General features: G+C 66.3%; 106 protein-coding genes and 1 riboswitch (2 of these 107 running past the window's edge). Of the genes, 62 read left to right on the top strand and 44 right to left on the bottom strand.

The window, feature by feature from the left end; translation table 11 throughout:
- Together irlR and WT53_RS23845 are read left to right on the top strand one after the other, a co-directional pair.
- Window positions 1-386, top strand: the 3' portion of a protein-coding gene (gene irlR / locus WT53_RS23850; protein ID WP_034205392.1) for a heavy metal response regulator transcription factor IrlR. It extends 298 nt beyond the left edge of the window; 386 of the gene's 684 nt are visible here — the last part of the coding sequence; its start codon lies beyond the left edge, outside the window; its stop codon occupies window positions 384-386.
- Window positions 383-1789: a heavy metal sensor histidine kinase gene (locus WT53_RS23845; RefSeq protein WP_060261817.1), complete on the top strand. Its 1407-nt coding sequence runs from the start codon at window positions 383-385 to the stop codon at window positions 1787-1789. The genes irlR and WT53_RS23845 overlap by 4 nt, the downstream gene beginning before the upstream one ends.
- A gap of 79 nt (window positions 1790-1868) precedes the next feature.
- Here the strand turns inward: WT53_RS23845 and WT53_RS23840 are convergent, their stop codons facing one another.
- Entirely contained in the window at window positions 1869-2150 is a 282-nt protein-coding gene (locus WT53_RS23840) for a DUF4148 domain-containing protein (RefSeq protein WP_034205391.1), read from the bottom strand.
- 141 nt (window positions 2151-2291) lie between these two features.
- On the opposite strand from WT53_RS23840, the gene WT53_RS23835 reads away from it, so the two are divergent.
- The 3 genes from WT53_RS23835 to WT53_RS23825 all read left to right on the top strand — a co-directional run bounded on the left by WT53_RS23835 (window position 2292) and on the right by WT53_RS23825 (window position 3789).
- Window positions 2292-2690 (top strand): hypothetical protein, encoded by a 399-nt coding sequence (locus WT53_RS23835; RefSeq protein WP_230624817.1) that lies wholly within the window; start codon window positions 2292-2294, stop codon window positions 2688-2690.
- 286 nt (window positions 2691-2976) lie between these two features.
- Complete coding sequence (locus WT53_RS23830) at window positions 2977-3258, top strand: hypothetical protein (RefSeq protein WP_034205390.1); 282 nt, start codon at window positions 2977-2979, stop codon at window positions 3256-3258.
- 27 nt (window positions 3259-3285) lie between these two features.
- Window positions 3286-3789, top strand: coding sequence for a hypothetical protein (locus WT53_RS23825; RefSeq protein ID WP_034205389.1), 504 nt, complete (start codon window positions 3286-3288; stop codon window positions 3787-3789).
- A gap of 22 nt (window positions 3790-3811) precedes the next feature.
- Here WT53_RS23825 and WT53_RS23820 read toward each other — a convergent pair whose 3' ends face one another.
- Both WT53_RS23820 and WT53_RS23815 read right to left on the bottom strand, forming a co-directional pair.
- Window positions 3812-4537 (bottom strand): ZIP family metal transporter, encoded by a 726-nt coding sequence (locus WT53_RS23820; protein WP_034205388.1) that lies wholly within the window; start codon window positions 4535-4537, stop codon window positions 3812-3814.
- A 161-nt stretch (window positions 4538-4698) separates the two neighbouring features.
- Window positions 4699-5994 (bottom strand): O-acetylhomoserine aminocarboxypropyltransferase/cysteine synthase family protein, encoded by a 1296-nt coding sequence (locus tag WT53_RS23815; protein WP_034205387.1) that lies wholly within the window; start codon window positions 5992-5994, stop codon window positions 4699-4701.
- Between the two features lie 147 nt (window positions 5995-6141).
- Between WT53_RS23815 and WT53_RS23810 the strand changes: the two genes are divergently transcribed.
- Entirely contained in the window at window positions 6142-6813 is a 672-nt protein-coding gene (locus WT53_RS23810) for an O-methyltransferase (RefSeq protein ID WP_034205386.1), read from the top strand.
- Window positions 6814-6822: 9 nt separating this feature from the next.
- Here WT53_RS23810 and WT53_RS23805 read toward each other — a convergent pair whose 3' ends face one another.
- The 3 genes from WT53_RS23805 to WT53_RS23795 form a co-directional block, all read right to left on the bottom strand.
- Window positions 6823-7974 (bottom strand): DUF1176 domain-containing protein, encoded by a 1152-nt coding sequence (locus WT53_RS23805; protein WP_034205385.1) that lies wholly within the window; start codon window positions 7972-7974, stop codon window positions 6823-6825.
- A gap of 325 nt (window positions 7975-8299) precedes the next feature.
- Entirely contained in the window at window positions 8300-9052 is a 753-nt protein-coding gene (locus WT53_RS23800) for a bifunctional 2-polyprenyl-6-hydroxyphenol methylase/3-demethylubiquinol 3-O-methyltransferase UbiG (RefSeq protein ID WP_034205384.1), read from the bottom strand.
- 13 nt (window positions 9053-9065) lie between these two features.
- Entirely contained in the window at window positions 9066-9692 is a 627-nt protein-coding gene (locus WT53_RS23795; protein WP_034205383.1) for a LysE family translocator, read from the bottom strand.
- A gap of 165 nt (window positions 9693-9857) precedes the next feature.
- Here WT53_RS23795 and WT53_RS23790 point away from each other — a divergent pair, with 165 nt between their 5' ends.
- The 3 genes from WT53_RS23790 (at window position 9858) to WT53_RS23780 (ending at window position 12302) form a co-directional block, all read left to right on the top strand.
- A complete protein-coding gene (locus WT53_RS23790; RefSeq protein ID WP_034205382.1) occupies window positions 9858-10658 on the top strand; it encodes a helix-turn-helix domain-containing protein in 801 nt (266 codons plus the stop codon).
- Window positions 10659-10778: 120 nt separating this feature from the next.
- Window positions 10779-11198 carry an ATP--cob(I)alamin adenosyltransferase gene (locus WT53_RS23785; RefSeq protein WP_034206240.1) on the top strand — a complete coding sequence of 140 codons (420 nt, stop codon included), beginning with the start codon at window positions 10779-10781 and terminating at the stop codon, window positions 11196-11198.
- Window positions 11199-11300: 102 nt separating this feature from the next.
- A complete protein-coding gene (locus WT53_RS23780) occupies window positions 11301-12302 on the top strand; it encodes a LysR family transcriptional regulator (RefSeq protein WP_034205381.1) in 1002 nt (333 codons plus the stop codon).
- 234 nt (window positions 12303-12536) lie between these two features.
- Here WT53_RS23780 and WT53_RS23775 read toward each other — a convergent pair whose 3' ends face one another.
- Window positions 12537-13457: a LysR substrate-binding domain-containing protein gene (locus tag WT53_RS23775; protein WP_034205380.1), complete on the bottom strand. Its 921-nt coding sequence runs from the start codon at window positions 13455-13457 to the stop codon at window positions 12537-12539.
- 108 nt (window positions 13458-13565) lie between these two features.
- Here WT53_RS23775 and WT53_RS23770 point away from each other — a divergent pair, with 108 nt between their 5' ends.
- Both WT53_RS23770 and WT53_RS23765 read left to right on the top strand, forming a co-directional pair.
- Window positions 13566-14648: a tartrate dehydrogenase gene (locus WT53_RS23770; RefSeq protein WP_034205379.1), complete on the top strand. Its 1083-nt coding sequence runs from the start codon at window positions 13566-13568 to the stop codon at window positions 14646-14648.
- A 133-nt stretch (window positions 14649-14781) separates the two neighbouring features.
- A complete protein-coding gene (locus WT53_RS23765; protein WP_034205378.1) occupies window positions 14782-16092 on the top strand; it encodes an MFS transporter in 1311 nt (436 codons plus the stop codon).
- A 173-nt stretch (window positions 16093-16265) separates the two neighbouring features.
- Here WT53_RS23765 and WT53_RS23760 read toward each other — a convergent pair whose 3' ends face one another.
- From WT53_RS23760 to WT53_RS23745, 4 genes are all read right to left on the bottom strand, one after another.
- Entirely contained in the window at window positions 16266-16763 is a 498-nt protein-coding gene (locus tag WT53_RS23760) for a shikimate kinase (RefSeq protein ID WP_034205377.1), read from the bottom strand.
- Window positions 16764-16980: 217 nt separating this feature from the next.
- A complete protein-coding gene (gene argG / locus WT53_RS23755) occupies window positions 16981-18318 on the bottom strand; it encodes an argininosuccinate synthase (RefSeq protein WP_006496064.1) in 1338 nt (445 codons plus the stop codon).
- Between the two features lie 320 nt (window positions 18319-18638).
- Entirely contained in the window at window positions 18639-19709 is a 1071-nt protein-coding gene (locus WT53_RS23750) for an FUSC family protein (protein WP_034205376.1), read from the bottom strand.
- A 231-nt stretch (window positions 19710-19940) separates the two neighbouring features.
- Window positions 19941-21473 carry a sensor domain-containing diguanylate cyclase gene (locus WT53_RS23745; protein WP_034205375.1) on the bottom strand — a complete coding sequence of 511 codons (1533 nt, stop codon included), beginning with the start codon at window positions 21471-21473 and terminating at the stop codon, window positions 19941-19943.
- Between the two features lie 583 nt (window positions 21474-22056).
- Between WT53_RS23745 and WT53_RS23740 the strand changes: the two genes are divergently transcribed.
- From WT53_RS23740 to WT53_RS23725, 4 genes are all read left to right on the top strand, one after another.
- Window positions 22057-23592, top strand: a complete 1536-nt coding sequence (locus tag WT53_RS23740; RefSeq protein WP_034205374.1) for an amino acid permease — start codon at window positions 22057-22059, stop codon at window positions 23590-23592.
- 261 nt (window positions 23593-23853) lie between these two features.
- Window positions 23854-24099 carry a DUF3717 domain-containing protein gene (locus tag WT53_RS23735; protein ID WP_034205373.1) on the top strand — a complete coding sequence of 82 codons (246 nt, stop codon included), beginning with the start codon at window positions 23854-23856 and terminating at the stop codon, window positions 24097-24099.
- Between the two features lie 166 nt (window positions 24100-24265).
- Window positions 24266-25183, top strand: a complete 918-nt coding sequence (locus WT53_RS23730; protein ID WP_034205372.1) for a LysR family transcriptional regulator — start codon at window positions 24266-24268, stop codon at window positions 25181-25183.
- Window positions 25184-25292: 109 nt separating this feature from the next.
- Window positions 25293-26102: an alpha/beta fold hydrolase gene (locus WT53_RS23725; RefSeq protein ID WP_034206239.1), complete on the top strand. Its 810-nt coding sequence runs from the start codon at window positions 25293-25295 to the stop codon at window positions 26100-26102.
- Between the two features lie 40 nt (window positions 26103-26142).
- Here WT53_RS23725 and WT53_RS23720 read toward each other — a convergent pair whose 3' ends face one another.
- The 3 genes from WT53_RS23720 to WT53_RS23710 all read right to left on the bottom strand — a co-directional run bounded on the left by WT53_RS23720 (window position 26143) and on the right by WT53_RS23710 (window position 28963).
- Window positions 26143-26496 carry a hypothetical protein gene (locus WT53_RS23720; RefSeq protein WP_034205371.1) on the bottom strand — a complete coding sequence of 118 codons (354 nt, stop codon included), beginning with the start codon at window positions 26494-26496 and terminating at the stop codon, window positions 26143-26145.
- A gap of 177 nt (window positions 26497-26673) precedes the next feature.
- Complete coding sequence (locus WT53_RS23715; protein ID WP_080747676.1) at window positions 26674-28326, bottom strand: intermembrane transport protein PqiB; 1653 nt, start codon at window positions 28324-28326, stop codon at window positions 26674-26676.
- The gene (locus WT53_RS23710) at window positions 28301-28963 is read right to left on the bottom strand and encodes a DUF3313 domain-containing protein (protein WP_034205370.1); all 663 of its coding nucleotides are present in this window, start codon (window positions 28961-28963) and stop codon (window positions 28301-28303) included. The genes WT53_RS23715 and WT53_RS23710 overlap by 26 nt, the downstream gene beginning before the upstream one ends.
- Window positions 28964-29350: 387 nt before the next feature.
- On the opposite strand from WT53_RS23710, the gene WT53_RS23705 reads away from it, so the two are divergent.
- Complete coding sequence (locus WT53_RS23705) at window positions 29351-29965, top strand: TetR family transcriptional regulator (protein WP_034205369.1); 615 nt, start codon at window positions 29351-29353, stop codon at window positions 29963-29965.
- A gap of 114 nt (window positions 29966-30079) precedes the next feature.
- Here WT53_RS23705 and WT53_RS23700 read toward each other — a convergent pair whose 3' ends face one another.
- The gene (locus WT53_RS23700; protein ID WP_060261813.1) at window positions 30080-30700 is read right to left on the bottom strand and encodes a TetR/AcrR family transcriptional regulator; all 621 of its coding nucleotides are present in this window, start codon (window positions 30698-30700) and stop codon (window positions 30080-30082) included.
- 95 nt (window positions 30701-30795) lie between these two features.
- On the opposite strand from WT53_RS23700, the gene WT53_RS23695 reads away from it, so the two are divergent.
- Complete coding sequence (locus tag WT53_RS23695; RefSeq protein ID WP_060261810.1) at window positions 30796-32037, top strand: glycosyltransferase; 1242 nt, start codon at window positions 30796-30798, stop codon at window positions 32035-32037.
- A 15-nt stretch (window positions 32038-32052) separates the two neighbouring features.
- Here the strand turns inward: WT53_RS23695 and hutC are convergent, their stop codons facing one another.
- Window positions 32053-32748, bottom strand: coding sequence for a histidine utilization repressor (gene hutC, locus WT53_RS23690; RefSeq protein ID WP_034205366.1), 696 nt, complete (start codon window positions 32746-32748; stop codon window positions 32053-32055).
- 797 nt (window positions 32749-33545) lie between these two features.
- Here hutC and WT53_RS23680 point away from each other — a divergent pair.
- The 4 genes from WT53_RS23680 to WT53_RS23665 all read left to right on the top strand — a co-directional run bounded on the left by WT53_RS23680 (window position 33546) and on the right by WT53_RS23665 (window position 36693).
- Window positions 33546-34319, top strand: a complete 774-nt coding sequence (locus WT53_RS23680) for an ABC transporter substrate-binding protein (protein WP_034205364.1) — start codon at window positions 33546-33548, stop codon at window positions 34317-34319.
- A 173-nt stretch (window positions 34320-34492) separates the two neighbouring features.
- Window positions 34493-35182, top strand: a complete 690-nt coding sequence (locus WT53_RS23675; protein ID WP_060261802.1) for an ABC transporter permease — start codon at window positions 34493-34495, stop codon at window positions 35180-35182.
- Window positions 35179-35892: an ABC transporter permease gene (locus tag WT53_RS23670; protein WP_034205362.1), complete on the top strand. Its 714-nt coding sequence runs from the start codon at window positions 35179-35181 to the stop codon at window positions 35890-35892. The genes WT53_RS23675 and WT53_RS23670 overlap by 4 nt, the downstream gene beginning before the upstream one ends.
- A gap of 33 nt (window positions 35893-35925) precedes the next feature.
- Entirely contained in the window at window positions 35926-36693 is a 768-nt protein-coding gene (locus WT53_RS23665) for an ABC transporter ATP-binding protein (RefSeq protein WP_034205361.1), read from the top strand.
- Window positions 36694-36736: 43 nt separating this feature from the next.
- Here the strand turns inward: WT53_RS23665 and WT53_RS23660 are convergent, their stop codons facing one another.
- Together WT53_RS23660 and WT53_RS23655 are read right to left on the bottom strand one after the other, a co-directional pair.
- Window positions 36737-38023: a Xaa-Pro peptidase family protein gene (locus tag WT53_RS23660; RefSeq protein ID WP_218921416.1), complete on the bottom strand. Its 1287-nt coding sequence runs from the start codon at window positions 38021-38023 to the stop codon at window positions 36737-36739.
- Window positions 38024-38038: 15 nt separating this feature from the next.
- Window positions 38039-38827 carry a hypothetical protein gene (locus tag WT53_RS23655; protein WP_218921415.1) on the bottom strand — a complete coding sequence of 263 codons (789 nt, stop codon included), beginning with the start codon at window positions 38825-38827 and terminating at the stop codon, window positions 38039-38041.
- 131 nt (window positions 38828-38958) lie between these two features.
- Here WT53_RS23655 and WT53_RS23650 point away from each other — a divergent pair, with 131 nt between their 5' ends.
- Window positions 38959-39963 (top strand): LysR family transcriptional regulator, encoded by a 1005-nt coding sequence (locus tag WT53_RS23650; protein ID WP_257127862.1) that lies wholly within the window; start codon window positions 38959-38961, stop codon window positions 39961-39963.
- A complete protein-coding gene (locus WT53_RS23645; protein WP_257127861.1) occupies window positions 39873-41114 on the top strand; it encodes a glycine betaine ABC transporter substrate-binding protein in 1242 nt (413 codons plus the stop codon). Before WT53_RS23650 ends, WT53_RS23645 begins: the two co-directional genes overlap by 91 nt.
- Window positions 41115-41263: 149 nt before the next feature.
- Here WT53_RS23645 and WT53_RS23640 read toward each other — a convergent pair whose 3' ends face one another.
- Together WT53_RS23640 and WT53_RS23635 are read right to left on the bottom strand one after the other, a co-directional pair.
- Complete coding sequence (locus WT53_RS23640) at window positions 41264-43582, bottom strand: PA14 domain-containing protein (RefSeq protein WP_034205357.1); 2319 nt, start codon at window positions 43580-43582, stop codon at window positions 41264-41266.
- A gap of 380 nt (window positions 43583-43962) precedes the next feature.
- Window positions 43963-45003: a LacI family DNA-binding transcriptional regulator gene (locus WT53_RS23635; protein WP_034205356.1), complete on the bottom strand. Its 1041-nt coding sequence runs from the start codon at window positions 45001-45003 to the stop codon at window positions 43963-43965.
- Between the two features lie 314 nt (window positions 45004-45317).
- On the opposite strand from WT53_RS23635, the gene WT53_RS23630 reads away from it, so the two are divergent.
- From WT53_RS23630 to WT53_RS23600, 8 genes are all read left to right on the top strand, one after another.
- Complete coding sequence (locus WT53_RS23630; protein WP_034205355.1) at window positions 45318-46235, top strand: aldose 1-epimerase; 918 nt, start codon at window positions 45318-45320, stop codon at window positions 46233-46235.
- A 133-nt stretch (window positions 46236-46368) separates the two neighbouring features.
- Window positions 46369-47397, top strand: a complete 1029-nt coding sequence (locus WT53_RS23625; RefSeq protein ID WP_080747718.1) for an ABC transporter substrate-binding protein — start codon at window positions 46369-46371, stop codon at window positions 47395-47397.
- Between the two features lie 74 nt (window positions 47398-47471).
- Window positions 47472-49028, top strand: coding sequence for a sugar ABC transporter ATP-binding protein (locus WT53_RS23620; RefSeq protein ID WP_034205354.1), 1557 nt, complete (start codon window positions 47472-47474; stop codon window positions 49026-49028).
- Between the two features lie 33 nt (window positions 49029-49061).
- The gene (locus tag WT53_RS23615; protein WP_080747675.1) at window positions 49062-50039 is read left to right on the top strand and encodes an ABC transporter permease; all 978 of its coding nucleotides are present in this window, start codon (window positions 49062-49064) and stop codon (window positions 50037-50039) included.
- 1 nt (window position 50040) lies between these two features.
- Window positions 50041-51036: an ABC transporter permease gene (locus WT53_RS23610; RefSeq protein WP_034205352.1), complete on the top strand. Its 996-nt coding sequence runs from the start codon at window positions 50041-50043 to the stop codon at window positions 51034-51036.
- A gap of 79 nt (window positions 51037-51115) precedes the next feature.
- Complete coding sequence (locus WT53_RS23605) at window positions 51116-51550, top strand: cupin domain-containing protein (protein WP_034205351.1); 435 nt, start codon at window positions 51116-51118, stop codon at window positions 51548-51550.
- Window positions 51551-51841: 291 nt separating this feature from the next.
- Complete coding sequence (locus WT53_RS33910) at window positions 51842-51979, top strand: HHHH-motif protein (RefSeq protein ID WP_175883728.1); 138 nt, start codon at window positions 51842-51844, stop codon at window positions 51977-51979.
- Window positions 51980-52044: 65 nt separating this feature from the next.
- Complete coding sequence (locus WT53_RS23600; RefSeq protein ID WP_034205350.1) at window positions 52045-52506, top strand: DUF3761 domain-containing protein; 462 nt, start codon at window positions 52045-52047, stop codon at window positions 52504-52506.
- A gap of 105 nt (window positions 52507-52611) precedes the next feature.
- Here WT53_RS23600 and WT53_RS23595 read toward each other — a convergent pair whose 3' ends face one another.
- Window positions 52612-53967: a polyhydroxyalkanoate depolymerase gene (locus tag WT53_RS23595; protein ID WP_060261791.1), complete on the bottom strand. Its 1356-nt coding sequence runs from the start codon at window positions 53965-53967 to the stop codon at window positions 52612-52614.
- A gap of 286 nt (window positions 53968-54253) precedes the next feature.
- Here WT53_RS23595 and WT53_RS23590 point away from each other — a divergent pair, with 286 nt between their 5' ends.
- The 6 genes from WT53_RS23590 (at window position 54254) to WT53_RS33635 (ending at window position 61798) form a co-directional block, all read left to right on the top strand.
- Window positions 54254-54916, top strand: coding sequence for a glutathione S-transferase family protein (locus WT53_RS23590; protein WP_034205348.1), 663 nt, complete (start codon window positions 54254-54256; stop codon window positions 54914-54916).
- 241 nt (window positions 54917-55157) lie between these two features.
- Complete coding sequence (locus WT53_RS23585; RefSeq protein ID WP_034205347.1) at window positions 55158-56408, top strand: cyclic nucleotide-binding domain-containing protein; 1251 nt, start codon at window positions 55158-55160, stop codon at window positions 56406-56408.
- A gap of 13 nt (window positions 56409-56421) precedes the next feature.
- Window positions 56422-57186 (top strand): flagellar motor protein, encoded by a 765-nt coding sequence (locus WT53_RS23580; protein ID WP_006484340.1) that lies wholly within the window; start codon window positions 56422-56424, stop codon window positions 57184-57186.
- Between the two features lie 68 nt (window positions 57187-57254).
- Complete coding sequence (locus WT53_RS23575; protein ID WP_034205346.1) at window positions 57255-57923, top strand: OmpA family protein; 669 nt, start codon at window positions 57255-57257, stop codon at window positions 57921-57923.
- A 171-nt stretch (window positions 57924-58094) separates the two neighbouring features.
- The gene (locus WT53_RS23570; RefSeq protein WP_034205345.1) at window positions 58095-59957 is read left to right on the top strand and encodes a methyl-accepting chemotaxis protein; all 1863 of its coding nucleotides are present in this window, start codon (window positions 58095-58097) and stop codon (window positions 59955-59957) included.
- 362 nt (window positions 59958-60319) lie between these two features.
- Window positions 60320-61798: a hypothetical protein gene (locus tag WT53_RS33635; protein WP_155294388.1), complete on the top strand. Its 1479-nt coding sequence runs from the start codon at window positions 60320-60322 to the stop codon at window positions 61796-61798.
- Between the two features lie 468 nt (window positions 61799-62266).
- Here the strand turns inward: WT53_RS33635 and WT53_RS33630 are convergent, their stop codons facing one another.
- Entirely contained in the window at window positions 62267-64015 is a 1749-nt protein-coding gene (locus WT53_RS33630) for a hypothetical protein (protein WP_156447900.1), read from the bottom strand.
- 601 nt (window positions 64016-64616) lie between these two features.
- Here WT53_RS33630 and WT53_RS23565 point away from each other — a divergent pair.
- Window positions 64617-64907, top strand: a complete 291-nt coding sequence (locus WT53_RS23565) for a hypothetical protein (protein WP_060262135.1) — start codon at window positions 64617-64619, stop codon at window positions 64905-64907.
- Window positions 64908-65110: 203 nt separating this feature from the next.
- Here the strand turns inward: WT53_RS23565 and WT53_RS23560 are convergent, their stop codons facing one another.
- From WT53_RS23560 to WT53_RS23550, 3 genes are all read right to left on the bottom strand, one after another.
- A complete protein-coding gene (locus WT53_RS23560; protein ID WP_034205343.1) occupies window positions 65111-66352 on the bottom strand; it encodes an amidohydrolase family protein in 1242 nt (413 codons plus the stop codon).
- 12 nt (window positions 66353-66364) lie between these two features.
- Entirely contained in the window at window positions 66365-67681 is a 1317-nt protein-coding gene (locus WT53_RS23555) for an MFS transporter (protein WP_034205342.1), read from the bottom strand.
- A gap of 130 nt (window positions 67682-67811) precedes the next feature.
- Window positions 67812-68723, bottom strand: coding sequence for a LysR substrate-binding domain-containing protein (locus tag WT53_RS23550; RefSeq protein WP_034205341.1), 912 nt, complete (start codon window positions 68721-68723; stop codon window positions 67812-67814).
- Window positions 68724-68919: 196 nt separating this feature from the next.
- Here WT53_RS23550 and WT53_RS23545 point away from each other — a divergent pair, with 196 nt between their 5' ends.
- Window positions 68920-69351 (top strand): TIGR02594 family protein, encoded by a 432-nt coding sequence (locus WT53_RS23545; RefSeq protein WP_034205340.1) that lies wholly within the window; start codon window positions 68920-68922, stop codon window positions 69349-69351.
- 46 nt (window positions 69352-69397) lie between these two features.
- Here the strand turns inward: WT53_RS23545 and WT53_RS23540 are convergent, their stop codons facing one another.
- The 5 genes from WT53_RS23540 to WT53_RS23520 form a co-directional block, all read right to left on the bottom strand.
- Window positions 69398-70834: an efflux transporter outer membrane subunit gene (locus WT53_RS23540; RefSeq protein WP_034205339.1), complete on the bottom strand. Its 1437-nt coding sequence runs from the start codon at window positions 70832-70834 to the stop codon at window positions 69398-69400.
- 15 nt (window positions 70835-70849) lie between these two features.
- Window positions 70850-72424: a DHA2 family efflux MFS transporter permease subunit gene (locus tag WT53_RS23535; RefSeq protein ID WP_034205338.1), complete on the bottom strand. Its 1575-nt coding sequence runs from the start codon at window positions 72422-72424 to the stop codon at window positions 70850-70852.
- Window positions 72425-72437: 13 nt separating this feature from the next.
- On the bottom strand, window positions 72438-73532 hold the full coding sequence (locus tag WT53_RS23530; protein WP_034205337.1) for an HlyD family secretion protein: 1095 nt from the start codon (window positions 73530-73532) through the stop codon (window positions 72438-72440).
- A gap of 64 nt (window positions 73533-73596) precedes the next feature.
- Window positions 73597-74028 carry a MarR family winged helix-turn-helix transcriptional regulator gene (locus WT53_RS23525; RefSeq protein ID WP_034205336.1) on the bottom strand — a complete coding sequence of 144 codons (432 nt, stop codon included), beginning with the start codon at window positions 74026-74028 and terminating at the stop codon, window positions 73597-73599.
- A gap of 107 nt (window positions 74029-74135) precedes the next feature.
- Window positions 74136-75056: a LysR family transcriptional regulator gene (locus WT53_RS23520; RefSeq protein WP_034205335.1), complete on the bottom strand. Its 921-nt coding sequence runs from the start codon at window positions 75054-75056 to the stop codon at window positions 74136-74138.
- Between the two features lie 92 nt (window positions 75057-75148).
- Between WT53_RS23520 and WT53_RS23515 the strand changes: the two genes are divergently transcribed.
- The 3 genes from WT53_RS23515 (at window position 75149) to WT53_RS23505 (ending at window position 77457) form a co-directional block, all read left to right on the top strand.
- Entirely contained in the window at window positions 75149-75577 is a 429-nt protein-coding gene (locus WT53_RS23515; protein WP_034205334.1) for a MarR family winged helix-turn-helix transcriptional regulator, read from the top strand.
- Between the two features lie 190 nt (window positions 75578-75767).
- Window positions 75768-77015 (top strand): aconitase X, encoded by a 1248-nt coding sequence (locus WT53_RS23510; protein WP_034205333.1) that lies wholly within the window; start codon window positions 75768-75770, stop codon window positions 77013-77015.
- On the top strand, window positions 77008-77457 hold the full coding sequence (locus WT53_RS23505; protein WP_034205332.1) for an aconitase X swivel domain-containing protein: 450 nt from the start codon (window positions 77008-77010) through the stop codon (window positions 77455-77457). The genes WT53_RS23510 and WT53_RS23505 overlap by 8 nt, the downstream gene beginning before the upstream one ends.
- Before the next feature lie 20 nt (window positions 77458-77477).
- On the opposite strand, the gene WT53_RS32875 is transcribed toward WT53_RS23505, so the two are convergent.
- From WT53_RS32875 to WT53_RS23490, 3 genes are all read right to left on the bottom strand, one after another.
- Window positions 77478-78080 (bottom strand): hypothetical protein, encoded by a 603-nt coding sequence (locus WT53_RS32875; RefSeq protein WP_080747674.1) that lies wholly within the window; start codon window positions 78078-78080, stop codon window positions 77478-77480.
- Entirely contained in the window at window positions 78077-78622 is a 546-nt protein-coding gene (locus WT53_RS23495; protein WP_052100132.1) for a hypothetical protein, read from the bottom strand. The genes WT53_RS32875 and WT53_RS23495 overlap by 4 nt, the downstream gene beginning before the upstream one ends.
- Before the next feature lie 81 nt (window positions 78623-78703).
- Window positions 78704-79786: an AraC family transcriptional regulator gene (locus tag WT53_RS23490; protein WP_034205330.1), complete on the bottom strand. Its 1083-nt coding sequence runs from the start codon at window positions 79784-79786 to the stop codon at window positions 78704-78706.
- Window positions 79787-79861: 75 nt separating this feature from the next.
- Here WT53_RS23490 and WT53_RS23485 point away from each other — a divergent pair, with 75 nt between their 5' ends.
- Window positions 79862-81895, top strand: coding sequence for an NADPH-dependent 2,4-dienoyl-CoA reductase (locus WT53_RS23485; RefSeq protein WP_034205329.1), 2034 nt, complete (start codon window positions 79862-79864; stop codon window positions 81893-81895).
- A gap of 192 nt (window positions 81896-82087) precedes the next feature.
- On the opposite strand, the gene WT53_RS23480 is transcribed toward WT53_RS23485, so the two are convergent.
- Window positions 82088-82492, bottom strand: a complete 405-nt coding sequence (locus tag WT53_RS23480) for a DUF2471 family protein (protein ID WP_034205328.1) — start codon at window positions 82490-82492, stop codon at window positions 82088-82090.
- Window positions 82493-82658: 166 nt separating this feature from the next.
- The gene (locus WT53_RS23475) at window positions 82659-83552 is read right to left on the bottom strand and encodes a LysR family transcriptional regulator (protein WP_034205327.1); all 894 of its coding nucleotides are present in this window, start codon (window positions 83550-83552) and stop codon (window positions 82659-82661) included.
- Between the two features lie 86 nt (window positions 83553-83638).
- Here WT53_RS23475 and WT53_RS23470 point away from each other — a divergent pair, with 86 nt between their 5' ends.
- Window positions 83639-84418: an NAD(P)H-dependent oxidoreductase gene (locus tag WT53_RS23470; protein WP_034205326.1), complete on the top strand. Its 780-nt coding sequence runs from the start codon at window positions 83639-83641 to the stop codon at window positions 84416-84418.
- A 140-nt stretch (window positions 84419-84558) separates the two neighbouring features.
- Here WT53_RS23470 and catC read toward each other — a convergent pair whose 3' ends face one another.
- Genes catC through WT53_RS23455 form a run of 3 tightly spaced genes read right to left on the bottom strand, consistent with a single transcriptional unit; the run spans window position 84559 to window position 86961 of the window.
- Window positions 84559-84849, bottom strand: a complete 291-nt coding sequence (catC, locus tag WT53_RS23465; protein ID WP_034205325.1) for a muconolactone Delta-isomerase — start codon at window positions 84847-84849, stop codon at window positions 84559-84561.
- A gap of 43 nt (window positions 84850-84892) precedes the next feature.
- Window positions 84893-85795 carry a catechol 1,2-dioxygenase gene (gene catA / locus WT53_RS23460; RefSeq protein ID WP_034205324.1) on the bottom strand — a complete coding sequence of 301 codons (903 nt, stop codon included), beginning with the start codon at window positions 85793-85795 and terminating at the stop codon, window positions 84893-84895.
- Window positions 85796-85827: 32 nt separating this feature from the next.
- Entirely contained in the window at window positions 85828-86961 is a 1134-nt protein-coding gene (locus tag WT53_RS23455) for a muconate/chloromuconate family cycloisomerase (protein ID WP_060261787.1), read from the bottom strand.
- Between the two features lie 91 nt (window positions 86962-87052).
- Here WT53_RS23455 and WT53_RS23450 point away from each other — a divergent pair, with 91 nt between their 5' ends.
- The gene (locus WT53_RS23450; RefSeq protein ID WP_034205322.1) at window positions 87053-87943 is read left to right on the top strand and encodes a LysR family transcriptional regulator; all 891 of its coding nucleotides are present in this window, start codon (window positions 87053-87055) and stop codon (window positions 87941-87943) included.
- 273 nt (window positions 87944-88216) lie between these two features.
- On the opposite strand, the gene andR is transcribed toward WT53_RS23450, so the two are convergent.
- A complete protein-coding gene (gene andR / locus WT53_RS23445) occupies window positions 88217-89176 on the bottom strand; it encodes an anthranilate 1,2-dioxygenase regulatory protein AndR (protein WP_060261782.1) in 960 nt (319 codons plus the stop codon).
- A gap of 213 nt (window positions 89177-89389) precedes the next feature.
- Between andR and andAc the strand changes: the two genes are divergently transcribed.
- The 5 genes from andAc (at window position 89390) to WT53_RS23420 (ending at window position 94119) form a co-directional block, all read left to right on the top strand.
- Window positions 89390-90661, top strand: a complete 1272-nt coding sequence (andAc, locus tag WT53_RS23440; RefSeq protein ID WP_034205321.1) for an anthranilate 1,2-dioxygenase large subunit AndAc — start codon at window positions 89390-89392, stop codon at window positions 90659-90661.
- A gap of 14 nt (window positions 90662-90675) precedes the next feature.
- Window positions 90676-91152: an anthranilate 1,2-dioxygenase small subunit AndAd gene (gene andAd / locus WT53_RS23435; protein WP_059837685.1), complete on the top strand. Its 477-nt coding sequence runs from the start codon at window positions 90676-90678 to the stop codon at window positions 91150-91152.
- Between the two features lie 35 nt (window positions 91153-91187).
- Complete coding sequence (gene andAb, locus WT53_RS23430; RefSeq protein ID WP_060261778.1) at window positions 91188-91514, top strand: anthranilate 1,2-dioxygenase ferredoxin subunit AndAb; 327 nt, start codon at window positions 91188-91190, stop codon at window positions 91512-91514.
- Entirely contained in the window at window positions 91504-92724 is a 1221-nt protein-coding gene (andAa, locus tag WT53_RS23425) for an anthranilate 1,2-dioxygenase system ferredoxin--NAD(+) reductase (protein ID WP_060261774.1), read from the top strand. Before andAb ends, andAa begins: the two co-directional genes overlap by 11 nt.
- Window positions 92725-92832: 108 nt before the next feature.
- Entirely contained in the window at window positions 92833-94119 is a 1287-nt protein-coding gene (locus WT53_RS23420) for a DUF445 domain-containing protein (RefSeq protein ID WP_060261771.1), read from the top strand.
- 33 nt (window positions 94120-94152) lie between these two features.
- Here the strand turns inward: WT53_RS23420 and WT53_RS23415 are convergent, their stop codons facing one another.
- From WT53_RS23415 to WT53_RS23400, 4 genes are all read right to left on the bottom strand, one after another.
- Complete coding sequence (locus WT53_RS23415; protein ID WP_059501307.1) at window positions 94153-94455, bottom strand: HigA family addiction module antitoxin; 303 nt, start codon at window positions 94453-94455, stop codon at window positions 94153-94155.
- A 12-nt stretch (window positions 94456-94467) separates the two neighbouring features.
- Window positions 94468-94746, bottom strand: coding sequence for a type II toxin-antitoxin system RelE/ParE family toxin (locus WT53_RS23410; RefSeq protein ID WP_034205316.1), 279 nt, complete (start codon window positions 94744-94746; stop codon window positions 94468-94470).
- Window positions 94747-95133: 387 nt separating this feature from the next.
- Window positions 95134-95433, bottom strand: a complete 300-nt coding sequence (locus WT53_RS23405) for an addiction module antidote protein (RefSeq protein WP_006490972.1) — start codon at window positions 95431-95433, stop codon at window positions 95134-95136.
- Window positions 95434-95436: 3 nt separating this feature from the next.
- Window positions 95437-95754, bottom strand: coding sequence for a type II toxin-antitoxin system RelE/ParE family toxin (locus tag WT53_RS23400; protein WP_373558454.1), 318 nt, complete (start codon window positions 95752-95754; stop codon window positions 95437-95439).
- Window positions 95755-96149: 395 nt separating this feature from the next.
- Between WT53_RS23400 and WT53_RS23395 the strand changes: the two genes are divergently transcribed.
- The 12 genes from WT53_RS23395 (at window position 96150) to WT53_RS23340 (ending at window position 112665) form a co-directional block, all read left to right on the top strand.
- Complete coding sequence (locus WT53_RS23395; RefSeq protein ID WP_034205314.1) at window positions 96150-97790, top strand: acetolactate synthase large subunit; 1641 nt, start codon at window positions 96150-96152, stop codon at window positions 97788-97790.
- Between the two features lie 29 nt (window positions 97791-97819).
- A complete protein-coding gene (locus WT53_RS23390) occupies window positions 97820-99253 on the top strand; it encodes an aldehyde dehydrogenase family protein (RefSeq protein ID WP_034205313.1) in 1434 nt (477 codons plus the stop codon).
- Window positions 99254-99480: 227 nt separating this feature from the next.
- Window positions 99481-101064, top strand: a complete 1584-nt coding sequence (locus WT53_RS23385) for a Na+/H+ antiporter (RefSeq protein ID WP_060261764.1) — start codon at window positions 99481-99483, stop codon at window positions 101062-101064.
- Window positions 101065-101540: 476 nt separating this feature from the next.
- Window positions 101541-102674, top strand: coding sequence for a hybrid sensor histidine kinase/response regulator (locus tag WT53_RS23380; RefSeq protein ID WP_034205311.1), 1134 nt, complete (start codon window positions 101541-101543; stop codon window positions 102672-102674).
- Window positions 102675-102798: 124 nt separating this feature from the next.
- Window positions 102799-104475 carry a methyl-accepting chemotaxis protein gene (locus WT53_RS23375; RefSeq protein ID WP_034205310.1) on the top strand — a complete coding sequence of 559 codons (1677 nt, stop codon included), beginning with the start codon at window positions 102799-102801 and terminating at the stop codon, window positions 104473-104475.
- Window positions 104472-104984: a chemotaxis protein CheW gene (locus WT53_RS23370; protein WP_059784202.1), complete on the top strand. Its 513-nt coding sequence runs from the start codon at window positions 104472-104474 to the stop codon at window positions 104982-104984. The genes WT53_RS23375 and WT53_RS23370 overlap by 4 nt, the downstream gene beginning before the upstream one ends.
- Entirely contained in the window at window positions 104981-106417 is a 1437-nt protein-coding gene (locus WT53_RS23365) for a protein-glutamate O-methyltransferase CheR (protein ID WP_034205308.1), read from the top strand. Before WT53_RS23370 ends, WT53_RS23365 begins: the two co-directional genes overlap by 4 nt.
- A gap of 46 nt (window positions 106418-106463) precedes the next feature.
- Window positions 106464-107174 carry a chemotaxis protein CheW gene (locus tag WT53_RS23360; protein ID WP_034205307.1) on the top strand — a complete coding sequence of 237 codons (711 nt, stop codon included), beginning with the start codon at window positions 106464-106466 and terminating at the stop codon, window positions 107172-107174.
- Window positions 107171-109480, top strand: coding sequence for a hybrid sensor histidine kinase/response regulator (locus WT53_RS23355; RefSeq protein ID WP_034205306.1), 2310 nt, complete (start codon window positions 107171-107173; stop codon window positions 109478-109480). The genes WT53_RS23360 and WT53_RS23355 overlap by 4 nt, the downstream gene beginning before the upstream one ends.
- On the top strand, window positions 109477-110496 hold the full coding sequence (locus WT53_RS23350) for a chemotaxis response regulator protein-glutamate methylesterase (protein ID WP_034205305.1): 1020 nt from the start codon (window positions 109477-109479) through the stop codon (window positions 110494-110496). The genes WT53_RS23355 and WT53_RS23350 overlap by 4 nt, the downstream gene beginning before the upstream one ends.
- 80 nt (window positions 110497-110576) lie before the next feature.
- Window positions 110577-110682, top strand: a riboswitch (Fluoride riboswitch).
- 79 nt (window positions 110683-110761) lie between these two features.
- On the top strand, window positions 110762-112003 hold the full coding sequence (locus WT53_RS23345; protein ID WP_034205304.1) for a voltage-gated chloride channel family protein: 1242 nt from the start codon (window positions 110762-110764) through the stop codon (window positions 112001-112003).
- A 77-nt stretch (window positions 112004-112080) separates the two neighbouring features.
- Window positions 112081-112665: a hypothetical protein gene (locus tag WT53_RS23340; RefSeq protein WP_034205303.1), complete on the top strand. Its 585-nt coding sequence runs from the start codon at window positions 112081-112083 to the stop codon at window positions 112663-112665.
- 1 nt (window position 112666) lies between these two features.
- Here the strand turns inward: WT53_RS23340 and WT53_RS23335 are convergent, their stop codons facing one another.
- Window positions 112667-113134, bottom strand: the final stretch of a protein-coding gene (locus tag WT53_RS23335; protein WP_060261759.1) for an alcohol dehydrogenase catalytic domain-containing protein. It continues 546 nt past the right edge of the window; the window shows 468 of its 1014 coding nt (coding positions 547-1014); its start codon lies beyond the right edge, outside the window; the stop codon is at window positions 112667-112669.

Raw genomic sequence — 113134 nt, 5'->3', positions numbered from 1 at the left:
AGCCGTTCGATTTCGTCGAGCTGACCGCGCGCATCAAGTCGATCCTGCGGCGCGGCCAGCCGCGCGACTCGAACACGCTGCGCGTGGCCGATCTCGAACTCGACCTGACGCGCCGCAAGGCCACGCGGCAGGGCGACACGATCCTGCTGACCGCGAAGGAGTTCGCGCTGCTGTGGCTGCTGATGCGCCGCGAAGGCGAGATCCTGCCGCGCGCGACCATCGCGTCTCAGGTGTGGGACATGAACTTCAACAGCGACACGAACGTCGTCGATTCGGCGATTCGCCGGCTGCGCTCGAAGATCGACGACGCGTACGAACCGAAGCTGATCCACACGGTGCGCGGGATGGGCTACGTGCTCGAAACGCGCGGCGGCGCGGCCGCATGATCGCGCGCCTGCTGCCGCGCACGCTGCGCGGCCGCCTGACCGCGCTGATCATCCTGTCGACGTCGGTGATCCTCGCGTCGAGCGGCGTCGCACTGTACGAGGCGCTGAGCAACCGCGTCGAAGCCACGGCGGCCGAGCAGATGGCCGGCATTTCCGCCGCACTGGGGGCACACCTGGCCGAGGCGCGCACGACGGCCGACGTCGCGCGCAACGCCGATATCTGGATCGACCAGTTGCACGGGCATCCGAACATGGATCTCGCGATCTTCGATGCCGGCGGTGCGCGCCTCGTCGGCACCCCGGGCTTCCGTCCGTATGCGCCGCTGCTGTCGATGAACGCCGGGCGCGTGCCGGTCGGCATCGCCGCGCCCGGCGAGCGGCACCGGTATCTGCTGACGAGCGTGCAGCTCGCCGGCGCCGGGGCGCTCGTGGTGCGCGTCGCCGTGCAATACGACCGCAGCGCCGACGTGCTGCTGTTGCGCACGCACGCTTATACGATCGTCGTGATCGAGGTGTTCGGCGTGGTGCTCGCGGCCGCGATCGCATACGGCATCGCGGCGCTCGGGCTGAGCCCGCTGCGACGATTCGCGGCGCGCGCCGAGCAGATGTCGACGAGCCGGCTCGCGCATCCGCTGCCGGAACTCGATACGTCGGGCGAACTGAAGGAACTCGAGCATGCGTTCAACGGGATGCTCGCGCGGCTGAACGAATCGTTCACGCGGCTGAGCCAGTTCTCGTCGAATCTTGCGCACGACATGCGCACGCCGCTGACGAACCTGCAGGCGGCCGCGCAGGTCGTGCTGTCGCAACCGCGCAGCGCGGACGAATACCGGAGCGTGATCGAGTCGAGCATCGACGAATACCAGCGGCTGTCGCGAATGATCGAGGACATGCTGTTTCTCGCGCGTTCGGAGCAGGCCGGCACGTCGATCGATGTGCTACGCCTGAATGCGGCGGAGGAGGCGGAGCGGGTGGCCGGCTACTACGAGCCGCTTGCGGAAGACGCGGGCGTGACGGTGAAGGTCGACGGCCATGCGTGGGTCGATGCGGATCTGACGCTGTACCAGCGCGCGTTGAGCAACCTGCTGTCGAATGCGCTGACCTATGCGCCGCGCGGCAGCGTCGTGACGATCGATTGCGTCGAGCAGGGCGGCGCGACGACGATCGCCGTGTCGGACACGGGGCCCGGCATCGCGGCGGAGCACGTCGGGCGGATTTTCGAGCGCTTTTATCGCGTCGATCCGTCGCGGCACGATTCGGCGTCGGGCACCGGGCTCGGCCTCGCGATCGTCCGGTCGATCATGGACAATCACGGCGGCGAATGCGGCGTCGACAGCGAACCGGGTCGCCGCACGACCTTCTGGCTGCGCTTTCCGCGACGGCCGGCCGCCATCGGCGCCTGACGGCGCGGGCGCACACGCCCGCGCGCTCGCCGTAAGGCAGCCGCGCGCGGCGCGTTGCCCGCGGCCGGGAGGCTGGGCGTCATTGCTTCGCGGTCAGGTCGTCGTGATTGTCGGTCTGCGGCCTCTTCTCGCCGCCATGCACCGAAATCCCGTGCAGTTCCTTGTTGCGTGCGACGATCTCGCCGGTCGGCGGGTACTGCGTCTTGCTCGTCGGCACGACACCGTCGTGCTGCGCTTGCTTCAGTTCGTCGACGACCTGCGAGCGGGACTTGCCTTGCGTTTGGGCGTGCGCGGCCTGCGTGGCCATGCCGAGCGACAGCGTGGCGGCGACGAACCATGCTGCGAGTTTTGCGGTTTTCATCGAGTGCTCTCCTTGATCACGGCCGCCGGGTGGCGAACCATGGACCCAGTATGCGAAAGCGGCCGTGCGCGATCGTGATCGCGAGATGAAAAATGCGTCAGATTGCGAGGCGCTGTGGCGTACCGTGCGGACTCGCTCGACATGACGCAACCGTCATGTTCGCGTCATCGGTGCGATGAGCGGGAAGCGGAACATGAGGTCTGCCGTCGGCCGACCGCGCCGGCGGCATTCGTGCCGATCGCGACGACAGTGTCGATAGCGGGCGGCGCTGTTCTAGCCTTCATTCCGGATCGACAATTGCACCGTCCTGCCATTCATTTCGCATTGATCGCAGTCCTGATCGTTACGTTGCTCTCGGGCTGCGCGTCGTCGACACGCTCCGGTATCGCGGCAACCGCACCTGCCGCCGCGCGCAAGCCAGCGCCGGCCGCCTCGATGCCCGGCGAGCAGATCGACTATGCCGGGCACCGCTGCGGCAATCCGAACCTGTATGTGAAAACGCATCCATGCCTGTTCCCGCAGCGCGATTCCGCGCCCTGATCGTCGGATCCACGTAAAAAAAGGCCCGGCACTCGACGAGCCCGGGCCTAATGCGTGATCGTGCCGTGCGGCAGCGACCCGCTGCGTGGAGGGGAACGGGCAGGGCCCGCTACCGTTCCGATCGTAGCGGCGCGGCGCATCGCGAACCTGATCGGAACATGAAATTTTCGTCACGGAGTGCATGGCGGAACGGTGACGAAACCGTCATGAAGCGATCACGAATCCGCACCGCCGCGGGATCAAAGTGATGGCTCCCGTCAAGACATTCCAATAAGGAGCCGTTCACATGAACATGCCGCACCCGGCGATCGCCGTTAGCGTTGTCGCACCGTCGATCGCGGCCTTCTCGCAGGTCGTGGCCGCGCAGCCGAAGCGCCGTCGGGACGTGATTCAGGAACGGCTGCGCGCGCGTCGCGACGGCGCGATCCCGATCCCGAGCCCGACTCACGACTACCCGGCGAGCCCGGCCGCCGTCGCGCGCCATCGGGCGATTCATCGCGCGACCGTTCGTCGCGGCGACGAGTCGCCGCCGGTCGATGCGCACGACGACCGCTTCGTGGGGCTTTGATCGTTCATCGATGAAAAGGAGCGTGCGATGCGCAATGTCGCGAAAGGGATCGTGCTGGCGGCGTACCTGATGTCGGCGGCCGCGATGGCGGCAGGCTGGCCGGAACGTGCGCTGTCGCACGCGTCGGCGCACGACGTCGGTTGCCGCGCGAACGAGCGAATGCGCTGCGAGTTGGCGGCCGTGCCGGCCGGCGCGTGGACCGCGACGTTCGCGCGCGGACAATGCGAAGTCGCCGCTGGTCGGCTGACGTTCGTGCCGGCCGATGCCGGCGACGCGTCGACCGTCGCGGCGAAACGGATCGTGCTCGGCGACGTCCGTACCGTGTCGCATCAGTCGCGCAAGCTGAAGGAGCAATTGCAACTGACGACACGCGACGAAGTGATCGCGCTGAACGTGCTGACCGACGACGGCAGCCGCAAATCGCGCGAACATGCGATCGACCTGTGGACCGCGCTGCGCAACGCGGGTGTCGCGCCGGTCAACGGCGCGCGCATCGTCGATACGTGGCCGACCGGCGCGACGACCTGGTAGCCGTCGCGCCGTCGAACGCGGCTTACCCGGCCTTCACGGATCCTTCGATCAGGAAGAACACGATGAAGCCGATGAAGAACGAGGCCGTCGCGAACGGTGTCTCGGGCACTTCGTGCGCTTCGACCAGCAGTTCCTCGGTGACGAGGTACAGCAGCGCGACCGTGCCGAGCCCCAGCAGCGCCGCATAGATATTCGCCGGCAGCCCGGCGAACGCCGCATTGCCCGCAACGGCTGCGACGCTCAGCAGCGCCGCGAGCGCGACCGGCACGACGATCGACAGCAAGCGGCCGATGCCGGCCGCGGCCAGCGCCGCGCTGACCGACAGCGCGAGGAACAGCACCTCGAGCGTCAGCGCGACGGTCAGGATGATGCCGCTTTCGTCGCTCGCGGAAAAGGCGATGCCGAGCACCAGGCCGTCGACGACGAGGTCGATCGCGGTGACGACGATCAGGCTCACGGGCAACCGCGCGTCCTCGAAGCGCGTCTCGACCGCACCAGACAACGCGCGAATCGCCAGCATCAGCGCGATCCCGAGCACGAAGCCGACGACGACCGGAAACAGCGCATGTGCGCGGTCCTGCGGCAGCAGTTCGAGCGCGGCGGCCGCGAACACGATGCCGCCGGTGAAATGCTGGATCACGCTCGAGGTTTTCGGGCCGGGCGCGCGCCACGCGGCCGCGAGGGCGCCGAAGCAGGCCGCCAGCACGGGCGGTAACGTGAGCAGCGCGAGCTTCGCGGTGGGGGTCATGAGGTCTCTCGGCGGTGGGCGTGTCGCGGCGGAGGCTGCGTCGCACGATCGTACGCGCCGGGCGTCGCCCCGGCATCGACCGGAGATTGAACACCTTGAAGCCGCTCCAGGGTCAAGCGGTTCGATGCCCGCGCACCGGCGAGCCGGCCCGCCCGTTCCGGTCAGAGCTGCGCGAGCGCCTGGTCGAGATCGGCGAGCAGGTCGTCGATATGCTCGATGCCGATCGACAGCCGCACCGTTTCTTCCTTCACGCCGGCCTTCGCGAGTTCGGCCGGCGAAAGTTGACGGTGCGTGGTCGATGCCGGGTGCGTCGCGAGCGACTTCGTATCGCCGATGTTGACGAGCCGCGTGAACAGCTTCAGCGCATCCTGGAACTTCGCGCCGCCGTCGCGGCCACCTTTTACGCCGAACGTCAGGATGCCCGGCGCACGGCCCGACAGGTAGCGCGCGACGAGCGGATGGTCGGGGTGATCGGGCAGGCCCGCGTAGCTCACCCATTCGACGTGCTCGTGGCGCGCGAGGTGCTGCGCGATCTTCAGCGCGTTGTCGCTGATCCGCTCGACGCGCAGCGCGAGCGTCTCGATTCCCTGCAGGATCTGGAACGCATTGAACGGCGAGATCGCCGCGCCCAGGTTGCGCAGCGGCACCACGCGGGCGCGGCCGATATAGGCTGCCGGCCCGAACGCATCGGTATAGACGACGCCGTGATAGCTGACGTCCGGCTCGTTGAGCCGCTTGAAGCGGTCCGCGTGCTCGGCCCACGGGAACTTGCCCGAATCGACGATCGCGCCGCCGAGGCTCGTGCCGTGCCCGCCGAGATATTTCGTCAGCGAGTGCACGACGATGTCCGCGCCGTGTTCGAACGGGCGCAGCAGGTATGGCGACGGCACCGTGTTGTCGACGATCAACGGGATGCCGTGGCGATGCGCGACCTCCGCGAGCGCGGCGATGTCGGTGACGTTGCCGAGCGGGTTGCCGACCGATTCCGCGAAGATCGCTTTCGTGCGCGCATCGATCAGCGGTGCGAACGATGCGGGATCGCGCGGATCGGCGAAGCGCGTGGCGATCCCGTATTGCGGCAGCGTATGCGCAAACAGGTTGTAGGTGCCGCCGTACAGCGAACTCGCGGACACGATGTTGTCGCCGGCTTCGGCGATCGTCTGGACCGCGTACGTGACGGCGGCTTGCCCCGACGCGAGCGCGAGCGCGCCGATGCCGCCCTCGAGCGCGGCGATCCGCTGCTCGAGCACGTCCGTCGTCGGGTTCATGATCCGCGTGTAGATGTTGCCCTGGACCTTCAGGTCGAACAGGTCGGCGCCGTGCTGCGTGTCGTCGAATGCGTACGCAACGGTCTGGTAGATCGGGACGGCGACCGCGCGCGTGGTCGGGTCGGGGCGATAACCGCCGTGCACGGCGATGGTTTCGAGGCGCCAGTTCGAATTGGCCTGATCGGTCATGGGTGCTCCGTTTGTTGTTGTGAAGGTCGAGGGTCCTGCCGTCCGGCGATTATAGGAGCACGTGCGCGGCTGCTCTTAGAACGAATGGTGTGTTGCTTATCGGGCGCGGCGCATAGAATGCCTTTTTCCGCAGACGAGAGGTGCGCGATGGATCAGGATCGATGGAACCAGGTGGATGCGTATTTTTCGGCGACGCTCGTGCCGTCCGACGCCGTGCTCGACGCCGCGCTGGCGGCGAGCGACGCGGCCGGGCTGCCCGCGATCAACGTCGCGCCGAACCAGGGCAAGCTGTTGCAACTGCTCGCGACGATCCGCGGCGCGCGGCGCATCCTCGAAGTCGGCACCCTCGGCGGCTACAGCACGATCTGGCTGGCGCGCGCATTGCCGCCGGGCGGCTCGCTCGTGACGCTCGAACTGAACCCGGCACACGCGAAGGTCGCGACGCAGAACATCGCGCGCGCCGGCTTCGCGGCGGTCGTGTCGGTAGTGGTCGGCAGTGCGAAGGACAGCCTGGCGCGGCTCGTCGAGGCCGGGGAGGCGCCGTTCGATTTCGTCTTCATCGATGCGGACAAGGACAACAACGCCGTTTATCTCGACGCGGCGCTGAAGCTGTCGCGGCCCGGCACGGTGATCGTCGTCGACAACGTCGTGCGAAACGGGCGCGTCGCCGATCCGGGCAATCGCGAGCCGGACGTGGTCGGCGTGCGCGACGGGTTCGCGCGCCTCGCGGCCGAGCCCGCGCTCATGACGACCGCCGTGCAGACGGTCGGGCAGAAGGGCTGGGACGGATTCTCGATCTCGATCGTCGGCGCCGCGTGACGTGACGCGTCAGTGCGGGCTGCCGGCCGCGTCGGCCCGGCGATACAGGCGCGGCCATCGAGCCTGGAACAGGCCGTTGCAGGTGCTGTGCGTGGCGAGGCCGTCGAGCACGAAGCGCCGGCCGTCGAACACCCACGATGCGGTCGAGCCGCAATCGCCGGCGCTGCGCAATCTGACCGTGCTCGACAGCGTCGCGCGGGCGGCATCGTAGCTGGCGTCGGTCAGCTCGTTCGCGAACGACGCCGAATCGAGGCCCGCGCTCGCGTTCTCGCCGAAATTCATCGCGGCCGGCATGTACGGCGCGGTGCGGCGCACGCGATACCACAGGTCGGTGTGGTTATACAGGCTGCTGGTCTGGCACGGGATCGCGACGAGCGCCTCGTCGGACGAGATCGCGACGGCGCGCGACGCTTTCCTGCGGTCGCTCGCCGACATTTCGTCTTCGACCTCGGCCGCGCATTGCTTCACGTCGGCGCCGAATTTCGCGAGCACCGCATCGACGAGCGGACGCTGTTCGGCGCTCGACAGGGTCGAGTCGGCCGGCGGCGCGGGCGTGATCGCGGGCGGCAACGCGGGCGCGGCCGGCACCGACGACGCAGGCCGGGCGCCGGGGCGCGACAGCGCCGTGACCGTGCCGACGCGGCCCTGCGTATCGTCGATCAGCAGCAACGCGGCATTCAATCCCGACAACGGCGTACGCGCGGTGGGCGCCGATGCCGGATCGCCGAGGCTCAGCAGTTGGGCATTACGCGCCGCGGCGAGCCACGCGGCCACCGTGGCCGGATCGTCGGTCCGGAGCCGGAACGGGCGGGCTTCGTCGTTGGTCTTGTCGCCGAACGTATGCCATTGCGCCGGCATCGCATCGAACGGTCGGCCGTCGATGCGGGCCGTGCGCAAGTCGATCGGCGTCGATGCGTAAAGGTCGAGCGACGGTTGCGCGTCCGGGCCGGCGTCGCGCGTCACGCGCAGGATCAGGCCGGCGCGTGCATCGTCGATATCGTCGGCGTGACTTTCCGCGATACAGCGATTGCCGTTGTCGCAGACGACCGACCAGCTCTTGAACTCGCGTTCGACTGGCGGCCGCGACAGCGGACGGGCGTGCGTGACGATCGGGGAAGCGGCGAGGAGGGCGGCGACGGCGAGCGAAAAACGGTGCGACATGGCGGTTCGAATCGACTGGGAGGAGGCGGGCGGAGGATGCCGGACTGCAAGCGCATCGTCAGCAAGCGGTGCAGGTCGAGTGCAGTGGCGCGAACGGCATCCAGTATACCGCTGCAACGCGGAGGAACGATGTGACGAAACGGTGCGCGGGCACGCACGTGGCCGATCGACGCGCAAGCGGCGCGATGCCGGCAGCCACCGCGCCGTTCGTTTCATCGACTGCCGGCCGCGCTGCGTCGGACGGTCGCGCCGCACGATCCGGGATGCGTATGCGGTGAGCACGCTGCCCGCCGCCAGCGCAATCGACGTACCCGCGCACCCGCGCTCACGCGCGGCAGATCGCGATGATCTCCGCGCTGGTCGCTTCGTCGAACGGAGCGTGGTCCCAGTCGCCGCGCCAGTCGGCCGACGCGAAACCGGCGGCCGCCACGCGCGCTTGCAATTCGGCGTGCGCGATGAAACGCAGCCGGCTCGTATTCGTCAGCACCGTATCGTCGCGGCGGAAGCGGTAGTGCGTGTCGAACGTCACGATCGCGCCGTCGATCGCCCGCACCGCGTGATGGAGATCGACGATGCCGAATGCGTGCGATTCGATGCTGCGTGCCGACTGCGCGGGCGTCCATGCCCGCCACGGTTCGGTGCGCGGGTTGCGGGTATCGAACAGGAAGCGGCCGCCGCCGGCGAGCACGCGCCGCACGCCGCGCAGTGTCGCGTCGATGGCGTCGTCGGTCAGCAGGCACTGGAACGCGTGCCCGGTCATCACGACCGCATCGAACGGCACACCGGGCGGCAGGCCGTCGAGCGCGCACGCGAACCAGCGCACGGCGTCGGCGCCCGGCTGGCGTCGCGCGTAATCGATCATCGCCGAAGCGGGATCGATCGCGACGACGTCATGCCCGGCCGTCGCGAGCCGTCGGGCGAACGTGCCGGTGCCGCAGCCGAGATCGAGGATGCGTTGCGGGACGGCGCCGATCTCGGCGGCGTAGAACGCGAAGTCCCGATCGCCGGCGTTGAACAGGTCGTATACCGCGACGAGGCGCGGGTCGGTGTAGAGCAGGTCCGCGCCGGCGGGCGTCATACGCGCACTCGCATCAGCGCTGCTGCACGGCCACGCGCAGCCCGAGCGCGATGAAGATCGAACCGATGATCTTGCCCTGCCAGCGCGTGAGCCACGTGAGCCGCTTCACGATGCGGCCGAGCGGGCGGATCGAGCACGCGATCAGCGTCGTGTAAAGCGAGCTGAGCACGACGAAGATCAGCCCGAGCACCGCGAACTGCACGAACGTCGAGCCGCGCTCCGGATGCACGAACTGCGGCATGAACGCGAGAAAGAACAGCGCGGTTTTCGGATTCAGCACTTCGGCGGGAATCGCCTGCAGGTACGCCTTGAACGGCGTGACGGGCGACACCTGCGGCAGCGACGGATCGGCCGCCTTCTCCAGCAGCGCGCGCACGCCGAGATAGATCAGGTACGCGGCGCCGGCCAGCTTCACGACGTTGAACGCGAGCGCCGACGTCATCAGCAGTGCGGACAATCCGACGGCCGCGAACAGCGTGTGCACGAAGTCGCCGCTCGCGACGCCGAGGCCGGTCAGGATGCCGGTCTTGCGGCCGCCCTGCACGGTGCGGCTCAGCACGAGCAGCACGGCGGGGCCGGGGATCAGGAACAGGCCCAGGACGACGGCCGTGAAGGTGGTCAGCGTGGTCAGGTCGAACATGGCGGCTCCGGCAGGTTGGCGCAGCGACAGGGGATCGCCGCATTGTATTCGGTTCGTCGCGCGCCCGCAGACGCCGCGTCGAACCGCACGGCTGCGCCGGCGCCTTTCTGGTATAAGCACGAAAGGACGCGTCGGCGTCCGGCCTTTTCCACAGCTTGTCGTTCCATGCGCGACCTTCCACCGATGACCGATCCCGCCGCGGACGCCGACGTCCATCGCGTGCCGCGTCCGCTCGTGGTGTTCGGCGGCTCGGTCGTCGAGCCCGAATGGCGGCTGGAGCGGCACAGCCACCGTCAGGCGCAACTGCTCTACACGCTTAGCGGCGTCGTCTATTGCGAGATCGACGGCGGCGTGTGGAGCGCGCCGCCGCAATGCACGGTCTGGATTCCGGGCGACGTCCCGCATGCGGCGCGCGGCTCGGCCGGCGCGACCTTCTACGCGGTCCTGGTCGAACCCGACGCGGCGCTCGACCTGCCCACGCGCTGCTGCACGCTGGCCGTGTCGCCGCTGTTGCGCGAGCTGCTGCTGAAGGCGGCCAGCTTCCCGAACCTGTACGACGTCGACGGGCCGCAAGGGCGGCTGGTGGCGACGCTGCTCGACGAACTCGTCGCGGCGCCGGTCGAGGACCTGTATCTGCCGATGCCGGCCGATCGTCGGCTGCGCAAGCTGATCGACCATCTGCTCGACGATCCGGCCGACAAGTCGCCGCTGCCCGAACTCGCACGGCGCGCGGGCATCAGCGAGCGCAGCCTCACGCGGCTCGCGACGAAGGAGCTCGGGATGAGTCTCGGCGACTGGCGTCGGCGGCTGCACGTCGCGCTGTCGCTGCGGATGCTGACGACCGGCCGCCGCGTGCATCAGATCGCGATCGATCTCGGCTACGAGAGCGCGAGTAGCTTCGTCACGATGTTCCGCAAGGCGACCGGCAAGTCGCCCACGCAATTCCTGACCGACCGGCAACGCTGAACAGCCGGACTGCGCACCCGCGCACGTTTGGCCGGATCGAGAAAGCAGTTGGCCGGAATGAGAAATGACGCATGAGGCCTCGCTCCATAGAATGAGAATCGTTCTCATTTGGAGGTCGACATGCAAATCGTCACGACTGAATTCCCGTTTGTCTGGCTGCGTTACAGCGGCTCGCCCCCCACCGATCCCGCCCGCCTGACCGCCGAACTCGATGCGTTGCTCGCGCGCCGCGAACGTTTCGTTCTGCTGACCGACGATGCGCCGTCCGGCGACGATCGCGCCGACAACGATCACGAGATACGCAAGCAGCTCGCGAAATGGAGCAAGGCCAACCGCGCGCTGTCGCGCGAATGGATCCCGGGGATGATCGCGATCGAGCCCGATGCCGCACGGCGCATGGCGCTCGATGCCTTTTCGGGCGCCTTCGAGAAGGTCTGGGGGTATCCGCTGAATGCGGCGGCGAGCCGCGACGACGCGCTGGCGCTCGCGCAACGGCTGCTGGCCGAACCGGCGCGCAGCATCGCGGCAGCGAACGCCTGATCCGACGGCCGCGCGGGCCGCGCGGCTTGCGTCGACATTGGCACGCAGGCGCAGTGCGCGAACGCGCGCTGCGGCATATCGCAACCACGCAGAGGTGTTGGGGTGGACAATCCGATCCGCGCGATGCGCATCTTCACGCGCATCGTCGAAATGAACAGCTTTACGCGCGCGGCGCAGGCACTCGGCATTTCGCGCGCCACCGCGACGCGCACCGTGCAGGAGCTCGAAGCGGCGCTCGGCATGCCGTTGCTGGTGCGCACGACGCGCGCGTTGCGGGCGACGCCCGAAGGCGACGCATACTACCGGCGCTGCGTCAGCATCACGGCGGACGTCGACGAGCTCGAAGCCAGCATCCGCGGCGCCGCGCTGCATCCGAGCGGGCCGCTGCGCGTCGAGTTGCCGGCGTCGGTGGCGGGCGCGATCGTGTTGCCGGCGCTCGGCGAATTCAACGCGCGGCATCCCGATCTCGAGCTGATGCTCGCCATGGCCGGGCGCGCGGTCGATCGCATCGGCGACGCGATCGACTGCAGCATCCGGCTCGGTGCGCTGCCCGATTCGTCGCTCGTCGCGCGCCGGCTCGGCTCGCTCGAGCGCGTGACGTGCGCGAGCCTCGCGTATCTCGACCGCTTCGGCGTGCCGCGCACGCCCGACGAGCTGGGCGCGCATCGCGCGGTAGGCGCGTCGCACGTATCCGGCCAGCGTCCGGCCGAGCTCGAGTTCGTGGTGGACGACGCGGTGCGCAAGGTGCGGCTCGACGGCATCGTCGGCGTGGACGACGAGCAGGCGTATCTCGCCTGCGGCGTGCACGGCCTCGGGCTGATCCAGCCGACGCGCGTTGCCGCGCAGCCGCTGATCGAGGCCGGGCGATTGCGGGAGGTGCTGCCGCGCTGGCAACCCGATGCGCTCGCCGTGTCGGCCGTCTACGTGAAGCGCCCGCATGTCTCGCCCGGCGTGCGCGCGTTCGTCGACTGGATCGCCGAGCGTTTCGTGCAGGCCGTGAAGGAACACATGGGGCTGGCGCCGGTGGGGGCGACGGGGTGGCGGCCGGCGCAGGAAGTCGTCGCTGCGTGCGACCGTTATGGCGGACTGGTAGCGGCGGCCTGACGGCGGTATGTGGCCGGCAAGCCGTCAAGCGGTTGCGAGGCGGAATGCACGGGCCATCCGGTACGGATCGAAGAATGTCAATATTTTGGCGATGCAATGCGAAATCGGCCAAAATATTTTCCTCATATGCCGCACGGTCAGCCGTGCAGCCGCACACGGCGAGCCGGAGGCGTGCGGGTGCCCGCAGCATCGCGCACCGACAGGCCGTCCCGCACGGCGTGTGGAGCCCGCGCGTTACACCACCCTGAATCGCCCCAATTCTTCCGCCAGAAAATCGACGAACGCGCGAATTCGCGCCGACATCTGGTGACGCTGCGCATATACCGCGTAGATATCGGCGCTCGGCGTTTCATGATCCGGCAGCACGACCACCAGCCGCCCGTCGGCGAGATAGTCGCGCAGATCCCATTCCGCGCGCATCAGGATCCCGTGCCCGTCGAGCGCCCACTTCACCGCGATTTCGCCGTCGTTCGTCGTCAGGTTGCCGTTGATCCGCACGGCTTCCGTGCGGCGGGCCGCGCCGCGCCCGCTCGTCAAGCGCCACACGCCGTAACCTTCGTCGCCCTGCCGGATGCCGATGCAGTTGTGCCGCGTCAGGTCGTGCGGCGTGCCGGGCGTCCCGTGCCGCGCGAGATACACGGGCGCCGCGCACAGTAGCCGGCGGTTCGGCGCGAGCCGCCGCGCGACGACGCGCGTGTCGGGCGGTTCGCCGAAGCGGACGCACACGTCGAACGCATCGTCGGTGAGCGGCGGCGGCATCACCGACAGCTGCAGCTGCACTGACACTTCCGGATAGCGCGCGACGAAGCGCGAGATCGCCGGGCCGACGTGGCTGCGCCCGAAGCCGAGCGTCGCATTCACGCGTAGCAGGCCCTTCGGCCGCTGCTTTGCGCTGCCGAGCAATTCGCCGAGTTCGTCCATCTGGTCGAGGATCCGGCGCGCGTATTCCAAGTACACATCGCCTTCGGGTGTCAGCATCATCCGCCGCGTCGTGCGATTGACGAGCGTCACGCCCGCACGCCGCTCCATCTGCGTGAGCCGCTTGCTGACGGCCGCCGCGGTCAGCCCGAGCTCGCGCGCGGCCGCGCTCAGGCTGCCCGAAGCGGCCAGCGTCGAGAAGAAGCCGAGATCGGCCGGCTGGACGGTATCCGCCATGACGGGATTCATGAATTGAAGTTAAAGATGCTTTGAGTATAGCCCCGGTTTCTGCACTACTGGTTCGGTAAAGTGCGTTCACGCTTACGATCAATCGAGGATGTCCGCATGAAGACCTACCGTATCGCAACGATTCCCGGCGACGGCATCGGCAAGGAAGTGGTGCCTGCGGCCAAGCAGGTGCTGGCAGCGCTCGCCCGCGGCAGCGACCGCTTCGCGTTCGAGTTCGAGGATTTCGACTGGGGCGCCGACTACTACCGCCAGCACGGTGCGATGATGCCGGCCGACGGTCTCGACGCGCTGCGCGGCAAGGACGCGATCCTGTTCGGCTCCACAGGCGACCCGGACGTGCCCGACCACGTGACGCTCTGGGGGCTGCGCCTGAAGATCTGCCAGGGCTTCGACCAGTACGCGAACGTGCGCCCGACACGCATCCTGCCGGGCATCGACGCGCCGCTGAAGCGCTGCGGGCCGGACGACCTGAACTGGGTGATCGTCCGCGAGAACTCGGAAGGCGAGTACGCGGGCGTCGGCGGGCGCGTGCACCAAGGCCATCCGATCGAGGCTGCGACCGACGTGTCGATCCTCACGCGCGCCGGCGTCGAACGCATCATGCGTTTCGCGTTCCGGCTCGCGCAGTCGCGGCCGCGCAAGCTGCTGACCGTGATCACGAAGAGCAACGCACAGCGGCACGCGATGGTGATGTGGGACGAGATCGCGAAGCAGATCGCGCAGGAGTTTCCCGACGTGACATGGGACAAGGAGCTCGTCGATGCGGCGACCGCGCGCATGGTCAACCGGCCGGCGTCGCTCGACACGATCGTTGCGACTAACCTGCACGCGGACATTCTCAGCGATCTCGCCGCCGCGCTCGCGGGCAGCCTCGGCATCGCGCCGACCGGCAACATCGATCCCGAGCGCCGCTATCCGTCGATGTTCGAGCCGATCCACGGCTCCGCGTTCGACATCATGGGCAAGGGGCTCGCGAATCCGGTCGGCACGTTCTGGTCGGTCGTGATGCTGCTCGATCACCTCGGCGAGACGGAAGCGGCCGCGCGTGTGATGCAGGCGATCGAGACCGTGACGGCCGACCCGTCGCTGCATACGCGCGACCTCGGCGGCAGCGCGACGACTGTGCAGGTGACGGCGGCCGTCTGCGAGCGCATCGCCAACGCGGCGGTTGCGGCCTGACGGCGCCGCCCGTTCGCTTCACTCGCGCATTTTTTCTGTCCGCGACTCGCGCATCCGACGCGAGCCGGGCGGCGGCCGGCGCCGATGGTCCACCGACCGACGGCGCACGGCCCGACCTCGAAGGAGGAGACACATGCAAGCGGATCTGGAAACCCGCGTCGCGCGGAAACTGATGTGGCGCATCATTCCGTTCGTGATGCTGCTTTACTTCGTCAGCTTTCTCGATCGCGTCAACGTCGGCTTTGCCGCGATGACGATGAACAAGGCGATCGGCCTGTCGCCGACCGCGTTCGGGTTCGGCGGCGGCCTGTTCTTCATCGGCTACTTCCTGTTCGAAGTGCCGTCCAACCTGATACTGCACCGCGTCGGCGCGCGCATCTGGATCGCGCGCGTGATGATTACGTGGGGGATCGTGTCGGCCGTATCCGCGTTCGCGGCCGGGCCGACCAGCTTCTACGTGTTGCGCTTCCTGCTCGGCATGGCCGAAGCGGGTTTCTTCCCCGGCATCATCCTGTACCTGAGCTTGTGGTTTCCCGTGAAGCAGCGCGCGGTGGCCGCCGCGTGGTTCATGGCGGCTGCGCCGATCTCGACCGCGATCGGCTCGCCGCTGTCGGGCGCGATCATGCAGATGCCGCCGATGTTCGGCTTGGCCGACTGGCAGATGCTGTACATCGTCGAAGCGCTGCCGGCGGTCGCGCTCGGCTTCGTCGTGCTGAAGTGCCTGACCGAGGCGCCGTCGCAGGCCGCGTGGCTGCGGGCCGACGAGCGCGACTGGCTGATCGCGAAGCTGAAAGCGGAAGCGGACGCGCGCCACACGCACGCCGGGCATACGGCCGGCGCGTGGCAGGCGCTGCGCGACCCGCGCGTGCTGGCGCTCGCGCTGATCTACTTCGGCACGTCGGCGGGGCTGTACACGCTGGGCCTGTGGGCGCCGCTGATGGTCGAGCAGTTCGGCTTCACCGCATTGCAGACGGGCTTGCTGACCGGCATTCCGAGCATCGCCGCCGTGGTCGCGATGATCGCGTGGGCGCGGCATTCGGATCGCACCGGCGAGCGCACGTGGCATGTCGTGATTCCGTGCGTGCTCGCGTGCATCGGCTTCGTGTTCGCTGGGCAGGCGAGCACCGCGCTGCTGACCGTGCTCGCGCTGGTCGTCGTCAACATCGGCATCAGCGCCGCGAAGGCGCCGCTGTGGGCGATGCCGAGCGCGTTCCTGTCGGGGGCCGGCGCGGCGGCGGGCATCGCGATGATCAACTCGATCGGCAATCTCGGCGGGTTCGTCGGGCCGTTCGCGATCGGCTGGCTGAAGCACGCGACGGGCGGGTATGCGGCCGGGCTCTACGTGGTGGCCGGCACGCTCGCGGTGTCGGCGATCGTCACGCTGATGCTGAGCCGCAAGGGCGCGCGGGAAGCGGCGGTGCCGGGCGTGCGGCATCACTCGTAAGCGTGGCAATGTGCGCGGCTGCAGGGCAGCCGGACGGGGGCGTGGCGTACCTGTCCGGCTTCGTGCGCGGCGGCGCGCGATCGGCCGGGCGCGAGCGTCGGCGTCAGCGCAGGTTCACGCACGGCCCGGACGGCGCGTGCCGGCGCAGCCGCGACGAGGCTGCTACGAGGCTGCTACGAGGCCGTCGCCGCGACCTGCCGCGCGATACGTGCCGCACACGCGTCGGGCGTCGCATCGGAAGTATCCACCACCATCTCGCTGAACGCGCGCGCCGCATACCCTTCCCGATACATTTCCGCGATCCGGCGGCGCTCCCATTCCGTCAACGCGCGCGCGCCGCGATTCGACGCCGCGACCGCTTCCGGCGGCGCGAGCGTGACGACGAACAATCGCGCATCGCGCGCATCGCAGGCCGCGCGCAGCCGTTCGAATTCCGCGTCGCCGATCGGATAGGCGATGACCAGATGGCGTTCTCGTGCGTTCGCGATCTGCGCGACGAGGCGTTCGAGCGCGATCGCCCATTGCACGTCGAACGGCGCATCTTCGGGCGCATCGTGATCGTCGCCGTCGATGCAGCGCGCGTCGGGCAACACGCGTGCGAGCGCGAGGCCGATCGTCGTCTTGCCGCTGTTGATCGGGCCGTTCAGGTGGATGACGGTAAGGGTGGTCATGAGTCGACGCAGGAACCGGACGACTCGCAGCTTGCCATGACCGGCGCGGCGATGCAGTGCCGTCGACGCGTCACGCGGCGGAATGCGAATGCGGAAGGAAGCGGAAAGGCGGGGGACAGGGGAAGCGGCAGGCTGCGTGCGTAATGAGGCGCCACACGTGCAGCCTGCCCGACCGTGCCGCATGCAGGCGATGCGGCACGGCGTCGAACGACGCGACTTACTTGTCGCCGTCGCCCTTGATCTGCGGCAGCGCCGACGCTTCGCCCGGCGTCAGCAGCCCGACTTGCGAGTACACGCGCAGCTTGTCGCGCGTATCGGTGATGTCGAGGTTGCGCATCGTCAGCTGGCCGATCCGGTCGCGCGGCGAGAACGTCGACGCGACCTTCTCCATCGACAGGCGTTCCGGCTGATACGTGAGGTTCGGCGACTTCGTGCTCAGGATCGAGTAGTCGTTGCCGCGGCGCAGTTCGATCTTCACTTCGCCGGTGATCGCGCGTGCGACCCAGCGTTGCGCGGTTTCGCGCAGCATGATCGCCTGCGGGTCGAACCAGCGGCCCTGGTACAGCAGGCGGCCGAGGCGGCGGCCGTTTTCGCGGTACTGCTCGATCGTGTCTTCGTTGTGGATACCGGTGACGAGGCGCTCGTACGCGATGTACAGCAGCGCGAGGCCCGGAGCTTCGTAGATGCCGCGGCTCTTCGCCTCGATGATGCGGTTCTCGATCTGGTCGCTCATGCCGAGGCCGTGGCGGCCGCCGATACGGTTCGCTTCCAGCAGCAGCTCGACCTGATCCTTGAACTCGACGCCGTTCAGCGCGACCGGCTGGCCGGCTTCGAAGCGCACCGTCACTTCCTCGGCGGCGATCTTCACGTCGTCGCGCCAGAACGCGACGCCCATGATCGGGTTCACGATCTTGATGCCGCTTTCGAGGCTTTCCAGATCCTTCGCCTCGTGCGTCGCGCCGAGCAGGTTCGAATCGGTCGAATACGCCTTCTCGGCCGACATCTTGTACGCGAAACCGGCCTGGTTCATGAACTCCGACATTTCGGCGCGGCCGCCGAGCTCGTCGATGAACGTCTGGTCGAGCCACGGCTTGTAGATCTTCAGATCCGGGTTCACGAGCAGGCCGTAGCGGTAGAAGCGCTCGATGTCGTTGCCCTTGTACGTGCTGCCGTCGCCCCAGATGTTGACGCCGTCTTCCTTCATCGCGGCGACGAGCATCGTGCCCGTCACGGCGCGGCCGATCGGCGTCGTGTTGAAGTACGTGACGCCGGCGGTCGTGATGTGGAACGCGCCGCTTTGCAGCGCCGCGATGCCTTCGGCGACGAGCTGCGCACGGCAGTCGATCAGGCGGGCGCCGGCTGCGCCGTATTCGATCGCGCGTTTCGGGATCGCGTCGTAATCGTCTTCGTCGGGCTGGCCGAGGTTCGCCGTGTATGCGTACGGGACGGCGCCCTTCAGTTTCATCCAGTGCAGCGCGGCGCTGGTGTCCAGGCCGCCGGAGAAGGCGATACCGACCTTCTGGCCGGTCGGGAGGCTTTCGAGAATCGTGCTCATAGGAATTACCGTGGATTGAAGCCGGTGGGATCGTATTTCGCGGAATATGCGAGTATCGGCTGTCCGGGAAGATGGGGCAAGGGTTGATTTTGGTGCGGAACCGTCGTCGCGCCCGTCGCGGCGGGCCTGACAGGCGGTTAACCGGCTGGAGAACGCCGGGCGGGGCGGCGTTGCATCGACGCCGAAAACCCGCGCGGACGAACCGGGCCCCGGGCCGGATTTCGGGGGCCGGATCGGTGGCCGGCCGTGCCCAGCGTCGCCGGCGCGCCGCCTCGATGTGCCGAAAGGCATATGAAAGAAAGGCGCGTGAAGCTGGCGCCTCAGATATTCCACGACCGCGCGGTATCGAGCAGCCGCTCGCGCAGCTGGTCGACTTCGCCGGCCAGGTTGGCCGTGATCGACACGTAGCCGGACAACTGCGGCGGCGGCGCGTCGTGCGGCGCGTCGGCCGGCCGGCGGCGCGGCGCGAGCCGGCTCGGCGTGCCGAACTTGAGCGCGCGGCTCGCGCCGACCAGCGTGTCGCGGATGCGCCGGTTCACGGTCTTCATCTCGACGCGCATGTATTCGCGGGCCGCCACGTCGTCGCGGGCCGGCAGCGCGCTCGACAGGATCTCCAGATAACCGATGCACAGGCGCAGGCTGCGCTGAATCGCCTCGAGTTGCGCCATCGACGTCTCGCATTCCTTCGCCACCGACGGCATCAGCGAGCGCAACTGCACGAGCAGCGCGCTCAGCGCGGCCATTTCCTTCAGGTGCGCGTCGTCGCCCACCTCGCGGTCGCCCGCGAGCCGCGCATGCACGGCCGCGCACGCGCGCAGCGCGTCGGCGAGCTTGTAGCGCCACGAATAGGTCGCGTAGAGCGGCAGCGCGAACGAGAACGCCAGCGCGATCGCGATGCCGGCCAGCACGTTCACCGCGCGCCACAGGCCGTCGACGATCTCGTTGTCGCCGTGCCCGGCGACGATCACCATCGTGATCGCCGACAGCAGCGCGATGTAGCCGGCCTTGCCGATCGCGTGATACGCGCAGACGCCGCACCCGACTGCCATCAGCAGGTAGATCGCGAACGGTGCGTGCAGGAACGAGTAGAGGAGGATCAGCCCGAGCCCCGCCAGTGCGCCGATCGATGTGCCGAGCGCGCGCTCCGCCGCCTTCTTGCGGATGTTGCCGTGGTGCTGCAGCCCGCCGACGACGATCAGCACGGTGATCGTCGACCATTCGCCATGCGGCACGTTCAACCCCGTGGACAGCGCGATCGACACGAGAATCGCGAGCGCGACGCGCGCCGCATGGATCAGCTTCGCATGCCGGTAGCGGCGATACGGGTCGAGCAGCGGGCGAAGCGCGTGGCGCACGAGCGGGGGCAGGCGGGTGGGGAGCGGGGCGGTCATGGCGGAGCTGAGGGTGGCAGGAACGCGCACGGCGGCCCGCGCGGGCCGGCGCCGCGCCGCATGCGCAGCTGACGTAACGCTAGCCGAACGCGCGCGGGCTGTCCACGGCGCGGCCGCAGGGCGGGGCGGCAGGCGGCCGCATCGGATCACGCGGCGGGGCGGATCAACGCGCATCGAGGCGCACCAAGGCGAATCAAGGCGAATCAAGGCGCAAAGACGCCTCGCGGCGCGTCACGCGTCGGCCGCGCTCGACTCCGCATCCAGCACGCGATTGCGGCCGCCCGACTTCGCGCGATACAGCGCTTCGTCGGCGCGCCGCAGCAGCGTCGCGGCGTTCATCCGGCCGTCGGCGGCGGTGGCCGTGCCGATGCTGGCCGTGACGCGCCCGTACGGACTTTTCACGTGTTCGATGTCGAGCCCCGCGATCGCGCGCCGGATGCCTTCGGCGACGGTCGCCGCGCCCGGCGCGTCGGTGTCGGGCAGCGTGACGACGAATTCCTCGCCGCCGTAGCGCGCGACGTGATCGCCGTCGCGGCGCAGGCAGCGCGACAGCGACTGCGCGACCTGGCGCAGCACGTCGTCGCCGGCCGGGTGGCCGTAGTAGTCGTTGAACGCCTTGAAGTGATCGACGTCGACGAACAGCACGGACAACGGGCGGCCGCTGCGCGACGCGCGCTGCGTCTCCTTCGCGAGCACCGTGTCGAAGGTGCCGCGGTTGTCGAGGCCCGTCAGCGAATCGGTGTGCGCGAGCCGGTACAGCTTCGATTCGGCCTCCTGCCGGCGCTTCAGCTCGCGCGACAGCGCGAGCGAGCCCCACGCGATGAACGCCGTGAACAGGCCCATCAGCACGACGGTCCAGACCGCGCGGTGGTGCCACGACGCGTAGATGTCGATCTCGGCGGGCGCGACGTCGACGATCAGCGGCAGCCCGGCGAGATGCTTGTAAACATAGATGCGCCGCACGCCGTCGATGGCGCCGACGCCGGCCAGCTCGCCGTTGCGGCTGCGCTGCGCGTCGATGAACAGCGGCGAGTTGTGCAGATCGCGACCGACCATCCGCGAGTCGTACGGCAGGCGCGACACGAGCGTGCCGCTTTCCTCGACGATCGCCGCGCTGCCGTGCCGGCCGACCGCGAGGCCGTCGAGCAGTGCGCGGAAGTAGTCGATGCTGAGCGTGCCGACGACGATGCCGCCGAACCTGCCGTCGGGCCGGGTGATCCGGCGGCTCAGCGCGATCGTCAGCGCGCCGCCGCGCAGCCGCGACGCGAACGGACGGCTGATATAGAGGCCGGCGACGAGCCGGTCGCGATGCACGGTGAAATAGTCGCGGTCGGCGAAATTGCCTCGCCGGGCGGGCGATGCACTGGAATCGATCGCGATATTGCCGTGCGCATCCATCACGAAAATCGAGCCGAGATAGGCGCCCGTCGCCGCGCGGTCGAACAGCAGCCGGTGGCGTTGGCGCGGCGGCAATGTCATCAATTCCGAATCGGCCACGCCGTCGACGACGTTTTGCAGCGACAAATCGTAGAGTTCGATATTGCGCGCGATATCGCGTTCGATCAGCAGCATCAGGTTGCGCGCATTTTCGATCGCATGGATATACGCGTCGCGCCGTGCCTCCATCAAGAGCGACGTGGAAAGTCCCCAACTGAACATCAGCAGGACGATGCCCGCCACGAGTACGCCGCGGGGCGACAGAATGCGTGCCACGATCGACGCGGTATGGCGGCGCAGCGTGGCGGGCAGCGGGAATGATTTCATCCTCGGGGTGGCGGGCGGCGGGCACTCGCGCGGTTGGCGGTTCCGTACGCTGATTATTTCGAATTAATCGTCATTATCCCGCGAATTCCCGAATTTCGTGTGCACATGCAAAACATGCATGCGGAAACGGCGATTCGAAACGATTACGCATCATTACCGCATTGCGCGCGGGCGATTTGATTTGAATCAACGACCAGTGTCCGTCTTTTCATCTGATTAATGGGGCGTCGATCGGTCGATTTTGCGCATTGACGCGGTATTTGGCGGATCGGGACAGGATTGGATGCCGAGCGGAGAAATGAAAATCGAATGACCCGGACGCAATCGGGGTTTGGCGGCGGCATGCGGCAGTCGCGGCGGCCGAAGCGGCCAACCCGTCGATTCCGCGAAATCTCCGGCGTGGCGGCGCTCGGGCGACCTTGGCTGTCCGCCTGTCGAATCAGGTAGAATCCGCGCTTCGCCGCAGGCGCCCGCCGCGCAACGCGTATCGGGGCCGCATCGAATGCATCGCAGGACGCGCACCGCGCTCCGATTCCGCATGCGCCGGCCACGGATGCCGGCCCGCTCAACGTTCGTCTCGTTTATGTCCGTCATTCCGAAATCCGACCCATCCGGTTCGTCCGCGAACCCACCCAAGCTTCATCGCGCGCTGAAGGCGCGCCACCTGACGATGATCGCCATCGGCGGCTCGATCGGCACGGGCCTGTTCGTCGCGTCCGGCGCGTCGATCTCGCAGGCCGGCCCCGGCGGCGCGATGGTCGCGTACATGCTGATCGGCCTGATGGTCTACTTCCTGATGACGAGCCTCGGCGAGATGGCCGCGTTCATGCCGGTGTCGGGCTCGTTCGCGACCTACGGCGCGAAATACGTGGACGAAGGCTTCGGCTTCGCGCTCGGCTGGAACTACTGGTACAACTGGGCGGTGACGATCGCGGTGGAGCTCGTCGCCGCGCAGCTCGTGATGCACTACTGGTTTCCGGACGTGCCGGGCGTGTGGTGGAGCGCGGCGTTCCTCGCCGTGATGTTCCTGCTCAATGCGCTCACCGTGCGCGGTTTCGGCGAAGCCGAGTACTGGTTCGCGCTGATCAAGGTCGTCACCGTGGTCGCGTTCATCGGCGTCGGCCTGCTGATGATCTTCGGCATTCTGAAGGGCGCGCCGGCCAACGGCTGGAGCAACCTGACGATCGGCGATGCGCCGTTCGCGGGCGGCCTGCCGGCGCTGATGGGCGTCGCGATGATCGCGGGCTTCTCGTTCCAGGGCACCGAACTGATCGGCGTCGCGGCCGGCGAGTCGGAAAACCCGCGCACGACGATTCCGCGCGCGGTGCGCCAGGTGTTCTGGCGGATCCTGCTGTTCTACGTGCTCGCGATCTTCGTGATCGGCGTGCTGATTCCGTATACCGACCCGAACCTGCTGAAGACGGACGTGACCGACATCGGCGTGAGCCCGTTCACGCTGGTGTTCCGCCACGCGGGCCTCGCGTTCGCGGCCGGCGTGATGAACGCGGTGATCCTGACGGCCGTGCTGTCGGCCGGCAACTCGGGCATGTACGCGTCGACGCGGATGCTCTACAACCTCGCCACCGAAGGCCGTGCGCCGAAGGTGTTCGCGAAGCTGTCGCCGGGCGGCGTGCCGCGCAATGCGCTGTATGCGACCACCGCCGTCGGCGCGTTGTGCTTCTTCACGTCGCTGTACGGCGACAAGACCGTCTACCTGTGGCTGCTGAACACATCGGGGATGACGGGCTTCATCGCGTGGCTCGGCATCGCGGTCAGCCACTACCGGTTCCGCAAGGGCTACGTGAAGCAGGGTTATGCGCTCGACCAGTTGCCGTACCAGTCGAAGTGGTTCCCGTTCGGTCCGCTGTTCGCGTTCGTGCTGTGCCTCGTGATCGCGCTCGGCCAGGACTATCAGGCGTTCCTCGCGAATCGGATCGACTGGGCCGGCGTGGCCGCGACCTACGTCGGCATTCCGCTGTTCGTCGTCGTGTGGCTCGGCTACCGGTTCCTGAAGAAGAGCCGGTTCGTGCGCTACGAGGACATGGAGATCGCGCCGTGGGTCGCCGCGAATCGCGGCGCGCAGCGGCAGCCGGTGGCGAACCGCGAAACCGCAAGTTGACACCGGCGCGGCAGCGGCCGTGCGACGGACGACGAAACGGGAAGCCATGCGCTTCCCGTTTTTTTTGCCCGGCTTTTGCCTGCACGGGGTCAAAGCCGGTTATATTGCCCGACCCTACCGGGCCACGGCCCGGCCGGTGCGACAGGCGCGGCGCGGATCGGCATCCGGCGCGCGCGGCGCGGCGGCCGGCGGGCGGCCCGGCGTTTTCATCGCTCCGTCCGGGCCGGCACGGCCCGCGGAGCGCGCAACCCAGAGGAACTCATGAGTGCATCACCCGCCGAGCGGAAGGCCGGACCCGTTTCCATCGTGCGAATCGAAGCCGCGATCAACGCGTGGCGCGAAGTGTACCCGCCGGCGCCGGACGGCGAGGACGGCTACGCGCTCGATGCCGGCAGCAACTGCCTGGCCGAGCTGTACGGCACGATGATCTGCTATCGATTGCCCGACGTGCCGCTCGACTCGCTGAGCCACGAGCAGCGCGACGCGCTGTACGCGACCGAGGTGTGATGCGCGGTCGCGACGCCGGCGTCAGGCGGCGATGAAACGACGGGAAGCTCGCCGGCTTCCCGTTTTGCTTTGGGCGGCGCACGTGGCGACCGGCGCGGCCTGCGGTATCGTGACGGCATCATCCGGCCGGATTGGGCGCCGGATCGCTCGCCGGGAGGCATCGAACATGGAGTTGAGACACCTCCGCTACTTCGTCGCGGTGGCCGAAGAGCGGAATTTCACGCGGGCGGCGGAACGACTGCATATCGCGCAACCGCCGCTGAGCCGGCAGATCCAGCAGCTCGAGGAAGCGCTCGGCGTGTCGCTGTTCGAGCGCAACGCGCGGCCGCTGAAGCTGACCGACGCGGGGCGCTTCTTCTATTCGCACGCGGTGCAACTGCTCGCGCAGACCACCGAACTCGAATCGATGACGAAGCGGGTCGGCAAGATCGAGCGCAGCATGTCGGTCGGGTTCGTCGGCTCGACGCTGTACGGGATGCTGCCGAAAATCATCCGGCGTTATCGCAGCGAATATCCGGCCGTCGAGCTGAGCCTGCACGAGATGTCGACGATGGACCAGATCAAGGCGCTGAAGGAAGGGCGCATCGACGTCGGGTTCGGGCGCATCCGTCACGAGGATCCGAGCGTGCGGCGCGTCGTGCTGCGCGAGGAGCGGATGATCGTCGCGCTGCCGGTCGGCCACGTGCTCGACCGCGCGAAGCCCGTGCTGTCGATGCACGATCTCGTGAACGACACGCTGATCATCTTTCCGAAGGCGCCGCGCCCGAGCTATGCGGACCAGGTACTCGCGGCCTTCCACGATCGCGCGCTGCAACCGCGCAGGATCTACGAGACGCGCGAATTGCAGATCGCGCTCGGCCTCGTCGCGATGGGCGAGGGCGTGTCGGTCGTGCCGCAGAGCGTGTACGGGCTGAAGCGCGACGACATCAGCTACAAGCCGCTCGACGATCCGAACCTCGTGTCGCCGATCATCATGAGCACGCGCGCGCTCGACGAATCCGAGGACATTCGCGCGATGCAGGCGCTGATCTACCGGTTGTACGACGAAGCGCAGATGGAGTATCTGCCGCCGCAGCCCGAATGAGCGCGCGGGCGGTAGGGGCTTGCTTGACGCTGCGCGCGCCGGCAGGCCACCATGCCCCGATTCGATGCGGCCGCCGACGGGCGGCCGCTTTCATGCAGACGACCGACACATGACCGATATCGTGACCGAGGAGACGACCGTCGAGACGCCGCAAGGGCGGCTCTTTGCGAAACGCTGGCGCGCGGGTCCGGCTCCGGGTCCGGCGCGGCACGCGGCTGCGCCGATCGTGCTGCTGCACGATTCGCTCGGCTGCGTCGACCTGTGGCGCGACTTTCCCGCCCAGCTCGCACGCATTACGCAGCGCGACGTGATCGCCTACGACCGCCTCGGGTTCGGCCGTTCGGATCGCCATCCGGGCAAGCTCGACACGGCGTTCGTGCGCGACGAGGCCGACCGTGCGTTCGCCGCGGTACTGGAACGGCTCGGCGTCGATGCGTTCGTCGCATTCGGCCACAGCGTCGGCGGCGGGATGGCGGTCGGGTGTGCGGCCGCGTATCCGGCACGTTGCCGCGCGCTCGTGACGGTCGCCGCGCAGGCATTCGTCGAGGATCGCACGCTGGCCGGCATTCGCGACGCGGGGCGGCAGTTCGACGAGCCGGGGCAACTCGACCGGCTCGCGCGCTATCACGGCGACAAGGCCGAATGGGTGCTGCGCGCGTGGGTCGACACGTGGCTGTCGCCGGCGTTTCGCGACTGGACGCTCGACGACGACTTGCCGCGCGTGCAGTGCGCGACGCTCGCGATTCACGGCGAAGACGACGAATACGGATCCGACGTGCATCCGAAGCGGATCGCCGCGCGCGTTGCGGGGCCGTCGTCGTTCCTGTTGCTCGCCCGCTGCGGACACATGCCGCACCGCGAGCGAACCGACGACGTGCTGGCTGCCGTCGCGACGTTCCTGCGCGACGCGCCCGCCTGAGCGCGCTCGCCATCGCCAGCGGGCGGGCGCCCGCCGGCCGTCAGAACGAAAGCTGGATCGCGAGATCGATCGCCAGCAGCGCGATCGAGCAGCCGATGCCGAGGATCACGTTCGGCAAGCGGTGCTCGAAATCGCGATGATCCTTGCGCATCGCGGCGCCGAGCAGAAAGATCGCCTCGACGACGATCTGCAGCCCGACGAACAGCAGCATCAGCAGATACTCGTAGCCCATCTGCTTGAACGCGACGAATTGCATCCCGTGATCGCGGATCCACTGGCCGACGCGCAGCAGTTCGTAGACCAACAGCAACGCAGGGAACAGGTAACTGACGATGTAGGTCGGCGCGGTGGCGTGCCGTAGTTCGAGGTGGAAGTGCTGATGCGTGGTAGCCATCACAACCCTCCTTGCAACGCATGATTGCGGTCGCGACGGCGGCGCGATCGCATGCATACGTCGGGTTTGCCCGATGCACAGTGCGCAGCCGTACCGCATCAGCATACTGCTGCGCGGGAAATTTCGCATGCGATGCGTGCGCGCGTCGTCGAAAGGTGTGTCCATCGCGCGACGCGTTCACTGCGCCGTACTCGCCGGATGCGGTGCGCGATCGGGCTGCGTGGTGGCCGATGCGCTCGGCCGTAACCATTCGGGATGCTGCTCCATTTCGTCGGCCAATGCGCGCAGCGCGCGCGACGTGCGCGCGAATTGCGTCAGCGTATGGCGGACGTTCGATGTATCCGCACCCTTTTCCCGGAGCATGGCCTGCGCGACCATGAATGCCTGTCGCGCTGTGCGCAGCGCGGCGTGGGCCTGCGGCGCGAGTTCGGTATCGAGTCGGGCGAACAGCGCATCGGTATTCGCGAGCGCGACGTTCAGGTTCGTGCCCATCCGGTCGAGCGGCAATCGGGAAAATGTGCCGGCGATATCGGCAATCTGGTCGCGCAGCACGTCGAGCGTACCGGGCACGGTCGGCAAGGCAATCGGCTCGCGGTTCGTGTCGACCGACGCGGGCGGCGCGTGCGGGAACATGTCGAGCGCGACATACGAGCGGTTGGCGATCGGGTTACCGATGCGCAACTGGCCGCGCAAGCCGCGCGCGACGAGCGTGTGCAACAGCGCCTTGCCGGCATCGGAATCGCCGTTGCCGAGGACGGCGCGGTAGCGTTGCCCGAGGCGGTCGGGGTAGAGCGCCATCGTCACGCGCATCGTGACGTCGCCGCGTGTCGCGTCGTATTCGGTGCCGACGGCCGTCACGTTGCCCAGTTCGATCCCGCGAAAATCCACCGGCGCGCCGACCTCGAGGCCGCGCAGCGAGCGGTCGAAACGCATCACCACCGGCGCGGCCGGTGCATTCGGCGTGCGCATCGCGTCGATTTCGTCGTCGGCCACGCGAAAGCGCGCGCCGTCGGGCGCCGCGACGACCGACGTGCGTCCCGGCGGCGACGCGAACGCGAGTGCGCCGGCGAGCAGCGCGGCGATCGACGGCGTGCCGAGCTTCATGCCGCCCGCATCGAGCTGCAGGCCGAGGCCGCCGGCCTGCCACCAGCGCGCATCGGCATCGACGTAGCGATCGAACGGCGCGGCGACGAACACGTCGATCGATACACCGTGCCCGTCGGCGTCCAGCGCATACCCGGCGACCTGCCCGACACGTGCGCGCCGGTGATAGACCGGCGAGCCGATCGCGACCGAGCCGAGCGATGTGGCGCGCAACGTGTAGTGACGGCCGCCGCCTTCGGCGACCGGCGGTGCGTCGAGCCCGGCGAAGGCGGTGCGCGGTGCATGCGAACGGCCGACGGCCGCCGCGATGTATGCGCCCGAGCGCAGCGAATCGAGGCCAGATACGCCGTCGGGCCCGACGCGCGGCCGCACGATCCAGAAACGTGTGTCCGCCACGGCCAATGCGCGCGCGTCGGTGTCCAGCCGCACGTCGATCGTCACGCCCGGTTGCCCGCGTCGTGCGCGAACGCGCGTGACGCGGCCGACTTCGACATTGCGCAACCGCAGCGTCGAGCGGCCGGCCTCCAGTCCGTCGGCGGTCGCGAACGCGATCGTGAGCGTCGGCCCGCGGCTGTCGAGCAACGACACGCCCCATGCGAGACAGCACGCGGCGGCCGCGAGCGGCACGATCCAGACGATCGCCGCACGCGGCCAGCGCGCACGCCACCGCGCGATCCGCGCCGACGTGCGCCCGCGGCGTTCAGTCGAATTGCGCGACGAGCGCATCGGCACCCTTGTCGATGCCGGTTTTTGCGGCGCCGAGCGCGCCGAAACTCGCGCCGATGTTCATCGCGTTCGGATACTGCTTCGTCACGTACGCGCTGATCAGCCGGTTCGTCGACGCATCGCGGATCTCCACCGCGTAGATCACCGAGCCCGTGAACGCGCCTTCGCGACCGCGGATCGCCTGCACGCCGTTGTAGACGTTCCCCGCGAGATCGAAATGCGCGAACGCACCGGCGAACGTCGTCGTCGTCACGGCGCCCGTCAGCGTCAGCTTTACGCGCAGCGTGTCGGCGCCTGGCGTGCTCGTCAGCTCGAAGCGCTTGCCGAGCTTCTTCGCGAACGTGTCGCCCATGTACGCGGCGAGCGTCGACTTGTCCTGTTCGGTCAGGTCACCGAACTGATGATCGGCGCCGCGATAGACGACCACCGGGTCGAGGATCAGCTTCCGGTACTTGTGCCAGTCCGCCGGCAGCGCGTAGCGGTAGGGCACGCGGCCGGACTTGTCCTGCGGATCGCTGCGCAGGTACGGCGACGATTCGATGCCGCTGTAGCGGGTGGGCTGAACGCCGGCGCATCCGGCGAGCGCGACGCACAGCGCGGCGTTGAGCAGGTGGCTGGGCTTGATCGATCGGTTCATCTGACTCTCCGGGTCGGGTTTCGCGCCGGCCGGGCCGGTGCGAACGGGGTGCAACAGAGCGGCATTGCCGCTCGGGTTTATGAAAAAAACCAACCAGACGGTTTGTTTTTGGGGCGCAATACGGGCGATGAAACGGGGAAGCGACAGATCGTTCGACGGCGGTGAACGGCCGGGAAGTCGCGCCACACGGGCCTCGCGCCGCGCCATGCAATGCACGGCGCGGCCCGTCATCCGGCCGGGGCCGATGCGGGAGCCGATCGTAGCACCGCCATTTCCGGATGTAAACCGACCAGGCGGTTTGTTTGTGATAGACTCCGCGCATTCGCTTCATGCGGCCGTGCCGGCCTGGCCCGGCCGCATCGCCTCATTCCATACCGGGGAAATTTCATGGATAACCCGACGCGTTCCGAGCGAACGCGCACTGCCGCGATCCAGGCGGCGCTCGCGATCCTCGAGCGCGACGGCCCGGGCAAGCTCACGTTCGATGCGATTTCGCGCGAAAGCGGGATCAGCAAGGGCGGGCTGATGCATCAGTTCCGCACGAAAGGCGATGTGCTGAACGCGCTGATGGAACATCAGCAGGACACCTACCAACGTTTCCAGCGCGACTATCTGGCCGCGCGCGATCCGGGCGAAGCGCAGCCGACGCTGGCCGCGCAGATCGCAACGATGCGCGAAGTGATCGACCAGCAGCCGTCCGCGGCGCTCGCGATCATGGCGGCGCTGGTCGAGGATCCCGCGCCGCTGCAGAAGGTGCGCGAGACCGATGCCGAGATCGTGAAGCGGATGACGGCCGAATCCGGCGATCCCGAGCTCGCGCTGCTGCGATGGAAAGCGGCGTGGGGGCTCGCGCTATCGGCGATGTTCGGGCTGTGTCCGCTGTCGGCCGACGAGCGCGCCCGGCTGTTCGACCGGCTGCTCGACGAGACGCAATGGCCGACGGGCGGCGGCGATGCCGCGCCACGCGGTGCGCGGGCGGCGAAAACGCCGCGGAAAAAATGAAGCGCGCGTTCGTCGCATGCGGCGTGGCGGTCGCCCGTTTCGGGCGCTCGCTGCTCGCGGTCGTGCTCGGGCGCTTGTGAGTGCGTGGCGCGTACGCACGCATGCGAGCGTGCGTCAGCTCTTCGCTTCCGCGCCTTCGATGAACAGCTTCGCGACCGACTGAAACTCCCGTTTCAGCGACAGCCCCGGCACGGTCAGCCAGCGCAGCATCGCCGCGAGATACAGGTGATGGAACCAGGTTGCGAGCTGATCGGCCCGCAGCGTGCGGTTCAGTTCGCCGGCCTGCTGCCCGGCGGCGATCAATTGCTGCCACACCGATGCGATATCGCCGCCGTGCTCTCCCGCGCGCTCCGGTTCGGCGGAGCCGATGCTCAGGAAGCGGTGCCGCAGGTAGGCGAGCAGGTACGCCGGGTGTTGCTCGCACCACGCGGCCGACGCGTCGAGCACGCAGCCGATGCGCGACGCGAAGGTCTTGCGCCGCGCGACGTCGTGCTGCAGATGCGCGAGATCGCGCGCGAGTTCGCCTTCGAGCCAGTGCGCGAGCACGGCTTCCTTCGTCGGAAAGTGGTTGTACAGCGTGCGTTTCGCGACATCGGCCTGCGCGGCGATCTGCTCCATCGTGACGGCGTCGTAGCCGTGCGCATCGAACAGGCGCGCGCCGGTCGCGGCGAGATGCGCGAGCATCTGGATGCGTTTGCGTGCGCGGCGGCCCGGATCGTCGGTCGGAATCGTCATGGCAGGGGATTGACTGAAAGTGTGCGGATTGCATTAGTATACGACGTGCACTTTTTTGAATCCAACCTTTTCCGTCGTGCACGAGGAGCTTCCGCATGAAACTCGTCATCGCCACCTACGGCACCGAAGGCGACACGCGTCCGCTCGCGGCGCTGGGCCGCGCGCTGCTGGATGCCGGCCACGACGTCCGGCTGCTGGCCGATGCGGCGACGCTCGGCTCGGCCGCCGCGCTCGGCGTGCCGTCCGCGCCGCTGTCAGGCGATATCCGTCGCGCGATTGCGCCGCAAGGCGCGTTGGCCGATGCGGTGCGCGGGCGCGGCGGCTTCAACGATACGTCGAAGGCGCTCGCCGCGATCGCGAATGCGAACACGGCCGCATGGATGCGCGAAGTCGCGGACGCGTCGGCCGGGTGCGACGCGCTTCTCGTGTCGGGGCTCGCGTCGTTCGTCGGGTTGTCGGTCGCGGAGTATCGCCGCATACCGGCGATCGGCGCGGGCATGATCCCGATCACGCCGACCGCCGAATTCGCGTCGCCGTTCCTGCCGCCGGGGAAGCTGCCGCGCTGGCTGAATCGCGCGAGCCATCGGCTCGTGAATGCGTTGCTGTGGCGCGCGTTCAGGAAATCGACCAATGCGGCGCGCGCGAGCGTATGCGGATTGCCGCCGCGCAAGCACGTGTGGACCGATCATCCGATGCTGTACGGCGTATCGCCGGCGCTGCTGTCCGGCCCGGCGGACTGGCCGGCGAACGTGCAAGCATGCGGCCAGTGGCGGATCGATGCGCGTGCGTGGGCGCCGCCGCCGGAACTGTCGGCGTTTCTCGACGCGGGCGAACCGCCCGTGTACATCGGATTCGGCAGCATGGCCGGCTTCGATCGTGCGGCGATGGCCGCGGCGCTGACGCAGGCGCTGGCCGGCCGACGCGCGCTGTTCTATCCGGGCTGGAGCGGCGTCGATGCAGCGCTGCTGCCGGCGCACGTTCGCGTGATCGGCGACACGCCGCACGACTGGCTGTTCCCGCGCGTCGCGATGGCGATTCATCACGGCGGGTCGGGCACCACGCATTCGGCCGCGCGGGCCGGCATTCCGTCGGTGGTCGTGCCGTTCGCGGGCGATCAGTTTTTCTGGGCGGACCGGCTGCAACGGCTCGGTGTCGCGGCTGCGCCGGTCGCGGGGCGGCGCGTGGACGCCGCCGCGCTGGCGCGCGCGATCGCGTTTGCCGAACGGGGCGAGACGAAGACGCGTGCGGCGCAACTCGGTGCGCGCCTCGCGCAAGAGGAGGGGTTGAAGCGGGCCGTCAGTGCGATCGAACGCTGGGTGCAACCGCGCGCGACGTGAGCGCGCGCACGGGCATCAGAAATGCCCGGTGAACCGGTAGCGGCTGCCCGGATGCCACAGATTCGCGACCGATGCGACCATCCCCTGCGACCACGTGCGCCGATGCAGCAGCAGGCATGGCTCGCGATCGTCCATCGTCAGGTGGCGGCGCGTTTCGGCGTCGGGCATCGCGGCCTCGATCCGGTATTCGACGCGCTGCAGCGGCGCGACGCGCGTCAGGTACTGGTTCGGCGTCGTGGTCGTGAAGTCCTGCAGCGCGTATTCGGGCGCGCAGGCCGGATTGACCCAACGTTCCTCGAGCTGCACGGGCGTGTCGTTCTCGAAATGCAGCACGCGCGAATGGAAGATCGGGCTGCCGGTGTCGAGCTGCAGCTCGTCGGCGAGTTTCGCATCGGCGACGGCCGCGCCGACCTGCAGCACCTGCGCGCGATAGCCGTGGCCGCGCGCGGCGACTTCGTCGGAGATGCTGCGGATCGCGACGAGCGTCGATTCGTATTTCGGCGACGCGACATAGGTGCCGGAGCCGCGCGTGCGCGTGAGCACCTGTTCGGCCGTCAGCTCGCGCAGCGCGCGGTTGACGGTCATGCGCGCGACGTTGAATTCGCGCGCGAGCTCGTTCTCCGACGGCACCTGGTCGCCTTCGGCCCATTCGCCGGCATGAATGCGCGCGAGGATGAAGTCCTTGATTTCCTGATAGATCGGTGTGGTCATGGGGTCGCGATTTCAGAGTCGGCAGCGGGCCGCCGCCGGATGCCGATCCGGCGCGCGCCCGGCGCCGAGTGTACCGGTTTCGCGGACGCGCTGGCCCGGATGCCTCGAATGATCCCTGTTCGGCCGGCGCGCGTCCATGCGGGATTGCACAGGGCGGCCGGCCTGCGGCAGGCCGCTTGCGGTCGGAGCCGATGCCGGATGCCGATCGCCGGCATGCGCGCGGCGGCCGAACATCGCGTTTCGATAGGACTGCGAGCCATCGTTCAGGTCGAAGCCGGTTTCGACGCGAAACTGCGCATGCTGGCCGCCGCCGAGATCCTCGTTGCCGCTGCTCGGCCCGAAGACCGTATTCGACAGGCCGCTGCCTTGCTGCCACGCGATCCGTCGCGCGTGTCCGTGCGGCAACGCGTATTCGAATCGATGAAAGGGGGAGTGCGTGACGCGTGTCACGTGCGGCGGTGGCGAAACGCCGGCCAGCGCTGCAGCAGGCCGGTGGGGAAAGTCGATGCTGCGAGGTCTAGACAACTTCCGCACGCGACCGCCGGCCTCCGTACACGGCGAGAAAGCCGTTGTTCAGCTTTGCGTAATCAATAATTAATTGAAAATTAAGGAAAATTCTGCCGGCGATCCTATTCCGCCGACAATTAGAGATAAACACGGATTGCTGACCCCATCCCTGAAAAGGCAAAGTTGTATGTACAACTTGGAACGTCGCCGGAACAGGCGATTCCCGGTTGCAAGGGTTCGCGGCGGGCAGCCGACCGGATCCGCCCCAGTTCGCCTCTGACAGGAACGCCATGAAGAAACTCGCGCTCAGTATTGCCCTCGTCTGCCTCGCGGTCGGTGCCCACGCCAAGGATTGGTCGACGATCCGCTTCGGCGTCGACGCCAGCTATCCGCCGTTCGAATCGAAGGACGCAAGCGGCAAGGTCGTCGGCTTCGACGTCGATCTCGGCAACGAGATCTGCGCCCGGCTGAAGGCGAAATGCGTGTGGATCGAGAACGACTTCGACGGGATGATCCCGGCGCTGAAGGCGAAGAAGTTCGACGGCGTGCTGTCGTCGATGTCGATGACGCCGGCGCGCGCCGAACAGATCGCGTTCTCCGACAAGCTGTTCAACACGCCGACGCGTCTCGTCGCGAAGAAGGGCGCAAACCTGCAGCCGACGGCCGAATCGCTGAAGGGCAAGTCGGTCGGCGTCGAGCAGGGCACCATCCAGGAAACCTACGCGAAGGCGTACTGGGCGCCGAAGGGCGTGCAGGTCGTGCCTTACCAGAACCAGGACGGCGTGTACCAGGACCTGATGTCGGGCCGCCTCGACGCGGCGCTGCAGGATGCGGTGCAGGCCGACATCGGCTTCCTGAAGACGCCGCGCGGCGCGAACTTCGATTTCGCCGGCAAGGACATCGACGATCCGAAGACGCTCGGCAACGGCGCGGGCATCGGCCTGCGCAAGGACGACGCCGACCTGAAGGCGAAGATCGATCGCGCGATCGCCGACATCATCAAGGACGGCACGTACAAGAAGCTCGAGAAGAAGTACTTCGCATTCGACGTCTACGGCGGCTGACCGCCCGTACGGCGCGCATCGCGAGCGGCGCGGCGCCTGCGTTGCCGGATGCCCGACCCTTCGCGGGAGGCGTGCGGCTTGATGAGCAGACCGCATCACGTCGTGCGCAGAACTCGTTTGATGCACGGTTAATGGCTATCGACAATCCAGCCACATCGTTCTGGATCCCTCATATGATCTTCCAAGGATTTGGCCCGCTGCTGTGGGCCGGCACGGTCGAGACCGTGAAGCTCGCGGTGCTGTCGCTCGCCGCGTCGCTGATACTGGGCCTCGCGGGCGCGGCCGCGAAACTATCGGCCAACCGCGGGTTCAAGGCGGTCGGCACGTTCTATACGACGCTGATCCGCGCGGTGCCCGATCTCGTGCTGATGCTGCTGCTGTTCTACGGGATCCAGATCCTGCTGAACGACGTGACCGACCTGCTCGGCTGGGACCAGATCGACATCGACCCGTTCGTGGCCGGCGTCGTGACGCTCGGCTTCATCTACGGCGCGTACTTCACCGAGACGTTCCGCGGCGCGTTCCTCGCGGTGCCGCGCGGCCAGCTCGAAGCCGGCTTCGCGTACGGGATGAGCGGCTGGCGCGTGTTTTACCGGATCCTGTTTCCGCAGATGATGCGCTTCGCGCTGCCGGGCATCGGCAACAACTGGCAGGTGCTCGTGAAGGCCACCGCGCTCGTGTCGATCATCGGCCTCGCCGACGTCGTGAAGGCGTCGCAGGACGCGGGCAAGAGCACGCTCGATTTCTTCTTCTTCACGCTGGCCGCGGGTGCGATCTACCTCGCGATCACGACGGTGTCCAACGTCGTGCTGCATCACCTCGAGAAACGTTATTCCGTCGGCGTCCGGAGGCTCGCACTGTGATCGAACTCGTTGGCCAGTACTGGCAAAGCTATCTCTATTCCGACGGCTACCGCTTCAGCGGTCTCGCGATCACGCTGTGGCTGCTGGTCGTGTCGATCGCGTTCGGTTTCGCGCTCGCCGTGCCGCTCGCGATCGCGCGGGCGTCGTCGAACCGCTGGATCTCGGGGCCCGTATGGCTCTATACGTATGTGTTCCGCGGCACGCCGCTCTACGTGCAGCTGCTGATGTGCTACACGGGCATCTACAGCCTGCAGGTGGTGCACAACCACGAACTGCTCGACACGTTCTTCCGCAATGCGATGAACTGCACGCTGCTCGCGTTCGTGCTGAACGAATGCGCGTATGCGACGGAGATCTTCGCGGGCGCGATCAAGGCGACGTCGGCCGGCGAGATCGAGGCCGGGATGGCCTACGGGATGTCGCGCTTCAAGCTGTATACGCGGGTCATCCTGCCGTCCGCGCTGCGCCGCTCGCTGCCGAGCTACAGCAACGAAGTGATCCTGATGCTGCACGCGACGACGCTCGCGTTCACCGCGACCGTGCCCGACATCCTGAAGGTCACGCGCGACGTCAATTCGGCCACCTACATGTCGTTCCAGGCCTACGGCATCGCGGCCGTGCTGTACGCCGTCGTCGTGTTCGCACTCATCTGGGCGTTCCGCAAGCTCGAGGCGCGCTGGCTCGCGTACCTCGCGCCGCGCAGCCATTGACGCATTCACAAGATCCGCAACGAAGGACCCAGCATGTACAAGCTTACCGTTGACAACCTGCACAAGAAGTTCGGCGACAACGAGGTGTTGAAGGGCGTGTCGATGAAGGCGAAAGCCGGCGACGTGATCAGCATCATCGGCTCGAGCGGCTCCGGCAAGAGCACGTTCCTGCGCTGCATCAACTTCCTCGAACAGCCGTGCTCGGGGCAGATCACGATCGGCAGCGAGCCGATCCAGACCACGCGCGACCGCAACGGCTCGCTGCGCGTGGCCGACCAGAAGCAGTTGCAGCGGATGCGCACGAAGCTCGCGATGGTGTTCCAGCACTTCAACCTGTGGGCGCACATGACGGTGCTCGAGAACGTGATCGAAGCGCCGATGGCCGTGCTCGGCGTCGGCAAGGACGAGGCGATCGCGCGGGCGCGCAAGTATCTGGAGAAGGTCGGCCTCGCGCCGCGCGTCGAAGGCATGTATCCGTCGCACCTGTCGGGCGGCCAGCAGCAGCGCGTCGCGATCGCGCGCGCCCTCGCGATGGAGCCGGAAGTGATGCTGTTCGACGAGCCGACGTCGGCGCTCGATCCGGAATTGGTCGGCGAAGTGCTGAAGGTGATGCAGAAGCTGGCCGAGGAAGGCCGCACGATGGTCGTCGTCACGCACGAGATGGGCTTCGCGCGCAACGTGTCGAACCACGTGATCTTCCTGCATCAGGGGAAGATCGAGGAAGAGGGCGATCCGCAACAGATTCTCGTGAATCCGAAAAGCGAGCGGCTCGGGCAGTTTCTGTCGGGGCGGTTGAAGTAAGAGACGGTTTCAAACGCCCCGTGAGACCGGTCTTGCGCGGCGTTCAGGCGAGCAGACGGCGCTCGAACGGGTAGTCGGACAGCAGTTCGAGTTGGCCGTCGTCGCGCACGTACACCTGTTCCTCGAGCTTCACGCCCTCGCCACCGTCTTCATGGCCGATGTAGCTCTCGATGCACAGCGTCATGCCGGGTTCGATCACGCCGTCATAGCCCTTTGTATCGTTGTCCTCGCGATGGCAGATGTACGGGTATTCGCCCGTCATCCCGACGCCGTGGGCCAGCGCGAAATAGCGGCGTGCGCGGTACGGTTGCGGGATCTGCCACGCCTTCGCGATGAATTCCTGGAACGTGGTGCCGGCCTTTACGTTTTCCATGTTCGTGTGGATCTGTTCATAGGCGAGGCGGTATAGCGTCTTTTGCGCGGCGGACGCGGGGCCGTCGCCGCATAGAAACGTGCGCGAGAAATCCGCGTAGTAGCCGAAGCGTCCCACCACGTCGGTGTCGAGCCCGACCAGTTCTCCCGCCTGGATCTTGCGGGGGCTGCTTTCCTGGAACCATGGATTCGTGCGCGGGCCCGAGCTTATCAAGCGGGTTTCGACGTAGTCGCCGTCGGTCTCGATCACGTGCTGATGCAGGTGCGACCACAGCTCGTTCTCGCTGATGCCGGGCACGAGGGCGGCTTCGAGCTTGTGCACACCCGCTTCCGCCGCGCGCAGCGACGCACGGATCATCTTGATCTCGTTCTTCACCTTGATTGCACGGGCGCGTTCGAGCGGCTCCTGGGCGTCCGAAAGTTCGTAGCCGCGCGCTTGCAACGCAAATGCGGCCGCCGATGTCGCACTTTCGATCGCGATCCGCTTGCCGCCACCGCATGCTCGAACCAGATCGTCGATCTCGTCCGCCCAGCGCTCGGTGGTCTGACGCAGCATGTCGTCACAAAAATAGTATGAAATCGCGGTGGCCGGCCGGACTTCGTCCACGGTATCGAGTCCATCGGCCAGGAATTCGCATCCCGCGTATTCGAACAGCACCACCTTTCCCTCGGCCGGCACGAATAGATAGCGTGCGGGATTACGCATCGAATACACCTGCATGTTGCGCGAGCCGGTTGCATATCGCATGTGAGTGGGGTCGAACAGGATCGCGGCGGTCAGGTCGCGTTTCTTCAGTTCCCGCCGAACCGAGGCAAGCCGGTCGCGCCGGATCTGGGCGATTTCGTCGGCGGTCGGCTCGCAATCTTCCGGGCGGTGAGTCGGTCGAAGCATCGTCATGATGGTAAGGGGAGCGTTATGAGTGTAAGTACAACGAAATAGTGTGATGGGTTGGCCCACCGCGAACGCACATCGTCAGTCGACCAGGTTGTCCGCGCGGACCAGCGTCTGTTCGGCTTCCAGGTGCATTTCCGATACGCGGCCGTACAGCTGGCGGGTTCGCTCGAGTCGGCCGATCACGCCGGGCTTTTTCGAATAGGCGAAGATCGTCGTGTGGCGATCGATGTCGCCGCGTACCTGGGTCACACGGTGCAGCGAGAAACGCCCCTTGAACAGTTGCAGATCGCCCGGCTGCAGCGTAATCACGCTGATCGGCGTGCGCGTCTCTCCGCGCACCACGGCGCCGACCGCATCGTAGTTTTCGCCTTCGGGCGACCGGATGTTCGGGCAGTACTCGAAATCGCCGCCTGCCGTGGGCTGCTGCGTCATCATCGACACGATGAATTCGTTGGTGTCGTAGTGCCACGGTTGTTCGGTGCCGGGCGGCATGACGTTCTGAACCAGCCCGGCGTACGGGTCCGCGTATTCCCAAATCTGCGTTTCGCCGAGGCACGCGGCGACGAATTGCTTCATCGCACGTGCCACGTAGATCCGGTGAACGATTGCATCGGCCGGGATCACGTCGCGCGTGACGAAGCCGCTCGTACGATCCATGAAGATACGGCGCGGGTCCGCGGCGGGCAGCGACGGATCGTCGGCGGTGAAATACGCATTGACCTTGCGGCTCGAGAAATAGGTTTTTTTCGCGAAGCCGAGCCCTTCGACGCGCGCCTGTTCCAGTGCGGCGGGGCGCAGGAAGCCGCTCAGTACCGCGCTGCCGCTGCTGGTCAGTTGGGCCCGGCAAGTTGCGACCAGGTCGCGCATGCGGGCGTGCCCGGGTTCATGCAACGGATAGCGGTCGGTATCGACGATATCGCTCAGATCGGTACATTCTGCGTCGGCGAGAGGCGGGCTTGCTTGCACGGTTGGCTCCAGTTTCGAGGGATGAGGCGTTTGTGGCCGGAATTGTTTTCGACAACAATCGGCCTATCGATGCGCCCATGATTCGATCGACAAATTCCCTTGCAAAACGAGTAATTTCGATGACTGATATCAGCGAACCCGATTGGTCTCAACTCCGCTCCCTCGACGGAGAACTCGTGCGTGCGTTCATCACGGTGGTCGACAGCGGCGGCGTGACCGCCGCTGCCCGGCAGATGCACCGCACGCAGTCGACGATCAGCCTGCGCATCCGAACGCTCGAAGAGCGGCTGGAAACGCACCTGTTTTTGCGCGACAGTCGCCGTCTGGCATTGTCGAGAGACGGGGAAAATTTCCTGATTCATGCGCGCCGCATCATTCAGGTGCAGAACGAAGCGATCGCCGCACTGAAACGCACGGGCGGTCATGGCGTGATCCGCTTCGGCTTGCCCGAGGATTACGCGGAGCTCTGGTTGCCCGATCTGCTCGAAAAGTTCTATCGGCTACGGCCCGACGCGCGCCCGCATATCGATTGCCGAATGTCGCTGGAGCTGATCGAGCGCCTGCAGGCGGGCGAACTCGATCTGGCACTGGTCATCAGGCACAACGCCCAAAGCGGTGGGCGCCATCTCGGCCGCGAGGACGTGGTGTGGGCCGCGCATCGCGATTTCGTGTTACCGGATGGCGCGTCCGTGCCGCTCGCGCTGTTTCCGGAAACCTGCTGCTACCGTCAGCGCGGACTCGCGGCACTGGCGGCACTCGGGCGGCCGTATCACGTGATCTACACGAGCCAGAGCCCGACCGGTATCAAGGTCGCCGTCAATCACGGTGCGGCGGTGACGATCATCGACCGCTGCACGCTGCCCGCGAACTGGCGCGTGCTGGACATGGAAGACGGCTTGCCGGCGCTGCCGCCCGCGGATCTCGAACTGCTCCGCTCCCCCGGCACGTGCAATCCGGCCGCCGACGATCTGGCCCTGCTGATCGAGACGATGGTCGAGGAACGCCGCCGCGCGGCGAGCGCATCGTCGCTCGCCTGAACGGTCACGCATCGCGTCCGGCAGCCTCCGGTGAGCCGGGCCAAACGCAACGACGCGATCATTCGGCCTCTCCGATGGTCCCTATCGGAATTCCTCGCTGTCAAAAGGAAATTGGCGCAATAAATATATCGGCAAGCGAACGGATGATCGTTGCCGAAAACGCCGATGCCCGCGCGATCGTGCCCGCCCGGTTCCGTCGGCCGCGCGATGCTCCGCCCAAGTTCCTTTTCCATCACATAGGAGCCCTTACCATGATCCTGTCGTTGCTTGCCCGCTTGCTTATTGTCGCCGTGCGCAGCCTGGTACTCGGGCGGCTCATGCTGGTCTTCGCGCTATCGATTTCTGCGTCGGCGCACGCCGCCGGCAATGGAACGATTGCGATCGGAGTGAACAACTGGGCCGAGAATATCGCGGTCGCGAATCTGTGGAAGGCGCTGCTTGCGGAAAAAGGCTACGACGTCACGCTGCAGTCCGGCGACAAGGCGATCATCTATAACGGCGTCGCGCAGGGCAAGCTCGATCTGACGTTCGAAGTCTGGCTGCCGTCCGCGGACGGCCCGCCGTACGACGCGATCAAATCGCGCGTCGAGAAGATCGGTCCGTGGTTTCCCCGCGCCCAGCTGGGCCTCGCGGTGCCCGATTACGTCGCGGTCGACAGCGTCGATCAGTTGAATTCACATGCGGCCGAGTTCAGCCACGACGGCAAGCCGACGATTTTCGGCATCGAGCCTGGCAGCGGCTTGATGAAACTGACGGGCGAGGCGCGCAGCGCGTATGCGCTCGACGCAACCGTGCTGCCGTCGTCGGAGGCTGCGATGTTACTCGCGCTGGAGCGCGCGCAAAAGCGTCGCCAGCCGATCGTCGTCACGCTGTGGAATCCGCACTGGGTGTGGGCGAAGTATCCGATGCACTACCTGAAAGACCCGAAGCAGGTGTTCGGTCAACCCGATGCGATCTATGCGATCACGAAGGCCGGTTTCGGTCATACGCGTCCGGATGTCGCGCGCTGGCTCGGCGCATGGAAGATGGACGACCAGACACTCGGCTCGCTGATGAACGATATCCGTGCCGCCGGTGAATCGGATCCGCAGAAGGGTGTCGCGCGATGGATCGCATCGAATCGCGCCCGGGTGAGCGAATGGCTACGCTGACAGACGGTTTCATGGAGATTGCTCCGTATGCCGAAAGGTGTTCGGGCCTTTTGAAACCCTCTCCGAGCGCGCGTGCGGGTTGCGACACCTCGCCCGTGAAGCCGTACAGGCGTCACGGGCGACGCACGAGCTGATGCAACCGGCGCCTGCTATTGCGCGAGCGCGTCCGTCAACGGCCGCTGCGCGACACGCACGAGATTGTCGCGGCCCGCACTCGGGCTCGACCATTGCAGATGCATGCTGGCCGGCCCGCTCGCATGCACGTACTCGACGCGGATCGGCACGTTCCGCTTCGGCGACAGGTGGATGCGGCCCTTCGCGGTCGCGAGCCCCGGCTGTTCCTTGTCGATCACCTGACGGCCATCGATCCACACGCGCGCGACGTTGTCGCTCGTCACGCTGAACGTGTAGTTGTCAGCCTTCGGAATGTCGAGCGCACCGGTCCAGCGGATCGCATAGTTCGTCGCATTCATCCCCTTCGACGCATCGGGCGAATCGGTGCCGCGCTCGGTGTTCAGGTCGAAATCGACCAGCGGCGTGATCGACGAGAACACCGGCGTGGTGAACGTCGTGTCGTTGTAGTACGTCGCGTTCAGCACGCGCAGCCGCGAGCTGAACGCGCTGGCGAGCGCCTGCACCTCGGCCGTGCTCCACGGGTGGCCGTCGGGGTAGAGCGTGCCCTGGAACGGCGTCGCCGGCTCGACGGTGGCCGGCGCGGACGCCGTCTGCCCCCAGTGGAAACGGGTGTTCGTGCGGCCGATCATCAGCTCCCATACCAGGAAGCCCGTCTTGCCGCCGTAGGTGGACGCGATGCCGGCCATCGTCTGGCCTGCCTGGCCGCCCGGCCAGCCGCGCTGCAGCGTTTCCGAGTTCAGGCTGTCGAGCAAGCTCGGCGGCAGCGAGTAGTCGGGCGTCGTCGCATTGATCGCGTACGGGTGGAACGCATGGAAGTCGGAGAAGTAATCGCCTTCGGGCTCCTGCACGTTCGGCGAATTGATCGGCTGCGTCGCGCCCGCGTTCAGGATCGCGATGCGCGCGTCGTTCATCATCCACGCGCGCGTCGGTTGCAGCGCGCCGTTGCCGCTGCAGCCGGGCTCGTTCATCGGTTCCCAGTACAGGATGCGCGGGTCGTTGCGGTGCGCGGACACGAAGTCGGCGATGTAGTGCTGCAGGTCCTGCTTGTACGTGGTCGAGGCGCCCGCCGCGATCGGCTGCAGGTATTGCTGCTCGACCGACTGCCCGGGCGATTGCACCCAGCGGCTGTTGTGCACGCCGAAGATCGGCGCCGACTGCGGGCCGTACGCGGGATCGACGTGCCAGCAATCGTCGTAGAAGATTGGCGCGACCTTCAGCCCGTGGCGCGCGGCGATCTCGAGCAGGCTGTCGAATTTCGCGAGGAACGCGTCGCGATCGTTGACCCAGTTCAGGTAGTGCAGGTACACGGTGATCGTGTTCATCCCGTAGGTCTGCGCGTAGTCGAGCTCGCGATCGACGATCGCCGGATCGTAGTTCTGCCAGAAATCGATCGCGTTGACGGCATTCCACGGGTTGTACACGGCGCCCACCACGCGCGAGAAATCGTATGTTTTCGGCGCGACGTCCGGATAGCGGCTCACGGTCACGTTGCTGAACGCGACGCTCGCGCCGAAGCGGCGCAGCCCGAACGCGCCCGCGCGCAGCGCGGTCGTCAGGCCGCTCGTCGCGTCGTTGATGCTGATCACCTGCGAGCCGTCGACGAACACGTCGATCGCGTTGTTGCGCGTGACGACCTTCAGGTGGTGCGTGCTGCCCGGCACGACCGCGGGTGCGGGGTAATCGATGAAGTCGGTCCAGTTGTTCTGTTCGCGGCCGACCTGCACCACGTGGCGTACCGCGTCGAGCCCGATGTAGTAGCCCGTCAGTGCATCGGTGCCGACCGACGGGTTCGTCACGTGCACGATGAAGCCCGCATTGGCGGTATTCGCACCCGGCGCCGGCGCGCCGATCGTCACGTCCGCTTCGTACGACGCGTGGCCGTACGCCGGATGCTGCGCGTTGGTGACGAGCTTCGCGCCGTCCGTGCTCGTACCGTCGATCCGGATCGTGTTCGTGCCGCCGCTCGTCCAGGCCGGGCCGTACGTATCGAAATCGGCGAGCGTCAGCGTTTGCGTGTCGGTCGCGACGGGCGGCGCCGGCGGCGCATACGGCGGCACGCCGCGCGACGACACGCGCAGCGCGGGCGTCGGCCCCGGCAGGCCGAGCGTGACGAGCTGGTTCGGGAAACGCGACGGGCCGCCGTGGCCCGTGTTCATGAAATCGCCGGATGCGGCGGCGTTGGCCGTGGCGGCACCGTCGCTGGCTGCGGCATCGACGGACGCACGCGCGGCGAGCGCCGATGCCGACGGGGCGGACGAATCATCGCCGCCGCACGAGGCGAGCAATACGACGACCGCGAGTGCGGTGGGCTTGAGACGAGACGTGATAGTCATTCTGGACTCCGGATCAATGAGGAGAAGCGGACGACTGGTGACTCGATGCGGATGAAGCGGTGCCCGGACGGCGAGCGTCGCGGCACGGTGTGCGTGTGATGTGCGGACGGCACGGAGCGGGCTGCGCGGCGGGTTCGCGCGCAGTCGCTTCCGGTTACCGTCTCGTCGTGTTGCCGTGTCGTGGCTCGGGGTTCTGCCCGATGCCGGTGCAAGTATAGAAATGCCTGGAAAATATTACTAATAATTTAGTGATGGTGTTTACCCTCGAATGTACGGCAACGGGGGCGAACAGGGCGGCGACGGCCGCGCGAACACGCGCGGGCGGCGAATGCGCCGCACCGCGTCGTGTGGTGTCCGGAAGGAAGGAGGCTGGGACGCGCTTACGCGCTCGCCGATTGCGCGGCCGTCTCGACGGTCCGCACCGACCCGCGTTCGACCAGCGGCCCGTCGAGCTTGATCGCGCGGCGGCGCACGGGCATCCCGACCGCACGGTTCTGTTCTTCCTGCAGCAGGATCTCGACCGCCCAGCGGCCCAGTTCGTAGTTCGGCAAGACGATCGTCGACAGCGGCGGGTGCGTGTGCCGCGCGATTTCCTGGTCGTCGTAGCCGAGCACCGAGATGTCGTCGGGCACGCGCATCCCGAGATGCTTGACGGCCTCGATCGCGCCGATCGCCATCAGGTCGTTCGCGCAGAAGATCGCGGTGGGCGGGTGCGGCTCCCGCAGCAACGACAGCGTTTGCTCGAAGCCGGTGTCGGAGCCCCAGTCGCCGTCGCGCACGAGTTCCGGCGCGAACGGGATGTCGGCCGTGGCGAGCGCGGTGCGATAGCCTTTCAGGCGATCCTTCGCGGCGTCCTGCCACGGTTCGCCGTTGACGTAGCCGATGCGCCGGTGGCCCGCGCGCAGCAGGTATTCGGTCGCCGCATGGCCGCCCGCGACTTCGGCCGGCACGATCGACGACAGCCCGCTGTCCGTCGTATAGCAGTTGAGCAGCACGGCCGGCACGCGCAGCAGCTCGGCCGGCAGCGCGACCTTGCGCGTGTAGACGGTCGCGTAGACGACGCCCAGCAGGTTCGGCATCGCGAGCACCGACTCGAGCACCTGACGCTCGATGTCGACGTTGCCGTGGGTCGAGTACACGGCGAGCAGCTTGCCGTTCGCGTAGGCCGCGTCGCGCGCGCCGTCGATGTTGACGACCGGGTGCGGGCTCGTCGAGATTTCGTCGGCGAGATAGACGATCAGGTCGCGCTCGCCGCTGTGCGTCATCGTCACTTCGCGCGGCAGGAAGCGGTAGCCGAGCTCGTGCGCGATCTTCAGCACTTTTTCGCGCGTGGCGTCCGAGAATTTCGTGCCCGCCGCGTTGTTCAGCACGAGGGAGACGGTGGATTGCGACACGCCGGCAAGCTTGGCAATGTCGGTCATCGTGGGGCGACGTTGAGTAGAGCGTTTCACGGTAGGAGCGCGGTCCGGCCTCGGCAGGATGGGCAAATAAGATCGTTGATGAACAGCGGGTCGGATCAATTCGACACGACGGTAACATCGGCCATTCGGGCCGGCAATCAAGCTTTACGCGGGATGCGCCGGATGCGTGGATGTCCGGATAATAATATCAACAAATATTATTGACTACGCACGCGGCACCGTGCCATCCTTGGCCGCACATGCCCGCGGCCGGATGCTGCGCGTCGGCCGGCGGGGTCGTCAGCTTCATCCCGGGATGATCGATGCCGATGGGAATGCCCCGCCACACCGACCTGATCGAACTCGCCAGCGGGTCGACCCGCGTACGCGTCGCGCCGCGGGCCGGCGGATCGATCGCCGCATACTACGACGAAGCGCCGGACGGCCCGCAGCACTGGTTCCGCCCGACCTCCGACGCGGCGCTCGCGAGCGGCGATCCGCTGCGCTTCGCGAGCTTTCCGCTGTTTCCTTACTGCAACCGCATCCGCGACGCGAAGTTCGAATTCGGCGGCCGCACGATCGACCTGTCCGGCCCGGACGACGCGTATCGTCATGCGCTGCACGGGCACGGCTGGCTGCGTCCGTGGCAGGTCGAGCGGCGCGCCGACACGCAGGTCGACCTGCGCTTCGAACACCGCCCCGACGCGGGCCGCGCGGGCGACTGGCCGTTCCATTACGAGGCGCGCCAGTCGATCCGGCTGGACGGCCCCGTGCTGTCGATCACGCTGTCCGCGCGCAACCTCGGCGCGCAGCCGATGCCGTTCGGCATGGGCCATCACCCGTATTACCTGCGCACGCCGCACACCGTCGTGAAGGCGCACGTCGACGCGATGTGGCACGCCGACGCCGACGTGCTGCCCACCCACGTCGGCGATCATCCGGCCGTCGCCGCGCTGTGCAACGGGATGCCGGTCGATGCATTCGAGCTCGACAACAATTTCGTCGGCTGGTCGCGCGAAGCCGCGGTGATCTGGCCGGAGCGCGGCCGGCAGGTCGTGCTGCAGGCCGAGCGGCCGTTCGATCAGCTCGTCGTGTACGCCCCGGCGGGCGCCGACGCGCTGTGCGTCGAGCCCGTCACGAACACGACGGACAGCTTCAATGCGGCGGAACCCGTGTCGCTCGTCGGCGGCTGCGTGCTGGCGCCGGGCGAGTCGCTGCAGGCGACGTTGCGGTGGACGCCGGGCCCCGCCTGACGGGTTCGGCGGTACGGGATTATCCCGAGTCGGGTAGGCGATAATATCGAGTAATAATATTAATTCGTGATGTCGCTGCCGCCGGTGTGCCACGGGGCGCGGGCCGATCACGACATCACAACACTTGGAGACGATGATGCCGAGCCGTGCAAAGCTGCAACGTATCGTGGTGACGATGGGTGTGACGCTCGGATGCGTCGCGATCGCGCATGCGCAGGACAATGCGCAGAAGGTCGGCGCCAGCTCCGCGCAGACCTGCACGAATCCGAAGCCGGGCAGCGTGAAGCTGAGCGATCTCGTGGTCGGCTTCTCGCAATCGGAGAACGAACAGAACCCGTTCCGCGCGACCGAAACCGCGTCGGTGCGCGCCGCTGCGAAGGCGGCGGGCGTCAAGCGGCTGCTGTATACGAATGCGAACGCGAACCAGGCGAAGCAGGTCGCCGATATCGAAAGCATGATCAACCAGGGCGCGCAGGCGCTGATCGTCGCGCCGAACGATTCGACCGGCCTGCAGCCCGCGCTCGCGCAGGCGCGCGCGAAGGGCATTCCGGTCGTGACGATCGACCGCCAGACGGCCGGCACGCCGTGCCAGGATTTCATCACGTTCCTCGGGTCCGACTTCTTCCGGCAAGGGCAGCGCGCCGCGCAGGCGCTCGCCGATGCGACGGGCGGCAAGGCCACGATCGCCGAGATCCAGGGCGGCTACGGCAATACCGTCGAGAGCCAGCGCACCGACGGCTTCGCCGACGGCCTGAAGAAATTCCCGAACATGAAGATCGTCGCGTCGCAGACCGCGAACTGGTCGGCCACCGAAGCGCAGAAGGTGATGGAGCAGGTGCTGCTCGCGCATCCGGACGTGAACGCCGTCTACGCGCAGGCCGACACGATGGCGCTCGGCGCGATGACCGCGTTGCGGCAGGCTGGCAAGCAGCGCGGCGTGACGGTCGTGTCGATCGACGGTACCAAGGATTTCGTCACCGCGATCGCGAACGGCTCGGCCGCCGCGAGCGTCGAGACGAATCCGCGCTTCGGCCCGCTCGCGTTCAAGTCGCTCGAAGCGTGGTTCGCCGGCAAGCCGGTCGCGCAGAAGCAGATCATGGAAGACGCGCTGTACGACAAGGCGAACGCGAAGCATTCGCTCGAAGCGAACCTCGTCTACTGATCGGCCGGCAAACGATCGGCAACGGCTCAACCGCTCAACCGCTCAACCGCTCAACCGCGAACGCGAGGCGCGCGATGGACGCAACGCTTCCCGCCGGACCCGACGCCGGCACCGGCGCCGACGGCAAACCCGTCGTGCTCGAGACGCGCGGCATCGGCAAGACGTTCGGCGTCGTGCGCGCGCTGACCGACGTGTCGCTGTCGCTGCGCGCGGGCGAGGTGCACGGGCTGATGGGCGAGAACGGCGCCGGCAAGTCGACGCTGATCAAGATCCTCACCGGCTTTCACCAGCCCGATGCGGGCGAGATCCGCGTCGACGGCGTGCCCGTGTCGTTCGACAGCCCGCGTGCCGCGCAGCGCGCGGGCATCTGCGCGGTCTATCAGGAAATCAACCTGATTCCCGAACGCAGCGTGGCCGAGAACATCTTCCTCGGTCACGAGCCGCGCCGCTTCGGCCCGTGGATCGACCGCCGCGAGATGCGGGCGCGCACCCGCGAGATCGTCGAGCGTTACGGGCTCGACGTCGACCCGGCCGACAAGGTCGGCGCGCTCGGCCTCGGCCAGCAGCAGATGGTATCGATCGCGCGCGGCGTGTCGCTCGGCGCGCGCGTGCTGATTCTCGACGAGCCGACTTCCGCGTTGAGCGGCGCGGAAGTGGAGGTGCTGTTCGGCGTCGTCGAGCAGTTGCGCGCGACCGGCATCGCGATCGTGCTGGTCAGCCATCGCCTGTCCGAGTGCTACCGGATGTGCGACCGGCTGACCGTGCTGCGCGACGGCGCGGTGGTCCGCAGCGATACGCCCGACCGGCTGCCGCGCATGGCGCTGATTTCGGCGATGCTCGGCCGCGAAGTCGGCGCGCACGGCCCGCGCGAACAGGCGGAGGCGGCCGCCGCCGACACGACGCACGAGCCGGCGCTCGCCGTCGACGGACTGCGCTGGGGCACGCGTCTGCGCGACGTGTCGTTCCGCGTCGCGCCGAAGGAGATCGTCGGGCTCGCGGGCTTGCTCGGCGCGGGCCGCACCGAGACGTTCAAGGCCGTGTTCGGCGCGCAGCAGCCGGACGGCGGCGCGGTGCGCGTCGGCGGCCGCGCGCTCGACGGTGCCGATCCGGCGCGTGCGATTCGCGCGGGGCTCGCGTTCCTGTCCGAGGATCGCCGCTCGGAAGGGATTTTCTCGAAGCTGTCGGTGCGCGAGAACATCGTCGTGTGCGTGCTGCCGCGCATCGCCCGCTTCGGCTTCATTTCCGTGCGCAAGCAGGAGGCACTCGTCGAGCGCTACATCCGCGAGCTGGGCATCAAGACGTCGCATGCGGGCGCGCCGATCTCGACGCTGTCCGGCGGCAACCAGCAGAAGGCGCTGATCGCGCGCTGCCTGTCGACCGAGCCGTCGGTGCTGCTGCTCGACGATCCGACGCGCGGCATCGACGTCGGCGCGAAGGCGGAAGTGCACGATCTCGTCAAACGGCTCGCCGACGACGGGCTCGCGGTCGTCGCGACGTCGTCGGAGATGGAAGAACTGCTCGAGCTCGCCGACCGGCTCGTGATCCTGCACGAAGGGGCGACGAGCGGCGAACTGCCGACGCGCGGCGCGAGCCCCGACGACGTGACCGCGTTGCTCGCGAACCAGACGTAACGCACCGCACATCGACCCGAGGATGAGGAAAGCGTGAATCTTGCCAACCTGATGAGCGAACCGGACCAGGCCCGCCGCACGTCGCGCCGCTCGCTGTTCGCGCAGGCACGCGAGCACAGCGTGTATCTCGCGTTCGTCGCGCTCGCCGTCTTCAACCTGATCGTCACGCCCGGTTTCGCGAATCCGCTCGCCGCGCGCAGCCTGCTGTTCCAGGCCGCGCCGATCGTGCTGATCGCACTCGGGCAGAACCTCGCGATCGCCACGCGCGGGATCGACCTGTCGGTCGGCTCGGTGATGGCGCTCGCCAGCGCGACCATCGCCCTATGTTTGCCGTACGGCACCGGCGCGGCGTTCGCGGCGGCGATCGCGATCGGCCTCGCGGTCGGCCTGTTCAACGGCGGGCTCGTCGCGCGGCTCGGCATCGATCCGCTGATTTCCGGGCTGGCATTGCTGGTCGCCGCGCGCGGGCTCGCGCAGGCATTGCTCGGCGGCTCGCGCGTGAGCCTGCCGCCGTCCGATGCGTTCGATTTCGTCGGCATCGGCACGTGGTTCGGGTTGCCGGTCGTGATGCTGATCGCGCTCGCGTGCGCGGCCATCGTGTTCTTCGTCGTGCGCAACACGACCTTCGGGCGCTACACGATTCTCGTCGGCGCGAGCCGCGATGCCGCGCATCTCGCCGGCGTGCCCGTGCGGCGCACGCTGCTGGCGGTCTATGCGGCCAGCGGTGCATTGGCCGGGCTGGCGGGCCTCTTCGCCACCGCGCGGCTCGGCGCGGGCGATCCGAACTATGTCGGCGTGAACTTCGAACTCGATGCGATCGCAGCATCGGTGATCGGCGGCACGCCGCTGTCCGGCGGGCGCGTGTCGATCGTCGGCACCGTGTTCGGCGTGCTGCTGCTGCAACTGCTCGATGCCAGCTTCATCATGAACAACATCAGCTACACGTATGCGCAGATCCTGAAGGCCGCGTTCATCCTCGGCGCGTTGTACCTGCAACGTTCGGGAGCCTGACATGTCGACCGCGCCGATCTCCCCGTCCACCGCGCACGATGCCGGCCGCGCGCGCCGCGCGCAGTTCGTCCGGCTCGTGCAGGCGCGCGGCGCGATCGCGATCCTCGTGCTCGTGTGCCTGATCGCCGGCCGCGTGTTTCCGCATTTCCTGAGCGCGCCGAACCTGCTCGACATCGTCGCGGCCGCCGCGTTCGTCGCGCTGATCACGATCGGGCAGAGCTTCGTGATCATCCTCGGCGGGTTCGACCTGTCGGTCGGCTCGCTCGTCGGGCTCGGCACCGTGATCGCCGCGTATGCGGCGCCGTATGGATGGGGCGCCGCGCTGGCCGCTCCCGTTGGCGTCGGGTTGATCGTCGGGCTCGTGAACGGCTGGCTGATCGCCCGCGCGCGGATGGCGCCGTTCATCGTCACGCTCGCCGCGCTGCTCGGGTTGAAAGGGCTGTCGCTCGTGCTCGCGAGCCAGGACATGCTGATCGCGAACCCCGGCTTCTTCGCGACGATCGCGAACGGCTCGCTGTTCGGCATCGGCAATCTCGTGTGGATCGTGCTCGTCGCGTATCTCGTCGCCGCGTTCGTGCTGAATCACACGCGCTACGGCGCGGGCGTGTTCGCGATCGGCGGCAACGAGGAGGCGGCGCGCATGCTCGGCGTGAACGTCGAAGGGCTCAAGGTCGTCACGTACGGGTTGAGCGGCGCGCTGGCGGGGCTGGCCGGTGCGCTGCTCGCGTCGCGGCTCGATTCGGGGCTGCCGGGCGCCGGCAACAGCTACGAGCTGCAATCGATCGCGGCCGCGGTGATCGGCGGCGTGCTGCTGACGGGCGGCGTCGGCACGCTGTTCGGTCCGCTCGCGGGCGTGCTGCTGCTCGGCGTGATCGAGAACGTGATCAACCAGGTCGGCACGTTGAGCCCGTACTACCAGAACCTCGCGAGCGGTGCGTTCCTGCTGCTCGCGGTGATCGCGCAGACGCTGCTGACCGGCAAGCGGCGCAAGCGGTGACGCGCACGATGTCGTGCCGCCGCAAACTGGAACGCTAAATGCTTGTGTCGCGTCATCCTTTCGATGAAGGAGCACCGCGATGAGCACGCCGACCACCACCGCTTTCTCCCACGTGAAGCCGCAGGACACCGCCTATCGGGGCGAAGGCCTGCGCGACTTCTTCCTGTACCGCGATCTCGGCATCGCCGCCGCGACGAACGGCAAGGTCGTCGCGCAACTCGTCAGGGCCAATCATGCACCGACGGCGGGCACCGGCTGGCACCGTCACGAGGCCGAATTCCATATCGTGATCATGCTGAAGGGCTGGGCGCGTTTCATGTACGGCGAACAGGAAACGCTGGTGGCGGCCGGCGACTGCGTGCACCAGGCGCCGGGGATCGTCCATTACCTGTTCGACTACTCGCCGGACATGGAATACCTGGAGATCGTCGGGCCTGCCGACTTCAAATCGATCGACGTCGACGGCCCGTGCGCGGTGCCGGAGCCGACGCCGTGGGGCGAAGCCGGTGCGTAGCTTGCCGGTGGGTGTGCGTTTTCGATGGACCGCCTGTACTCAGGCGGCTTTTTTTGTTCCGCTGACCTTCGAGAACTGCTTTCCGCTTCGACACATTCCTTCGAATTCCAAACGATCGAGAAGCTGAAGAACCAGAAAGAAAAGAAAGACGTTCGTCAGCTTCGCGTGTCGACAGGCGATGCGATGTCAAAGATCGTCAATTGCACGCAGGTACGGTGCACGGCGTGTCGACGCCCGGCGTTAAGGAGGTACGGCCGGATTTCCGGCTGACCTATCCGGGAGAGTGTCACCATGAACCGCATCGCGAAGATCCTGACCGCCACGGCACTGGCTTGCGCCGTGCTCGCACCGGCCCTGGCCGAAGCGCATTCGCACCGCGTGTGCCATTTCGATCATCACCACCATCGCGTGTGCCGCTGGGTGCGGTAACCGTCGCCGTTCCCGGGGATGACGCCCCGGACGCTTTCATCATTCAGGCAAATCAGGAGAGGACCATGAAAAAAACGATGTTGATCGCCGCGCTGGTCGCCGGCATGGGTGTGTCGATCGGTGCGTTCGCGCAGGTTCCGGCCAGCGCGCCGGCCGGCACGACCGGGCTGTGCAAGGACGGCTCGTTCTACTCGGGCGCATCGAAGAAGGGCGCATGCGCGGGCCACAAGGGCGTGAAGACGTGGTACGGCGCATCGGCCGCTGCCGCGGCGAGCGCACCGGCCGCGGCGCCGGCAACGGCGGCTTCCGCTGCGCCGGCATCGGGCGCAGCGCCGGCGAAGAGCGCGGCCACGACGGCCGCGGCGCCGGGCGGCGGCGCGGGCAAGGTGTGGGCGAACGACAGCACGAAGGTCTATCACTGCTCGAGCGACAAGTACTACGGCAAGACGAAGCACGGCAGCTACATGTCGGAAGCCGACGCGAAGGCGAAGGGCTATCATGCGTCGCACGGCAAGGCTTGCGCGTAACGAGCAGGCCGGGCGCGCGAGCGGTTTCGCTCGTGCGCCGTCCGTGCTGAAGCAAACATCGCCCCGCCTCTCCGGCGGGGCGATTCACTGTGGCGCCAGCCGCGTTCAGTGCGCGTGATCCGATTGCGTTTCGGCCGCCGCGTCGACCGCGGATGCCCGTGCATCGAGCAGCGCGCGCAGCGTGACGTAGTGCGCGCCGCTCGTGTCGCCTTGCGCATCCGCGGTGCGATCGTACGGCTCGTTGTCGTGGATCGTTGCCCGCACGATCGGATAGATCTGCGTTTCCCATCGGCTGCCGTTGAACACGCCGTAGTGCCCCACGCCCGTTTGTACATGGTGCGTCTTCAGGTACGACGGCAATCCCGAACACAGTTCCTGCGCGGCCACCGTCTGGCCCACGGCGCAGATATCGTCCTTCTCGCCTTCGATCGTCAACAGCGCGGTGCGATGAATCGCCGCCGGTTCGACGAGCGTGTCGCCCACCGCCAGCTCGCCGCGCGCGAGCGCGTACTGCTGGAATACCTTCTCGACCGTTTCCAGATAGAACTCCGCGGTGAGGTCCGCCGTCGCGAAATATTCGTCGTAGAAGTGCCGTAACGTGTCGGCTTTCGCGGGGTCGCCTTTCGCGCGTTCGTAGTACAGATCGGCGAACGACGCCGCATGCCGGTCCGGGTTCATCGACATGAACGCGCCGACCTGCACGAAACCCGGATACACGCACCGCTGCGCGCCGACGAAACCCGTCGGCACTACGCTGATCAGGTTGCGCGCGAACCATTCGATCGGCCGGCTCGTCGCGAGCGCGTTGACCTTCGTCGGATTCACGCGGCAGTCGATCGGCCCGGCCATCAGCGTCAGGCTCGCCGGTTGCGCGGGATCGCCGCCGGCCGCCATCAGCGCGACGGCCGCCAGCGACGCGACGGTCGGCTGGCAGATCGCCAGCACGTGCGCGTCCGGGCCGATGTGGCGGATGAAGTCGATGACGTGCATGACGTACTCGTCGAAACCGAAGCGCCCGGCCGCCAGCGGAATGTCGCGCGGGTTGTGCCAGTCGGTGATGTACACGTCGTGGTCGGCCAGCATCGTGCGCACCGTGCCGCGCAGCAGCGTCGCGAAGTGCCCGGACATCGGCGCGACGATCAGCACGCGCGGCTGGCGCGCGACCGACCGAGCCTTGCGGAAATGCAGCAGCGTCGCGAACGGCGTCGTTGTCGCCGCTTCTTCGACGATCGGCACCGTTTCGCCGTCGACGACGACCGACGCGATCCCGAACGGCGGACGCCGGTGCGAAAACGCGCAGCATTCGAGCAGTTCGCACAGCGCGTCGACCATACGGCCCGTCGGTGTCGACGTCGCCGGCGGCCACAGCGACATCGTCGCGCGCGTGGCGGCTGCCCATGCACGCGCCGGGCGCAGGCATTCCGCAGACCATTGATAAAACGGATAGGCAAGCAGGTTCATGACCGTCGCTCGTGATGCCGCATTACAGGGAACGAGGCAAGCCGTATGCCAGCGTGACGCTGGCACGCGCGTTGCAGCGGTTCGGGAGCGCGGCGGCACGCGCGGGACGTGATGACGGAGGGGAAGGTGACGCGCTGCCTTGCCGGCCGGGCGTGCGACACGTGCCGCGATGCCGTGCGACGTTGCGCCGGTTCGGCGAACGGACCGCACAGACGTGGTGCGGCCGGTCATGCGGTGCGTCCGTTTACGGTGCAGGGGCACGAACGACATTCAGCAGGGGAGCGAAATGGAATCCAACGCACGGACGACGCTGACCATCAGCAGCCGCAATTACTCGTCGTGGTCGATGCGCGGCTGGCTGCTCGCGAAGCTGAGCGGGCTCGCGTTCGAGACGATCAGCGTGCCGATCGACGCCACGTCGCGCGCGGAGCTGCTGCTGCTGTCGCCGTCGATCCTCGTGCCGTGCCTGACGCACGACGGCAACGCGGTGTGGGACACGCTCGCGATCGCCGAATATCTGAACGAGATCCGGCCGCAGGCGCGGCTGCTGCCCGACGATCGGCATGCACGCGCGCATTGCCGGTCGATCTGCGGCGAGATGCATTCCGGCTTCAGCGCATTGCGATCCGCGCTGCCGATGAACCTGCGCGGGCATTTCCCCGGCTTCCGGATCTGGTCGCGCGCGCAGCACGACATCGAGCGGATCGTGACGATCTGGCGCGAGTGCCTCGCCGAATACGGCGGCCCCTGGCTGTTCGGTGCGGAGATCGGCATCGCCGATGCGATGTACGCGCCGGTCGTCACGCGCTTCCTGACCTACGACGTGAAGCTCGAACCGGACGTCGCCGAGTACTGCATGCGCGTGCTCGCGCATCCGTTCGTTGTCGAGTGGATCGACGCGGCGAAGGCCGAGCACGAAGACATCGACGAGCTCGACATGGAGTTCTGACCCGACGCGGGCGGTTGCGACGGGCTTTCAATTTCGCTACACGCGCAATGGGCGAAACGAACGATCGATGCGCCCGCGCGATCCGCAAACGTTTTACCTTGATTTCGGTTCGGAACGAGGACGAATCCCCTAAAGGATGTTGCGCCCGATGACGTAAACGAGTCACGGGGACGACTCGCGATCGCATGCTTCAGACTTGCGACGCGCAGTCCGCAACAACCAGCGCAGCAGGGGAATCGACTTGAATCGTCAGCAATCGTGGACGCGTACCGCGGCGCCCGGAGAAATCATTTACTCGGAGGGCTTCGCGGGCGAGCCCGTCATTTTCCTGATTACCGACGGCAAGGTCGAACTGTCCACGCGCTGCGACGACAAGCGCGTGATCGTCGCGACGCTCGGCCGCGGCGAGTTCTTCGGCGAATCGGCGCTGCTCGCCGCCGAACCGCGCGCGCATACCGCGAAGGCGCTTTCGTTCTGTCAGCTCACGGTCGTGCCGGCCGGCATGCTCGATGAAGAGATCGAGCGCGTGTCCGCGCTGCTGCGCCACATCGTGCGAACGATGATTCGCCGCGTGAAGCGCAAGGACGACCAGCTTGCGACCTACACCCATGCGGATTTCATGCCGGGCGTGCTGTCGTATGCGCACGTGCTGTCGCTGATGGCCGGCGCCGACGCGCGCGAACCGGGCGACACGTGGGCGCGCCGGCCGATGCAGGCGCATGCGGCCGAGACGTCCGTGCCGCTCGCCGACGTGATCCGCAGATGCCGCGCGATCGCCGGCCATTCGCGGCCGCACGTGCTTGCGATGCTGCGGCGCATGGAGAAGCTCAACCTCGTCACGATCGAAGCCGCGCAAGCCGATGGCGCCGGCGGCGCGACCGACCATGCGGCGTCGTCGGATGCGCGCCAGGTCGTCACGTTCGACGCCGCACGCGTGATCGACCGCGCGCAGCAGGTCGCCGATCACGATCTCGACCTGTCGATCAACAGCGAACTCGAACTCATCGAACTCGCAGATCTCGAATCGCTGATCGGCGTCGACAAGACGCTGCTGCTCAACAAGCTGTCGAACGGCGAGATCGCGGAAGAAGTGTTCGCGTTCCGCAAATCGAAGGTGCTCAGCTACGTCGAACAAAAGGGCGTCGCGTATTTCTCGCGCCGCAACGCGCGCCGCGGCGGCGACGTGCGCGCGCTCGAGGATCTCGTGTGGATCGACCAGCGCACGCTGTTCGACGTGATCAGCGCGTTCGATACCTACGATCTCGCGAAGCTGATCGCGAACCTCGACGATCGCGCGGTGGCCGACAAGCTGTTTTCCGTGATGACCGAGGCACGACGCAACGAGGTGTCGTGGGTGATGCGCCGCGAACTCAAGCTCGATCCGGTCGAGATCGACGAGATCGAGCAGCGCGTGCTGGAGGCCGTTCGCGCGGCGAAGGCGCCGGTGGCGGGTGCGGCGTCCGTCGCATCGACGTCATCGTCGGATGCTTGATACGGGGGCGCGCATGGATCTGTTGACCCTGGTCGGTGTGGTGCTGGGCGGTGCGGCGATCGTGTTCGGATTCGCGCTGGAAGGCGGGCATTTCTCGATGCTGTTCCAGTTCGAGGCGCTCGTGATCGTGCTCGGCGGCACGCTCGGCGCGGTGATGATCCAGAACACGTGGGCGCGCTTCTTCGACGCGGTGAAGCAGTTGCGGCTCGCGTTCGTGCGCGCACGCGAGGTCGATCGCAAGAACCTGTCCGACCTGCTCGAATGGGGCGACCGCGCGAAGCTCGACGGGCTGCTCGCGTTCGAATCGATGGATGTGAGCGGGATTCATCCGTTCGCGCGACGCGGGCTCGAACTGCTGGCGAACGGCGTGTCGACCGCGGTGCTCGAGGATGCGTTGCAGCGCGAACTCGACGCGTACGAACGCAGCCGCCTCGCGGCCGTGCGCGTGTGGCAACAGGCCGGCGGCTATGCGCCGACCTTCGGCATTCTCGGCTCGGTGCTCGGGCTCGTGCAGGTGACGAGCCATATTCTCGAACCGGCGCAACTCGGGCCGGGCATCGCGGTCGCGTTCGTCGCGACGCTGTACGGGCTCGCGTTCGCGAACCTCGTGTTCCTGCCGCTGTACGGCAAGCTGCGCGCGCAGATCGACAGCGAGATGCGATTCCGCAAGCTCTATCTCGACGGCTTGCTCGCGATTTCGCGCAAGGAGTCGCCGCATACGATCGAGACGCGATTGACCGGCGATGTGCGCGGGCGGGCGGCGGAATCGCTCGCGTGATGTTCGTGCGCTTTGTGCCTGCGTGTATCTGCACCTGTACCGTATGACGAACCCGGATTCACGACAGCATGACTGCTAGAACCGATGGCGCATCCGCTGCCGATCGCGACGATGACGAACTCGAAGGCGCGCAGTCGGGGCGCTGGCTGATCTCGTACGCGGATCTCGTCACGACGCTGATGGTGCTGTTTCTCGCGCTGTATGTGCTGCAGCTCGCGAAATACAACGCGCTCGATGCGCGGTATCAGACGCTTGCGCGGCAGACCGGTGGTGCTTCTCATGCTACCGATGTTGCTACGCCCGCTCATGTGCCGCCATGGCTCGCGTTGCTCGATTCGTTGAAATCGAATGGACGCATTTCGCTGGTGAAGGCGCCGCACGGCGTCGAGATCGGTATCGACGCGAAGATCCTGTTCAACGTCGGCGATGCGCGCTTGCTGCCCGATTCGTCGCCGGTGCTGAACCAGATTGCGCAGGCACTGAGCGAGCATGCGACGGGCGACATCCTCGTCGAAGGCCACACGGACAGCGTGCCGATCGCGAACGCGAAGTACGAATCGAACTGGGAGCTTTCGTCGGCGCGCGCGGGGAGTGTGGTGCGCTATCTGACCGAGCGCGGCGTCGCGCCGCATCGGCTGGCGGCGATCGGGCGGGCGGATACGCAACCGCTTGTTGCGGGGGACGATGCGGCTTCGAGGGCGCGAAACCGGCGGGTGACGATTTTCGTTGCGTATTGAACAGCGCGTTGTATTCGCGTTGCCTTCGTCTATATAGGCGGCCGCATATGTCCGCCCGTCAACGACATAACGAATCTCGAATGGTCGCTATCTGAAATCAGCGATGCGCTTCTGCGCCCGCCTGCCGATAACCCAATCTGGCTCAGACCGAGCGGTTATCGAGGGTTCCCCATGCATTTCTGGCGCAAGCTTTCCATTCAGAACAAGCTGATTCTCAGCATGACGAGTTGCCTGCTCGTGTTCGTCGCGATTGCGAGCGGGCTCAGCGTCCGCCTGATCGGCAACGCGGTGCGCGATCGCGTCGTCCGCGAAGAGCTGCCGACCGCCGTCAACGGCATCCGCGCCGACGTGCAGCGCCAGATGGCCGGCCCGATCGCCGCGTCTCGCATTCTGGCGCGCGATGCGTTCCTGCTGCAATGGGAAGCCGACGGCGAACCCGACGCCGGCACGCGCAACTGGATTCAGCTCGCGAAGAACGTGAAGGACGAGCAGAAGGCCGCGTCCGTGCAGTGGGTGTCGGTGAAGAGCGGCAACTACTACAACGAAGCCGGCCTGCAGCGGAAGGTGACCGACAAGGATCAGTGGCTGACCAGCTTCCTGTCGTCGGGCAAGGCGTACGACGTGAACATGGATCGCGAGGTGACCGTCGGCGGCTACATGATGTTCATCAACAGCCGCGTGGAGCTCGACGGCGTGCCGATCGGCGCGGCGTGCATGAGCCTGTCCGTCGATGCGCTCGCGAAGGGCATCTCGGCTTACCGGATCGGTGAGACCGGGTTCGCGTATCTCGTGCGCCCCGACGGCGCGATCATGATGCATCGCGATACGTCGCTGATCGACGGCAAGCATTTCCTCAAAGATGAGCCGGGGCTGCCGGGCGATGCGTCGTCGACGCTGCTCGCCGGCAAGCCGTATGCGTACCTCAGCTACGAGGGTGATGGCGGCGCGCGCTTCATCGCAACGTCGTTCATTCCGGAACTGAATGCGTATGTGGTCGTCCAGGTGCCGCAGGCCGAATTGCTCGGGCCGGTGACGCGTGCGATTCGCAGTGCTGCGCTGGTTGCGGCGGTGGTGGGCCTCGGGGTTGCGTTGATCGTGATCTGGCTGGTGGGGCGCGCGATTGCCGCGCCGATCAGGCGTGCGGCTACGCTGCTGTCGGAGATCGCCAGCGGTCAGGGTGATTTGACGCGCCGGATGACGGTCGAGAGCGAGGACGAGATCGGGCAGTTGTCGGAGGCGTTCAACCGGTTCGTGTCGTCGCTGTCGACGCTCGTTCATCGGATTCGGGCAGCTTCGGCTTCGATCGCGACCGGGTCGGCGCAGATTGCTTCGGGGAATGCGGATCTCAGCGAGCGCACCGAAGGACAGTCGAGCAACCTGGAGCGGACGGCTTCGTCGATGGAAGAGATCACGGCCGTGGTGCGCAACAACACCGAAACGGCGACGACGGCCGCGAAGATGATCAACGGCGCGGCGGATACGGCGGCGCGTGGCGGGCAGGTGGTGGGCGAGGTCGTGACGACGATGGAGCAGATCAGTGACGCTTCGCAGCGGATCTCCGAGATCATCGTGATGATCGACAGTATCTCGTTTCAGACGAATATTCTGGCGTTGAATGCTGCAGTGGAGGCGGCGCGGGCGGGGGAGCAGGGGCGCGGGTTTGCTGTTGTGGCTTCGGAGGTGCGGAATCTGGCGCAGCGCAGTGCGCAGGCGGCGAAGGAGATCAAATCGCTGATCGAGCATAGCGCGGGGACGGTGGGTGCCGGGTCGCGGCTCGTGAGTGAGGCGGGGAAGGTGATGAGTGATGTTGTGTCGCAGGTTCAAGGCGTTAGCGCGATGATGAGCGAGATTGCAGAGGCTAGCCTGGAGCAGAGTGCTGGCATCGATCAAATTGGCGATGCGGTGCAGTCGCTCGATCAGATGACACAGCAGAATGCGGCGCTGGTCGAGGAAAGTGCGGCGGCGGCGGAGAGTTTGAAGCAGCAGGCGGCGGAATTGACCAAGCTGGTTTCGGCTTTTAAGGTGGATGAATAAGGGCTGTTTTGGGGGTCGGGGGGCGGTGTGAGAGGCGGCTGCCGTGGGACCACGGCAGCCGTTTTTGCTTGTCGGACGAGACTCGTGACATTAACAAAAATGAGACTCAATTTCATGTTGAGAGGCGGATGAGAGCCTCCGGGCAGTCAACGCAGGTGGCGCGTCCTACGGCTGTGTTCGGAAATGTGTCGCAATGCACCGCTTTGTCAAATTAAAGATTGAGCGGAAGATTGCCGATATGACGATGGGACAGATCCTGCTCTATTGACACTAAACATGGGGCGCCGGATACATCGGCGAGTTTATGGTTCGATCAAGCATATTTAGCAGATTTATGGCCTCCGAAGAAGGCGCTGGACGGTGTGCACTCGAGTAATTGGTTATGGTCTCTTTGGGAAGTATTATTTTTGTTTTTAACGAGTGATTTTATAAAAAATATGGCAAATTTTTCTACTGAATTTCCTATCGATCCTCGCAATGGAGTTGATGATGTAATAAATTTGGCTTGTAAATGGATCGCTGGGAGTCCTCATTCTAAAATACCGCGCAATGTACTTTCAAACATTTCTGTTGATTCTGAGTGGAATTACTCGAATGGCAACGAGCGGGTGACGATAGCCGCCGCAAAAGGTGGAGAGTATGATATCGGTGGGCTTCGTTATGTTAATGTCGATAAAGGGTTGGAATGGGTGACATCTATTGTTTCGCTTAAGACGATCGATAGAAATCTACTGAGTATCCAGATCTCTTGTGAAGCGCTTAGCACAACAGTGAGGCTTCCGCCGCCCAAAAAGCCCTATTTTATTCGGCAGGTGCTCGCGGAACTCGGTGGGGGGATGGACGGTGAGATTCCAGTGACAGAGAAGCCGTTTCGTTTGGGCGAGGACGACTCCGGCGTAGCGGCCGCCCTGATGATGGGGGTAGCTAATAACAAGCTACCGATCGTGTATGTAAGTGCAGGTTTTGGTGGGGATTATTTGATTAATCCGGATGAGCTGGCTGGGTTTGTGTCGGGTATGGCTCACGTCGTGGTTGAGCCAAGTAGGATTTTCTCGTTTAAAGTAAAAACCCTTACGAACTCAAGCAATGTTTTCGGTGGCACGGTTGGTGTTTATTGGCCTGAGAGTAACGGGCGAAGTGTCTATTACCTCGATGAAGATACGCCAAATCGGCGTGCTATTCAGATTGATATTGCAAAAGATATCCGTTTGGCTCTTTCAAACAGAAGGGTTAGAACGAATTGTACTTGGAACCACTTGATGGAAACAATGTCGAGAAGGCGCTATGATTTGCTGAAGGCGCAAGGGTCGACGGAGTTGCAGGCGTATATTGATGTGTTTGATGCCGATCAAGCGGCAAAGGATCTTAAAATTGCTGAGGCTGAGCAGGAAATTTTGCGGCTTAATGCGGAGCTGAAGCGAGTTTCTTTAATTGGGCAGCCATCGGGGCGCGGTCTTGTGGTTTCGGGTAAAGAGCAAGATTTGTTTGATCATGAAATATCTGATGTTGTCATTTCTGCGCTTGAAGAAGCTTTGCGGGCGGTAAGGGATAATAGTCGACGTCAGCATATTTTGACAGATCTTCTGAGTGTTAATAAATCATCTGGAAATGGTCGTAAGATTGAGTCGGAGATAAAGAATTTATTTAAAGCATATCGTGATATGGACTCTCGAATGAAGAATGCCTTGGCAAAGATGGGGTTTGAGATAACGGAAGATGGGAAGCACTACAAGGCGGTATTTCAAGGAGATGGCCGATACACATTTGCTATTCCTAGGACTAGTAGTGATCACCGGGCCGGAAGAAATACGGCAAGTGACATTAATAACGTTCTATTTTAATGTCGCGGATGATTTTCGGATTATTATAGGAAATCGAAGAGCTCGCACGTGGCACGACGCGGATTAGGCACTACGTTCGACGAGTCTATCTATCGGATCGTTGGTCCGTTGTCCGCGTTCGCGACTTGCGTCGGTCAATTTGTGTGGCCAGATTGCCAACAGCGGCCCTTGGCAATCCGCCACATTTTGCGCACTCCGGTACGCCGTGTATCGCGTTCCGCTGTTGTCGTCGGCGCGCCACGTGCGGGTGGCCAAGTGAGCAATCGCCGCGACTGGAAAACGCTCATCAGATATTGAAAGCGACGCACCTTACAGAAGCGCCCGTTCCAGGACATAAACGTGTGTGAGTCTCGGCTTTCGGCCGTCGTAACAGCAAAACGCTGCACATTGGCGGCCTCCAGAGGTTCTGTAGATTCGACCGCTCACGAGTGGTGGAACACGAGCGGCCAGCATGTGATCTCGCATCCGTCAAGGTTGTGTCGCATCGGAAATCATTTTTCTTATAACCAAATTTTCAAGCTTCGCGACGATAGGGGACGAATTGTCTACATGTTGTTTTAGGTGCAACCCGTCGTTGTAGATAACACCCAATAGAAATGCCACTTCCGGAACGCATATCCCGATAGATGCTGCGAAATCAAGTTTTTTTCGCGTTCCATTCGTGTCCAAGAATTTTTTACGGGAATCGGCGTCGGCAATCTTGTTGTAAGATATTTCTTCTATTTTTGCTCTTACGTAACAACAGACGGCAAACGGATCATAGTGATTGTCCCCTTTGTTATATTTTTCCCATTCATTGAAAATGAATTCATGAAATTTCTCGGATTTTCCCCGGCTCTCCTTTAATCCGAGGGCTGCGAATTCTTTTTGAAGGTCTACTTGGGATGGATTGAAGTGTAAGTGGTGTCTCTCAATGCCGGTTTTTATAGATTCTTTTTCGCGATTGGTAATTAATTTCTTGAGATGCTCATTTATAGTGGGATTTCTCTTGTCGATAAAATGCACTTTCTGATCTTGGAATGCGTAGTTTTTGAAGTAGATTGGGTTTAGGTGCGTAAAAATTATGGGGTAGATCTGTTTCCCATCTTTTTTTATATCGTCGATAAGATTGGAGATGTAGTACTGGACTGCTGTGAGATTGCCGTCATCAAGATAGTCGAAAATTTCGTCAATGATAAGAATGCAGTTTCGCTTGCCAATTTTGCCCCTGATTCGCTGAATCATCGCTGCGAATGTAAGGGAGTCGCGTTGCCCATTCGAAATATGTGACGCATTTGGAAAGTCGACAACTAGCGTGCCTTTGCGCTCTTTCGGTTTGATTTTTTTCCACGTTGTGTCGAAAGATGATATGAGTTGACTGTAAGCTTCTTTGTCGCGAAGGTATTGGGTGTACGCGCATGCCTTCTTAAATTTTTGTGGGTTATTTGAGTAGAGGGCGCATAATTGATATGCGGAAAGTAAACTATCTAAACGCTCTTTAATCTCGGGGACGTGATGTGAGACGATATCGGCAATTTGGCTCAGGCAGGAAATTTCGTTGATTTTGGCTTCGCAGTTAGCTTTGGTCCAGGCGCGAATAATACTCGCGTCCCCATCCTGTACATTTATTTCCCTTTTGATTTCGTCTAATTTGTCTTGAACTTTGACTCCTGAAAATTTTGTCATTGTCGAGAGCTCATCGGAAAGTGCGTCGATTGCGGCGATATTATTTAAAATGCAATCGATTCCGATAAGAATTTTTCCATTTTTTCCGAAATTTTTTCTACTTTCTGTTATGCTATAATCAAAGTGTGTGGTGGGCGGGATCTTGTCAACTAATAAAATTTCATTTATCTTTAATGACGCGGATGCGGTTGTGAATCCGCCAACGTTATTTTTCACAGCTTTTGCTTTAAGTCTGCTGTTGATTACATAAACGTCTAAGACCTTGGAGATATCATTCTTCGTCTCGTCCGCCGTCAGAGTGTGAATTTTTCCTGCGACGTCTTTTAATTCAATGGTTAGCCTTGGCTTATTGGCTTTGCTAGCCTCGTGAAGATGGTCGTCGTCTAACTTAAGCCTTGCCTGGTTCAAGCTCATGAACGCGGCTGTTATTGAGCTTTTTCCAAAGCCATTGGGTGCAACTAATAGAGATGGCTTATTTGGAATAATTCCGATCTCGAGGTCGCGAATTTTTGCACCTTTTACGTTTTCTACTTTTATTCGAAGAATGGTCATGTCCGCATCTCGCTGTGGATTTTGTGTTTATTTCTGAAGAGATTCCTGCCAAATCATACGCCTCTCCCCGTTTGCCAAGTGCTTGAAGGACATAGAGAATGATGTCCTGTCAGTCAAGTATGCTCCTATTTTGCCTGCTTGCTCACTTTCTCTGTCTGCTATGGCCATCACCTAGCGATGAATGTCACCGCCTGAACGATCGCTGTACCGCCAAAGCCGCCGTATAAGCGGGGCTGCTTCGAGCGGCGGCATTGGGGCGATAGCGGTCAACCGTAACTGCTCAGCGAACATCTAGGTAACCAGGCGAACTCGCAGAAACCGTCTTGTGTTGTGCATACCTATGCCTAACGGCTAATCTCCTCAATTCCTTAATTCTGAGATGCCAGCCCGACTACACTGATCATGAAGCCTTGCTTCTCACCATCGGGAAGTGACCATAGCCCTCTCCGCCACGATGGTCGAAATAAAGCCGTCTTGCCCAACAAGACCCAGCGAAGAGGGAGAAAGAAGGGGAAACCCAAGGCATCAAAGAAGCGCGGGCCGCATGGGCGGCAACCCATACGACCCGCTGACCACCACCAACTCGCCAAAGGAGTCGGAAATGGCTGACGCCAATACTAAGCCACGTCGTAGAAAGAACAAACCCGTCAACATGCAGAAGACGTTTGAGCTGGTCCTGCGCAACTACCCGGACCTTCCCAAGCGAGGCTGGCCGTACCTGCCGTGGATGAAGGCGATCGATATCAATTTCAAGATCTTCGGATTCAAGCCGGGCGACCGCGTGTACCTGAGGGTCTGCGATGCCAACCGTACGATCACGCCGGACTATGGCCAGTTGGCGCTGCGAGAGCAGCCGTACCACGATCCTGATTGGGTACCGCCGCCGCTATGACGCCTGCAAGGGTCGCTTGACGCGGCTCTAGCGAGTGGAACGCAGGCGTTTCTCGAATGCGATTGACCGCCGGGGCGACACAGCCCCGGCCATTGCCGCGAACGCCGAGACTCACACCTGTAGCCACCGTCAACAAATGTCACGACCACAGGGCCTGTGACGCCGCACCGCGCCTGCCGAGATAGCCGAACGCACGGCCCACATCACTGCGCTCCAGGCCGCCGCTTCACAACCGTTCCCCGCTGCAACACATACTCGGTCCGCGCCAATTCATCAGCCACGACCCCGATATCCGCGAGCGGATTCCCATCCAGCACGACGAGGTCCGCGATCGCCCCCGTCGCAACCACCCCAAGCTGCCCTGTCATATTCACAATCTCCGCCGCCACCGTCGTCGCCGACCTGAGCGCTTCCAGATTCCCAAGCACCTCCGCCCGAATCCGAAACTCACCGGACTGAAACGCATGCATCTCGCCGAGCAGGTCCGACCCGAACCCCATCTTCACGCCGGCCTTTGCATAGATCTCGAGCGATTCACGTCCTTTCTGCTGCACGGAAGCAACTTTCGCGATGGAGTCCGCCGGCATCCCGAACTCCGCCCCATGTTTAGCCAGCGCGTCATAAGTCACGAGCGTCGGCACCACGAACGCCCCCTGCTCATGCATCAGCATCGCAGCCGCTTCATCCACGAGATTTCCGTGCTCGATCGTCCGCACGCCGCATCTTACGGCCCGCGCAATCGCCCGCCCCGTATACGCATGCGCCATCACATAAGTATTCGCAGCCTCGGCCTCGTCGACGATCGCCCGAATCTCGTCCTCCGAATACTGCGTATTCGCAATCGGATCGGTCGGCGAAGCCACGCCACCAGAAGCCATGATCTTGATCTGCGTCGCGCCTTTTTGAATTTCTTCACGCACCGCGAGCCGCACACCTTCAACCCCGTCAACCACCCGAGCAATCGCCCCCGTCCGAAAGCAGCACGAACAAGGCTCCAGCAAATCCCCCCGAGGCCGAAAATCCCCATGTCCGCCGGTCTGCGACAGCGCCTTCCCCGACGGAAAGATCCGCGGCCCCGGAATCAGCCCCGTCTCGACCGCCTGCATCAAACTCCAATCTGCGCCCCCCGCATCCCGCACACTGGTAAACCCCCGCGACAACATCGCATCGAGAATCGGCAGCGACCGAATTGCCGCGAGAATATTCGGCTGCGTCGCATTCGCGCCCAGGTTCGCATTCGACGCCAGCACATGCACGTGGCAATCGATGAACCCCGGCATCACGGTCTTGCCGCGCACGTCGATCACCTGCGCGTTCGGCAAATCCACCGCCCGATCGGTGACTTCGACGATCCGCTCACCCTCGATCACGACATGATGATGTTCGAGCAACACGCCTCGTTCGAGGTCGAGCACGTTGCCGCCTTGAAGCACGGTAATGGTCATGGAGAAAAATCCTTATCGAGTCGTTGCGGCCGCACGCTTCGCATCCCTCACGAAGCGCGTGCCGACGAAGCTGACGGCCGCCGCGAGCATCACGTAGAACGCCGGCGCCATGTTGCTGCCGGTGCGGGCGATGAGCCACGTGATCAGGAACGGCGCGAACCCGCCGAAGATCGTCACCGCGAAGTTGTACGCAACGGATAACCCGGTCGACAGCACCTTGGTCGGAAACAGCTCCGCGAACGCCGCGAGGATCGGCCCCGTATAGGCCGCGATCAGCACGCCGAACACGGCCTGGAACACGATCAACGACGTGAACCCGGGCGCGTGGTTGATCCACGAGAACATCGGCCACGCCAGCACGAGGATCGCGAGCGCCGAGCCGGACAGGAATACGCGCCGGCCCCACGCGTCGGCGAGTCGCCCGACGATCGGCGAGCAGCACATGATCGTCAGCCCGCCGACCATGCCGGCCGTGAAGCCGGTCGATTGCGGCAGATGAAGCGTGCGCACGGAATAGGTCGGCATGTAGAACAGCAGCACGTAGGTGCAGACGGTCCACAGAATGACCATCGAGAAACTCGCGAACGTCTCGCGCGGGTAGGTGGACAGCACTTCCTTCAGCGGCGAGCTTTCCTTCGCCTGCGATTCGACGGCGCTGAACGCGGGCGTCTCGTCGATATGGCTGCGAATGAAGTAACCAACCGGCCCGACGATGATCCCGAGCAGGAACGGCAGCCGCCAGCCCCAGCTATGCAGCGCCTGCGTGTCGAGCGAGGTCGTGACGAACGTGCCGGTCGCCGCACCGAGCAGCACCGCGAAGCCGATGCTCGACTGGATCCAGCTCGAGTAATACGCGCGTTTCTCCGGCGGCGCGTATTCGGTGAGGAACGCGGTGGCGCCACCCATCTCGCCGCCGGCCGAGAAGCCTTGGAGCAGCCGCGCGACGACGATCAACAGCGGCGCGGCGATGCCGGCCTGTTCGTAGGTGGGCGCGATCCCGATCAGCGCGGTGCCGGCCGCCATCAGCAGGATCGTCAGCGACAGCGCGGCCTTGCGGCCTGCCTTGTCGGCATAGACGCCGAGCACGATGCCGCCCACCGGCCGCATGAAGAAGCCCACGCCGAACGTCGCGACGGTGAGCAGCACGGACGTCAGTTCGTTGCCGGTCGGGAAGAACAGCTTCGCGATGATCACCGCGAAGAAGCTGTAGACGGTGAAGTCGAACCATTCGAGACCGTTGCCGATCACGGTCGCGACGATGGCGCGGCGGCGCTGTTGCACCGCCGCGTCGACGGCAGGCGCGGCGCGCGGAGAAAGCGTTCCTTGCATGGTCTCTTCCTTGGTCAGAAGACGGGACGGCTGCCCCGCACGAATCCCATGCTAAGGAACGCCGGATTTTTTTCTGAAACGAAAGATTCGCATGCAGGCATGCGCTGCACGCATGCGTCGCGTCCGGTATTCAGGACGCGATCTGCTTCTCCGCCTGTTCGAACAGCCAGCGGGTGAACAGGCGGGCGGCCTGGTTCTGCGCGCGGTCGTTCGGCGAGATCACGTAATAGCCGCCGCCGTGGCTCGCGGATGCTTCCGTCACGCGCACGAGCAGACCGGCGTCGATGCATGCGTCGATCATGTAGCGCCAGCCGAGCGACACGCCTTGACCGAGTATCGTCATCTGCACGATCTGCGGATAGGAATTGATCGTGATGTCCTGCGGCTGCGCCTTCTGCCGGTCGACGTCGTTCAAGTCGAACCATTCGGACCACGACATCCATTGGCGCTGGCCGTCTTCGAGGCGCAGCAGCGTTTCGTTCGCGAGATCGGCCGCGTCGAGCGTGCGGCCGGCCAGATAGCCGGGCGCGCAGACGGGGAACACTTCTTCGTCGAACAGACGACGTGCGGTGTATTCGGCCGGTGCCTGCTGGCGCACGTAGTAGACGCCCACGTCGAATTCCGCAGGCGACATCGAGGCAAGGCCGTCGCGCACGATCAGGCGCAGCTTGATGTTGGGATACGTGGCGCGAAAGTGCGGCAGCCGCGGCGTGAGCCAGAGCAGCGCAACGCCGGACGAGCACGCGATCGTCAGTTCGAGATCGCCGTACGGTTTCATCACGTCGTGCGTGGCTTGCGCGCATTGCGTGAGCAGATGGTGGACTTGCGCCGCGTATTGCTCGCCGGCGATCGTCAGCCGCAGCGAACGGTGTTCGCGAACGAACAGCGAGCGGCCGAGGAATTCCTCGAGCTGCTGGATCTGGCGGCTGATCGCGCTTTGGGTCAGGTGCAGTTCGGCGGCGGCTTTCGTGAAACTCGCGTGCCGCACGGCGGCTTCGAACGCGATGAGGCACTGAAGGGGCGGCAGGGGCGTGATGCGCATGGCGGTTGGCGGAGTCGATGGCGCTCCCGACATGATACGGGCGCACTCGACGAAAATCGCAACCTGCAAGGGCGCTGTGGATTCGCTCCATTCGTGCGAAGATTGCGCGAAACGACACCGACACGTGCCCGAGAACGACGTGACCCTATCGAACCCTGAGAGCAAAGTGAAAGCCGCCCACGCCCACCCGCCCTGGATGCCCGTCGCGCTGGCCGAACTCGGCATCCGCCGCCATCCGCCGGGCAGCGTCAACCCGCGCATCGTCGAGTACAACAACCAGACGAACCTGGTCGGCTACGACGACAAGATTTCCTGGTGCTCGTCGTTCGTGAACTGGTGCATGGTGCACGCCGGATTCCGCGGTACAGGCTCGGCGCTCGCACGCTCGTGGCTCGAATGGGGCAAACCGCTGGAGCGCCCGGTCTACGGCTGCATCGCGATCCTGACGCGCGATGATCCGACGAGCTGGAAAGGGCATGTCGGTTTCTACCTGCGCCATGATGCCGAACACGTGCATCTGTTCGGCGGCAATCAATTGGAAGAAGTCCGCGAACTCGCGTACCCGTTGCATGAAGTGATCGGGTACCGTTGGCCACTGCCGGATGACCGCAACGCCGCGCCGGCGTAGCCGTGCAGGCCGTCGACGCGGCCTGCATCCCTATCAGGCATCGGCTTCAGTTCTTCGCGACGGCCTCCACCTCCGTCCCACCCGCCCCCTCATTCCTGCTCCACCCACCCCCAAGCGACCGATACAACGCCACCGCCGCGAGCGCGTGCTCGCGCTTGACCTGATTGAGCGAATCCGAATCCCTTAGATAGACCTCCTGCGCCGACAGCACGTCCAGAAAATCGGTCGCGCCGCCCTTGTAAAGCTGATTCGCCAATCCAAGCGCTTTATCGGAAGCCGTCAATGCGCTACCCAGCCTCCGCGTCGCCTCGTCGGAACTGACGAGATTCGCGCGCGCATCCTCGACTTCCCGCAACGCTTGCAGCATCGTCTGCCGTAACCCGAGTTCCGACTCGCGCATCCGGCTTTCGCTCTGCGAGATATCGGCGGTAATCCGTCCCGCGTTGAAGATCGGGCTCGTCGCGTTCAGCGCCGCGCTGAACAGGTTATCGGTCAACGTCGGCAACCCGAGATACGAAGCCGCCAGAATCCCGTCCGTCAGGTTCAACGAAAACTTCGGATAGCGCTCGGCCTTCGCCACGCCGACTTGTGCCGCACGTCGCTCGACTTGAGCGTAGGCAGTCAGCACATCGGGCCGCCGCAACAACGCTTGCGACGGCAACGTCCCCGGCGCGCCGACCGGCGGCGCCGGAATCTCCCCGGTCTGCGCCAGCACGAGCCGATCGACCGATTCCGGCGTCCGCCCCGAATACACGGCGATCAGATTCAGCTGATGCGATATCTGCGCCTGCGTCGGCGGAATCCGCGCTTCGAGCGCATCGAGCTGGTTCTGCGCGCGCGTCACGTCGAGTTCCGTCGACAGTCCGAACGCCTGTCGCTTGCGCGTGAGTTCGAGCGCATGCTGCCGGATCTTTGCGTTGTCCTGCAGGATATTCAATTCCTGCTGCGCCCAGCGCAGATCGACATACGCGGATGCCGCATCGGCCGCGAGCGCGAGCCGCATCGCATCTTCCGCATGCTTCTGCCCAACTAGATCGGCCTGTGCGGCCAGCAAATCGAGCCGTTCGCCGCCGAACACATCGGGCGACCAGCTCAGCGCGAGCCCCGCACCCGCCTGCCGCACGTAGCCGAGCGGCGGCGGCGTGTTCTGCCGCGCGTCGGCCGCATGGGCGGTCGCGTCGAGTTCGGGCAGCAGCGCCGCGCGCTTCTGCACGGTCAGCGCCTGCGCCTGCTTCACGCGTTCGGCGGCGGCTTGCAGATCGAGGTTGCCGTCGAGCACGGTCGCGATCAACCGGTCGAGCACGGGGTCGTGGAATTGCGCCCACCAGGCGGCGGCGTCGATGTCCGCGCGCGGCACGTCGGTATCCCACGCGGTGGGCGCAAGCGTCCGAACCGATTCGTTCAACGCCGGATGTTGCGCGGGCTGCACCGCACACCCGGCAGCGAATGCGCTGACGGCCAGCGCGACGAGTAGCTTCTTCATGATGATCCTTTGGCCTCAGTGCGCGTCCGGCGGCGGCGCATTCAACGTAATGGGTTTGGAAAACACGACGGCAAGCAGCGCGACGACGAAGCACAGCGACAGTGCGTAGTACGCGTCCGCATAGGTGAGCGTCAGCGCTTCGCGATAGATCAGCCGATGCAGGTTCGCGAGGCCGGCCTGCGCGGTATTCAACGTATTGCCGGCCACCGATCCCCAGTACGCGGCCTGGCGATCGAGCAGCGATGCGACCTGCGGTTCGCCGGCGCTCACGTGCTCGTTCAGCCGCAGATAATGAAAATTCAGCCGGTCGTTGAGCATCGTCGCGCTCACCGCGATGCCGATCGCGCCGCCGAGGTTACGCATCAGGTTGAACAACCCGCTCGCCGATTTCAGTCGAGACTGCGGCAGCGAGCCGAGCGCCATCGTCACGATCGGCGGTACGCTGAACTGCTGGCCGATGCCGCGCAGCGCCTGCGGCAGCAGCAATTCCCGCCAGCCCCAGTCGTGCGTGATCGGCGTGTACAGGTAGCAACCGAGGCCGAAGCAGATCAACCCGAACACGAGCAGCGCACGCATGCTGAAGTAGCGCGCGGCGAAGGCATACGCGCACAGCGCGATCAACTGGAACGCGCCGACCGACAGCAGCGCGATGCCGATCTGCAGCGAGCTGAACGCGCGCACCTGCGCGAGGAACAGCGGCGTCAGGAACACGGTCACGAAGATCCCGATGCCGGTCACGAACGACAGCAGGCTGCCGATCCCGAAGTTGCGCACGGCGAGCGCGCGCAGGTCGACGATCGGATCGTCGGCGGTCAGCGCGTGCACGATGAACAGGAAGCCGCAGATGCCGGAGATCCACGCGCAGACGACGATCGCGTCGTCGCCGAACCAGTTCTTGCGCGGGCCTTCTTCGAGCACGTATTCGAGGCAACCGAGGAAGCCGGACATCAGCGCGATGCCGAGATAGTCGCCGCGCTTGATCAGGCTGAGGTCGGGCTCGTCGATATGCACGTAGCGCGGCACGAGCGCGGCCACCGCGATGCCCGGCACGAGGTTCAGGTAGAACAGCCAGTGCCACGACCATTGGTCGGTGATCCAGCCGCCGATCACCGGGCCGATCGCCGGCGCGAGCGATGCGAGCGCGCCGATGGTCGTCGACGCGATCAGTCGCTGCTTGCCGGGGAACAGCACGAACGCGGTGGTGAACACGGTCGGGATCATCGCGGCGCCGAGCGCGCCCTGCATCCCGCGGAACAGGATCATCGAGTTGATGTCCCACGCAAGCCCGCACAGCATGCTGGTGATCGTGAAACCGACGGCCGATGCGACGAACAGCCAGCGCGTCGACATCACCTTCGACAGCCAGCCCGACATCGGGATCACGATGATCTCGGCGATCAGGTACGCGGTCTGCACCCACGACAATTCGTCCTGGCTCGCGGACAGCCCGCCGCCGATGTCGCGCAGCGACGACGCGACGATCTGGATGTCGAGGGTCGCCATGAAGAAGCCGACGCACATCAGCGCGAACGCGAACACGCGCTGTCTGGTCGGTTGCGACGCGGGGTCGCCGGAAAACGCGGTGGTCATCGTCGGCTCCCGCTCAGTGCTTGTGGTCGGTATGCACGGTCACGACCGCGGACAGGCCGGGGCGCAGCACCTGCTCGATGCCGGGCTGCGGATCGAGATGCACGCGCACGGGCACGCGCTGGACGATCTTCGTGAAGTTGCCGGTCGCGTTCTCGGGCGGCAGTACGCTGAAGGTCGCGCCGGTCGCGGGCGCCAGGCTGTCGACGCGGCCATGCAGGCGCGTGCTCGACGCGTCGAGCGCGACGTCGACGCGATCGCCCGCGCGCATCTTGCGCAACTGGTCTTCCTTGAAGTTCGCGTCGACCCACAGGCCGGACGCCGGCACGACCGTCAGCAGCGGCACGCCGACGTTCGCGAGCATCCCGACGCGGCCCGTGCGGTTGCCGACGTAGCCGTCGACCGGCGAGCGGATCGTCGTGTATTCGACGTTGAGTGCCGCGACGCGCTGTGCGGCGAGCGCGGTGTTCACACGGGCCCGCGCATCGGCGAGCTGTGCGCCGAGCACGTCGAGCTGCCGCTTCGAGGCGAGCAGCGCGGCGTCGCTGCGTTCGACGGCCGCGCCGGCCTTCGAGTAATCGGCATCCGCGCGTTCGACGATCTGGTTCGATACGGCGTCCGACTTCACGAGCTCGCGATAGCGCACGCGGTCCGACGCGGCGCGCGTCAGTTCGGCCGACGACGCGTTCTTGTCCGCCGCGTGCTGGCCGATCACCGCGAATTGCAGTTGCTGCTTCGCCTCGAGTTCGGTCACGGCGGCGCGCGCGCTGTCGACTTCGGCGCCGGCCTGCGCGAGCTTCGCGTCGTAGTCGCGCGCATCGAGCTGCACGAGCACGTCGCCGGCCTTCACGCGCTGGTTGTCGGTCACGAGAATCTTGTCGACGAAGCCGTTGACCTTCGGCGCGAGCACCGTCACGTCGCCGCCGACATACGCGTCGTCGGTGCTTTCCTGGAAGCGCAGCACGAACAGCCAGTCGAGCGCGGCGGCCGCGACCACGACGACGACGGCGCCCACCGCGATGCGCATCCACGGCACGCGGCGTTGCTGCTTCGCGGGCCGCTCGGTTGTGGCTGCTTCGCGGGACGAGGCAGCGGCTTGGGTCGTATCCATCGATTCACCTATGTATATGCACTGTTCAAAGCGACCGACGGCACGGCGTCGATCGGGGAAGGGGTCAGCGTTCCGGCAGGTTGTGCGTGATCCGGAACAATTCGTCTCTCAGGCGGGCCGCCTGCGTCGGCCCGAAGCACCGCTCGAACGCTTCCTGTGCGGCGAGCCAGTGCACGTGCGCATCGGCCACCTTCGTTTCGCCGTCCGCGGTCAGCGCGAACGTCTGGCCACGGCAGGGCGGCTCGATGCGCCCCGTCACCAGCGCCGCGCCGACGAGCGGCTTGAGCGCGCGCAGCAGCGCGGTGCGTTCGATCACCAGCACGTTCGACAACGTCGCCATCGTCAGGCCGGGCCGGTCGCGCAGCAGCGCGAGGATGCTGTATTGCGACGGCGTGACGCCCGCCCGCGACAGGTAACGCTCGTAGAACTGCGAAATCCGTCGGGCGGCTTGCCGGACTGCGAAGCAATCGTCGTCGTTGAGCGTGGTATTGTGCATGTGCACATGTTAGGTGGCGGGGCGGCGCGAAGCGAGCGGCGCGGCGGGATCAGATTGGTGTCGTGGCTGTACCAATCGGCGCCGGCAACGCGCGTTCGCGCGCCGGGTCAAGCCGCCGCGGGCACGCTCCAGCCTTCGCGGTCGCAATACGCGGCCGTGTAGTCGATGAACGCCTTCACCTTCGCGGGCAGCAGCGCGCGGTTCGCGTAGGCGAGCTTGATGTCGACGAACGCATCGACGAGATCGGCGCCTTCCAGCAACTGCACGAGCGCGCCCGACGCGAGTTCGGCCTCGACGAGCGTTTTCGGGACGATGCCGATGCCGAAGTCGTGCATCACCATTTCGCGGTTGAACACGGGGCTGTTCGACGAGATGTCGAAACGGAACGGCACGGTAAGCGTGTCGCCGTCGACGCGGAACGACAGCGCGGGGCGGCGCAGCGACGGCGAGATCGGCACGAACGGATGAAGGGCGAGGTCGGCCGGCGTCTCGGGGCGCGCATGCGCGTGCAGATACGCGGGCGTTGCGACGATCACGACCGGAATGCGCTCGATCAGCCGCACGACGGTCGATTCGCTCGTCAGCATGTACGGCACGACGATGCCGATGTCGTAGCCTTCGCCGACCAGATCGACCGGGCGCTCGGTCAGCGTGACGTCGAGGCGCACGTTCGGATGCGCGGTCTTGAAGCCGGCGATCAGCGGCACGAGGCGGTTCAGCGCGGCCGTCGTATGCGCGACGAGGCGCAGCAGCCCCTCGGGCTCGCGCGTGTGCGTCTGCGCTTGCGCTTCCAGGGCATCGAGCTCGTCGAGTACGGCTGCGCAACGTTCGTAGATCCGCTCGGCCGTTTCGGTCAGCGACACCTGGCGCGTGGTCCGATGCAGCAGCCGGCTGCCGAAGCGCGCCTCCAGATCCGCGACCGCGCGCGACACGACCGGCCGCGCAAGGCCGTGCATGTCCGCGGCGCGCGTGAAGCTGCGCATCTCCACCACCGACCGGAAGATCCGCAGCTTGTCGATGTAGTCCATGTCCGTCTCCTTGACGCGATGGCCGGCCGCCGGCCGGTGTTACGACGGAGTGTACATTGACTTTATGCATATGCACATATAGATTGCGAAACATGAACGACATCTCGATTGCTCAGACCTGCAACTGCCTCGCGCTGCGCCAGGCGGCGCGCTTCGTCACGCAGTTGTACGAGCGCCATCTGGCCCCGGTTGGCGTCACGCCCGCGCAGTTCTCGATCATGGCGAACCTCACGCACCGGCCCGGCCTCGTGATGAGCGAACTCGCCGATACGCTCGTGATGGATCGCACGACCTTGCTGCGCGCGCTGAAGCCGTTGCAGCGCGACGGCTTCGTCGCGACGGCTGCGTCCGAGCACGATGCGCGTGCCCATGCGCTCCATCTCACGAAGCTCGGCGAGCGCACGTTCGCGCAGGCGAAAGTCGCTTGGCAGGCCGCACAGGACGAATTCGACGCGCAGTTCGGCCGCGATCGCGCGAAGGCGTTGCGCAATGAGCTGTTCAGCCTGACGGCGGAACGCTAGGCGCGGCTTCGGTGTGGCGAGTAACTGGTGCGAAATCCGAGCCATTGCTGCGGCCGGAAGCGTTGGGTCGTGAGGATTGGTTTTAACGGTGTCCGGTTTTAGGGTGATCTGGACAGTTTTTATTTCCAGTTGTAGAGTCCTCTGACCGATTTCAGGCCGGCGCCGCCGGTACGAGTCAGAGGAGCCACCGATGCTGCAGTTGAGTGACCGCGACGACGCGATGTTGCGCGGGGATTTCGGCGACGGCGTCGCCCGCGCGATGCGCATCGTCGCGCGCACGGCGCAGGTGATGTCCGCGCCGCACCTGATCGACATTACGTCTGCGCACATCGACGGTTGTCTGTATCACGGCCGGACGAGCCTCGACTTCGTCGACTATTTCGTCGAGACGGGCGCGAAGGTCGCGGTGCCGACCACGCTGAACGTCGGGTCGCTCGACCTGATCCATCCCGAGCTGTATCACGGCGACCGCACGATCCAGCGCGATGCGCAGCGCCTGATGGACGCGCATGTGCTGCTCGGCTGCGAATCGAGCTTCACGTGCGCGCCGTATCAACTGAAGAATCGCCCCGCGATGGGCGAGCAGATCGCGTGGGCCGAATCGAATGCGATCGTGTTCGCGAACTCGGTGCTCGGCGCGCGCACGAGCCGCTACGGCGATTTCCTCGACCTGGCCGCCGCGATCACCGGGCGTGCGCCGTATGCGGGGCTGCATGTCGACGCGAACCGCGCCGCGCGGATCGTGTTCAATGCGCCGGACTTCAGTCGCCTGCCGTCCCGCGACATCTATTTCGCCGCGCTCGGTTTGGCGGTCGGCAAGATCGCGGGCGCGATCGTGCCGGCGATCGTCGGGCTGCCGGCGGACACCACCGAGGACGAGCTCAAGGCGCTCGGCGCGGCCGCCGCGTCGAGCGGGGCCGTCGCGCTGTTCCATGCGGTCGGCGTGACGCCCGAGGCGCCGACGCTCGATGCCGCGTTGCACGGGCAGGCGGCGCAACGCACGGTCGACATCACGATGGCCGACCTCGACGAGATTCGCCGCACGCTGAATCACGGCGCGGCCGGCGACGCGCTCGTCGCGGTCGCGCTCGGTACGCCGCATTTTTCGCTGGCCGAATTCCGCACGCTCGACACGTTGCTCGACGCGTTCGACGGCCAGCCGGCCTGCGATTTCTACGTGAACACGAGCCGCTTCATTTTGTGGGAGCTGGAGCAAGTCGGTCTCGCGGAGAAATTCGCCGCGCGCGGCGTCCAGATCGTCGTCGATACCTGCACGTACATCACGCCGGTGATGAAGCAGTTGTCGGGGCTGGTGATGACCAACTCGGGGAAATGGGCGTCGTATGCGCCCGCGAACATCGGCGTGACGGTCGCGTACGGCAGCATGCGCGAATGCGTGCGTTCCGCGTACGAAGGCAAGGTGCGATTCGATGACTGAAGCGACGGGACAATGCTTGACGGGCGACACGCTCGTGCCGGGCAGCGCGTGCGCGCGCCCGTTCGTCCTCGACAAGCCGCTGAGCTTCTGGGGCGGCTACGATTCGGGCGCGGGCCGGATCGTCGATCGCGGGCATCCGCAGGCCGGCGCGAGCCTTGCGGGCAAGGTGATGGTGATGCCGCACGCGAAGGGCTCGAGTTCGAGCAGCAGCGTGCTCGCAGAAGCGGTGCGCAACGGCACGGGGCCGGTCGCGATCGTGTTGAAGGAGCGCGACCTGATCATCTCGATCGGTGCGATCGTGGCCGCCGAGCTGTATGCGATCGCGGTGCCGGTGGTGTGCGTGACCGACGACGTGTACGACGCGATCGCCGCGGCAACCGGCGACGTGCGGATCCAAGCGGGCGAGGGGGACGGCGGCGCGCAGATTCATATCGGCGGCTGACGCGCTGCGCGCACGTCGCGTCAGAGGAAACGTATGTTCCGCGTTTCCGTGTTCGCAAGAGACAGCGCGCGCTTCGCGGCATTCATCTCGCGCTTGCCGCCGGGCTGCGCGAGCCGGCGGATTTCCGGCCACGCGATCAGGTCGAACACGGTACGCAGAATCGTGCTCAACACGAACAAGCCGATCGTGCCTGCGCCGAACCACGCCATCGCATCGACTATGCCATCCGTGCTGCGGACTGTCGTAGACATGATGCCGCAGACGAAGACCAACGCGACGAGAGTGAACAGCGTCACGAACATGTCGGTTCGAGCAGCGGCGACTTTCGCGGGGCGAACGAGATAGATTGAGCCGTCGGTCGTATTGCGGATGCCGTAGACGGCCAGTCGATCCCGATCTTCGACATAGGCGACATTCAGCCGGTCGCCCGCGACGACGAACAGGCGCCGTGCGCCGCTCGTCCTGAGCACGAGCGGCGCGTCGCATGCATCGAGTTGCAGCGCGATCTCCTCGATGCCTTGCGTGGTCCAGCCGAGGTTGTTGCTCCAGACTTTCGTACTGATCGTCTTCTGGCCGACCGATGTCACGCAACCGGATGCGATTCGCAACGAACGATCGGTCATGTGCTGCTCCGTTCCACCGTGAAACCCGTAGATTCGTATTGCCATTTTTGCTGCGCTTCGCGCCGCTGAGGCTTGAGGATCAGGTCGGACAGACCGGCGAGCGCCAGCAAGCCGCCCAATACGCTGACAATGCTCACGAACACGGCCAGCACCCCGATGAGCGCCCAGTTCGCGTTGAATGCGGCTGCGCCGATCGCGAGGCTCAGCACGAACATGCACGACGTCCACGTGAGCAGCGACACGTCGCGCTGTTTTTGCGCAAGCGCGTCGTAAGGCGCGATCGCCACGTCACTGCTCCTGATCCACGCGATTCCGCGACGGCCGCGATCCTCGAAAACGCATGCGCGCACCGCCATGCCGGGCTTCAATTGATCGATCCGCTTGAACGCTTCCGCATCGACGTCACTAGCCGCGATGAAGTAGCAGGTGTCCTGTATCGTAAGGCGGTAAAACGGCACTTTCTTGATGTCGGCTTCGATACGGATGAGATTCGTATCGATACGGTCGATCGTCGACTCGATCAGGGTGGTGTGATTGCGCATAGGCCAGGCGGGGCACCGGTATGGCATTGATCATACCGATGAAACTGCGGGCAGGCATCTCGTGCGGACGGCATCCCCGCGTCATTCGCGCGCAGAATCCGCCGCCGCCTCCCGATACGCGCTCGGCGTCTGTCCGGCCCAGCGCCGGAACGCGCGCGTGAAATTCGCCGGGTCGGTGAATTGCAGCCGTTCGGCGATCGTCTTCAGGTCGAGATCCGACGCGGCGAGCAACTGCTTGGCGTCGCGGAACCGTGCTTCGTCGAGCAATTGCCGGTAGCTCGATCCGGCTTCCTCCAGCCGGCGCCGCAGCGTGCGCGTCGACACGAGCAGCGCATCGGCGAGCGTGTCCGGCCCCGGATAATCGCCGGTCGCGCGCGCCAGTTCCGCCCGCACGCGCTCGACCAGATCGCCTTCCTCCTGCCGCACCTGTGCATATTCGCGCTCGACCTGCACGAGCGCCTGCCGGTGCGCGACTTCGTCGGCGAGCGGCAGCGGCCAGTCGAGCGCGTCGCGCGCGATCCACAACGCATTGGCCGCGCAGCCGAATGCCACCGGCGGCAACGTATCGCGATAGCGCGCGAAATACGCGGGCTCCGGCCACGTGAATTGCAGCGTGATTGGCGGTGACACGCGGCCGGACCACTGCGAGATGTTCTGCGCGAGCCCCGTGAGCACGAATTCGAACATCACGTGATGCTGCAGCACGGGGTTCGCCTGCACGCCGTGCAGTTCGAGCGTCGCGCCGCGTGCGTCCTCCGCATAGGTCAGCTTGTATTGGCGATTGCGCATCCGGAAGTAGCGCTGCGTGACCGACAGCGCTTCGCGGATGTCCCGCGCGGTCAGCGTCGCGTAGCCGAGAAAGCCGTGCACGGTCGGCTTCAGCAGCAGCCCGAATGCGAGCCCGATACCCGGATCGCCGCCGATTTCGATCGCGTTGAGCACGAGCCGCCCCCATTGCGACGGCGCGACGCGGGCGTCCGGCTCGGCCAGCACCGCGTCGCGCAGGCCCGTGCCGGCACGCACGGCGGCCAGGTCGACGCCGCGTGCGGCCAGCGCCTGCAGCAGCAGGCGCGTATAGGCGACCGGAATCGTCGGCCGGCGCAGCCCGAGGCGATCCTTGCGAGATGGGGAAGTCATGTCGATTTGGCCGAAAATGACAAGCATTATGGCTGTTTGGCCCCTCACGTTCAAGGCGGCGCGCGCCTACGATGGCAGGCATCGCTTATTGGCCGGATCATCATGACGACCCCCTTTCCCCACCTGCTCGCACCGCTCGATCTCGGCTTCACGACGCTGAAGAATCGCGTGCTGATGGGCTCGATGCATACGGGCCTCGAGGACAGCCGCAAGACGCTGCCGCGCCTCGCCGAATATTTCGCCGAGCGTGCGCGCGGCGGAGTCGGCCTGATCGTGACGGGCGGCTTCGCACCGAACGTGGCCGGCTGGACCAAGCCGTTCGGCGGCATGCTGACGACGTCGGCCGCCGCGCGCCGGCATCGCGAGATCACCGGCGCCGTGCATGCGGAGGACGGCAAGATCGCGCTGCAGATCCTGCATACGGGTCGCTACGGTTATCACCCGTTCGCGGTCGCGCCGTCGAAGATCAAATCGCCGATCTCGCCGTTCGCGCCGCATGAACTGAGCGCGCGCGGCGTCGAGCGGCAGATCCGCGCGTTCGTGCGCTGCGCGACGCTGGCACGCGAAGCCGGTTACGACGGCGTCGAGATCATGGGCTCCGAGGGCTACCTGATCAACCAGTTCATCTCGATGCACACGAACAAGCGCACCGACCAGTGGGGCGGTTCGTACGAGAACCGCATGCGCTTGCCGATCGAGATCGTCGAGCGCACGCGCGAAGCGGTCGGCCGCGACTTCATCCTGATCTACCGGCTGTCGATGCTCGACCTGATTCCGGACGGCAGCGACTGGAGCGAAACCGTGCAGCTCGCGAAGGCGGTCGAGCGCGCGGGCGCGACCATCATCAACACGGGGATCGGCTGGCACGAGGCGCGCGTGCCGACGATCGCGACGTCGGTGCCGCGCGGCGCGTTCGCGTGGGTGACGAAGAAGATGAAGGGCGAGGTCGGCATTCCGCTCGTGACGACCAACCGGATCAACCGGCCCGAAGTGGCCGAGCAGATTCTCGCGGACGGCTGCGCGGACATGGTGTCGATGGCGCGCCCGCTGCTCGCGGATGCCGAGTTCGTCGTCAAGGCCGCGCAGGGCCGTGCCGACGAGATCAATACCTGCATCGGCTGCAATCAGGCATGCCTCGATCACGCGTTCAAGAACCAGATTGCATCGTGCCTGCTGAACCCGCGCGCGTGCCACGAGACCGAGCTGAAATACACGCCCGCGCCGCAGCCGAAGCGGATCGCGGTAGTTGGCGCGGGGCCGGCCGGGCTCGCCTGCTCGACGGTGCTCGCGCAGCGCGGCCATCAGGTCGATTTGTTCGACGGCGCGGCCGAGATCGGCGGCCAGTTCAACATGGCGAAGCGGATTCCGGGCAAGGAGGAGTTTCATGAAGCGCTGCGCTACTTCGGCCGGCAGGTCGAACTGACCGGCGTGAAGCTGCACCTGAACCGCCGCGTCGACGCGAGCGACCTGATCGCGGGCGGCTACGACGAGATCGTGCTGGCGACCGGCGTCGCGCCGCGCGACCCGAAGATTCCGGGGCAGGACGGGCCGAACGTGCTCAGCTATATCGACGTGCTCGCGGGCAGGCAGCCGGTGGGCCGGCGGGTCGCGGTGGTGGGCGCGGGCGGGATCGGCTTCGATGTCGCCGAATATCTGGTGCAGGACGGCGAGTCGCCGACGCTCGATCTCGACGAATGGAAAGCGGAGTGGGGCGTGACCGACCCGGCCGCGACACGCGGCGGCGTGACGCGTGCACAGGCGTCGGCGCCGGCGCGTGAAGTGACGCTGCTGCAGCGCAAGGCCGCCCCGCTCGGCAAGGGGCTCGGCAAGACGACCGGCTGGATTCACCGTGCGACGCTGAAGATGAAGCAGGTGAAGATGATCGGCGGCGTGAACTACGAGCTGATCGATGCGCGCGGGCTGCATGTGTCGTACGGCGAGCAGCGCACCGATCACGAACTGATCGAAGCCGACACGATCGTGCTCTGCACGGGGCAGGAGCCGCAACGTGCGTTGCTCGCGCCGTTGCAGGCCGCCGGCCGTTCGGTGCACCTGATCGGCGGCGCGGAACTGGCCGCCGAACTCGACGCGAAGCGCGCGATCGATCAGGGTGCGCGGCTGGCGGCGCGGTTGTAACGGGCGACCGCTGCAACGGTCGCTCGAACGTACGTCGCGCGGAGACGATCAGGCTGCGCGCGGCTCGCGGCTTGCCGCCCGATGCGCGGATTCGCCAATGCGGGACCGCGGCGAGCCGCAGCGCCGGTCGCGCTGCCACGCAAGGTGGCGGCGCGAGCCCGGCATACCGTGATTGCAATCGACTGGCGCGGCTCAGGCCGCTTCGGCCCGCTCTTCCTCCTCCGCTTCGAGCATCGCCTTGACGATCAGATAGACGGCCGGCAGATCGTCGTCGTCGCGGCGCCAGTCGACCGGCTCCTCGACGTCCGCGGCGACCAGCCGGCTGTCGCGCAGCCGGATGAACGCATCGACGACGGCCGGATCGTTGCGGTTCAGGAAACCGGGATTCGAGAACGCCAGCTCTTCGACGTTCAGCAGCGCCTGCCAGCTCATCGTGCGCACGGCCGCCGGGTGGGTGCGACGGCGCAGGCCGAGCGCCCGCTGCGCGGGGCCGCCGACGACACGCTGCAGATCGACGACCGCCCGCTGCGCGGCGCGCTCGAAGTGGACGGGATTGAAGCCGGGTTGTTCGGGATCGAATGCGGAAGCCTGGAACATGGTCGCCTCACAAAAGTCCGTTCGTCTGTGGATGACGGAATTCGGGTCAAATGGTGCAAAAGCACTGTAAATATATACAGTGTTCGATGCGGTTTCAAGCCCCGAATGCAGGATTTCCGTGCGTCGGCGAGCGACGCGGGCGAATCGCGTCGATCGGGCGAACGTTCTACACCGCCGCCGCGATCGTTTCCCGCAGCCATCGATGCGCCGGGTCGCGATGCATGCGCTCGTGCCACAGCATCGACATCTCATAGCCGGGCACCTCGACCGGTGCGTCCACCACGCGCAGCGCGGGCACGTCGCGCACCAGCCGCTCGGGCAGCATCGCGACGAGGTCGGTGCTCGCGACGGCCGACATCACGAACAGGAAGTGCGGCACCGACAGCACGACGCGTCGGGCGGCGCCGACCTTCGCGAGCGCTTCGTCGGTCACGCCGAAAAAGCCGCCGCCGTCGGGCGACACGATCACGTGCTCGAGCGTGCCGAACTGCGCGAGCGTGGGGCGCCGCTTCAGCTTCGGGTGACCGGCACGGCCGATCAGCACGTAGCGCTCGACGAACAGCGGCAGGCGCCGCATGCCGGGCGGCGACCCTTCGGTCGTGTGGAACGCGAGGTCGACGCCGTTTCGTTCGGTATCCTGCTCGATGCGCGGCGGCACGAGCTCGATCACGGCCAGCCGCGTGCCGGGCGCGGTCGAACGCAACGTGTGCAGCGCGGGCAGCACGATCGTCGATTCGCCGTAGTCGGTCGCGGCCACCCGCCACGTGTTCGTCGCGGTCGCGGGATCGAACGGCGCGGCCGGGAGCACCGTGCGCTCGAGCCCTTCGAGCGCGTCGCGCAACGGCTCGCGCAGCGCTTCCGCACGTGCGGTCGGCCGCATTCCGCGCGGCCCCGGCAGCAGCAGCGGATCGCCGAACACGTCGCGCAGTTTCTGCAACTGCACGCTGACCGACGGCTGCGACATGTTCAGCCGCTCGGCCGCGCGCGTGACGTTGTGCTCGGCGAGCAGCACGTCCAGCGTGACGAGCAGGTTCAGGTCGAGCCTTCTGAGATTATTCATGGCTATAGCTGGAATATCGGGAATTCATTTCAAATATACCGTCGAAGGCGGCATCCTGCAGTCATTCAATTGACGGAGTGACTAACATGAATGTGCTGATCGTGTATGCCCATCCCGAGCCGCGTTCGCTGAACGGCGCGCTGCGCGACTTCACCGTCGGCCATCTCGAAGCGGCCGGCCACACGGTGCAGGTGAGCGACCTGTATGCGATGAACTGGAAGGCGGTACTCGATGCGAACGACGTGACCGATCGCGCGCCCGACGCGCGGTTCGATCCGTCGCTCGATTCGAAGCGCGCGTTCGAGGCGGGCACGCAAAGCGAAGACATCGCTCGCGAGCAGGACAAGCTGAAGTGGGCCGACGCGGTGATCCTGCAGTTTCCGCTGTGGTGGTTCTCGATGCCGGCGATCATGAAGGGCTGGTTCGAGCGCGTGTATGCGTACGGTTTTGCGTATGGCGTCGGCGAGCATTCCGATACGCACTGGGGCGATCGCTACGGCGAAGGTTCGCTGGCCGGCAAGCGGGCGATGGTCGTCGTCACGACGGGCGGATGGGAGCCGCACTACAGCCCGCGCGGCATCAACGGGCCGATCGACGACTTGCTGTTCCCGATCCAGCACGGCGTGCTGTATTACCCGGGGTTCGACGTGCTGCCGCCGTTCGTGATCTATCGGACGGGCAAGATGAACGCCGCGCGCTTCGACACAACGTGTACGGCGCTCGGCCAGCGTCTCGACGATCTGTGGACCACGCCGCCGATTCCGTTCCGCCGCCAGAACGCGGGCGACTACGAGATTCCGGCGCTGACGTTGAAAGAGGAGATCGCGCCGGGGACGGTAGGGTTCGCCGCGCATCTGGCCGCGTGACAGGCGCTGCGCACGTCGACGCGCGGTGATACGGGTAACCGTCGCCGAATGCAAAACGCCCCGGGCGGCCTGCATGACATCGCCGGCAGCCCGGGGCGTGCATTTCGCGGTCGTCGGTCACGGCCGCGATGCAGCGTTGCTTACCGATCGTCTTCCCGCACCGACGAAGGATGCCGGCACAGCGCCCGCACTTCCATCTCCATATACGGAAACAGCGGCAACTGACTCAGCACGTCGTGCAGTTGCTGCACACTGTCGACGTCGAAGATACTGACGTTCGCATACTGCCCGGCGATCCGCCACAGATGTCGCCACACGCCGTCGTTCATCAACCGCTGGCACATCGCCTTTTCTTCCGCCTTCAGCGTGGCCGCCTTGACCGGATCCATGTCCGCCGGCAGGCGAACGGTCATTTCCACATGAAACAGCATCCTGCACTCCTTGCGTTGTCGATTCGTCGAACGGGACGGGCGCTCACGCCTGCGCGCGGGGCCGCTCGACTTCGCTCCCCGGCACGTCCTGCTTGTCCTTGAGCAGCGAGAAATCGAAGTCGATCAGCGCGAACTGCCCGTCGACGCCGTACGGCTTGCCTTCCGCGCCCTCCGCCTGCCTGACCGGCGGGATCAGCCCGTCGCGCGTCGCGAACGCGAAGTCGTCCCACAGATGCGGATCGCCATCGATGTTGATCTGCGTCGTCAGCTTACGATACCCGTCCGCGGAAACGAAGAAGTGAATGTGCGCCGGACGATGGCCGTGGCGGCCGAGCTGGTCGAGCAGTTGCTCGGTCTTGCTGCCCGGCGGCACGCTGTAGCCGACCGGCAGCACGCTGCGGAAGCTGTAGCGGCCTTCGGCATCGGTGCGGATCGAGCGGCGCAGGTTGAACGCGGGCTGTGACGGGTCGAAATACGAGTAATTGCCCAGGTGGTTCGCATGCCACACCTCGACCAGCGCGTTCGCGAGCGGCGCGCCGTCCTGGCCGAGCACCCGGCCGCGCATGATCAGCGTCTGGCCCGGATCGGTGCCGTCGTCGAGCCGTGCGTGGCCGACCGATTCCGGCGCGCCGGCGACATACAGCGGCCCTTCGATCGTGCGCGGCGTGCCGCCGTGGATGCCGGCCTTTTCCTCGGCTTCGTCCATCCGCACGTCGAGGAAGCGTTCGAGGCCGAGGCCCGCAGCGATCAGCCCGAATTCGCGGCCGGCTTCGTTCAGGAAGTTCAGGGCCGTCCAGAATTCGCTCGGCTGCACGTCGAAGTCCTCGATCGTGTAGCAGATGTCCTTCACGATCCGGTTGACGATCGCGCGCACGCGCGGGTTGCCGGGCTTCTCGGCGGCGTCGTCGAAGGTCTTCAGCAGTGCGTCGATGGCTTGCTTGTTCATCTGTGTCTCCGGTTTCGGTTGTCGTGTGGGAATCAGCGCGCGTCGCGTCGCATCCGTTCGATGCGGGCCCAGTCGAAGGTGAGGCCGAGGCCGGGCGCCGCCGGCAGGTGCAGCTTGAAGTCCTGGTAGCGCAGCGGCTCGACGAGGATCTCCTCGGTGAGCAGCAGCGGGCCGAACAGTTCGGTGCCCCATTTCAGCGAGTCGAACGTGCTGAACAGTTGCGCGGACGCCATCGTGCCGGCCGCGCCTTCGAGCATCGTGCCGCCGTACAGTTCGATGCCGGCCGCCGCGGCGATCGACGCGACGCTCGCCGCGCCCTGCAGACCGCCCGATTGCGCGATCTTGACCGCGAACACGTCGGCCGCGCGGTCCTGCGCGAGCGCGAACGCGTCGACGGGGCCGTGCAGCGCCTCGTCGGCCATGATCGGCACCTGCGCGAGCTGCGTGAGGCGTTTCAGCCCCGCGCGGTTGGTCGCGGCGATCGGCTGCTCGACGAGGCTCACGCCGGCGTCGGCGAGCCGCGCGCCGGCCCAGATCGCATCGGTTTCGCTCCAGGCCTGGTTCACGTCGACCCGCACGTCGCCGCGCTCGCCGAGCGCGCGCTTGATCGCGACCACGTGCGCCACGTCGTCGGCGACCGCGTTCGCGCCGATCTTCAGCTTGAACGCGCGATGGCGGCGGGCGTCGAGCATCGCTTCGGCTTCCGCGATGTCGCGCTGCGTGTCGCCGCTCGCGAGCGTCCACGCGACATCGACCGCATCGGTCCGGCGCCCGCCGAACAGCTCGGACAGCGGCACGCCCAGACGCCGCGCCTGCGCATCGAACAGCGCGGTCTCGATCGCGCACTTCGCGAAGCGGTTGCCCTGGAACAGCTTGCGCACCCGCGCCATCGCGGCGCCGGGGCGCGTCGCGTCCATGCCTTGCAGCAGCGGCGCGAAATAGGTGTCGAGGTTGACCTTGATGCTTTCGGGGCTTTCCTCGCCATAGGCGAGGCCGCCGATGGTCGTCGCCTCGCCGACGCCTTCGATACCGTCCGTGCATCGAATTCGGACCAATACGAGCGTCTGGCAATGCATCGTGGCGACCGACAATTTGTGGGGCCGGATCGTCGGCACATCGACCAGCAACGTCTCGATGCGCTCGATGGTGGCGGCGGTTGCTATCATGCGATTCCTCCTGTTGGTGCACATGGTAGGAATTCCCGCCCCGCGTCGTCCAACACTCTTTCCGACTACTTCCATACCTTTGAGGCATGAAATGGAATTGCGTCAGCTCCGGTACTTCATCGCCGTCGCCGAGGAAATGAACATCACGCGGGCCGCGGAGCGGCTGCACATGACGCAGCCGCCGCTGAGCCGCCAGCTCCAGGCGATCGAGGACGAGATCGGGTTGCCGCTGTTCGAGCGCGGCGCGCGGCCGCTGAAACTGACCGATGCCGGGCGCGTGTTCTATGCGCAGGCGAAACGTCTGGTCGACCAGGCCGACGAGCTCGGCCCGCTGACGCGGCGGCTCGCGCAACTGTCGGAGCGGATCGTGATCGGCTTCGTGCCGTCGACGCTGTACGGCGCGCTGCCCGATGTGATCCGCGCGTTTCGCGAGGCGCAGCCGGACGTCGAGCTGTCGCTGATCGAAATGTTCACGCTCGAGCAGCTGGGCGCGCTGAAGGGCGGGCGGATCGACGTGGGGTTCGGCCGTCTGCGCTTCGACGACGACCAGCTGGTGCGCGAGGCGCTGATCGAGGAGAAGCTGATCGCGGCGCTGCCGGTCGGGCATCGGCTCGCCGATCCGGCCCGGCCGCTGACGCTCGCGGATCTCGCGAGCGAGACGATGATCGTCTATCCGAGCACGCCGCGGCCGAGCTTCGCCGATCAGCAGTTGTCGGCGCTGCGCGACGGGGCGGTCGTGCCGGCGGCCGTGCACGAGGTGCGCGAACTGCAGACGGCGCTCGGGCTCGTCGCCGCGCAGGTGGGCGTGTCGCTGGTGCCGGAGAGCGTGGAGGGCGTGCGCGTGAAGGGCGTCGTCTATCGGCGGCTGCCGGAGCCGGGCGCGACGTCGCCGATCATCATGAGCCGCCGGCTGCACGGCGAAAGCGCGGCGACGGCGGCGTTCTGCGCGATTGCGCGGGAGATGATCGTGCCGGCCGCATAGCGGAGCCGCTCGCCTCTCCACTGCAACTAACGGTCAGGTCCGGCGGAGCCGGCGGACGCAGTGCGAGGTCCGTTGCGGGGCGATGTCGGTGGGCGTCGGCACGCGGCTGCCGCGGGCGAGCCGACAGGCAGATCGGAAGGTCGGGCATGCCGGGCATGCCGGGAAGGTCGGGAAAGTCGGGAAAGTCGGGAAAGTCGGGAAAGTCGGGACGGTCGGGACGGTCGGGGAAATCGGCGGGCCGGGCAGGACGATCGGCAAGCCCGCGCGTCCGGGCTACCGCTTCCCGTCGAGCGTGTCCGACGGCGATTCGCCGAACTTCTCCCGATACGCGATGGCGAACCGGCCGAGGTGCGTAAATCCGCAATCGAGCGCGATATCGGCGATCCGCCGGTCGGACGCCGCGCCGCGCAGCAGTTCGCGCGCGTGCGCGAGCCGCGTCGCGCGCAGGTATTGCATCGGGCTCATGCCGCGGAATTGCAGGAACGCGTCGCGCAGCGTTCGTTCGGGCACGTTGGCGGCCTGGACGATATCGGCGAGCTGCAGCGGCTGCGCGTAGTGTGCATCGACGAATTCCTGCGCGCGCCGGACGAAGCCCGGCGCCGGGTCGCGATGCGACGCCTGCAGCGCGGACGGCGGATGACCTTCGATCAGCAGGTCGATCAGCAGATGCTCGAGCTGCGACGCGACCCGCGGGTTCGCGTTCGCGCGTTCGAGCAGCTCGGGCGACCGCGCGACGAGCATCAGTTGCTGGCGCCACGCGGCGAGCGCGGCGTCGCTGATGTGCAGCACGGGGTCGAGCGTCGCGCGCGGATCGCCGGTCAGCGAACCGACGGTCGCCGCGTCGATGCGCAGCACGAACTGCTCGCAATCGGCCGACAGCATCGCGTCGAAGCGCTCGCCGGGCGCGCACAGCACGCCGGTCTGCCCGTCGACGCCGAGCTGCCGCCCCATCGCGCACACTTGCGCGTGGCCGGACAGGCAGAACATCAGCAGGTAGTAGCCGTCGACGGCGTCGACCTGCACGCGCATCGCGTCGCCGAACGCGATCGTGCCGATCCCGAGGCCGCCCAGCTTGACGAAATCCATGTGCGATGCGCCGTGCACGCGGCCGTTCGGCAGTAGCGCGTGCGGCTGCATCACACGCGAGATCCGCTCGCGCGTCTCGTCGAGATCGCGGGATTCGAACAGCCGGTGCGCACGCAGCGCGAGCGGCTCGAACGACGTTGGGGACATGGGCCTCAGCCTTGGTATGGACGACGCGCGCTTCGATCCGACGAATGGGCCGCGCTCGTGCGCCGGGTCGCGTGTGCCGTCATGCTAGCGCAGAAATCCGCCGAAAGTGGATATTGCGCCGCCGCAATCGCACTTTCCGGATAGACGTCGAATATTAGCTTTTCAAAAATCGGCTCCATGCATTCAACGCAACGGATCGACAAGGAGTCCGACATGGAGCAGACAGAATCGCCCGTCGTTTTCGCCGCGCGCGGCGACGCGTCCGACGTGACCTTCCCGCACGACGACGGCTCGCGCGTGCCGTACAAGGTGTTCAGCTCGCAGGCGGTCTACGAACGCGAGCAGGAACGCATCTTCCGCGGGCCGACGTGGAATTTCGTCGCACTCGAAGCGGAAATCCCGAACGCCGGCGACTTCAAGAGCACGTTCGTCGGCGATACGCCGGTGGTCGTCACGCGCACCGAGGACGGCGCGCTGTCCGCGTGGGTGAACCGCTGCGCGCACCGCGGCGCGCAGGTGTGCCGCAAGTCGCGCGGCAACGCGAGTTCGCACACGTGCGTCTATCACCAGTGGAGCTTCGACAACCAGGGCAACCTGCTCGGCGTGCCGTTCCGGCGCGGCCAGAAGGGCATGACCGGGATGCCGGCCGACTTCGATCCGAAACGGCACGGGCTGCGCAAGCTGCGCGTCGACAGCTATCGCGGGCTCGTGTTCGCGACCTTCAGCGACGAGGTCGCGCCGCTGCCCGAGTATCTCGGCGAGCAGATGCGCCCGTGGATCGACCGGATCTTCCACAAGCCGATCGAGTATCTCGGCTGCACGCGTCAGTATTCGAAGTCGAACTGGAAGCTGTACATGGAGAACGTGAAGGATCCGTATCACGCGAGCATGCTGCACCTGTTCCATACGACCTTCAACATCTTCCGCGTCGGGATGAAGGCGCGCTCGATTCCGGACGCGAACCACGGGCTGCACAGCATCATCACGGTGACGAAGACGGGCGACGACACGTCCGCCGCGTACAAGCAGCAGAACATCCGTTCGTTCGACGAGGGCTTTCATCTGGAGGACGAATCGATCCTCGATCTCGTGTCGGAATACGACGAGGATTGCACGAACCACATCCAGCCGATCTTCCCGCAGCTCGTGATCCAGCAGATCCACAACACGCTGGTCGCGCGCCAGATCCTGCCGAAGGGGCCGGACAACTTCGAGCTGATCTTCCACTTCTTCGGTTATGCGGACGACACGCCCGAGCTGCGCGCGCTGCGCATCAAGCAGGCGAACCTGGTCGGGCCGGCCGGCTACATCTCGATGGAGGACACGGAAGCGACCGAACTCGTGCAGCGCGGCACCGTGCGCGACGCCGACGCGACGTCGGTGATCGAGATGTCGCGCGGCAATCCGGACCAGCAGGACACGGTGATCACCGAAAGCCTGATCCGCAAGTTCTGGGTCGGTTATCAGAAGCTGATGGGCTATTGAGGCGGGAGCGAAAAATGACGGAAGACATGAAGACGTGGTTCGAGATTTACATGCTCCAGAACCGCTACATCGGGCATCTCGACAACGACCGGCTCGAACGCTGGCCGGAAATGTTCACCGAGGACTGCACGTACGAAATCGTGCCGAAGGAAAACGCCGATCTCGGGCTGCCGGTCGGGATCGTGCATTGCACGAACCAGCGGATGCTGCGCGATCGCGTGGTGTCGCTGCGGCACGCGAACATCTACGAAGCGCATACGTACCGGCACATGACGTCGGGTCTGACGATCGTCGCCGAACGCGACGGCGAAATCGACACCGAGAGCAACTACGTGGTCGTGCAGACCCGCAGCAACGGCGAATCGAACGTGTACCAGGCCGGCAAGTACTACGACACGGTGGTCCGCACGCCCGACGGGTTGCGCTACAAGACCAAGCGCGTGATCTACGACACGTCGCGCGTGCAGACGTTGCTCGCGACGCCGATCTGACCGATCCGACCGATCTGACGAAGCAAGGAATCGACATGACCGAAGCAACGCTGACCGAGTGGCATCCGCTCGGCGCTTTCGACGAATTTTCCGAAGACGAACCGGCGGCGCGCGTCGCCGGCCAGAAGCCGATCGCCGTGTTCCGGATCGGCGACGAACTGTTCGCGATGCACGACCTCTGCACGCACGGGCATGCGCGGCTGTCCGAAGGCTATGTGGAGGATGGCTGCGTCGAATGCCCGCTGCACCAGGGGCTGATCGACATTCGCACCGGCGCGCCGAAATGCGCGCCGATCACCGAGTCGGTGCGAACCTATCCGATCCGGATCGTCGACGGGCAGGTGGAAGTCAATGTCGGCTGATCCGTTCGTGATCGTCGGCGCCGGCCATGCGGCGCGGCGTACGGCCGAGGCGCTGCGCGAGCGCGACGCCGCGGCGCGCATCGTGATGATCGGCGCGGAGCGCGAGTTGCCGTACGACCGGCCGGCGCTGTCGAAGGATGCGTTGCTGAGCGACGGCGGCGAACAGCGTGCGTTCATCCGCGATGCCGCGTGGTACGACGCGCAGCGCATCGAACTGCGGCTCGGCGCACGCGTCGAAGCGATCGAGCGGGATGCACGGCGCGTGCGGCTCGACGACGGTGCGGCGTTGCCGTATGCGAAGCTCGTGCTCGCGACCGGCTCGCGCGTGCGGACGTTCGGCGGCCCGGTCGACGAAGGCATCGTGCCGCATTACGTGCGTACCGTGGCGGATGCGCGCGCGTTGCGTGCGCAACTTGCACCCGGACGCCGCGTGGCGGTGCTCGGCGGCGGCTTCATCGGCCTCGAGGTCGCGGCGGCCGCGCGCCAGCTCGGCTGCGACGTGACGGTGATCGATCCGGCCGCACGCTTGCTGCAGCGTGCGTTGCCGGAAGCCGTCGGCGCGTATGCACGGCAATTGCATGACGCGCGCGGTGTGGCTTTCCAGATGGCGACGCTGCCGCGCGCGATCCGCCGCGCGCCGGGCGGCGGCGCCGTCGTCGAGACCGATCGCGGCGACGTGCCGGCCGACGTCGTCGTGGTCGGCATCGGCGTCGTGCCCAACGTCGAGCTGGCGCAGGCGGCCGGGCTCGACGTCGACAACGGGATACGCGTCGATGCAGGCTGCCGCACGGCCGATGCCGCGATCTTCGCGGCGGGCGAGGTGACGATGCACTTCAATCCGCTGCTCGGGCGCCACGTGCGGATCGAATCGTGGCAGGTGGCGGAAAACCAGCCGGCCGTCGCGGCCGCGAACCTGCTCGGCGCCGACGAGCGCTATGCGGAGCTGCCGTGGCTGTGGTCCGATCAGTACGACTGCAACCTGCAGATGCTCGGGCTGTTCGGCAGCGAACGCACGATCGTCGTGCGCGGCGATCCGGCGAGCGGGTCGTTCACGGTGTTCGGGCTCGGCGACGACGGCAGGATCGTCGCGGTGGCCGCGGCGAACCTCGGGCGCGACATCGGCGCGTCGCGGCGGTTGATCGCGGCGGGCGCGGTGCCCGATCCGGAGAAGCTGGCCGATCCGGCGGTCAATCTGAAGACGTTCATGTAGCGGCGGCGCGCGGCACGCGTGCGCCGCGCGTGCCGACGCCGGCGGGCGGGTTTGTCGGTTGCGGCGAAATCGGGGATATTAGCGGCATCGCCGATTCGTCCGTCCTCCATGACGCCAGACAAAGCCCTCGAACTGAAACGAAGCAAGCGCCGTGCGCTGTGGCTGCTGCTGGCGGCCGTCGCGGTGTTCGTCGCCACCATCCTGCTGCCGCGCGGCCCGTGGGTCGATGGCTTCAAGGCGGTGGCCGAAGCCGCGATGGTCGGCGCGCTCGCCGACTGGTTCGCGGTCGTCGCGCTGTTCCGCCGCGTGCCGATTCCGTTCGTGTCGCGCCACACCGAGATCATCCCGAAGAACAAGGACAAGATCGCCGACAACCTCGCGGTGTTCGTGCGCGAGAAATTCCTCGGGCCCGACGCGCTCGCCGCGCAGATTCGCCAGCACGATCCCGCGCAGAAGCTCGGCGCGTGGCTCGGCGAGCCGGCGAATACCGACGCGCTCGGCGGCTACGTGACGAAGCTGACGAGCTTCGCGCTCGACATGACCGACGACGCGCGGATCCAGTCGTTCGTCCACGCTGCGTTCCGCGCGGTGATCGACCGGGTCGACCTGTCGCAATCGGCCGGCGCGATCCTCGACACGCTGACGAAGGACGGCCGCCACCAGGCGCTGCTCGACGACGCGATCGAACAGGTGGTCGACGTGCTCGACAAGGAAGAGAACCGCGAGGTGATCGCGGGCTTCATCGTCGAATGGCTGAAGACGCAATACCCGAAGGTCGAGAAGATCATGCCGACGCAGTGGTTCGGCGAGAACGGCGCGCGGATGCTCGCGAGCGCGGTGAGCCGCGTGCTCGAAGGCGTCGCCGCCGACCCCGAGCACGAGTTGCGGCAACGCTTCGACCGGACGGTCGTGCGGCTGACCGAGCGGCTGAAGCACGACCCCGCGTTCATCGCGAAGGGCGACGAGATCAAGCGCTATATTCGCGACGGCGATGCGTTCAACGAGTACGTGCGCGACTTGTGGGACCAGTTGCGCGCGTGGCTGAAGGCCGATCTCGCGCGCCCCGATTCGGCGCTGCACCGGCAGGCCGCGACGCTCGGCGGCTGGCTCGGCGCGCGGCTCGCCGAGAGCCCGGCGCTGCGTGCGTCGCTGAACGAGCACGTCGAGAAGGCCGTGCACGAGATGGCGCCCGATTTCGCCGATTTCCTGATGCGTCACATTCGAGACACGGTGCGCAACTGGGATGCGGGCGAGATGTCGCGGCAGATCGAGCTGAACATCGGCAAGGATCTCCAGTACATCCGCATCAACGGCACGCTGGTCGGCGGGCTGATCGGGCTCGGGTTGTATCTGGTGTCGCTCGCGCCGCGCTGGGCGGCCGGCTGGCTGCATTGACGCGGCCACGCGAACGAACGGCGGACTGCGTGCCTACGCGTGCGTGCGTTCGCGCGGTTCGACCTTGCGGTCGATCTCGCTGCGCGTCGGAAGCGTCTTGAGATCGTACGTGGCTTGCAGATTCAGCCAGAATTCCGGCGACGTATCGAAGTAGCGCCCGAGCCGATAGGCCGTATCGGCCGTGATTCCGCGCCGTTCCTTGACGATTTCGTGCAACCGCGTTGCCGGCACGTTCAACGCGAGCGCCAGCGCGTTGACGCTCAATTCCAGCGGAACGAGGAATTCTTCCCGAAGGATTTCGCCCGGATGAATCGGGCGCATTCCGTTCTTGAGCATGCGAAGCTCCAGTCAGTGATAGTCGACGATCTCGACCTGGACGGGGCCGTCGTCGCTCCATTCGAAACAAATCCGCCATCGCTCGTTGATGCGGATGCTGTGCTGACCTTCCCGATCGCCCTGCAACGCTTCGAGCCTGTTGCCGGGCGGCGCCCGCAGATCGCGCAGCTCCTTCGCTGCGGCAATCATTTGCAGTTTCCGGGTGGCAACCGTTTCGATCGCGCGGAAGCGCTTGGGCGTTTCTCCTGCGAAAAGCAACTGCGTGTCTTTGCATCGGAACGAATTGATCATTACGGTTAGAGTATTACGTTTTGCGTAATACGTCAATGAGAATGAAATGGCTGCGGCGATGCGCGCGCCGAAGCGTTGTCGCGTGAGATGAACAACAGGAGACCTACCTGATTGGAAATCAATGGAGGTCGACGCGTGACGACAGGCGTCGCCGATGGGTGCCCAGCGGTTTCTGTCGTTCCGACGAGTATGGGGGCGTTCGATGCCTTTACGCGTCCGATATGCCATCCGGACGATCGGATGCATCGACGGCACGCAGGCCGGCGGGCTGATCGGCTCGGGGCGGATCGGATGTCGCTCGCACCGCGCCGCGCCGGGCGGCCGGGTGGCGGCATCGAGGCGGGCACGGACGTTGCGCCGGCGGCGCGATGCCGTGCGTCGCCCCGGTCAGGCGGCAGCCTTGGCGCCGTGCAATTGCAGGCCGAGCGCCTTGATGACTTTCAGGATCGTGCCGAAGCTCGGATTGCCGTCGTGCGACAGCGCCTTGTACAGCCCTTCGCGCGACAGCCCCGCATCGCGCGCGACCTGCGACATGCCGCGTGCGCGGGCGATCACGCCGAGCGCGTGCGCGATGAAGGCCGGATCGTCGCCGGCTTCCTGCAGGCATGCGTCGAAGTAGTCGGCCATGTCGTCTTCGGTTTTCAGGTGTTCGGCCGAATCCCACGGCCGCGTCTTGATCTTGTCCATCGATCACTCCATGTCGAGGTGCGCGAGCATTGCATGCGCGGCGCGTATGTCGGCCTGCTGCGTCGATTTATCGCCGCCGCAAAGCAGGATGACCCATATCGTCGCGCGCCTGACGTAATGGACGCGGTAGCCGGGCCCATGGTCGATGCGCATTTCCACGATGGGCGCGCCGGCGGATTTCCAGTCGTCGGGATTGCCCATCGACAGGCGGTCGATGCGCGCCTGGATGCGGCGCTTGGCGATGCGATCGGGCAGGCCGGCAAACCAGGTGTCGAAGACGTCGGTGGTCCGGATGCTGAATGCCGGGGAACTGTAAGGCATGAATTGCGATTTGTCAACCATGGTTCACATGTTTGTCGAGTTGAACATCGTTGGCATTACAGCCCGGCTGGCGCATCGCTGGACGCTTCCTGGCCGTCAGGCCGATCTTTTCGCTGCTGGGGTCGGCCATCCGGCCGAAGTCGGAATTCCGCGAATCCGTCTACAATCAAAAACGTCTTTGCCGCCCGTGCGTGCTGGCCGCGCGCGGGCGGGTCCGTTCGTCCTCCGGCATCCGGAGGAGGCGCCGCGCAGCATGCACCTGGCATTGCGTCTTGCGCGGCGAGCAGTGCCGTGGTCTGTGTCCAGTAGGTAAGGCGTCCGCGTGCCGTAGGCCGGCGCGCGTCCTGAACGCCGTGTGTCCGTAGGCCGGGCAGGCGGCATAACCGAGAGTCCCCATGAAAGCATCGGATCTGTTCGTGAAGGCGCTGGAAGCCGAAGGCGTCGAGTACGTGTTCGGCATTCCAGGCGAAGAAAACCTCGATCTGCTCGAATCGCTGCGGCGATCGAAGATCAAGCTCGTGCTGACCCGGCACGAGCAGGCGGCCGGGTTCATGGCCGCCACCTACGGCCGCCTCACGGGCCGCACCGGCGTGTGTCTCGCGACGCTCGGGCCGGGCGCGACGAACTTCGTGACGGCCGCCGCGTATGCGCAGCTCGGCGGGATGCCGATGCTGATGATCACCGGGCAGAAGCCGATCAAGTCCAGCAAGCAGGGCCATTTCCAGATCGTCGACGTGGTCGACATGATGCAGCCGCTCACGAAGTTCACGCGGCAAATCGTATCGATCGGCAACATCCCGTCGGCCGTGCGCGAAGCGTTCCGCCGCGCGGAGGAAGAGCGCCCGGGCGCCGCGCACCTCGAGCTGCCCGAAGACATCGCGCACGAAGAGGGCGACGGCAAGCCGATTCCGCGCAGCTACAGCCGGCGGCCGGTGGCGGAGGAGAAGGCGGTCGCGCACGCGGTCGACGCGATCCAGGCCGCGCGCCATCCGCTGCTGATGATCGGCGCGGGCGGCAACCGCAAGACCACCTGCAAGATGCTGCTCGAATTCGTCGACAAGACGGGCATCCCGTTCTTCACGACGCAGATGGGCAAGGGCGTGATCGACGAGACGCATCCGCTGTGGCTCGGCAACGCGACGCTGTCCGACGGCGACTTCGTGCATCGCGCGATCGAGCATGCGGATTGCATCATCAACGTCGGCCACGACGTGATCGAGAAACCGCCGTTCTTCATGCGCACCGACGACAAGACCGTGATCCACGTGAACTTCCTCGGCGCGCAGGTCGACCCCGTCTATTTTCCGCAGATCGAGGTGGTCGGCGACATCGCGAACGCGGTGTGGCAGATGAAGGAAGCGGTGAGGCCGCAGCCGCATTGGGATTTCGAGCGCTTCGCGATGATCAAGACGCATTTCGACGCGCATCTGGAAAAGGGCCAGCACGACCCGCGGTTCCCGATGTATCCGGTGCGGATCGTGAACGACCTGTACAACGCGCTGCCGCTCGACGGCATCGTCTGCCTCGACAACGGGATGTACAAGATCTGGTTCGCGCGCTACTGGCGTGCGCACGAGCCGAATTCGCTGCTGCTCGACAACGCGCTCGCGTCGATGGGCGCGGGCCTGCCGTCGGCGATCGCGACGAAGATCGTGCATCCGCAGCGCAAGGTGATCGCCGTGTGCGGCGACGGCGGCTTCATGATGAATTCTCAGGAGCTCGAAACGGCCGTGCGGCTGAAGCTCGACATCGTCGTGATGATTCTGCGCGACGATGCGTTCGGGATGATCCGCTGGAAGCAGGAGAACATGAATTTCCCCGATTTCGCGATGACGCTGAAGAATCCCGACTTCGTGTCGTACGCGCAGAGCTACGGCGCGCACGGGCATCGCGTCGAGTCGGCCGACGATCTCGAGCCGTTGCTGCGCGAGTGCTTCTCGTCGCCGGGCGTGCACGTGATCGACGTGCCGATCGACTACTCCGACAACGAGCGCGTGCTGAACCGCGAGATCAAGCGCCTGTCGGCGCAACTCTGAATGCCCCGTTCACAGGAAGGAGTCGTTCCATGTTGAAGGAAACCTATCCGTACTACCTTGCCAACGAAGCCGTCTACGCGAACACCGATCTGGAGGTGACCGACAAGTTCAGCGGCAAGGTCGCCACGCGCGTCGCGCTGGCCGACGCGAAGGCGATCGATGCGGCGATCGCCGCGGCAGTCGACGCCACGAAGCCGATGCGCGAGATGCCCGCCTACCGGCGGCAGGCCGTGCTCGATCATTGCGTCGCGCGGTTTCGCGAACGTTTCGACGAGCTGGCCGAGGCGCTGTGCATCGAGGCCGGCAAGCCGATCAACGACTCGAAGGGCGAAGTCACGCGGCTGATCGATACGTTCCGCGTCGCGTCCGAGGAATCGGTGCGCATCGACGGCGAGATCGTCAACCTCGAGATTTCCGCGCGTGCGCAGGGCTATACGGGCTACACGAAGCGCGTGCCGATCGGCCCGTGCTCGTTCATCTCGCCGTTCAACTTCCCGTTGAATCTCGCCGCGCACAAGGTCGCGCCCGCGCTCGCGGCCGGCTGTCCGTTCGTGCTGAAGCCGGCGAGCCGCACGCCGATCGGCGCGCTGATCATCGGCGAGGTGCTCGCGGAAACCGACCTGCCGAAGGGCGCGTTCTCGGTGCTGCCCGCGCATCGCGACGGCGCCGACCTGTTCACGACCGACGAGCGCTTCAAGCTGCTGTCGTTCACCGGTTCGCCTGCCGTCGGCTGGGCGCTGAAGGAGAAGGCCGGCAAGAAGAAAGTCGTGCTGGAGCTCGGCGGCAACGCGGCCGCGATCGTCGATGCCGACCAGCGCGAGCGGCTCGACTACGTGGTCGAGCGGCTCGCGTTCGGCGCGTACTACCAGTCGGGCCAAAGCTGCATCGGCGTGCAGCGGATCCTCGTGCATGCCGACCTTTACGACGCGTTGCGCGAGAAGCTGATCGCGAAGACGCGTTCGCTGAAGATGGGCGATCCGAAGGATCCGTCGACGTTCGTCGGCCCGATGATCTCCGAATCCGAGTCGCGCCGGCTGTCGGGCTGGATGGATGCGGCCGTCGCGGCGGGGGCGAAGATCGTCGCGGGCGGCAAGGTCGACGGCGCGATGTTCGAGGCGACGCTGCTGGAAAACGTCGGGCGCGAGCAGGACCTGTACCGGAAGGAGGCGTTCGGCCCGGTCGCGATCCTCGAGAAGTTCGACCGCTTCGACGACGCGCTCGCACGCGTGAACGACAGCGACTTCGGGCTGCAGGCCGGCGTGTTCACCGATTCGCTCACGCATGCGCAGCGCGCGTGGGACGAACTGGAGGTCGGCGGCGTCGTGATCAACGACGTGCCGTCGTTCCGCGTCGACAACATGCCGTACGGCGGCGTGAAGGATTCGGGCCTCGGCCGCGAAGGCGTCCGCTACGCGATCGAGGACATGACCGAGCCGCGGCTGATGGTCGTGCGGCGTCGGTGACGCGCGGCAGGCGGCGCGGCGCCGCGACGGCACGCGGGCGGGCGATCGGGCCGGCCCGCGTGCCGTTTTTCATGGCGGCGCGTGGAGCGGCACGGGGCCGCGCGCGCCCTGCGCGGCCGCCGGAAACAGGCTCGACTACGGGCCTCGCCTCGTGATGTAATCGCGCGAAACAGCCGACCGGGGTACGACGCCGGAAAGCGCGAATTCATTCTCCACGAGGTCGATTCATGTCCCCCGTCTCGGCATTCAAGCTGGTCCTGTTGTCATTCCTCGCGATCGTCGCGCTCGAATGCATCGCCAAGCGGCTGCGGCTGCCGCCCGCGGCCGCGCTGCTGATCGGCGGCATCGGCATCGCGTTCATCCCCGGTCTGCCGCCGATCGACCTCGATCCCGAGCTGGTGCTGCTGGTGTTCCTGCCGCCGCTGTTGATGGACGGTGCGTACTTCTCCGTATGGGAAGAATTCAAGCGCAACGTCGGCGGCATTCTGATGCTGGCGATCGGCGCGGTCGTGTTCACGACGTTCGCGGTCGGCTTCGCCGTGCACTGGGTGGTGCCGGCGCTGCCGTGGGCCGCATGCTTCGCGCTCGGCGCGATCGTGTCGCCGCCCGACGCGGTCGCCGCGAAGGCCGTGCTCGAACGCGTCGCGCTGCCGCGCCGGCTGATGGTGCTGCTGGAAGGCGAGAGCCTGCTGAACGACGCGGCCGGCCTCGTGCTGTTCCGCTTCGCGGTCGCGGCCGCGCTCACCGGCGCGTTCAGCCTCGAGCACGCGGTCGTGCGCTTCGCGGAGCTCGGGCTCGGCGGCGTGGCGGTCGGCTTCGTGATCGGCAAGCTCGTCGTGTGGTTCCTGAAGCTGCTCGACGACGACTACCTCGTGATCACCGTCGCGGTGATTGCCGGATGGATCGCGTACATCGCGGGCGAAATGGCCGAGGTGTCGGGCGTGATCGCGACGGTGACGGCCGGCATGATCGTCGGCTGGCATCAGCACGAGGTGTTCTCGGCGGCCGTGCGCACGCGCGGCACCGCGTTCTGGCAGGTCATCGTGTTCCTGCTCGAGGCGATGGTGTTCGTGCTGATCGGGCTGTCGCTGCGCGGCGCGATCCATCGGCTCGGCGGCTTCGACCAGGTGCTCGGCACGATGGTGCCGCCCGTGCTCGCGGTGCTGGCGGCGGTGATCGTGTCGCGCTTCGTGTGGATCTACGCGGTCGAGGCGCTGAAGTGGCCGGTGCGCGGCCTCGCGCGGCGCGTGGAGGCGCCCGACTGGAAGGCCGCGACGATCATGAGCTGGGCCGGCATGCGCGGCGTGGTGACGCTGGCGATCGCGCTGTCGCTGCCCGAGGCGCTGCCCGGCCGCGACGTGATCCTGGTCGCGTCGTTCGCGGTGATTCTCGTCACCGTGCTGCTGCAGGGCACGACGATCGGGCCGCTGATCCGGCTGCTGCGTCTGCCGCCGAGCGAGGCGCGCGCCGCGCATCATCTGACCGAGCCGCAGACGTGGGCGCATATCGAGGCGGCGCAGCTCGCGGCGATCCAGCCGCTGGTGCGTGACGACAACGGCAACGTGATTCACCCGCGCCTGCTGGAGCAATACACGTATCGGGCCGAGCTGACCGAGCGCGCGAAGAACGAGCCCGAGTATCCGGCGGAGATCCGCGTCGCGCACTACGACGTCGTGCTGGCCGCGATCAGGGCCGGGCGGGCGGAACTGTTGCGTCTGCATCGTTCCGGGCGCATTCACGACGAAATGCTGCACACGGTCGAGCGCGACCTCGACCTGCAGGAAGTATCCGCGCAGCACGCGCGCGGCTAGGGCGGCCAGCTCGCGAATCGCACGGGTCGGCGTTCTGCCGGCCCTGAAACGCGCGCGGGTCGAGCCACACCCGTCGCGCGATTTGTCCTCTCCCACCCACCGATTCGGTGCATTCGAATCCGGCCCTCAATATGACCGACGCCGAGCCTTGCAGCGCATGCAAACCTCGTCGGCGCGGTCCCGCAAACGTTATCGTCTTTCGAATCCGGAAATGATCTGATTTATCTGTTTCGGTCTCTTTCTGCATATTTGGCAAAACTAAACCGGAAGGAGATAGATGCTGTGTTCTAATTTCATTTAGAATCAGCCGGTTATGTTTATTGAGAGAAAGAATGCGGAGGTAATGCGGTCGTCGACGGGGAAACAAGCGGCGTCCGAAGCCCCGCAAGGCAGTGCCGACAGGCCAAATCGGCGAAATCAGGCGGGTTTTACAACTGCCAATATAAGATAGTGTCCAAGTCGGATAAACAACTCCTATGAAAGAATCGATTGGAGATTCGGCGTTTGAAACTGTATTTATGAAAGAATCGAGCAGTGATAATGCCTCGGATTGCCTCGAATCGGGGTTATCGGTCCTCCTGGTCGACGACCAGCCGTTCGTCGGCGAGGTGATCCGTCGCGCGTTGCGCAGCGAGCACGACATCGACCTGCACGTGTGCACCGACGCACATCGGGCGATGGCGGTCGCGCGCGACGTGAAGCCGACGGTCATCCTGCAGGATCTCGTGATGCCGGAGATCGACGGCCTCGATCTCGTGCGCGCGTGGCGCGCGGACGCCGGCACCGCACGCGTGCCGATCATCGTGCTGTCCGCGAAGGAGGAGCCGATCGTCAAGCGCGAGGCGTTCATCGCCGGCGCGAACGACTATCTGGTGAAGCTGCCCGACGCGATGGAGCTGACCGCGCGCATCCGCTATCACTCGAATTCGTACCTGATGTCGCGGCAGCGCGACGAGGCGCTCGATTTCCTGTCGCACGACATGCGCTCGCCGCAGACGTCGATCCTCGCGCTGCTCGACGTCTACCGGGCCGAACACGGCGACATGCCGGCGATCATGGAGCGCATCGCCGGCCACGCGCGGCGCGCGCTCGCGCTCGCCGACGGCTTCATCCACCTGACCCGCGCGCAGTCCGAGCGCCGCGCGCCCGAGGTCGTGAGTCTCAACGAGATCGTGCTCGACGCCGTCGACCAGCTGTGGGAGAAGGCGGCCGGGCTCGGCTGCCGGGTGATCGCGCACGTGCCCGATACCGAGTGCGTGACGATGGGCGACCGCATGATGCTGACGCGCGCGGTCGCGAACCTGATCGACAACGGGCTGAAGTACGGCCCGACCGGGATGGACGTACATTGCACGCTGAGCGGCGACGACGGCGCCTGGTTGATCGGCGTCGAGGATGCCGGCGCCGGCATCGCGCCGGAACAGCGCACGGCCGCGACCGAGTCGTTCGTGCAGCTCGAATCCGCGCACGGCGCGGCGCGCAGCGGTTTCGGCCTCGGCCTCGCGTTCGTCCGCGCGACGGCGGCGCGGCATCGCGGCCAGATCCTGATGCGCAATACGGCGCGCGGCTTCATGGTCGCGCTTCGGCTGCCGGCGCAAGCGGAGCGGTGATGTCGCGGCGCGGCCTGCCGGCGCCGCGCCGCCCGCGAGACCCCGATGCGCTCGTGGCGCGCCATCCGGCGCGCAGGCGGGCGCGGATTTTTTCAACGCTGAATTTAGAAAGCCCATAACGAACATGGCCACCGTGACGCCCCGCACGACCAATGAAAGCCTGCATCCGACGATCGGCGCTGCCCGGCTGACGCTCGGCAATCGCATCCTGCTCAGCTTCGGCGTGCTGTTCGTGCTGATGCTGGTGACAGCCGGCGTGTCGTACGAGCGACTGCGCGCGATCAACACCGAAGCCGTCAGCATCGAGCGCGACTCGCTGCCCGGCGTCTACCTCGCGTCGACGCTGCGCGGCTCGGTCAACGAATCGTTCACGCTGCTGCAGCAGGCGACCTTCGTCGATACCGAACCCGAAACCGTGCAGCGCGATCTCGCCAGGATCCCCGACGTGCTGAAGGACATCGAGTCGCTGTCGGTGGACTACCAGAACACGACGTTCCGCGACGACGACCGGCAGCGCTTCGCGGCGTTCCGCGGCGCCTACGATCACTACGTGCCGCTGCTGAACGAAGCGATGCGGAAGAGCCGAGCGTCGCGAGACGAAGCGGTCGCCGCCTACGCGAAGGTGCTGCCCGCGTGGACCGAGGTCGTGCGCAACGCGAACGTGCTGGTGCAGGAGAACCGCAAGTTCGCCGAGCAATCCGCGAAGCTGATCCGCGAATCGGTGCAGGACACCGAGATCGTGCTCGCGACCGCGCTCGCGTTCGTGCTGCTGTCCGCGCTCGGGCTCGGCTACGGGCTGTACCGTTCGGTCACCGTACCGATGGCGCGGCTCGTCGAGGTGCACGACGTGATGCGCACCGGCAACCTGACGCGTCGCCTCGACCTGCGCCGGCGCGACGAATTCGGCACGCTCGAGACGGGCTTCAACCGGATGGCCGACGAGTTGACCGAGCTGGTCTCGCGCGCGCAGCAGTCGTCGATGCAGGTGACGACGTCGGTGGCCGAGATCGCCGCGACGTCGCGCGAGCAGCAGGCCACCGCGAACGAAACCGCGGCGACGACGACCGAGATCGGCGCGACCTCGCGCGAGATCTTCGCGACGTCGCGCGACCTGCTGCGCACGATGAACGAGGTGGCCGGCGTGGCCGAGCAGTCGGCGACGCTCGCGGGCGTGAGCCAGAGCGGGCTCACGCGGATGGGCGAGACGATGCGCAGCGTGATGGATGCGGCCGGCTCGGTGAACGCGAAGCTCGCGATCCTCAACGAGAAGGCGCTGAACATCAACCAGGTGGTCGCGACGATCACCAAGGTGGCCGACCAGACCAACCTGCTGTCGCTGAACGCGGCGATCGAGGCCGAGAAGGCCGGCGAATACGGCCGCGGCTTCGCGGTCGTCGCGACCGAGATCCGCCGCCTGGCCGACCAGACGGCGGTGGCGACCTACGACATCGAGCAGACGGTGAAGGAGATCCAGTCGGCGGTGTCGGCGGGCGTGATGGGGATGGACAAGTTCTCCGAGGAAGTGCGCCGCGGGATGCTCGACGTGCAGCAGGTCGGCGGGCAGCTGTCGCAGATCATCGCCGAGGTGCAGACGCTCGCGCCGCGCTTCCAGATGGTCAACGAAGGGATGCAGACGCAGGCGAACGGCGCCGAGCAGATCACGCAAGCGCTGTCGCAGCTGTCGGAAGCCGCGCAGCAGACGGCCGAGTCGCTGCGCCAGTCGTCGCAGGCGATCGACGACCTGACGCTCGTCGCGAACCAGTTGCGCACCAGCGTGTCGCGCTTCAAGGTCGACGCGTGACGCGCGCCGATCCGCAGCACGGCGCCCACGCGCTGTTCCTGATGTTCGAGCTCGACGGCGAGCGTTATGCGCTCGACGCGGCCGGCATCGAAGAGGTGCTGCCGCTCGCCGTCACGAAGGCGGTGCCCGGCGCGCCCGACTGGATCGCCGGGCTGCTGATGCGCGGCGGCCAGCCGGTGCCGGTGATCGACGTGCCGATGCTGGCGCTCGGGCGGCGCGCGCAGGCGCTGCGCTCGACGCGGCTCGTGATGGTCCGCCATCGCGCCGGTCACGCCGGTGGCGAGCGCACGATCGGCCTGATCGTCGAGCGTGCGACGCAGACGATGCGGATCGACCGCGCGGCGTTCCGCGCCAGCGGCGTCTCCACCGCGCGCACGCGCTGGCTCGGGCAAGTCGCGAACACGCCCGACGGCGTCGTGCAGCAGATCTCCGTGTCCGACCTGATCGACGACGTTGCCCGCCTGTATCTGTTCGACGGCCTGTCGGGCCACGGGGAGGAATCCGCATGAACGCGTCCGAATCGCGATTTCGCGGCTGGCTGCTGCGCGAGACCGGCATCGACCCCGATTCGCTCGGCAACGATTTCCTGATGCGGGCGCTGACGGATCGCGTGCATGCGGTGCAGGCGGACGGCGAGCGCGTGCCGTCGGCCGCGCGGCCGACCGTGACGCCGGAAGCGCTCGACGCGTACTGGCAGCACCTCAACGCGTCGGCTGACGAACGGCGCGCGCTGATCGAGCTGTTCGTCGTCCCGGAGACGTGGTTCTTCCGCGACCGCGAAGCCTTCGCCACGCTCGCGCGGCAGGCCGCCGAACGGCTCGCCGCGATGCCCGGCCGCGTGATTCGCGTGCTGAGCGCGCCGTGCTCGACGGGCGAGGAGCCGTATTCGGCAGCGATGGCATTGCTGGATGCGGGGCTCGAGCCGGGCAGCTTCGCGATCGACGCGATCGACCTGAGCGCGCGCGCGATCGAGCAGGCGCGGCTCGGCTGTTACGGACGCAATGCGTTTCGCGGAACGGCGACGGAGTTTCGTACGCGGTATTTCACGCCGACCCGCGACGGCTGGCTCCTCGACGAGCGCGTGCGCGCGTGCGTGCAGTTCAGTCACGCGAACCTCGTCGAACCGGTTGCCGACAACGGCATTCGCTACGACTTCGTGTTCTGCCGCAACGTGCTGATCTATTTCGACCGCGATGCGCAGGATCGCGTGATCCGCTCGCTCGACGCGCGTCTCGCCGACGACGGCATGCTGTTCGTCGGGCCGGCGGAGACGGGCGTCGCGATGCGGCACGGGATGCGCTCGGCGCGCGTGCCGCTGGCGTTCGCGTTTCATCGCGAGTCGGCCGGCGCGGCGGCGGCCGATGCATGCGCGGCCCGGCCGGTTGCGCCGCTGTCCGCGGCGGCGCCGTACCGGCGCGCGGAGCGCGTCACGGTCGCACCGCTCGCCGCACTGCACCCGGCGGCGGCCGTCGAGCCGCCCGCCTGGCTCGGCGACGGGCGTCAGCCGTTCGCGGCGGCGCCGGCCGTGCCGACGGCCGCAATCGACGCACGGGCCGAGCTTGCCGTCGCAACCGCCGTGGCGGCCGCGCCGGCCTACGACGGCATCGCCCCGACGATCGACGACGCGCCGACGCTGGAGGATGCGCCGACGCTGGAGGATGCCCAGGCCCTCGCGAACGCGGGTGCGTTCGACGAGGCCGAGCGCGTGCTCGCGCAGTTCTCGGCGCGCGTCGGCCCGCATGCCGACGCGTTCTACCTGAACGGACTGATCGCGGATGCGCGTGGGCGCGCCGCGGAGGCGAGCGACTTCTACCGGAAGGCGTTGTACCTGCGCCCCACGCATCACGAGGCGCTGACGCATCTTGCGACGCTGCTCGACGTCGGCGGCGATCGTGCGGGCGCGCAATGGCTGCTCGAACGCGCCCGGCGTTCGGCCGGCTGACACGACGACGGGAATGGGACCGACACCGCGATGACCAGAGGAATTCATGAACCGCGCCGCCGCTGCCACTGACGACGCGACGCTCGACGTCGACGATTGCTGGAACCGGATCGGCACGCGCGGCGACCGCTCGTGCGAGCGGCTGAACGACTGCCTGCGCTGCCTGAACTGCCCGGTCTACGCCGGTCACGCGGCGAAGCTGCTCGAGCGTCCGCTCGACGTCGCCGAGATGACGGACGTCACGCGCCGAATGAGCTCGTTCGGCACCGCGCATGCGCGCGACGACGACGGCGATACGCGCCATGCGGCGCTCGCGTTCCGGGTGGCCGACGAATGGCTCGCGCTGCCGATCGGCGTGCTGCGCGAGATCGCCGGCACGCGCCCGATCCATTCCCTGCCGCATCGCCGCCATTCGGCCGTGCGCGGGGTGGTCAACATCCGCGGCACGCTGCGCATCGCGATCTCGATCGGTGCGCTGCTCGGCCTGGATGCCGGCAAGACCGGCAGCGGCAGTGGCGACGACGGCCGTTTCACGCGGCTGCTGGTGGCCGCGCACCAGGGCGAACCGGTCGTGTTTCCGGTCGACGAGGTCGAGGGCGTGCTGCGCTTCGGCGCCTCCGACTGGGTGCCGGTGCCTGCCACGGTCGGGCGCGCGAGCGCCGGCCTGTCGCGCGGCGTGCTGTCGTGGCGCGGCAAATCGGTGGGGCTGCTCGACGACGATCGTCTGTTCGACGCCGTGACACGGAGCATGCGATGAGCGGCGATGACGACCTGAGCCACCTGTCGCTGCTCGAGCTGTATCGCGAGGAGACGCGCACGCAGACCCAGGCGCTGTCGGAACGGCTGCTCGCGCTCGAATCGGGCGAGCCCGATTCCGTCGCGCTCGAAGCGTGCATGCGCGCCGCGCATTCGCTGAAGGGCGCCGCGCGCATCGTCGGCGTGCCGCTCGGCGTCGAGATCGCCGGGCGGATGGAGGAATGCTTCGTCGCCGCGCAGGCCGGCACGATCGCGCTGACGGCCACGCACGTCGACGTGCTGCTGGCCGGCGTCGATTTGCTGGTGCGCGTCGGCGATCCGCAGGGGCAGCCCGTGTCCCAGACCGAGATCGACGGGTTCGCGGCGGCGCTGACGGGCGCCGACGGCGCGCAAACGATGCAGGCGCCGGCCGCCGTGCCGCCGCCGGTGCCGCCGTCGTTGGTGCCGTATCGCGAACACGACGGCGCCGCGAACGAGCCGGTCGGGGCGAGTGCCGCGGTGCCGCCGCTCGCCGTGTCGGGCACGGCGCCCGATCCGGTCCAGGCCGGCCGCGTCGCGGGCGCCGGTGCGATGCGCCGCGTGCGCGCCGATACGCTGAACCGGTTGTTGAGCCTGTCCGGCGAATCGCTGGTCGAATCGCGCTGGCTCAAGCCGTTCGCCGAATCGATGCTGCGCGTGAAGCGCGCGCAGCGCGACGCGGCCCGTTCGCTCGACCTGATGTACGAGCAGTACGCCGACGATCTCGACGCGGGCATGCTCGCGTCGATGAACGAAGTGCGGCACATGCTCAACGACCTGCAGCGCTCGCTCGCCGAGCGCATGGACGAATTCGACCGCTTCGAGCGGCGCAGCACGCATATCGCCGAGCAACTGTACGACGAGGCGCTGCAATGCCGGATGCGGCCGTTCGGCGACGCGACGCGCGCCTATCCGCGCATCGTCCGCGATCTCGCGCGCTCGCTCGGCAAGCAGGTGCGTTTCTCGATCGTCGGCGAAGGCACGCAGGTCGATCGCGACATCCTCGATCTGCTCGACGCGCCGCTCGGCCACCTGTTGCGCAACGCGATCGACCACGGCGTCGATTCGCCCGACGCGCGTCAAGCGCGCGGCAAGCCGGCCGAGGCGAGCGTCACGCTCGAGGCGCGCCACAGCGCGGGCTCGCTGCTCGTCAGCGTGATCGACGACGGGCCGGGCGTCGACATGGATGCGCTGCGCGCGGCCGTCGTGCGCCAACGCCTGACCGACGACGAGACGGCCGCGCGGTTGTCCGATCCCGAACTGCTCGAATTCCTGCTGCTGCCGGGCTTCTCGATGCGCGATGCGGTGACCGACGTATCGGGGCGCGGCGTCGGCCTCGACGCGGTGCAGGAGATGGTGCGCGGCGTGCGCGGCGCGGTGCGGATCTTCAACGAGCCGGGCGCCGGCATGCGCTTCGTGCTGCAGTTGCCGCTCACGCTGTCGGTGATCCGCAGCCTGCTCGTCGAGGTCGGCGGCGAGCCGTATGCGTTCCCGCTCGCGCACGTGCGCCGCACGCTCGAACTCGCGCACGACGACATCGACGTGCTCGAAGGACAGCCGCATTTTCCGTTCGACGGCCGGCGCGCGGGCCTCGTCGCCGCGCACCAGTTGCTCGACGCGGGCGAGCCCGACGTCGCGCGCGCGACCACCGCGGTCGTGGTCGTCGGCGGCGAACCCGAGCTGTACGGCGTCGCGGTCGACCGCTTCCTCGGCGAGCGGATGCTCGTGGTGCAGCCGCTCGACAGCCGCCTGAACAAGATCCAGAACATCGCGGCCGGCGCGTTGCTCGAGAACGGCGACCCGGTGCTGATCGTCGACGTCGAGGACCTGATCCGCTCGGTCGACAAGCTCGTGCGCGGCGGCCAGCTCGCGCGGCTCACGCGCGATCCGCAACTCGCGCTCGCCGACCGGCGTCGCCGCGTGCTCGTCGTCGACGATTCGCTGACGGTGCGCGAGCTCGAACGCAAGCTGCTGGAAAAGCGCGGCTACGACGTGACGGTCGCGGTCGACGGGATGGAAGGGTGGAACGCGGTGCGCAGCGATGCGTTCGATCTCGTCGTGACCGACGTCGACATGCCGCGCATGGACGGCATCGAACTCGTCACGCTGATCAAGAGCGACCCGATGCTCAAGCGCGTGCCGGTGATGATCGTGTCGTACAAGGATCGCGACGAGGATCGCCGGCGCGGGCTCGATGCCGGCGCCGATTACTACCTCGCGAAGAGCAGCTTCCACGACGAGGCGCTGCTCGATGCCGTGCACGACCTGATCGGGGACGCGCACCGATGAACATCGGCATCGTCAACGATCTGCCGCTGGCCGTGGAGGCCCTGCGCCGCGTGATCGCGCTGCGTGCGGACCATCGCGTGCTGTGGGTGGCGACCGATGGCGACGAGGCCGTGGATTTCTGCGTCGCGCATCCGCCCGACGTCGTGCTGATGGATCTCGTGATGCCGAAGGTCGACGGCGTCGCTGCGACGCGCCGGATCATGGCGCGCGCGCCGTGCGCGATCCTGATCGTGACGGCGAGCGTCAGCGCGAACACGTCGTCGGTGTACGAAGCGATGGGCGCCGGCGCGCTCGACGCGGTCGACACGCCGACGCTCGCGCTCGGGCTGTCGACCGATGCGTCGCCGCAGGCGCTGCTCGCGAAGATCGACCAGATCGGCCGGCTGCTCGAAAGCCGCACCGCGGCGCTCGTGCCGCCGGGGCCGGCGCCCGCGCGCGGACAGCCGACGCTCGTCGCGATCGGTGCGTCGGCGGGCGGGCCGACCGCGCTCACCGCGCTGCTGCGCGCGCTGCCGGCCGACTTTCCGGCCGCGATCGTGATCGTCCAGCACGTCGACCAGGCATTCGCGTACGGCATGGCCGAATGGCTCGACGGCTATACGCGGCTGCCGGTGCGCGTCGCGCGACAGGGCAGCGTGCCGGAAGCGGGCGAGGTGCTGCTCGCGGCGACCAACGACCATCTGATGCTGTCGCCGCGCGGCGTGCTCGGCTATACGCGGCATCCGGCCGAAACGCCGTACCGGCCGTCGATCGACGTGTTCTTCAACAGCGTCGCGGACGGCTGGCAGGGCGATGCGCTGGGCGTGCTGCTGACGGGCATGGGACGCGACGGCGCGCTCGGCCTGAAGGCGATGCGCGCGAAGGGCTGCTATACGATCGCGCAGGACGAAGCGACCAGCGCCGTGTACGGGATGCCGAAGGCGGCCGCGGCGATCGGCGCGGCGTCGGCGATCCTGCCGCTCGAACAGATCGCGCCGCAGTTGATCGCGCGGATCGCGCTCGCACCGCGCGACTGACGGCGCACCGGCCACGCGCCGTCGTTTCGCGGCGCGCCGGCGTCTGCATTGCGTGCGCGGCGTGGCGTCGCGTACAATCGCGGCCATGCGGAGATGGCATGCCTCCCTGTGGTCGTTCGCGGCGCGTGGCGCGCGCGGTGCGGCCCTCAACCGCCGGTTTGCCCGGCTGATGATGCCTGCGTGTTCCTGGGTCGTCAGGAGGTCGCAGGCCGTCCATCCAGCGTTCTGCCGCCCAGGTTTCGATGTTCCGTCGAATCTGGAAATCATGTTCTTCACGACTTCTGCCGATCTTTTCGCGACCGTGCGCTATGTGTGCCGCTGGCTCGCGCTTTCCGCGCTGCTCGGCACGCTGGCCGGTACGGCTTCCGCCGTGTTCCTGATCGCGCTCGACTGGGCGACCGGCACGCGCGTCGCGCATCCGTGGCTGCTGTGGGGGCTGCCGGCCGCCGGTTTCGCCACCGGCTGGATCTACCATCGCTTCGGCCAGTCGGTCGCGCGCGGCAACAACCTGCTGATCGACGAGATTCACGACCCGAAGGCGCTCGTGCCGAAGCGGATGGCGCCGCTCGTGCTCATCGCGACCGTCGTCACGCACCTGTTCGGCGGGTCGGCCGGCCGCGAGGGCACGGCCGTGCAGATGGGCGGCGCGCTCGCCGATCGCGTCACGCACCTGTTTCGTCTCGATCGCGAGCATCGCCGCGTGCTGCTGATGGGCGGCATCGCGGCCGGCTTCGCGTCGGTGTTCGGCACGCCGCTCGCAGGCGCCGTGTTCGGGCTCGAGGTGCTCGCGATCGGGCGCGTGCGATACGACGCGCTGCTGGCCTGCGTCGCGTCGGCGATCGTCGCGGACGCCGTGTGCCGTGCGTGGGGCGTCCATCACACGGCCTATGCGATTCCGTTCGTGCCGGCCGTATCGGCGACGGGGCTGGCCGTGACGGTCGTCGCGGGCATCGCGTTCGGCGTGGTCGGACGGCTGTTCGCGTTCGCGACGCATGCGCTGACCGCGTGGTTTCGCCGCGCGATCCGCCATGCGCCGCTGCAGCCGGTGCTCGGCGGCCTGCTGGTCGCCGTGGCCGCGATCGTGCTGAACGTGCCGCGGTATCTCGGCCTCGGCATCCCGACGATCGAGGCCGCGTTTCACGGCCCGCTGCCGCTTTACGATTTCGCGGGCAAGTTCGCGTTCACCGTCGTCACGCTTGCGTCGGGATTCAAGGGCGGCGAGGTGACGCCGCTGTTCTACATCGGCGCGACGCTCGGCAATGCGCTCGGCCAGGTGCTGGCGCTGCCGGTGCCGGTGCTCGCGGGGCTCGGCTTCGTCGCGGTGTTCGCGGGCGCGGCGAACACGCCGATCGCGTCGACGATCATGGCGATCGAATTGTTCGGCGCGGACATCGGCGTGTATGCGATCGTCGCCTGTGTCGTCGCGTATCTGTTCTCCGGCCCCGCGGGGATTTATCGCGCGCAGCGCGTGGCGGTGGGGAAGGGGGCGCGGGCGGAGGCGGAGTGAGGTGGGGGCCGCGGTCGATGTCGTTCGATCGCGGCGGTGCGATGCGATACCCGGGACGCTGAAAAGAGAGGCATCCAATGACGTCGGACGATTTTCTGAACGAAGCGAAGCGGCTTGCGAGGCCGTGCCGTCAGTACCGCTTCGCGGACGACGGCGAACCCGTCACCGGCTACTGGCATGGAGTTGATGCCGGCGCGTTGTGCATTTCCGTCGAGCGCGACGGCGTCTGGCTGAACGTATATCTCGACGATGGCGGCACGTCAGGCCGCGTGGAGACTTCCACGCAACCTGTCCGCTCCGCCCGCCCGCTGTGCCGATCCGACGCGATGTCGCTTCCATCGGTCGACGCGGTGTTCCGCTTCGGCTCCGCGGCGATCGGCGCGTACCTCGACGCACACGGCTGGCAGCGCGACTGGGGATTCAACGGTAACTTCAAGGGCGCGGCCGCGCACGACTACGAGCGCGAATGGATGGCGCAATGCCCGCTCTATACAGGCGGCGTGGTGGCCGTCGCGGGCGGATGGAACATGCCGTGGCCCGACGATGACTGGAATGAACTGATCGACCTCGAACTCGTTCTCTGGACGTTCGAGGAATCGGAACCGTGGGTCGAGGTGTTTTCCGATGGAAGCAGGTATTCGGTGATCCAGCGGATCACCTAGCTCACGTGTCGCTGCGATCACCGTGCACCAACACCGCCTTGGCGCCCTCGGCCGATTCGTACCGCATCGCCTCTTCGATTTGATCGAGGCGAAACATGTCGCCGATTTTCGTTCTGAACAACGGATCGTCAATCACCTGTTCCAGGTTGCCGAGCGCGCGGACAAGGTTGTCGGGTTCCTTCACCGTGCGGCTGTCGAAATTGCTGAACCGCTTCATCGTCAGATTTTTTGACATGAATAGGACGGAAGGAATCACGACCGGCGACGCAGCGCCCAGAAAGCCGTACACGTAAACCGTCGGGTTCGGCGGCAGCACCGGCAACACGTGACTGAGCAATTCGCCGCCGACGCCGTCAAAAACGGCTGTCGCGTTCAGTTCCGCCGCGAGCGAAGCAAGCTCGCGCGCGAATCCTTCTCGCGTGACGATCACGTGCTCAGCGCCGGCCGCGCGCAACGTGTCGCGCGCGGC

The sequence above is a fragment of the Burkholderia sp. MSMB2157WGS genome, from assembly GCF_001532755.1.
Classification (GTDB): Bacteria; Pseudomonadota; Gammaproteobacteria; order Burkholderiales; family Burkholderiaceae; genus Burkholderia.
The sequence above is the reverse complement of the archived record's forward strand: the minus strand, read 5'-3'. Positions and strand labels throughout refer to the sequence as shown.

Coding starts and splice junctions, on each gene's coding strand:
- WT53_RS23845 (WP_060261817.1), top strand. CDS start 383: ATGATCGCGCGCCTGCTGCCGCGCACGCTGCGCGGCCGCCTGACCGCG.
- WT53_RS23840 (WP_034205391.1), bottom strand. CDS start 2,150: ATGAAAACCGCAAAACTCGCAGCATGGTTCGTCGCCGCCACGCTGTCG.
- WT53_RS23835 (WP_230624817.1), top strand. CDS start 2,292: ATGACGCAACCGTCATGTTCGCGTCATCGGTGCGATGAGCGGGAAGCG.
- WT53_RS23830 (WP_034205390.1), top strand. CDS start 2,977: ATGAACATGCCGCACCCGGCGATCGCCGTTAGCGTTGTCGCACCGTCG.
- WT53_RS23825 (WP_034205389.1), top strand. CDS start 3,286: ATGCGCAATGTCGCGAAAGGGATCGTGCTGGCGGCGTACCTGATGTCG.
- WT53_RS23820 (WP_034205388.1), bottom strand. CDS start 4,537: ATGACCCCCACCGCGAAGCTCGCGCTGCTCACGTTACCGCCCGTGCTG.
- WT53_RS23815 (WP_034205387.1), bottom strand. CDS start 5,994: ATGACCGATCAGGCCAATTCGAACTGGCGCCTCGAAACCATCGCCGTG.
- WT53_RS23810 (WP_034205386.1), top strand. CDS start 6,142: ATGGATCAGGATCGATGGAACCAGGTGGATGCGTATTTTTCGGCGACG.
- WT53_RS23805 (WP_034205385.1), bottom strand. CDS start 7,974: ATGTCGCACCGTTTTTCGCTCGCCGTCGCCGCCCTCCTCGCCGCTTCC.
- WT53_RS23800 (WP_034205384.1), bottom strand. CDS start 9,052: ATGACGCCCGCCGGCGCGGACCTGCTCTACACCGACCCGCGCCTCGTC.
- WT53_RS23795 (WP_034205383.1), bottom strand. CDS start 9,692: ATGTTCGACCTGACCACGCTGACCACCTTCACGGCCGTCGTCCTGGGC.
- WT53_RS23790 (WP_034205382.1), top strand. CDS start 9,858: ATGCGCGACCTTCCACCGATGACCGATCCCGCCGCGGACGCCGACGTC.
- WT53_RS23785 (WP_034206240.1), top strand. CDS start 10,779: ATGCAAATCGTCACGACTGAATTCCCGTTTGTCTGGCTGCGTTACAGC.
- WT53_RS23775 (WP_034205380.1), bottom strand. CDS start 13,457: ATGGCGGATACCGTCCAGCCGGCCGATCTCGGCTTCTTCTCGACGCTG.
- WT53_RS23770 (WP_034205379.1), top strand. CDS start 13,566: ATGAAGACCTACCGTATCGCAACGATTCCCGGCGACGGCATCGGCAAG.
- WT53_RS23765 (WP_034205378.1), top strand. CDS start 14,782: ATGCAAGCGGATCTGGAAACCCGCGTCGCGCGGAAACTGATGTGGCGC.
- WT53_RS23760 (WP_034205377.1), bottom strand. CDS start 16,763: ATGACCACCCTTACCGTCATCCACCTGAACGGCCCGATCAACAGCGGC.
- argG (WP_006496064.1), bottom strand. CDS start 18,318: ATGAGCACGATTCTCGAAAGCCTCCCGACCGGCCAGAAGGTCGGTATC.
- WT53_RS23750 (WP_034205376.1), bottom strand. CDS start 19,709: ATGACCGCCCCGCTCCCCACCCGCCTGCCCCCGCTCGTGCGCCACGCG.
- WT53_RS23745 (WP_034205375.1), bottom strand. CDS start 21,473: ATGAAATCATTCCCGCTGCCCGCCACGCTGCGCCGCCATACCGCGTCG.
- WT53_RS23740 (WP_034205374.1), top strand. CDS start 22,057: ATGTCCGTCATTCCGAAATCCGACCCATCCGGTTCGTCCGCGAACCCA.
- WT53_RS23735 (WP_034205373.1), top strand. CDS start 23,854: ATGAGTGCATCACCCGCCGAGCGGAAGGCCGGACCCGTTTCCATCGTG.
- WT53_RS23730 (WP_034205372.1), top strand. CDS start 24,266: ATGGAGTTGAGACACCTCCGCTACTTCGTCGCGGTGGCCGAAGAGCGG.
- WT53_RS23725 (WP_034206239.1), top strand. CDS start 25,293: ATGACCGATATCGTGACCGAGGAGACGACCGTCGAGACGCCGCAAGGG.
- WT53_RS23720 (WP_034205371.1), bottom strand. CDS start 26,496: ATGGCTACCACGCATCAGCACTTCCACCTCGAACTACGGCACGCCACC.
- WT53_RS23715 (WP_080747676.1), bottom strand. CDS start 28,326: ATGCGCTCGTCGCGCAATTCGACTGAACGCCGCGGGCGCACGTCGGCG.
- WT53_RS23710 (WP_034205370.1), bottom strand. CDS start 28,963: ATGAACCGATCGATCAAGCCCAGCCACCTGCTCAACGCCGCGCTGTGC.
- WT53_RS23705 (WP_034205369.1), top strand. CDS start 29,351: ATGGATAACCCGACGCGTTCCGAGCGAACGCGCACTGCCGCGATCCAG.
- WT53_RS23700 (WP_060261813.1), bottom strand. CDS start 30,700: ATGACGATTCCGACCGACGATCCGGGCCGCCGCGCACGCAAACGCATC.
- WT53_RS23695 (WP_060261810.1), top strand. CDS start 30,796: ATGAAACTCGTCATCGCCACCTACGGCACCGAAGGCGACACGCGTCCG.
- hutC (WP_034205366.1), bottom strand. CDS start 32,748: ATGACCACACCGATCTATCAGGAAATCAAGGACTTCATCCTCGCGCGC.
- WT53_RS23680 (WP_034205364.1), top strand. CDS start 33,546: ATGAAGAAACTCGCGCTCAGTATTGCCCTCGTCTGCCTCGCGGTCGGT.
- WT53_RS23675 (WP_060261802.1), top strand. CDS start 34,493: ATGATCTTCCAAGGATTTGGCCCGCTGCTGTGGGCCGGCACGGTCGAG.
- WT53_RS23665 (WP_034205361.1), top strand. CDS start 35,926: ATGTACAAGCTTACCGTTGACAACCTGCACAAGAAGTTCGGCGACAAC.
- WT53_RS23655 (WP_218921415.1), bottom strand. CDS start 38,827: ATGCGCGACCTGGTCGCAACTTGCCGGGCCCAACTGACCAGCAGCGGC.
- WT53_RS23640 (WP_034205357.1), bottom strand. CDS start 43,582: ATGACTATCACGTCTCGTCTCAAGCCCACCGCACTCGCGGTCGTCGTA.
- WT53_RS23635 (WP_034205356.1), bottom strand. CDS start 45,003: ATGACCGACATTGCCAAGCTTGCCGGCGTGTCGCAATCCACCGTCTCC.
- WT53_RS23630 (WP_034205355.1), top strand. CDS start 45,318: ATGCCCCGCCACACCGACCTGATCGAACTCGCCAGCGGGTCGACCCGC.
- WT53_RS23625 (WP_080747718.1), top strand. CDS start 46,369: ATGATGCCGAGCCGTGCAAAGCTGCAACGTATCGTGGTGACGATGGGT.
- WT53_RS23620 (WP_034205354.1), top strand. CDS start 47,472: ATGGACGCAACGCTTCCCGCCGGACCCGACGCCGGCACCGGCGCCGAC.
- WT53_RS23610 (WP_034205352.1), top strand. CDS start 50,041: ATGTCGACCGCGCCGATCTCCCCGTCCACCGCGCACGATGCCGGCCGC.
- WT53_RS23605 (WP_034205351.1), top strand. CDS start 51,116: ATGAGCACGCCGACCACCACCGCTTTCTCCCACGTGAAGCCGCAGGAC.
- WT53_RS33910 (WP_175883728.1), top strand. CDS start 51,842: ATGAACCGCATCGCGAAGATCCTGACCGCCACGGCACTGGCTTGCGCC.
- WT53_RS23600 (WP_034205350.1), top strand. CDS start 52,045: ATGAAAAAAACGATGTTGATCGCCGCGCTGGTCGCCGGCATGGGTGTG.
- WT53_RS23595 (WP_060261791.1), bottom strand. CDS start 53,967: ATGAACCTGCTTGCCTATCCGTTTTATCAATGGTCTGCGGAATGCCTG.
- WT53_RS23590 (WP_034205348.1), top strand. CDS start 54,254: ATGGAATCCAACGCACGGACGACGCTGACCATCAGCAGCCGCAATTAC.
- WT53_RS23580 (WP_006484340.1), top strand. CDS start 56,422: ATGGATCTGTTGACCCTGGTCGGTGTGGTGCTGGGCGGTGCGGCGATC.
- WT53_RS23575 (WP_034205346.1), top strand. CDS start 57,255: ATGACTGCTAGAACCGATGGCGCATCCGCTGCCGATCGCGACGATGAC.
- WT53_RS23570 (WP_034205345.1), top strand. CDS start 58,095: ATGCATTTCTGGCGCAAGCTTTCCATTCAGAACAAGCTGATTCTCAGC.
- WT53_RS33630 (WP_156447900.1), bottom strand. CDS start 64,015: ATGACCATTCTTCGAATAAAAGTAGAAAACGTAAAAGGTGCAAAAATT.
- WT53_RS23565 (WP_060262135.1), top strand. CDS start 64,617: ATGGCTGACGCCAATACTAAGCCACGTCGTAGAAAGAACAAACCCGTC.
- WT53_RS23560 (WP_034205343.1), bottom strand. CDS start 66,352: ATGACCATTACCGTGCTTCAAGGCGGCAACGTGCTCGACCTCGAACGA.
- WT53_RS23555 (WP_034205342.1), bottom strand. CDS start 67,681: ATGCAAGGAACGCTTTCTCCGCGCGCCGCGCCTGCCGTCGACGCGGCG.
- WT53_RS23550 (WP_034205341.1), bottom strand. CDS start 68,723: ATGCGCATCACGCCCCTGCCGCCCCTTCAGTGCCTCATCGCGTTCGAA.
- WT53_RS23545 (WP_034205340.1), top strand. CDS start 68,920: ATGCCCGTCGCGCTGGCCGAACTCGGCATCCGCCGCCATCCGCCGGGC.
- WT53_RS23540 (WP_034205339.1), bottom strand. CDS start 70,834: ATGAAGAAGCTACTCGTCGCGCTGGCCGTCAGCGCATTCGCTGCCGGG.
- WT53_RS23535 (WP_034205338.1), bottom strand. CDS start 72,424: ATGACCACCGCGTTTTCCGGCGACCCCGCGTCGCAACCGACCAGACAG.
- WT53_RS23530 (WP_034205337.1), bottom strand. CDS start 73,532: ATGGATACGACCCAAGCCGCTGCCTCGTCCCGCGAAGCAGCCACAACC.
- WT53_RS23525 (WP_034205336.1), bottom strand. CDS start 74,028: ATGCACAATACCACGCTCAACGACGACGATTGCTTCGCAGTCCGGCAA.
- WT53_RS23520 (WP_034205335.1), bottom strand. CDS start 75,056: ATGGACTACATCGACAAGCTGCGGATCTTCCGGTCGGTGGTGGAGATG.
- WT53_RS23515 (WP_034205334.1), top strand. CDS start 75,149: ATGAACGACATCTCGATTGCTCAGACCTGCAACTGCCTCGCGCTGCGC.
- WT53_RS23510 (WP_034205333.1), top strand. CDS start 75,768: ATGCTGCAGTTGAGTGACCGCGACGACGCGATGTTGCGCGGGGATTTC.
- WT53_RS23505 (WP_034205332.1), top strand. CDS start 77,008: ATGACTGAAGCGACGGGACAATGCTTGACGGGCGACACGCTCGTGCCG.
- WT53_RS32875 (WP_080747674.1), bottom strand. CDS start 78,080: ATGACCGATCGTTCGTTGCGAATCGCATCCGGTTGCGTGACATCGGTC.
- WT53_RS23495 (WP_052100132.1), bottom strand. CDS start 78,622: ATGCGCAATCACACCACCCTGATCGAGTCGACGATCGACCGTATCGAT.
- WT53_RS23490 (WP_034205330.1), bottom strand. CDS start 79,786: ATGCTTGTCATTTTCGGCCAAATCGACATGACTTCCCCATCTCGCAAG.
- WT53_RS23485 (WP_034205329.1), top strand. CDS start 79,862: ATGACGACCCCCTTTCCCCACCTGCTCGCACCGCTCGATCTCGGCTTC.
- WT53_RS23480 (WP_034205328.1), bottom strand. CDS start 82,492: ATGTTCCAGGCTTCCGCATTCGATCCCGAACAACCCGGCTTCAATCCC.
- WT53_RS23475 (WP_034205327.1), bottom strand. CDS start 83,552: ATGAATAATCTCAGAAGGCTCGACCTGAACCTGCTCGTCACGCTGGAC.
- WT53_RS23470 (WP_034205326.1), top strand. CDS start 83,639: ATGAATGTGCTGATCGTGTATGCCCATCCCGAGCCGCGTTCGCTGAAC.
- catC (WP_034205325.1), bottom strand. CDS start 84,849: ATGCTGTTTCATGTGGAAATGACCGTTCGCCTGCCGGCGGACATGGAT.
- catA (WP_034205324.1), bottom strand. CDS start 85,795: ATGAACAAGCAAGCCATCGACGCACTGCTGAAGACCTTCGACGACGCC.
- WT53_RS23455 (WP_060261787.1), bottom strand. CDS start 86,961: ATGATAGCAACCGCCGCCACCATCGAGCGCATCGAGACGTTGCTGGTC.
- WT53_RS23450 (WP_034205322.1), top strand. CDS start 87,053: ATGGAATTGCGTCAGCTCCGGTACTTCATCGCCGTCGCCGAGGAAATG.
- andR (WP_060261782.1), bottom strand. CDS start 89,176: ATGTCCCCAACGTCGTTCGAGCCGCTCGCGCTGCGTGCGCACCGGCTG.
- andAc (WP_034205321.1), top strand. CDS start 89,390: ATGGAGCAGACAGAATCGCCCGTCGTTTTCGCCGCGCGCGGCGACGCG.
- andAd (WP_059837685.1), top strand. CDS start 90,676: ATGACGGAAGACATGAAGACGTGGTTCGAGATTTACATGCTCCAGAAC.
- andAb (WP_060261778.1), top strand. CDS start 91,188: ATGACCGAAGCAACGCTGACCGAGTGGCATCCGCTCGGCGCTTTCGAC.
- andAa (WP_060261774.1), top strand. CDS start 91,504: ATGTCGGCTGATCCGTTCGTGATCGTCGGCGCCGGCCATGCGGCGCGG.
- WT53_RS23420 (WP_060261771.1), top strand. CDS start 92,833: ATGACGCCAGACAAAGCCCTCGAACTGAAACGAAGCAAGCGCCGTGCG.
- WT53_RS23415 (WP_059501307.1), bottom strand. CDS start 94,455: ATGCTCAAGAACGGAATGCGCCCGATTCATCCGGGCGAAATCCTTCGG.
- WT53_RS23410 (WP_034205316.1), bottom strand. CDS start 94,746: ATGATCAATTCGTTCCGATGCAAAGACACGCAGTTGCTTTTCGCAGGA.
- WT53_RS23405 (WP_006490972.1), bottom strand. CDS start 95,433: ATGGACAAGATCAAGACGCGGCCGTGGGATTCGGCCGAACACCTGAAA.
- WT53_RS23400 (WP_373558454.1), bottom strand. CDS start 95,754: ATGCCTTACAGTTCCCCGGCATTCAGCATCCGGACCACCGACGTCTTC.
- WT53_RS23395 (WP_034205314.1), top strand. CDS start 96,150: ATGAAAGCATCGGATCTGTTCGTGAAGGCGCTGGAAGCCGAAGGCGTC.
- WT53_RS23390 (WP_034205313.1), top strand. CDS start 97,820: ATGTTGAAGGAAACCTATCCGTACTACCTTGCCAACGAAGCCGTCTAC.
- WT53_RS23385 (WP_060261764.1), top strand. CDS start 99,481: ATGTCCCCCGTCTCGGCATTCAAGCTGGTCCTGTTGTCATTCCTCGCG.
- WT53_RS23380 (WP_034205311.1), top strand. CDS start 101,541: ATGAAAGAATCGATTGGAGATTCGGCGTTTGAAACTGTATTTATGAAA.
- WT53_RS23375 (WP_034205310.1), top strand. CDS start 102,799: ATGGCCACCGTGACGCCCCGCACGACCAATGAAAGCCTGCATCCGACG.
- WT53_RS23365 (WP_034205308.1), top strand. CDS start 104,981: ATGAACGCGTCCGAATCGCGATTTCGCGGCTGGCTGCTGCGCGAGACC.
- WT53_RS23360 (WP_034205307.1), top strand. CDS start 106,464: ATGAACCGCGCCGCCGCTGCCACTGACGACGCGACGCTCGACGTCGAC.
- WT53_RS23355 (WP_034205306.1), top strand. CDS start 107,171: ATGAGCGGCGATGACGACCTGAGCCACCTGTCGCTGCTCGAGCTGTAT.
- WT53_RS23350 (WP_034205305.1), top strand. CDS start 109,477: ATGAACATCGGCATCGTCAACGATCTGCCGCTGGCCGTGGAGGCCCTG.
- WT53_RS23345 (WP_034205304.1), top strand. CDS start 110,762: ATGTTCTTCACGACTTCTGCCGATCTTTTCGCGACCGTGCGCTATGTG.
- WT53_RS23340 (WP_034205303.1), top strand. CDS start 112,081: ATGACGTCGGACGATTTTCTGAACGAAGCGAAGCGGCTTGCGAGGCCG.